This is a genomic window from Streptomyces sp. NPDC003697 (genome assembly GCF_053587115.1).
In genome coordinates this window covers 1-106074 of the sequence record NZ_JBSFNN010000017.1, presented here as the reverse complement: position 1 = coordinate 106074, position 106074 = coordinate 1, and the positions used below count along the sequence as shown (strand labels likewise).

The window sequence follows — 106074 nt, the reverse complement described above, 5'->3', positions numbered from 1 at the left end:
CCAGGAACGCCCCGCGGTCGATGACCATGTCGATCTCGTCGGCGCCCGCCGCGACGGCCTCCCGCACGTCGGCCCGTCGGGAGCTCGGCTGCCCCGTGTCAGCCGCCTCCGCCGCATCCGCCGCCACCCCCGCACGACGAACCGCCGCCGCCGCAGGAGGAGGATCCGCCACCGCACGAGGAGTGGCCTCCGCCCCCGCAGGAGTGGTGGCCGCCGGAATGCCCCCCGCCCGAGTGGTGGCCACCGGAGTGGTGACCACCGGAACGGTCGTCGCCGGACGACCCGCCCACGTCCCCGGCCGCGACCCACCACGCGGCACCGGTGTCACTGCTGCTGCCGCCGCCGCGCAGACCGGTGCCGCGGCCGCGGGCGCTGCTGCCGCGGTACGGCCCCCGCGGCCGGCCGACACGGCGGTTCCTGCGGACGTTCCTCCGTACGGCGGACACCAGTACCGCCACGAAGACGACCCCTGCGACTGCCAGGATGATGCCGAAGGCCATGGCGCCACCCTCCTTCCCGTACTCCGGAGTTCCTCCGGAATTCCCCCGAAGCAGCCCCCCGTGGGCGCCTCGCTCGTTGCGTGACCGGGGGATGCCCGGCCGCCGCGACGGCCAAAGCACACTTGAGCAACTCCAGAGCTTCGGCGCAGGATGACCGGCATGACCTCCAGTGCACGCCCTCCGCTCAACCGCCGGCTCGCCGAGTTCGGGACGACGATCTTCGCCGAGATGTCCGCCCTGGCCGCGCGCACGGGTGCGATCAACCTGGGACAGGGCTTCCCCGACACGGACGGCCCCGAGGAGATCCGGGAGGCGGCCGTACGGGCGCTGCGCGACGGGCGCGGCAACCAGTACCCGCCGGGCCCGGGCGTCCCCGAGCTGCGCGCCGCGATCGCCGCGCACCAGAGCCGGCGGTACGGGCTGGCGTACGACCCGGACACGGAGGTGCTCGTCACGGCGGGCGCCACCGAGGCCATCGCCGCCTCCCTGCTGGCGCTGCTGGAGCCCGGCGACGAGGTCGTGGCCCTGGAGCCGTACTACGACTCCTACGCGGCCTGCATCGCGATGGCGGGCGGCAGGCGGGTGCCGGTGACGCTGCGCCCGCACCACGGCCCGGACGGACCGGCGTTCCGCCTCGACCTCGACGAGCTGCGGGCCGCCGTGACCGACCGGACGCGGCTGCTGCTGATCAACACCCCGCACAACCCGACCGGCACGGTGCTCGCGCGCGAGGAACTGACGGCGATCGCGGAGCTGGCCGTCGAACGCGACCTGCTGGTCGTCACCGACGAGGTCTACGAGCACCTCGTGTTCGACGACGCCGAGCATCTGCCCCTCGCCGGCTTCCCCGGGATGCGCGAGCGGACGGTGACGATCGGCAGCGCCGGCAAGACGTTCTCGTTCACCGGCTGGAAGGTCGGCTGGATCACGGCGGCACCCGCCCTGGTCACGGCGGTGCGCTCGGCGAAGCAGTTCCTGACCTACGTCTCCTCGGGCCCCTTCCAGTACGCGGTCGCCGAGGCCCTCGCCCTTCCCGAGTCGTACTTCACCGCGTTCCGCGACGACATGCGCGCCAAGCGGGAGGTGCTGTCGGAGGGGCTGTCGGCGGCGGGGCTGACGGTGTTCCGGCCCCGGGGCACCTACTTCGTCACCACCGACATCCGCCCGCTCGGCGAGAGCGACGGCGTCGCCTTCTGCCGGTCGCTGCCGGAGCGGGCGGGGGTCGTCGCCGTCCCGAACGCCGTCTTCTACGACCACCGGAAGCAGGGCGCGCCGTTCGTCCGCTTCGCCTTCTGCAAGCAGATCACGGTGCTGCAGGAGGCGGCCGAGCGCCTGAAGGCGCTGGCGGCGGGCTGACCCCGGTCGCCCCGTACGGCGGCCCGCCCCACCGCCACCGCCCGCGGGAGGTCGCGGTGGTACGGCGAGAGCCCGGTTCGGGGCTGCACGCCGTCAGGGCGGGGGCCCGGGCCGGGCTCTCGTCGATCCGTGGCGCGTGCCGGTGGTCACGCACGCGCCGCTGCGGGGTCCGGCGGCGGGACTACTCGCCGTCGTCTCCGGTGTCCTCGGTGTCGTTGATCTCCTCTTCGAGGCCGAGCTGCTCGACGAGCCACTTGTCGAACTCGATCGCGGCCCGGACCCAGCTGACCGTCGAGGAGACGAAGTGCTCCAGGCTGACGCCCATGCCGATCAGCATCTGGGCCTCGCCGATGAGGCGGACGGTGCCGTCGTCGTGGGTGTGGGTGTAGACCTTGGGCCACAGGGTGCGCCGGTTCCAGTCGTCGATGGTCTCCAGCAGCTGCGGCTTGTCGTCGATCTGGTGGGGCCGGTCGTAGAACGTCCGCACCGAGAAGACCTGCTGGTCGCCCTCGCCCCGGAACATGAAGTACGTACGGAACTGCTCCCACGGCGCCGCGAGGTCACCCTCGTCGTCGACGACGTACTTCAGCTCCATCTGGTCCAGGAGCTGCTTCACGAGGTCCTGATCCGGGACGACGGGGCCCGCCGGTCCTTGGGGCTGCGGCTCGGGCTGGCCCCCGAAGTTCGGAATCGAGGACGGGTCGATGGTCACCGTGTTTTTCCCTTCGTACGGATCTCGCCATCCTCCCCCATGCGGGGAGGGTGGTGGCAAGCCCCGACGTCCCCTGTCAGCCGAGGGCTGACACGATCCGGTCACCGGGACGGCCGCCCCCCGGGTACCCGGTCAGCCCCCGCTGTGACACCTCCCGCGGGCCGAATGCAGCAGCCGTCCCGGCCCCCGCTCGGGAGGAGAGGGGGCCGGGACGGCCGTGGGGACGGGGAGTCCTGCGCTACAGCGTCTTGCCGGTGGCCGGGCCGACGAGGAGGCCCTCGCCGGCACGGTCGACGCGGACCGTGTCGCCGTCCGTGACCTCGCCGGAGAGGATCTCCTTGGCGAGGCGGTCACCGATCGCGGTCTGCACCAGGCGACGCAGCGGGCGGGCGCCGTACGCCGGGTCCAGGCCCTCCTCGGCGAGCCAGGCCAGGGCCGTGGGAGTGACCTCCAGAGTCAGGCGACGCTCCGCCAGCCGGCGGGCCAGCCGGTCGATCTGCAGCTGCGCGATCCGCTCCAGCTCCGGCTTGGTCAGCGCGGAGAAGACGACCAGGTCGTCGAGGCGGTTGAGGAACTCGGGCTTGAAGGAGGACCGGACCACCTCCAGCACCTGCTCCTTCTTCTCCTCCTCGCTGGTCAGCGGGTCGACCAGGAACTGGCTGCCCAGGTTGGAGGTGAGGATCAGGATGGTGTTGCGGAAGTCCACCGTCCGCCCTTGGCCGTCCGTCAGACGGCCGTCGTCGAGCACCTGCAACAGGATGTCGAAGACCTCCGGGTGGGCCTTCTCCACCTCGTCGAGCAGGACGACGCTGTACGGGCGGCGGCGCACCGCCTCCGTGAGCTGGCCGCCCTCCTCGTAGCCGACGTACCCGGGCGGGGCGCCGACCAGCCGGGCCACGCTGTGCTTCTCGCTGTACTCGGACATGTCGATGCGGACCATCGCCCGCTCGTCGTCGAAGAGGAAGTCCGCGAGTGCCTTGGCCAGCTCCGTCTTGCCCACGCCCGTCGGGCCCAGGAAGAGGAACGAGCCGGTCGGGCGGTCGGGGTCGGCGATGCCGGCCCGGCTGCGGCGGACGGCGTCGGAGACGGCGCGCACGGCCTCGGACTGCCCGATGAGACGCCGGCCGATCTCGTCCTCCATGCGCAGCAGCTTCTGCGTCTCGCCCTCCAGCAGCCGGCCGGCCGGGATGCCGGTCCAGGAGGCGACGACGTCCGCGATGTCGTCGGGACCGACCTCCTCCTTGACCATGGTGTCCCTGGCGGCCTCCTCCTCGGCCTGCGAGGCGGCCTCCAGTTCCTTCTCCAGCGTCGGGATCTCCCCGTAGAGCAGCATGGAGGCGGTGTCGAAGTCGCCGTCGCGCTGCGCGCGCTCGGCCTGGCCGCGCAGGTCGTCGAGCCGCTCCTTCAGTTCACCGACGCGGTTGAGGGACTGCTTCTCCTTCTCCCAGCGGGCGGTCAGGCCGCGCAGCTCCTCCTCCTTGTCGGCGAGGTCGCGGCGCAGCTTCTCCAGCCGCTCCTTGGAGGCCTTGTCGGTCTCCTTGCTGAGGGCCAGCTCCTCCATGCGCAGCCGGTCCACGGCGCGCTGCAGCTCGTCGATCTCCACCGGGGAGGAGTCGATCTCCATGCGCAGCCGGGAGGCCGACTCGTCGACGAGATCGATGGCCTTGTCGGGCAGGAAGCGGGAGGTGATGTAGCGGTCGGACAGGGTGGCGGCGGCCACCAGCGCGGAGTCGTTGATCTGCACCTTGTGGTGGGCCTCGTAGCGGCCCTTGAGCCCGCGCAGGATCGCGATGGTGTCCTCCACGCTCGGCTCGCCGACGAACACCTGCTGGAAGCGGCGCTCCAGCGCGGGGTCCTTCTCGATGCGCTCGCGGTACTCGTCGAGCGTGGTCGCGCCGATCATGCGCAGTTCGCCGCGGGCCAGCATCGGCTTGAGCATGTTGCCGGCGTCCATGGCGGAGTCGCCGCCCGCGCCGGCGCCGACGACGGTGTGCAGCTCGTCGATGAAGGTGATGATCTGCCCGTCGCTCTCCTTGATCTCGGAGAGCACGGCCTTCAGCCGCTCCTCGAACTCGCCGCGGTACTTCGCGCCCGCCACCATCGCGCCCAGGTCGAGGGCGACCAGCCGCTTGTTCTTGAGGGACTCGGGCACGTCGCCCTTGAGGATCCGCTGGGCCAGTCCCTCGACGACGGCGGTCTTGCCGACGCCGGGCTCGCCGATGAGGACCGGGTTGTTCTTGGTGCGGCGGGACAGCACCTGCACGACGCGGCGGATCTCCTGGTCCCGGCCGATGACCGGGTCGAGCTTGCCCTCACGGGCCGCGGCCGTGAAGTCGGTGCCGAACTTCTCCAGGGCCTTGTACTGGCCCTCCGGGTCCGGTGTGGTCACCCGGCGTCCTCCCCTCGCCTTCGCAAAGGCGTCCTGCAGCTTGCCGGCACTGGCTCCGTGCCGGGAGAGCACCTCGCCGGCCGCGCCGCCCTTCGCGGCGATGCCGATGAGCAGGTGCTCGGTGGACAGGTAGTCGTCCCCGAGCTCCTTCGCCCGGGTCTGCGCGTCCGCGATCACCGTGAGCAGCTCGCGGCTGGGCTGCGGGGGCGCGACGGTGGACCCGGTCACGCTGGGCAGCGAGGCCAGCAGGCGCTCGGCACCGGAGCGGACGGAGGCCTGGTCGGCGTCCACGGCCGCCAGCAGGTCGATGATGTTCTCGTTCTCCCGCCCCTCGAGCAGCGCGAGGAGCAGGTGCGCGGGGGTGAGGTCCGGGTGCCCCTCGGTCACGGCCCGGTTGCTGGCCGCGTTGATCGCGTCCCGGCTCCTGTTGGTCAGCTCGGCGTCCACAGTCCCCTTCTCCTCCTATGGCGTCGGCGCTTCCGCCTCCGTCTCCCAGACTGACTCAGTCAACGTGCACAAAGTTGAGTCTACTCCACTCAAGGGCGGACGCGGGAGATCCGGGCGGGCTAAGTTCCGGGCCATGGTCTCCACGTATGCCCACGACCCGGGCGGTCCCGACGCCTCGTACCTCAGCTTCTGGCGGGAACGACACCTGTGCACACTGACGACCCTCCGTGCGGACGGCACCCCGCACGTGGTGCCCGTCGGCGTGACGTACGACCCCGGGGCGCGCCTGGCCCGGGTGATCACCAGCGGGACGAGCGCGAAGGCCCGGCACGTGCGGGCGGCCGGGCCCGAGGGGGCGCCGGTCGCGGTGTGCCAGGTGGACGGGCGGCGGTGGGCGACGCTGGAGGGGCGCGCGTTCGTCCGGACCGAGCCGGAGCGTGTCGCGGAGGCGGAGCGGCGGTACGCCGAGCGCTACCGGGCGCCGCGGCCGAATCCGTCCCGGGTGGTGATCGAGATCGAACTGACGGCGGCACTGGGGAGCGCCTGACGTCCGGCACGGGGAGCGGGAGGGGGCGGCGGCAGCGAATTCCGGCCGGCGTACTCGCGGCGGGATGCGGACATGTCCCGCCAAACTGCAGCGGCGTCACCGTGTTCAGGTCACGGTGACGCCGCTGCGGGGGGGAAGCGCCTGAGCGATCTGTTACGACGGGGGAATCGCGTCAGGCACTGCGGGGGGTGGCCGAGATGGTTCTGGGGGTGGTGGACGTCTCCGGGGCCACCTGCCGGTGGTCGCGCTGGTCGAGGTTGACGAAGATCATTCCGTACCGGACGGCACATCGCACGGGCTGCGGCGCCCCCCGAGGCCGCCGCAGGCACCGGTACGCCCGTACGTCTCCGTCCTCGTCCCGCGTGACGACGACCGGCTCACCGAAGACGGTCACCATCAGCGAGTCACCGCTGTGGGGGATGGCGGTGACCAGGTCGATGAAGTGCCATCCGGAACGGTAGGCGGTGGCCATCTCCCGTCGGAAGGAGCGGTCGTCGGGTGGAGTGCTCACGTCAGCTCCAGACGCTGTCGTCTGTTCCGACCGGAGTGTCGCCAGCGACGACCGTCGTGACGGGCGCCAGGGACCAGACACTGTCGTCCGTGCCCGTGGTGTCGTCTCCGCCGGCGTCCGCCCGGGCCGGTACCACGGACCACACACTGTCCGCTCGTACGTCGCTCTTCGCGCCGGAGAGGCCACTCAGCGATCCGAAGGCCACAACGGCAGAGAAGATGGCGACAAGCACCGAGCGAAGCATTCTCTTACGCATAGTCGGCTTCGTCCTCACTTGAAGGTCCCCTCTTCCCCCGTCGAGTAAGACGATGGCTCATTCAGGCACGTCATGGCCACACAATCGGTGCATCATGTTCCTGCACGTTCAGGACCCTGGGGGGTGGAGATTTGACAGCCAATCGGACTAAAGCCACACATCCCCATGCCGTGACCGAGCTGTGCGAGGAAGGCAGCCGACTTTACGCGAACGCCCTGCGTATGGGGCGTGTCGCGCGCACGGACGCGGAGTCCGCGCCGTGCCTCACGGAGTTCGCCCTGCTCCACCCCGATCCCGATGACGCGAACTGGCTGCGCCCGGTTCCGCCGGGTGTCGCCCTGGCCCAGCGGCTGAACCCCCTCGAACGGGAGATCAGCGATCGCCGCCGGCGGTCCATCGAACTGGCGGATGCTTTCGAGCCGTTCATGGCCCTCAGCGCGCAGGCCGCCGCGCCCACCCACGCGATCACGGTGCTGGAGGGGCTGGACCGCATCAACGCGGCCCTGGACCTGGCGACCACCCAGTGCCAGACGGAGATGCTCACGGTCCAGCCGAGCGGCCGCCGGCCCGAACGCAGGACCCTGGAGGGCCTGGAGCGCGACAAGCCGCTGCTCGAACGCGGTGTCAAACTGCGCACGCTGTACCAGCACACGGCCCGGCACAGTCCCGAACGGCTCGCCTACGTCGACCAGATCGCCGACGGCAAGGTCGAGATACGCACGATCGACGAGCTGGTCGAGCGGCTCGTCGTCTGCGACGACACCGTCGCCTTCATCCCCATCCGCGAGGACCGGCAGGTCGCGCTGGAACTGCGCCACCCCGGCCTGGTCCGCTACCTCATCCAGGTCTTCGAGTTCATGTGGAACCGGGCGGTCCCGCTCAGCGCCGGCGCGCCCTACGAGACCGCCCCCGACGGCATCACCGAGATCCAGCACTCCATCGCCAAACTCCTCGTCGAAGGCCACGTCGACGAGGCCATCGCCCGCCGGCTGGGCATGAACGTGCGCACCTGCCGGGCCCACATCGCCAAGCTGGCCACCGCCCTCGGCAGCGGCAGCCGGGCCCAACTCGGCTTCCTCATCGCCCAGTCGGGGATCCTCGACCAGCGGCCCTGAGCCCGCCTCCACGGGCGGCGGCCCGGCCGGATCAGCGGCCGGCCGGGGCAGTGCCCGGTCGAGGCAGTGCCCGGTCGGGGCAGTGTCCGGCTCCGTCAGCGGCCGGTCGGGAAGTTCCGGCCGGGCCCGGGGACCGCCGGGAGGGCCGTGGCGCGCGGCGGCCCGTCCAGCCCGGCCTGGGCGATGCGCACGCCCAGCTGGGTACGGCTGGCGGCGCCCAGCGTCTCCGACAGCCGCGCGATGTGCGCCCGGCAGGTGCGCACGCTGATGCCGAGCCGTTCGGCGATGACGGCGTCCTGGTGGCCCTCCGCCAGCAACGCGGCGATGGACCGCTCCCGGTGCGAGATGCCCTCGATGCCGGTGTCCGGCAACGGCGCGGTCAGCGGGATCGCCAGCCGCCAGAGCCGCTCGAAGACCGTCACCAGGTACTCGACGAGGGCCGGGTGGCGCAGTTCCAGGGCCATCGTGCGGTCGGTGTTGGCCGGGATGAACGCGACCGTGCGGTCGAAGAGGATCAGCCGGTCGATGACCTCGTCCAGCGTGCGCGCCTCGACGGCGTCGCCCATCAGCTCCAGATAGGTGAGCAGGCCCTGGCCGTGCCGCGCCACATGGGTGTACAGGTCCCGCATCCGCACGCCGCGGCCGCGCAGCGCCAGGGCCCGGTGCAGGCCCTCGGACAGCTCGTGCTCGCGCCGGATGCCGCCGGGCTGGACGGTCAGCACCTCCGTCCGGCACGCCTCCGTCGCCTCGTCCATGGCCGCCTGGATGCGGGGCAGACCGTCCAGGACGCGGATGGCCGTGCCCTCCACCGCGGCCGGGGGCACCCGGACCTCACGGCCCAGGCCCGCGTACCGCTCGAACGCCGCCACCACCGAGCCGACCCGCCGATGGCTCTCGCTGACCTCGTCGTACATCCCGCGCAGCAGGCGGGTGATGACCTCCTGGGGCGCGGTGGGCACCAGCCAGTCCATGTCGTCGGGGTCGGGGTGCAGCAGCGCCAGTTCCAGCAGGCACGGCACCGGCTCGGCGTCGCAACGGGCCACCCGGCCGCGCCGTACGGCCCGGGAATACACACGATCCCCGGCCTCGCACAGTCGGTCGGCACCATGAGGATGCTCCTCCGTCCCGTGCCCGGCCATGGCCCATCACACCCCCGGTTCCGCCTCTTCCGCAGCGCAACTATGCGCGGACCGGACCGCCTCCGCAACACGGGTACCCCCGCGACGGCAGCCGGAAAGCAGGGATTTCGACCACTGTGTCCACGCCTCCGGCGGACGCGGCGCGGGGCATGTGGCGGGTGGGCCGCCGAACCGTGGAGGGGCCGGGGAAACGCCGACGGGAGCAGCCCGGGAAACGCGGAGGGACGGCCCCCGGAAAGGGCCGTCCCTCCGCTGCTTCAGGGCGGTTTCCGGCCTACTTCAGGCCGATGGCCTCGCAGGCCGACCGGTACTTGCCGGCACAGATGTCGGACTTCTCGTAGATGCCGTCGGCGATGACGGTGTCCTCGATGTTGCTCCTGGTCAGCGCGACGACGGAGACGAGTTGCGCCGGGATGTCCCGGTCGGTGGGGCTGCTGACCCTGTCGCGGGTCAGGGAGTCGAACTGGATGTCCTTGCCCTGCACCTTGGCGACGGCCATCTCGGCGGCCGTCTCGGCCTCCGTCGGGTAGGACTTGTACACGCTCATGTACTGCTCACCGCTGACGATCCGCTGCACCGCGTCGAGTTCGGCGTCCTGGCCGGTGACCGGCGGCAGCTTGGAGACACCCGCGGCGTCGAGGGCCCGGATGACACCGCCCGCCATGCCGTCGTTGGCGGCATAGACACCGGCGATGTCGCCCTTGCCGATGTCGTTGATCGCCTCGGTCATGTTCGCCTCGGCGTTCTCCGGCTTCCAGCCCTTGGTGTCGAACTCCTTGGCGATCGTCACCTTGCCGCTGAGCTGGGAGAGCGCACCCTTCTTGAACTGTGCGGCGTTCGGGTCGGTGGGCGAGCCGTTGATCATGACGATCTTCTTGGAGGCGTCGACGCCCGGACCCATCGCCTCGAGCAGCGTCCGGCCTTGCACCTCGCCGACCAGTTCGTTGTCGAAGGAGACGTAGGCGTCGATCGGGCCCTCGGCCAGCCGGTCGTAGGCGATGACCGGGATGCCGGCGTCCTTGGCCTTCTTGACCTCGCCGGCGATGGCGTGCGAGTCGACCGCGTCGATCAGGATGACGTCGACCTTGTCGTCGATCATCTTCTGCATCTGGCTGTTCTGCCGGTCCGCGTCCGCCTCCGCGTTGGCGTACCGCACCCGGCCCTCGTCCCGGGTGAGCGAGGCGACCTTCCTCTTGATGATCGGGTAGTCGAACTTCTCGTACCGCGTGTTCGCGGTCTCCGGCAGCAGCAGACCGACCGTGACCTCGCCGCCCTTGGTCGGCCTCGCGTCGCCGCCGCCGCCTGACACGCCGAACCCGCCACAGGCGGACAGCGAGAAGGTCAGCGTGGGCGCGGCCACGGCTATGGCGATACGACGCATCGAGGTGCTCACTTCTGGTGCCTTCCGGACGTGGGTGCAGCAGTGCGACCCAGGTGACTGAAAAGCCAACGCGGCACCGGGTACCGGCGTCAAGAGATGCCACTTAACGAGATGACAACAGCACGCTCAGCAAGCTCGTGAAGGGTCTGCGCAACTCCCTGCAACCACCCTTTACGGGCCCTTCACTCAAAAGCAGTTCACGGGCAGGCAAAGATCAGCACAACCGCCACCATTCCTGACGAGTCGCCACCAGGCCGGGGTCGCCGACCCGTTCGCCCCTCGATCGGGCAACCGAACGAACCCGGCCACCCTCGTCGCGAGCACGCCACCGCCCGGCGCCCACCGTCCGGGCACCGCCGCCGGCACCGTGGCGCCGGACCGGTCACGGCACCGCGTCGCGGCATGCGGAAGGGCCGGGAGGTCGACGCCTCCCGGCCCTGGTGTGCCACTCGTGTGCGGGTCAGTCCGACTGCTGCTGCCGCCTCTTGGGCCGCCACACCACCAGCGCGCTGGTCTGCTGGACGTCCTGGTACGGGACCAGGTCGCGGCGGTAGGAGGCGTGGACGGCCGCCTCACGCTGACGCATCGTGGCCGCCGCGCCCTCCAGGGCCGTCTGCAGCTCCGCGACGCGGGACTGCAGCGCGGCGACCTGGTTCTCCAGTTCGATGATCCGCTTGATGCCGGCCAGGTTGATGCCCTCGTCCTGCGACAACTGCTGGACCTGTCGCAGCAGTTCGATGTCACGAGCCGAGTAGCGGCGGCCCCGCCCCGCCGTGCGGTCCGGAGAGACCAGGCCCAGCCTGTCGTACTGACGGAGGGTCTGCGGGTGCAGTCCGGACAGCTGGGCGGCCACCGAGATGACGTACACCGGGGTCTCTTCCGTCAGTTCGTACGGGTTGCGACGGCGGCCGTCCATCTCACTCATGCTCCCTTCGCGGCCTCGAACAGCTCCGCCCGCGGGTCCTCGCCCGCGGTCGCCTCGCGATACGCCTCCAGCGCGTCACGAGCCTTCCCCGACAGGTCCTTCGGCACACTCACCTCCACGGTGACCAACAGGTCCCCACGGGTGCCGTCCTTGCGGACCGCGCCCTTGCCCCGGGCGCGCATCGTACGGCCGTTCGGCGTGCCCGGAGGCAGCTTCAGCGTCACCGACGGCCCGCCGAGCGTCGGCACCCGGACCTCGCCGCCGAGGGCGGCCTCCGGGTACGTCACCGGCACGGTGACGGTGAGGTTGTCGCCCTTGCGGCCGAAGACCGGGTGGGAGCCGACGTGCACGACGACGTAGAGGTCGCCCGCCGGTCCGCCCCGCTCGCCCGGCGCGCCCTTCCCGCGCAACCGGATCCGCTGGCCGTCGGAGACGCCCGCGGGAATGCGCACCTGCATGGTCCGGGACGACTTGGCGCGGCCCGAGCCCTTGCAGACGTCGCACGGGTGCTCCGCCATCAGGCCGCGGCCCTTGCAGTCCGGGCACGGGTCGGTCAGCGAGAACCCGCCACCCGAGCCGCGCGCCACCTGCCCGGTGCCGACGCAGGTCGGGCACACCCGCGGCGTGCCGTTCTTGTCGCCGGTGCCCGAGCAGGCCTTGCACGGCGCCTGCGAGGACATGCGCAGCGGCACCGTCGCGCCCTCGATGGCCTCCGTGAAGCTCAGCGTGACCTCGGACTCGATGTCCTGGCCGCGCCGGGGCTGGGTCCGCGTGGTGCCCGCGCCGCCCCGGTTGAACAGGCCCCCGAAGACGTCACCTATGCCACCGCCGAAGCCGCCGGCTCCCCCGCCCTGGGCGCCGCCTCCGAAGAGGTCGCCCAGGTCGAAGTTGAAGGAGCCGCCGCCCGCACCCGGCCCGGGGCGGAATCCGCCGTTGCCGAACAGGGAGCGGGCCTCGTCGTACTCCTTGCGCTTCTTGGGGTCGCCGAGGACGTCGTTCGCCTCGGAGATCTCCTTGAACCGCTCCTCGGCCCTGGCGTTGCCCTTGTTGGCGTCCGGGTGGAACTCGCGGGCGAGCTTCCGGTACGCCTTCTTGATCTCGGCCTCGGTGGCGTCCTTGGGGACGCCGAGGACCTTGTAGTAGTCCTTCTCGATGAAGTCCTTGGTGCTCATCCCCGACGCCCCTCCTTCCCTGCGTTCGTCTCGACGTCAGCCCTCCTCCGGGCCACCGTTCTCCTTGTCCTCGGCCTGCTCCGCGGGCTCGGCGGCGGAGTCCTCCGCCGGCCTGACCGTCTGCGCGCCCGGCTGAGGCTCGGCCACGGCCACCCGCGCGGGGCGGATGGTGCGCTCGCCGATCCGGTACCCGGGCTGCAGAATCGCCACGCACGTCGTCTCGGTGACGTCCGGCGCGTAGCTGTGCATCAGGGCCTCGTGGATCGTCGGGTCGAAGGGCTCGCCCTCCTTGCCGAACTGCTGCAGCCCCATCTTCGCCGCCACGGTCTCCAGCGACTCGCCGACGGACTTGAAACCGCCCACCAGTTCGCCGTGCTCGCGTGCGCGCCCGATGTCGTCGAGCACGGGCAGGAGCTCGGTGAGGAGGTTCGCGATCGCGACCTCCTTCACCGCGACCCGGTCGCGCTCGACCCGGCGCCGGTAGTTCTGGAACTCCGCCTGCAGCCGCTGCAGGTCCGCCGTGCGCTCGGCCAGCGCCGTGCGGGCCTGGTCCAGCTGTGCCGTCAGGCCGGCCGTCTGGGCCGCGTCCCCGGCCGGGGCCGCCCCCTCCTCCTTGGCGGAGGAGGCGGCCTGCGGCTCGGCGTCGTCAGAGGTGGCGCCGGAGGGGACGTCGGGCTGCTGCGCCGGCTGCTGGCCCTGCTGAGCCTGCTGCTGTTCGTCGAAGCCCGGGGTCTCCTCCGTCACGCGGCACCGTCCTTGCGCTCGTCGTCGACGATCTCGGCGTCCACCACGTCGTCGTCGGCCTTGGCCTCACCGGCGCCGGCGGACGCGCCGTCGGCGGCCTGGGCGCCCTGGGCGTCGGCGTACATGGCCTGGCCCAGCTTCTGCGAGACGGCCGCGACCTTCTCCGTGGCGGTGCGGATCTCGGTCGTGTCCTCGCCCTTGAGCTTCTCCTTCAGCTCGGCGACGGCGGCCTCGACCTCGGTCTTGATCTCGCCCGGGACCTTGTCCTCGTTGTCCTTGAGGAACTTCTCGGTCTGGTAGACGAGCTGCTCGCCCTGGTTGCGGGTCTCGGCGGCCTCGCGGCGCTTGTGGTCCTCCTCCGCGTAGCGCTCGGCCTCCTCACGCATGCGGTCGACCTCGTCCTTCGGGAGCGAGGAGCCGCCGGTGACGGTCATCTTCTGCTCCTTGCCGGTGCCGAGGTCCTTCGCCGCGACGTGCATGATGCCGTTGGCGTCGATGTCGAAGGAGACCTCGATCTGCGGGACGCCGCGCGGCGCCGGCGGCAGACCGGTCAGCTCGAACATGCCGAGCTTCTTGTTGTAGGCCGCGATCTCGCGCTCGCCCTGGTAGACCTGGATCTGCACGGACGGCTGGTTGTCCTCGGCCGTGGTGAAGATCTCGGACCGCTTGGTCGGGATCGTGGTGTTGCGCTCGATCAGCTTGGTCATGATGCCGCCCTTGGTCTCGATGCCGAGGGACAGCGGGGTGACGTCGAGGAGCAGGACGTCCTTGACCTCGCCCTTGAGGACACCGGCCTGGAGCGAGGCGCCGATGGCGACGACCTCGTCCGGGTTCACGCCCTTGTTGGCCTCCTTGCCGCCGGTCAGCTCCTTGACGAGCTCGGCGACAGCGGGCATACGGGTGGAGCCACCGACGAGCACGACGTGGTCGATGCCGCTGATGGAGATGCCCGCGTCCTTGATGACGTTGTGGAACGGCGTCTTGCAGCGCTCCAGCAGGTCCGCGGTCAGCTGCTGGAACTGCGCGCGGGTGAGCTTCTCGTCCAGGTGCAGCGGGCCCTCGGCCGAGGCGGTGATGTAGGGCAGGTTGATCGAGGTCTCGGTGGACGAGGACAGCTCGATCTTGGCCTTCTCCGCCGCCTCACGCAGGCGCTGGAGGGCCATCTTGTCCTTGCTCAGGTCCACGCCGTGACCGGACTGGAACTGCTTGACCAGGTAGTCGACGACGCGCTGGTCCCAGTCGTCGCCACCGAGGTGGTTGTCACCGTTGGTGGCCTTCACCTCGACGACGCCGTCGCCGATCTCCAGCAGCGAGACGTCGAAGGTGCCGCCACCGAGGTCGAAGACCAGGATGGTCTGGTCGTCCTTGTCGAGGCCGTAGGCCAGGGCGGCCGCGGTGGGCTCGTTGACGATGCGCAGCACGTTCAGACCGGCGATCTCACCGGCCTCCTTCGTGGCCTGGCGCTCGGCGTCGTTGAAGTACGCCGGGACGGTGATGACCGCGTCGGTCACCTTCTCGCCCAGGTAGGCCTCGGCGTCCCGCTTCAGCTTCTGCAGCACGAACGCGCTGATCTGCTGCGGGTTGAAGTCCTTGCCGTCGAGGTTGATCTTCCAGTCGGTGCCCATGTGGCGCTTGACCGACCGGATGGTCCTGTCGACGTTGGTGACCGCCTGGCGCTTGGCGACCTCGCCGACCAGCACCTCGCCGTTCTTGGCGAAGGCGACGACGGACGGCGTGGTCCTGGCACCCTCGGCGTTGGTGATGACGGTGGGCTCGCCGCCCTCCAGAACGCTGACGACGGAGTTAGTCGTGCCCAGGTCGATGCCGACCGCACGTGCCATGGTGAATTCCTCCAGCTGACTTGAGTGGAACGGACTCAAGTGTGCCTGAGGGCCCGCGCCGGGTCAACAGACCTGAGCCGGCTCGGCTCAAGTCTTATCCGTTCCTTACACGCAACGGCGTCTCGACCTGCGGCGATCTCGTCTGCTGCGGCGGTCGCGGCGTCATATCGGCGGGACGCCGGGCGCCGTAGGGGTCGCCCTCACGCCGCTCCGCTGCGCCGTCGGCGAAGGCGCCCGGGGCCCCGGTGGTGTCGGCCGCCCGCCGGGCGGTCCCGTACGGATCGGCGGCGCGCCGGCCGGTCGCGTACGGGTCGGACGGACGCCGGATGCTCCCATGACCGTCGGCCGCACGGCGGGCCATCACGTACGGATCACCCTGACGGCGGATCGCCGGCCCTGGCCCGTCCGTCGCACGGCGGCCGGTCGCGTACGGGTCGCCCTGCCGGCGGCCCCCCGCACCCGGGCCGTCGCCCGGCCGCCGCACCGCCCCCGTGCCGTCACCCTGCCGCCGCGGCCCGTAGGCGGGCACGCGCAGCAGCCCCAGCACGACCGCCAGGCTCACCCCGGCCACCCACAGCGCGCTCCGGTCCGACACCCAGCCGACGTGCACGAGCACCCCGACGAGCACTGCGGCGAAGGTGCCGACGCCGGTCAGGACGGTGGCGCCCGGCGGGGTCAGCCCCAGCCGGCGCAGCCGGTGCGCGAGGTGGTCGGGGCCCCGGCGCAGCACCGGGCGCCCGGCCAGCCTCCGGGACACCACGACGAGCAGGGCGTCGGCCGCGGCGACGGCGGTGAGCGGGAAGAGCACGGAGGCGCTGGAGGGGAGGCCGTACCCGGTGCGGGCGAGCACGGCCGCCGAGGCGACCACGAAACCGGTGAAGAGCGTGCCGCAGGCGCCGAACGTGGTCCGCGCCGGATGCCAGTTGTGCATCAGGAAGCCGGTGAGGGCGGCGGCCAGCACGCTCAGCAGCACCGCCACGTCGTCCATCACCTCGGCCGCCGCGCAGGCACCCGCGCCGAAGGCGGTGAGCACGCCCACCGTGCCCGCGAGACCGTCCGCGTGGTCGAGCCCCCGGAAGGCGGCGGCCACACAGGCGATCCACAGGACGGCGAGGATCCCGGCGGGCACCCCCGTCTCGTCGTACGGGACCACGAAGGCCGCCGCGACGGCCGAGCCGACCAGCAGCAACGATGTCTTGAGCCGCCACACGTCGGCGACCAGCCCGAGGACGGCGACCCCGGCTGCGGCGGTGAGCAGTCTGGCGACCCCGTGGCCGAGCGGCGCGACGCCCGTCCAGTCGCCCGCCGCGGCGACGGCGCAGGTGCTCACCACCACGGCCACCCCGCCGAGCAGCGGCACGGGCCGGGCCCGGCGCCGGTCGAGGAGACCGAGCCGCAGGGCGGGCACCCGCAGCAGCGCCGCGAGCGAGGCGGCGAGGAGAAGGGAGACGATGGCGGTGGCGATCCCGTAGAGCACGAAATCAAGCTAAGGCGAATGTCATGATTTGCGATGAATGACACGTCGCGACGGGCGTGGCGTCGCCCCCGGGCGGTCCCCGCGGGGTCCACGAGCACGCACCCGCGGCAGGTCAGGCACCCCTCAGCGACACAGATCACCGACCGGGCGGCTACATTGCGGCGGAGGATGGGGGTAGTCTCGAACGGACTGCATAAGTTACCGCTTAGTAATCTCCGTTTCACCCCGCTCCACCCTCAACAGATTCCGCTCGAAAACCCTCGCAGGCCCGAGGAGCCCCCATGCAACTCGCCGCGATCATCGTGTCGCTGGTCCTGACCGTGGTCGGCGTTGCTCTGCTCGCACGCGCCATCGGCCAGTTCGTCCGGTACTTCCGGCTGGGCCAGCCCGTGCCCGCCGGCAGCCGGACCGACAACCCCTACCAGCGCAGCGTGACCCTGGTGCGGGAGTTCCTCGGCCACACGCGCATGAACCGGTGGGGAATCGTGGGCGTCGCCCACTGGTTCGTGGCCATCGGCTTCCTGACGCTGCCGCCGACCATCATCAACGCCTACGGGCAGCTCTTCCAGGCCGACTGGACGCTGCCGGTCCTCGGCGACTTCCTGCCGTACGAGCTCTACATCGAGTTCATCGGCACCATGACCACGCTCGGCATCATCACCCTGATGGTGATCCGCCTGCTGAGCCTGCCGTCCCGGCCCGGCCGCAAGTCCCGCTTCGCCGGCTCCAAGATGGGCCAGGCGTACTTCGTCGAGTACGTCATCCTCGTCATCGGCCTGGCGATCATGGTCCTGCGCGGCCTCGAAGGCGCGCTGCACCACGTCGACCACTACGAGGCCGCGTACTTCGCCTCGTACCCGCTGGTCCTGGCCTTCAAGGGGCTCAGCCTCGGCACGCTGCAGAACCTCACCTACCTGTTCGCCATGATCAAGCTGGGCACCACCATGGTCTGGATGATCACGGTGAGCCTGAACACGAACATGGGCGTGGCCTGGCACCGCTTCCTGGCCTTCCCCAACATCTGGTTCAAGCGCGACGCCACCGGCGGGACCGCACTCGGCGCCCTGCCGGCGATGACCAGCGGCGGCAAGCCCATCGACTTCACCGACCCCGGCGAGGACGACGTCTTCGGCGTCTCCCAGGTCGAGCAGTTCTCCTGGAAGGGCCTGCTGGACTTCTCCACCTGCACCGAGTGCGGCCGCTGCCAGTCGCAGTGCCCCGCCTGGAACACCGGCAAGCCGCTCTCCCCGAAGCTGCTGATCATGTCGCTGCGCGACCACGCGCACGCCAAGGCCCCCTACCTGCTGGCCGGCGGCGGCAAGACGATGGAGGGCGAGGAGAAGGCGTCCGAGGAGCAGCTGAAGGACGTCCCGGCGTCCGCGCTGGCCGAGGCCGAGCGCCCGCTCGTCGGCACCGCCGAGGAGAACGGCGTCATCGACCCGGACGTCCTGTGGTCCTGCACCACCTGCGGCGCCTGCGTCGAGCAGTGCCCGGTGGACATCGAGCACGTCGACCACATCGTCGACATGCGCCGCTACCAGGTGATGATCGAGTCCAGCTTCCCCTCGGAGGCCGGCACGATGCTCAAGAACCTGGAGAAGAAGGGCAACCCCTGGGGCCTGGCGAAGAAGCAGCGCCTGGAGTGGACCAAGGAGGTCGACTTCGAGGTCCCGGTCGTGGGCAGGGACATCGAGGACCTCACCGAGGTCGAGTACCTGTACTGGGTCGGCTGCGCCGGCGCCCTCGAGGACCGCGCCAAGAAGACCACGAAGGCCTTCGCCGAGCTGCTCCACATCGCCGGCGTGAAGTTCGCGATCATGGGCGGCGACGAGAAGTGCACCGGTGACTCCGCCCGCCGCCTCGGCAACGAGCCCCTGTTCCAGGAACTCGGCATGGAGAACGTCGCCGCCCTGAACATGGCCTTCGGCGAGGACGACGACGACCCGGCCACGAAGAAGCCGAAGTCGGCGAAGAAGATCGTCGCGACCTGCCCCCACTGCCTCAACACGATCGGCAACGAGTACCCGCAGCTCGGCGGCGACTACGAGGTCATCCACCACACGCAGCTGCTCCAGCACCTGGTGGACGAGGGCAAGCTGGTCCCGGTGACCCCGGTCGAGGGCCTCATCACCTACCACGACCCGTGCTACCTGGGCCGCCACAACAAGATCTACACGCCGCCGCGCGAGATCATCGGCAAGGTCCCCGGCCTGCGCAACGAGGAGATGCACCGCCACAAGGAGCGGGGCTTCTGCTGCGGCGCCGGCGGCGCGCGGATGTGGATGGAGGAGCGGATCGGCAAGCGCATCAACAACGAGCGCGTCGACGAGGCCCTCTCCCTCAACCCGGACATCATCTCGACCGCCTGCCCGTTCTGCCTGGTCATGCTGACCGACTCGGTCAACGGCAAGAAGAACGACGGCGTGGCCAAGGAGTCGGTCCAGGTCGTGGACGTCGCCCAGTTGCTGCTCGACTCCGTCAGGACGCCGGCCGACCCGGCGGGCGAGGCGGAGACCGAGAGCGCGCCCGAGCCGGAGCCGGTGAAGTAACCGGCCCCCCGGGCCCCGTCCGACCAGGCCGACGCCCCCTGCCCAGCCCGGGCAGGGGGCGTCGGCCGTTCCCACGGCGCACCGCGCGGGACGGCCTCGTCCTCGCCGGCTACGCGCTCCTGGGAGCCGCCTGCTGCACCACCTCGAAGGTCCACAGGGTCGACCCGGTGGCCGCGGGCCTGGGCCGCTCACCGCCCTGGGCACCGCCCTCGCCGCCCTCGCCGCCCTCGCCGCCTTGGGCGCCGCCACCCCCGCCGCCCTGGTGCGCGGCCTTCATGGGCCCCTCCATCCAGGCCTGGAACGACTCCTCGTCCCGCCAGCGGGTGTAGACGAGATAGGTGTCGGTCCCCTCCACCGGGCGGAGCAGCTCGAACCACTCGAAGCCGTCTGAGTTCTCCACGGTGTGGGCCCGGGAGGCGAAGCGCTGCTCCAGGACCTGTCGCTGCTCGGCGGGCACGGTCAGCACGTTGATCTTCACTACGCTCATGCCCCCATCCTGCCCCCCGCACGACGGCAGGGCCGCACGACGAGGCCCCGAAACCGCCCGTCCCCCGTTCGGCGGACACCGCCCCGCACCCGCCGCACCACCCGAACCCGCCCCGGCCCCCTACCCCTGACGTCCCCTAGGGGATGTCACAGCTCAGCCGCAAACCCGGGCCGGAACACCGGACCCCGGCACGTGACTCTTGGGGACCAGGTACGTTCGATTACGTGGCTGGATTCAGGATCGGACGCGGCGGCCGGGACGACCGCGCCCCGCAAGCGCGACCGCAACAACGTCCGTACGGGCAGCAGGCCCCCCAGGGCCCGTCGTACGGCTATCCCCCGGCGCCGCAGCCGTACCCGCAGCAGCAACCGCAGTACGGGCGCGGCGGGTCCGGCGGCGGCCCGTGGCCGCCGGTGAACGGCGGCGGCCACGGCGGCCACGGCGGCCACGGCGAGCCGGAGTACTTCGGCGACGGCCCGCACGCCCACGCCGGCCCCGACCCGTACGCGGCCGACAACCCCGGGCACACCCAGGCATTCGCGGTCGGCGAGGACCCCTACAACCAGGGCGGGACCTACCGCGCGGGTTCGGCCCCGGCCGCCCCGGTCGGCCCCCGGCTGCACTGGAAGGAGCTGCTGCGCGGGACAGTGCTGTCCCCCCGGCAGACCTTCCTGCAGATGCGCGACTACACGATGTGGGGCCCCGCCCTGATCGTGACGTTCCTCTACGGCCTGCTCGCGGTGTTCGGCTTCGACGGCGCCCGCGAGGACGCGATCAACGCCACCCTCTCCAACGCGGTCCCGATCGTGCTGATCACCGCCGTGGCGATGGTGCTCAGCGCGTTCGTCCTGGGCGTGGTCACCCACACCCTGGCCCGCCAACTCGGCGGCGACGGCGCCTGGCAGCCCACGGTCGGCCTCTCCATGCTGATCATGTCCATCACGGACGCGCCGCGTCTGCTGGTGGCCATGTTCATGGGCGGCGACGCCGGCTTCGTCCAGCTGCTCGGCTGGGCCACCTGGGTCGCCGCCGGCGCCCTGCTGACCCTGATGGTCAGCCGCTCCCACGACCTGCCCTGGCCGAAGGCACTGGGCGCGAGCGCGATCCAGCTGGTCGCGCTGCTGTCGATCGTGAAGCTGGGTACGTTCTAGCGCCACGGCGCGCCGCGCGGACGGCGCCCGCACACGAGGCCCCCGGCCGCGACGCCGGGGGCCTCGCGCATGCCCGCGACGGCGGCCGCGGGTGGGCTCAGAGCGCTTCCTTGTTCTCCCTGGGCGCCTCGCCCGATTTGTGTACGGGAGGCAGGACACTCCAGGGGAAGTTGATCCAGTCGTCCGTGCGCTTCCAGACGTACTCGCACTTCACCAGCGACTGGGACTTCTCGTAGATCACGGCGCTGCGCACCTCGGCGACGGTGTCGAGGCAGAAGTCACGGACCAGCTTCAGGGTCTTGCCGGTGTCGGCGACGTCGTCGGTGATCAGGACCTTCTTGTCGGAGAAGTCGATCGCGTTCGGGACGGGGGCGAGCATGACGGGCATCTCCAGGGTCGTCCCCACGCCCGTGTAGAACTCGACGTTCACCAGGTGGATGTTCTTGCAGTCCAGCGCGTAGGCGAGCCCCCCGGCGACGAAGACGCCGCCGCGTGCGATGGACAGGACTATGTCCGGCTCGTACCCGTCGTCGACGATGGTCTGCGCGAGCTCGCGGACGGCCGAGCCGAACTGCTCGTAGGTGAGGTTCTCGCGTATGTCGCCCATGTCTGCCGCCCTCACACCTGGGTCCGATGGAAATTGAGGTAGGACCGGGAGGCGGTGGGTCCTCGCTGCCCCTGGTAGCGCGAACCGTAGCGCTCGCTGCCGTAGGGCGCCTCCGCGGGCGAGCTGAGCCGGAACATGCAGAGCTGGCCGATCTTCATACCGGGCCACAGCTTGATCGGCAGGGTCGCGAGGTTCGACAGCTCGAGCGTGACGTGCCCGGAGAACCCGGGGTCGATGAACCCGGCGGTGGAGTGGGTGACGAGGCCGAGCCGCCCGAGGGAGCTCTTCCCCTCCAGGCGGGAGGCGAGATCGTCCGGCAGCGTGATGACCTCGTAGGTCGAGGCGAGCACGAATTCACCGGGGTGCAGGATGAAAGGTTCGTCGCCCTCCGGCTCGACCAGCCGGGTGAGGTCGGGCTGCTCGACCGACGGGTCGATGTGGGGATAGCGGTGATTCTCGAACACCCGGAAGTAGCGGTCGAGACGTACGTCGATGCTCGACGGCTGCACCATGGATTCGTCGTAGGGATCGATCCGTACCCGCCCGGCGTCGATCTCGGCCCGGATGTCCTTGTCTGAGAGAAGCACGCACCGAGGATACGCAAGGCGCGCGGAGCGCCCACAACCGGACGACTCCACGCGCTGCGCCACCTCTGCCGCCGATGCCGGCCCTTCCCGCGGCCAGCCGGCCGCTCACCGGCCCGGCACGAACCCGCCACCGGCCGGTCACCGCCGCACGGCGCACGCCGTGCGGCTTCCGCTCAGCGCCTCTCCATCTCCAGGACGACCGGCACCACACTGCGGAGCCGGGCACACCTCGGACACCTCATGAGCCGACCCGGGCCGAGCCGCTCGGCCTTCTGCATCGGGAACGAAGCGGTGCTGAACACGTGCCCATCGGCACAACGGACGACGGTGCGCTCCATCAAGTCCAAGAGTCCCTTCCCCAGAGCCGCGTCGCGCCTTGCCGGCTGACGACAAAAGCCACATTACGGGATCAACGAGACGGCTCTCCAGGGGGCACCCTCACCCCGGCGGACCCCGCTCCCACGGCCCCCTACCGTATGCCCCAACTCCGGGGCCCTGCACCTCATTCACTCCCCCGAGACACAGCAAGGCCCCCGGCACGAACAGCGGGGGACGGCGATGAGGTAGAGTGAGCGAGCATCGGGACACCGGCTCCGGCCGGCGTCTTACGCGGGTGTAGTTTAATGGTAGAACATCAGCTTCCCAAGCTGAGAGCGCGAGTTCGATTCTCGTCACCCGCTCCATGCGAAATCCCCAGGTCACGGACCTGGGGATTTTCATTGTCTAGACCATTCCGGGGGTTCCGTGCCCTCTGCGTGCCCCAAGTGCAGGTCAGCCGCTCCCTCCAGGGACTCTCGGGCGCAGATTGGGTCGACAGAGCACCCGACCGTCTCGAATAACAAGACGCCTTTTCGGTGACCTGGGTCACAAGGTCGGCAAATGGGGGACCAGTCGCCGAAGCAAAGGGTCTCGCCATCGCCAGACCGTGTCAGGGTGGTCGCTGCTCGGCTCACGCTTGGATGCCAAGCCCGGCGCTGCACCTCCGTGACCATGTCGGAGATAGGGACCCTCGTCAGGGTGCCGCCGTAGCCTCGCGCGCCGCCAGGCCACGTCGAAGCTGATGCCCTCTCGGTCATTCCGCATGATCTGCAACGCGCGCCAGCTAGAAAATGGGGACAACAGGCAGCGGAGCACGGTGAGCCCGGATTCGTTTCCGCGCTTCACGCGGGCCTCCCCTGTGGGGCTTCGTGAAGCGTGACGGGAAGCTGCTCTGCCAGCTCCTTCTCCCCGTACTCCTCGAACATCCCGCGGACCGTGCGCAGAAGGTCGCCTCGGTCTTCCGCACTGAGGTTGGTGAGGAACGTGTGCAGGAGCTGGGCAATCACCACCCATTGCGCCTGGGGATGCCATTGCTGGGCGTCCCGGACGATCTCGTTGATGTCGGTGCCCGGTGGCAGAGCACCGTGCTGCGCGTTCTGTTCCAGCGCCAGGTAAAGCCGGGCGGTTGCCGGCGTGCGCAGGATTTCGTCCTGCATGTATCTGATCCGGGCTGCGGTCTGCTGTCGCGCGATGTCCTCGAGAGCTGTCTCGCGGCGCAGCTGAGCCATGCGCTCAGCGCTGGAGCGTGTGTGGTCGTCTACGTGTAGCGAGACCTGAGCCCGCAGAATCTCGATGCCCTCTGTCAGCCACGGCGTTCGCCGCCGCAGCTCGTAGTTGATGTCCTGCTCCGTGGCCTCCGCACGCAGAACGCTGCGCTGTTTGGCCATGCCCTGTGCCACCAGCCGCACTTGGCGTCCTGCATCGTCGTAGGCAGTCGTGGTACTCGGCCCATCAGCAGGACGGCACCATTCGACTCGCATCGTGGCGGAGATCAGCCTGCACTGCCGCCCGTGACAGGCCCCGCGTTCGCGCGGCGGCGGGCCGCGGCTGCCACGTGGCAAGCCCTGCTGGTGATCGAACACGGCGACGACGGCACTGCAGCAGCCCAGATCGCCGCGACCGGAGAGGTCCTGGACGCGCTGGCCAAGACCTCCGCCGCCCACACCCGGGCTGAACTGCGCGATGCGGCGTGCGCGTTCGAGCGCGCGAACCGCTCCCACGTGAAGGCGGTACGCGGGCACGACCGGGCCCTGCGACAAGCCGCCCGTGATCTCGTCCACAGCGGGCCGGTCCTGGGCCGGGGCGAAGACGGCGCCTCCACGGCCATGCTCATCGACATGGCCTTCTTCGTCGTGACCGCCGCGGCGAAGTGGCACGCCAGGAAGCATCACAGCCAGCAGGCCGCCGCCCGGCAAGCCGCCGAGCACCTCCGCGCCGCCTATCAGGCCGCCGCAGTCCAGCCCATGACCGCACTGAGCCAGCGAGGCCGGCGACTGACTCCACGTGTTCGACAACAGCAGGCGAACCTGCTCCACCAAGTGCTGCCGGAGCTGGCCGACCAGATCCAAGCCGAGTCCGGCTGGCCCGCCCTGGCCGCCACACTGGACGACCCCCGGAGAGCCGGCCATGACCCGGCCGCCCTGCTGACCGAAGCCACGGCACGGCGCGAACTACGCTCCGCCGGATCCATGAGCGACGTCCTCATCTGGCGCCTGCGCCGCAGCGCTCACCTGCCCGCACTACCCGACGGCCACAACGCCACGGCCCTCCGAGCCACCCGGCACACCTCGCACTCGGCGCCCACCACGCAGTCGGCGCCCGGCCCGACAGGGAACGATCCCCGCCGTGGGCGCTGACGACCGCGTCCTGATCACCTGAACCGGGCCACGGTGTACGCGGTAGGCCCGTGCGAGGTGCCTGCTCCGATCCCGTCGCTGATCTGGAGGACGTCGAAGCCGGCGAGGGCCGCGTACAGCTCCAGCTCACGCGGTCCGAGGACACGTCGACGGATCACGTCCCTTGTTTCCTCACCAGAGTTGAACACCCAGTGCCGGCGCATGGTGTTCATCTGGGCCCGCAGGTCCCATTCATAGGTGATGGTCACTTGGGCCGTGCCCGATCCGGTCTCGACCTCTGTTTCCTGCGGCTCATCACGCTCGATCGGGGCTACGGAGCAGCAGAGTATGAGGAGCGTCCCAGGGCGGGCGTGCGCTGCGAAGGTCCGGAAGACCGCCTGAATGTCCTGGTTGTCGTGCACGTAGGAGAGGGAGTTTCCCAGGCAGGTCAGCACGTCAGCAGTGTGGTCGAGGCGGATGGTACGCATGTCGCCGAGGCGGATGTCGAGGCCGGGCCGCGTGCGGCGGGCGTAGTCGACCAGGCCGGGCTGGAGCTCGACGCCGATGCAGTCGAAGTAGTGGGCCAGCAGCTCCAGGTCTCTGCCGGTTCCGCAGCCCAGGTCCAGCAGAGTGCGGGCGTCCGGGCGGTGCCGGTCGACGAGCGCCCGGCAGGTGCTCGCGCTGGTGCTGTCGGACTGCACTCTGTCGTACAGGGCGGGGTCTCGGTAGAAGAGGTTGGAGGCTGCCAGGTGTCTGGGTTCGGCGATGTCCAGGCCGCTCATGCGAGGCTCCGCAGTCCGACTTCCAGGGCAAGTGTGTCGCACAGCAGGTCGGGTACCGCGGGAGTCCGCTCGGCGTGGTCGCGGGCCCGGCTGAGGGCGTCGGCAGCAACGTAGCCGAGATCGATCAGCAGGGAATCGGTCAGCATCTCGTCCAGGAGAGGGAGCCCGTAGGTGCGCAGTCCCGACTCCATGACCGCGAGGAAGTTCTCCGGCTCGGTCGGAGCCGCGACGGACTCGGGCAGACCCGCCCGCCGAAGCCGGTCGCGGAACATCCTCTTGTCGCGTTTGTACTCGTACGGCAGCTGCTCCATGAAGCGGATCACCCGGGGGTGGACGAGCGGGGCCACCGGCCAGATACCGAGTCTCACGTACGCCGGGTTGTGCAGACCGAAGGCCATGAGCGTGGGCACAGGCAAGACCGGGATGGGAGCGAGGTTCTCGTTCACCTGGGCCAGCGCCGCGGTGGCCTTGTCGCCGAGCCACGGCACCGGCTCCATCGGCGGGAGTCCGGCTTCCGTACGCGAGTGGTGGGCGTTGACCTCGTCCCCGCCGCCGCCTGTGAAGATCAGCTCGCAGTCATGTGCGGCCACGTGCCCGCGCACGACGTCGAACGCTTCCTGGTAGAAGGCGCCTGCCGGATCGTGCGGCCGTCTGCGTTCCCTCACGCCTCCAGGCACGAAGGGCGGGTGCTGCATCGCTGGCACGGCGGTGTCGCGCAATCCCAGGTGATCCACCAGGGAGCGGCGCCGGTCTCGCTGGAGCTGGCCGATCCGACCGCCCATGAGCAGCCCGAAGGTGTGCACGGAGCCGAAACCGGCCGCGCCGGCGGACAGTGCCACGTTGGCCGAGTCCGCTCCGCCGGACACCTCGACGCCGATGCGGCCGGCCGTCGATCGCCACTCGGCCACGGCCTCGGTGAGCAGTGCGTCGAACGCGGTCACGGGATCCACTCCGCTACGGAGGCTGCGGGGTTCCAGGACGTGCTGGGCGGGCTCGGGGTAGAGGATGGAGAGCCCTGCTGGCGTGAAGACCGCCGTAGCGCGTTCGGTGAGTCGGTACACGCCGTCGAAGAGGGTGTCGGTGCTGTAGCGGTGTTGGCGGCTCAAGGTGCGGGCGACCGCTCGTGGATTGAGCCGGTCAGGTCGCAGGTGCGGCCGGAGGTCGACGATGTCCCACGACCCGAAGACCTCGTCGCCGACAGCTGTGAGGTACAGCGGAACGGTACCCAGCACTCCCGCCGAGACCTGGATCTCGTCGGGCCGGACGAGCAGCGACGTGTAGTCGGCTTCACCGTCTCTATCTTCCCGCACCAGCGCACAGGCGCTCGATCCGTCGCCCAGTATGAGGTCCGCGACCAGGACAGTTGCGTGAGCGGGTCGGATCCAGCTCTCCCCCTTGACCCAGCGGTCTGTGTCCCACCGCCAGCCGGCGTCCCGGGTGTCTGCCAATCGCACACGAAACGAGAGCATTCCACTCCCCTCCTCTACGGAGCGGCGGAGCAGGACGCCATGCCTTGCTCCGCCGCGTTCACTGGCCGATCAGCTGCAGTGGTCGCCGTTGTTGTCGCCACCGCCGGGCATCTTGTCGAGCAGCGCCGCGTCCATGCTGGGGACGCCGGTGACCAGGTCTCCCGTGAAGAGCTCGTCGATGATCATGGCTGTTCCTTCCTCCTGCGGAGTGGGTGGTCGGGCCCCGCGAGCTGCGGAGCCCGGACCCGTCCCTGCCGCCAGCGTTCACGGCGAACTGGACGGGAGCTCGTTGGGTGTGGGGCCCGCTCTGGCCGAGGGGAGAGCGGCTGAGCCCCTCCCCGGTGGGGACCGGGTCTTCCTGACGGCTCGCTCGGCCAGAGCGGGAGTCGGTAGGTCGGCAGCGGACCGGTGGTCTCTCAGCTGGGGGCGAAGTGCCACAGAGCCCAGGCGGCCGGGGTAGTGAAGACGATGATCAGGGCCGACAGCATCCACTGCCGCCAGCCATAGGGGCGACCTCGCCTGCTGCGCCGCCGACTCACCATCCCCGGGACACCGCCACCACGATCGATCCCCCGAGCGCCAGGACGCACGCGATGTACATGACCTGGGCAGTGACCTGGCCTTTCACTGCGCGCCCTGGCCCTTGCCCTGCTGTTGCCCCACGGTCGGCGCGAGGCCGGGGCGGCCGATGAAGACGCGTCGTGCTCGTTCCTGGTCGGGCAGGGTGGCGCCAGGCGAGCGCACTGGCAGCTCGGTCGGGGCTTGGTCAGCCATCGTCCTGGTCCTTCTTCCGGGTCGCAAGGTAGACGTCGGCGAAGCGTCTGGTCAGCGCGCCGACGTCGCGCGTGTACTGGTAGGCGATGAAGTGGGTGGACTGCTCCGTCGGCCGGCGCGTCAGGTCGAGGACCCGGTAGCCCTCCCGGAACAGCGCCTGGACGGCCGGGTCCTCGTCAAAGCCGAGTTCCTCGGCCATCAGCACTCTCAGGTGACCGACCAGGTCTCGGGTCGTGGCGTCGATCACCGAGCGCTCGGGCATCGACAGCCGGATGGCCAGCGCTGTCTCCACAGTCTCGTCGACCGCCTTCAGGACGATCGACACTCCAGCCACCTCGGACGACGTGACGCTTCCTGCTGCCATGTCCGCACCCCTTCTCCGGCCTCCACCGTTGTCTTGTCTGACAACGTCCAGAAAAGCGGCTCGCGTTGGCGCAGACCACGGCATCCACGGGGCAGTCCTGGGACACCTCTGGGACAGCCCGGTGCCGTCGGGTTAGACGCGGGTTGATGCGTGGAAAGGGGGCGGCATGGGGCTTGCGGAGCGGCGCAGGACGCTGGGCTACAGTCAGGAAGAGCTCGCGCATGCCCTCGGCGTGGACCGACGAACCGTCAGCCGCTGGGAAGGCCGCATCACCACGCCGCAGCCGCCGCTGAGACCACGGCTGGCCGAGCTGCTCCACCTCGGCCTTGACGAACTCGACGCCTTGGTGGGACAGCCACGAGCAGCCCGACCGGAGTCGGTAGGGCCGCCGCCTCGCGACCACCACGGCTCAGGGGACCTCGACGACATGATCCGACGCCAGTTCCTGCGCGCCATCACCGTCACCAGTGCCCTGGTGGCCCTACCCCCCGACGAGGGTGCAGCCCTCGCGGAGGGTGCGCTGCGCGGGACGTCCGACGACTTCCTGCGCATGAACGGACACCTGTGGCAGGTCTACCAACTCGCCCGCGCCAAGCGCTCCGTCTACCCGGTTGTCCGCGACCAGCTCACCGCCCTGAACGAGACCCTCGACGGGCGGCCCGAGGTCGAAGCGCAGGCCCTGTGCGGCGCGGCCGGCGACCTCTTCCAGCTCGCCGGAGAACTGGCCTTCGACGGCAACCGCTACACCGACGCCGCCGCCTCCTACACGCTCGCCGCCTCTGCCAGCCAGGAGGCGAAGTCCTACGACCTGTGGGCGTGTGCCCTCGTCCGCCACGCCTACGTCGATCTGTACGAACGCCGCTACACCGACGCGGTCGGCACGCTGTCGGCCGCCGAGAAGGTGGCACGGCGCGGCGACGGCTCCCTGTCCACCCGCCACTGGGTTGCCGCCGTCCAGGCCGAGGCATACGCCGGCCTCGGCGATCTCTCCGCCTGCGAGCGCGCCCTGGACGAGGCGGAGAAGGTGACCGGCCTGAGCGGGCCGGCCCACAACGGTGGCTGGCTGCGTTTCGACGGCTCCCGCCTCGCAGAGGAACGCGGAGCGCGTTACCTCCAGCTCGGTCGCCTCGACCTCGCCGAGAAGGCACTCAGTACCGCACTCAGTCAGGACGTCCTCGCTTCCGGCCAATCCTTCCGGCGACGCGGTGCGGTCCTGACCGACCTCGCGGCCATCGGCGCCCGGCGCCAGGACCCCGACCAAGTACTCGCCTACGGCGGGGAGGCGCTGCGACTCGCCCGCACGACCTCCTCCGGTTACGTCGCCCATAAACTTCAAGGGCTACGAACCGACCTCGGCCCACTCACCCGCGACGCCCGCGTGGCGGAACTGGGCGCCGAGATCGACGCACTGTGCACGACGTGACGAGAGGGGAAGGCATGTCGCAGTCCGAGGGCGCCCGACTGTTCCGCGAGGCTTGGATCACCGGAGTGCGCAAGCACTTCCCCGGCGAGCCCAAGCCCGGCTACGTCACCCCCTGGGAAGAGACCCCCGAGTGGGAGCGCCAGGCCGCCGGCGCCGTCCACGACCAGGTGCGCCAGTTCCTCGACCTCAGCGACCGCCACGCCTCCCGCCTCACCCGCGAGCAGAAGAGCCGCTTCGTCGCCACCTGCTGGACCGCGCAGATGTACAAGCACTTCGAGAACCCGAAGCCGGGTTATGTCGCCGACTGGCCCGACCTGCCCGACTGGCAGAAGGAAACTGACGCCGACATCTTCGAGGCCATCGAGGACGCCTCGAAGTAGCCGCCACGGCAGGTTCCGTTCAAGTCGGTCCGCGCAAGCCAGCTGCGGCGTCGATCGGCGCCAAACCGAGGGCCGCGCTGGAGTGTGCGCCGCATGACGGTTCTGACTCGCCCGGTACGGCGGCTACACCCGGTCGACACCGAGGGCAGCACGGCCAGGAGCCCGGGCCCCGTGCGGTCAGAGAATCGGGCAGCCTTCCACGCCGTCCCCACGCCCTGCCCGTCGAAACGTCCCACTCACCCTTCAGAGCGGCTACGCCGCAGGCAATTCCTCTGAAGCCTCCGATTCAGCTGACAGGTCACCGATGGTGAGACCCAACATAAGAGCCCCTTCGAGTGCCGCAAGGATGCTCAAGAGCTGACTCTTCTCCTCGGGCGTCCCGTGATCAGTATGCTTCATCTTCTGCAACTGATTCCGAATGGAAACCAAAGCAATAGCGATCACATCGTGGATAAAGTCGGGACCTTGACCGTCATCGTTCTCGCTAGCTTCGCGGGGCGTAATGGGGTCACCGCCATAAACAAGACACAGAGCTTCCGCCCGCTTGGTCGGGCGCATCTGCCCCTGCACTTCATGCGTCAGATCTTCTGCATCCGGAAGATTGGAATCCACCCAGGCCAGCACTTCTCCAGGCTTGAAGCTTTCTCGCATGATGCGATCAAGCAATTCGATAAGAGAGCTTGCAGCCTGGGAAACACCATCCTCCGAGAACTGAAGCGCATCTCGCGCACCTCGAATTTTCCTCACCAGCGGGGAATTTCTGCGCTCCACGCGCTTGACCGACGCTTCCGCCACCATGGAGCGAAAGCTGGTTACGAGGTCATCTACACCTCCTGGGGCCAGCGTTGCAAGATCAGAACCCTTCGCGCTCGTCACCTCCATAGGTAGAGCGGCAAGGACTTTCTCCCCGAGGAAATCGTCGAGCGAAACCAGCATTTCGACGGCATTCACCGCAAGTACGTTGGCCGGCTGGACACCTTTGAGCTGACTCTGAGAAGAAATCTTGACTGCGTCATTCCATGCCACAACGAAAGGAGTGAGTGCGCGCACGCCACGCCGAACCGCCAAGGCGACCACAGCACCATCCTGCTTCAGAGAATCCATGAAGCGCTTATAGCTTGCCGCCCCCAGAAGGCGCTCAGCGAAGCTGCTGTAGTTGCGATTCTTAAATCGCTCCACCCAACGTTGCAGCTGCTGCTCGCCCTCGAATTCATCGACGAAGGCTTGGAATATCTCCTTGAGTCGCTCTTCCGTAACCTCTGAAAAGCAGTCTTCAACCCGCTCCTGCCACGGGCGCTGGTCCCTGTCGTTGGTGAGCGCCTTGCACAGCGAGACGACAGCCTCCATCACGAGCACAGCAGACTCGCTGATACGCAGCGTCTCGAGTAGCCCAGGATCCAACGTCCGCACGCAGGCGGCAAAGCTGGACTGGTAGACGGTGACAGGTACGGGTTCTTGCACTATGCCTCGCCTCACTCCGACAAGTACGCGCGCTCTTCAAAGAAAGTACCGATGTACGCAACGATGCGGTACCGAATTTCGTTGACGGAGCTACCGGCGAGAGCCGGCAGGGTCTCCAGTATCGGTGGACTGTACGACACACCACTGACGTCACTGAGGGACCGTCAGTAGCCATGCTGTGACTCGGCACCGACCGGCTCGACGACTGCAGACGCACACGCCGATGCTCCGAGCCGCTGGGACCGGCCCAAAGACACGCCCAAGATCGCGAGGCTAGCGGAGGGGAATGCAAGCATCCCGGCCCCGGCAGAGCAGGTCGGGCTCGACGCTGCGAAGTTCCTCCAGCAGTCATGCAGTCTGTAGCAGCACGCGCCTGAACACACACCACGCCATACGGGAAATCGGCAGCGGCACCCGCCACCTAGCTCGGCACCACCCCCACATGGTGGGCCCCGCCAGCCCATGACTATGCGTTATCACCTCGGCGCCAGCCGGTGTCTGCGGCTGACCAGCCAGCTCACGTGGGGCGGTTTCTTGGGTGGTCATTGACAGCATCAGGTCGACGTCGCCGTTTTTCGATCGTCGAGCTTCACATCAGCCATGTGCAGGGTGTCGGGACCAAGGTGCTCAAGGTGGCGCTTCAACACTTCCTTGATGCTTCGGTCGTCTCCAGAGGCTGTTGGTTCGTCAGTCCCGGGGGAAGGCGGCGAGCCAGCGGCCGTCCTGGAACTCGGCGGGGACTTCGTCCTCCCACGGATCGATCCCGCGGCGTTCCAGTTCATCGAACCATCGGTCCCGCTGCGACTCGGGGAGCCGTCGTCCGCACCAGGGGCAGAAGTCGATGGTAATGCTCGACGTGCCGCCGTCGTGGATGATCAACCCGTATTCCTGGAACTTGGCGCTGAATCCGATCAGTGCGTCCGGGCAGGCGAAGGGGTCGTCGTGCTGGTCACAGCGCACGTTCACACAGCGGCTCATCGCTTCGCAGCAGTGGCTGGTCATGACCTCGGCTTTCCGGTGATCGGCACTACGACCAGAAGTAGATCACGGTCTGTGGTGATCACCGGGTGGCACGTGGCGATCTGAGCAGTGGGCCCGGCTGGAGTCATCGGGTCCTGATCGAGTGAGCCGGGGCCAGTGCGGACAGCCATGTCTCCCCAGCGGGCCGAAGGCACCGAGGCGAACCCTGAGCTGAGGCGAGCGTCGTGCCGGAACCTGCTGCGGCGCTCGCGAACGGGCGGCACCTTCTGGATGGGACGCGGCACCCGCGAGTTCAGCGGAACCACCAGGTCAGCACCGTTGTCATCAGGAACACGACGACCGCCGCAAGCCAGACCATCAGGCGCGTCGGCCCCGAAGGCCTGACCGACGCCCGCTCCCCTTCCTCCCCTGACAGCAGCGCATCCGCGAACGCCTGCGCGGTCTGCGGTCGTTCGTCAGGTTCAACGGACAGCGCAGCGCGAAGCAGTGTTTCGGTGCCGTCCGGAACCCCCAGCTCTCTGGGAAGGGACGGCAACGACGTCGTCGACGCCTGCTGCGTCACAAGGACTGTGCGACCGCCCGACCCGAACGGCTTGCGTCCGGTCAACAACTCGAACGCGACGACACCGAGGGCGTACACATCGGCTCGACCGTCGAACCCGCCCGTCTGGAAGGCCTGTTCGGGCGCCATGTACGCGGGAGTGCCGGTGGTGACTGTCAGCCCCGACGCGTCGGCCAGTTGCTTCGCGCTGCCGAGGTCCGCGACCAGTACGGCGGCAGGCGTGCGGCTGGTGTCGAGCAGGAGGTTCGACGGCTTGATGTCGCGGTGGACGACGCCCGCGTCATGGAGCACCTGCACTGCGTACCCGGCCTCGGCCGCGAGCCGGAGCGCCTCCGCGGGCCGGCAGTGCCCTGTCTTCTCGGCCAGCGTGCCGCCTCGCACGTAGTCCATGACGAAGTACGGCCGGTCGTCCTGGACGCCGACGTCGTGAACGCGCACGACACGTGGGCTGGAGATCCTGCGGAGCAGCCTCGCCTCCGCCAGGAAGCGCTGTCGTACATCGGCGTTCGACGCCCAGTTGTCCGCCAGCACCTTGACCGCGACATCAGTGTCGAGCTCGGGGTCGTATGCCTTCCAGACGGTGGCGAACGAACCGGCTCCCAGCCTGTCCTCGAGGAGATAACGACCTAGCTTCTGCATGTGGCAACATTTTTCCCGGGGCGATGTGGCGGATGTGGCCGGCTGTGGTGTCGGGAACTTCCGTGCGACCCAGTGGGTCCAGGGCGGACGATAGCGGGGGGACAGCAGGGTGCTCGACGAGGATGAGCTGACGCACCTCGTGGCGTCTGCCCAGGCAGGTGACCGGTCGTCCCTGGACCGCCTCCTCGTCCGGCTTCGGCCCACCGTGATGCGCCGCTGCTCCCGGTTTCTTCCGCACTACGCCGACGCCGAAGAGGCCGCGCAGGACGCCCTGTTGTCCATCAGCACACATCTGCACGAGTACACCGGGCGAGGCTCCTTCCTCGGCTGGGTGACAGTGATCGCCTCGAACGCCGCCAGGTCCACGTATCGCTCGATGCGCCGACGCGCGGAGGACAGTCATGCCGTCCTTCCCGACGGTGTCGACCCACGGACGACCAGCGTCATCGCTGGGACCCGCCTGGACCTGATGGAGGCCCTGGCCGCTCTGGAGGAGCGGCACCCGGCCCTGGTGGAGTCCTTCGTGCTGCGCGATCTCGGAGATCTGACCTATCTTCAGGTCGCGGAGATCACCGACGCTCCTCTGGGCACGGTCAAGGACCGCATCCATCAGGCCCGTCGCTTCATGCGCGACCGCCTCGGCGGTGGCCTGTGAGACGCCCCGGCCTCCCGCTCTCACCTGGCATCAGCTCCACTGCGGGCCGGGAGGTGCTGCCGTGCGTCCTCGGGCGATCGCCGTCATCCTGGCGGTAGCCGCCGTACTCGGCCTGTTGACCGGACGGTTCGTCCTGCCCGCGCCCTCTGCTCGGGCCACCCCGACGACGACGCCGGGCGCTGTGGCGTCCTCGCCGGGCAACGGCTCTCCGACGCCGAGGCCCGCGAGCGGGCCCATGACGAACCGGCACTTGTTGACGGCGGCCGACTTCAGGACGGTTGGTGTCTCCCAGCGCATCTACGTGCGGGACCGCGTCGGGGACGGCAACTACGCCAACGCGACCTGCACCGGCGAGAAGACCCTCGGCGAGACGCTGGGATCGCTCGACGCTCACTTCCGCGGGTTGGTGACGAGCAAGGACACGGGCCCCGGCGACCCTACCGAGGCGGCGAACATCGAGGACCAGGTCGCCCGCGAAGTCGCCGACGACGCCGGAAGCCTCGCACTGGCTCGGAACTACGCGGAACGCCTGCTGTTGGAGGAAGTGCCGTGCCAGAGCGAGCCCGCCACCCACTGGGTCTACGGGCCGACGCACACGATCGACGTCGCTGCGGACATCACCGCGAGTTGGATGGGTGTGTACGGCGGCGACCTGAACACCACCGGGACCGCACCACGAGGCAAGGAGCCGTGCGGAGGCGTGGCCGTACTCCGCAACGGCTCGCACTACGGGGTCCTGGAGATTCATGCCTGCCTGGGCACGGCTGCGATGACGCGGATCGTCCGTACGGCCGTGACGCGGCTCTGAGACCACCCCCGCCCCACCAGCGGACGTGACATGGATCACGTCGATCGGGGCGGATCGCCATCCAACATCTCCCGTACCTCCGGCATCTCCCAGATGTACGACGACGCCCACCGCGTCGCGACCAGACAGGAGATGAGATGTTCGACAACCAGGCAGCCCGCGAGAAGTTCCCGCGTTTCGGTCGTACCGCAGGTATAGCCGCCTCCGTCGGTGCCGCCCTGATGGCGGTCGGCATCGGCGCGCTTCCCGCCGCCGGCGCGGACACCAGTTCCGCGAGTCGGCCGGCGACCGCCCCTGCCGCTGCTTCTGCCCGGCCCGGCCTCGGATCGGCCGGCCTGATGCAGAGTGACGACTTCTTCCAGCAGGGCCTGGCCCCGGTCCGCGCGGCGGTGGACCTGACCGGGAAGCAGGCTCTCTCGGCATGCTCCGGCGAGGAGACGATGCGAGAGCTGACCAAGGGGAAGGCCGCCGCCTATGCCGACGTGACCTGGAGCTTCGACACCGAAGGCACCTCGCTGACCGAATCCGTCGCGGACGGTTCCACCGACACATCGGCGGCCTCGTACGAGAAGCAGCTCGACAAGCTGGTGCGCGGCTGCCAGGACGAGCCGCGTGGTCACTGGTACTACGGCGAGGGGCACACGATCACCGTCAAGGCGGGTGTCGGCAGTTGGTACCCGGCCTTCAGCGGCGACGGCAAGGTTGCCGGCGGCGTCGCGGTGATCCGCAGCGGCCACAGGTTCGGCATCGTCGAACTCACCGGTCAGCCCAGCGACGACCCCGGCTACATGGAGGGCATCACCGCCGCTGCCGTCACCCGGCTGGCCGACTGACCTGGTCCGGGCGGTTCCGGGAGCTGTTCACGTGGGTGCCGCACCCGGTCCCGGGACCGTCCGGGCCGGCCGACGAACGTCTGGTCGGGGTTCGGGAAACGGTGGCGTCGGACGACGGAGGACAGCGGACGGGTGAGCGGGCACGGTAGGTCCGGCCCGCGCCGGGGCCCGCTCGGTCCGCACCGGCGGCCAGGTTGCCGGGGAGAGCAGGCGAGGAGTGACGGACCGGGCCAATCTTCCTCCCCATGAGGCGCGCCACCGCCCGGGGCCGGCTGCGGATGAGTGGGTTCCGGCCCCAACAGCGCCTGTCCGGGCTTATGTTCACGGCGGTATCGGCTCTCGTACCTACAGGAGGCCCCGCGCATGCGCCACGCTCTCCGTACCGCCATGACAGGGGTGGTGACCGCCGGCACCTTGCTGGTCTGCGGCACCGCCCAGGCCACGCCCCCGGGACCGGGGGTCACCGCCCGCGTGATCCGTCAGACCACCGTGAACGGCACCGAGTACACCCTGCGGGAGATCACCGTCCCGCCCGGGCAGAGCACAGGCTGGCACTACCACGACGGCCCGCTGTACGGCGTCGTCAAGCACGGCACCCTCAGCCACTTCGATTCCACCTGCGCCTCCGACGGCGTGTACCCCACAGGCAGTGTCATTCAGGAACCGGCCGGAGCCGGCTACGTCCACATCGGCCGCAACCTGGGTGACACGCCCCTCGTCCTGGACGTGCTCTACGTCCTGCCGCACGGAGCCCCGTTCTCGGAGGATGCGCCGAACCCGGGCTGCCCCTTCCAGTGATCACTGCGGCAGCGGCTGCTGGGGCACCCGCGGCGGGTTTGCGGGACGGAACTACAGTCTCCGTTTTGACTCTTTTCGGAGGCTTGCTTCTTAGATGTGCAGGTCTTCTCGATTGCCCGTGTTCTGCGCAACCGCCCTGCGGCTCAGGATGTCTCGTGGGATGTGGTGCACTTCGCACCTCTCACGGGGAACACGGGGGATTCACATGAGCGATCGCCGTTCAGCCGCGCGCGAGGCACGGGTCCGGGCCGCCGAGGCCGAGTTCCAGCGCCAGGTGCCGGTCCACGGTGCCAACGGGGAGGAAACGGACCACCCGTTCGTGGCCACCTACTCCAAGGCCCTGCCGCACAACAAGTTCGGCGAGGTCGACCCGACCGCCTACCACCTGCTGCGCCGTGCGCTGGCCACCGGGAGCCACGAGGACTTCGAGCGGATCCCGCTCGGGGACACCCGAAAGCTGGTCAACCCGCAGGCCGGAGCCTCCTTCGACCTCCAGGGCCCGGACGGCCAGGCACTCGCCATCCGGCCGGCACCCCGCATCGACAGTGCGGAGAACTCCGCCGAGGCGGTGGAGCTGTACTGGATGGCGCTGTGCCGCGATGTGCTGTTCACGCGGTTCGGCGACAGTGAACTGGTCGCAGAGGCGGCCACCGAACTCAGCGGGCTGTCGGACTTCAGGGCTCCCAAGCAGAACGGCCAGGTCACCCCGCAGACCATCTTCCGTGGCGACACCCGGGGCGATCTGGTGGGGCCGTACCTCTCGCAGTTCCTGCTCAAGGACATCCCGTACGGCACGCTGCTGATCCCGCAGCGGCAGGACACCCTGGCCCGCCCGGTCGACCACCTGACCACCTGGGGCGACTGGCTGGAAGTGCAGAACGGATCCGAACCCGAGGAGGACGAGCGGGACCATGCGACGCGGCGCTACATCCAGACCCCGCGCGACCTGGCGCACTACGTGCACTTCGACGCTCTGTACGAGGCGTATCTGAACGCCGCACTGATCCTGCTGGGCATGAACGCGCCGGCGGATCCGGGCAATCCGTACAACTTCTCGCGCAACCAGATCGGTTTCGGGACGTACGGCAGGCCGCACATCCTCTCGCTCGTCACCGAGGTGGCCACCCGGGCACTGAAGGCGGTGTGGTTCCAGAAGTGGTACGTGCACCGGCGGTTGCGTCCGGAGGAGTTCGGCGGGCGGGTCCACCAGCAGCTGCGCGGGCAGCGCGAGTACCCGATCGACGGTGAGGTGCTGGACTCCGTCGCGGTCAAGCGGGTGTTCGAGAAGTACGGCAGCTACCTGTTGCCGCAGGCGTTCCCGGAGGGCAGCCCGACCCATCCCTCGTACGGGTCCGGGCACGCCACCGTTGCGGGGGCGTGCGTGACGATCCTGAAGGCGTGGTTCGACGAGTCGCATGTCCTGGCCGACCCGGTCGTGCCCAGCACCGACGGCACCGCCCTGGAGCCGTACACCGGTCCGGACGCCGGGCGGCTCACGGTCGGGGGTGAGCTGAACAAGGTCGCCGCCAACATCGCTACGGGCCGCAACATGGCCGGTGTGCACTGGCGCACCGACTTCACGGAGGCCGTGCGGCTGGGCGAGGAGATCGCCATCAGCGTGCTGCGCGAGGCGAAGGAAGTCACCCTGGAGGACGCGGTGTTCACCCTGAGCCGGTTCGACGGCAGCACCCTCGCCGTCTGACGTTTCGGCCCTCTCGCCCGGGTCGCCCACCGCCCGGGAACAGCGCTGGGCCCGGGCTCGCACAGCGGGTCCGGGCCCAGGCGTGAGAAGTCTGGCCCTCCGGCGACTTCCAGACGCCCGGGCCGCGTCAAGAAGTGCGGCCGGGCGCCGGCCGACCGCCGGTCTTCGTGCCGCGTGACCGGCGGGTCCTCCGGCGGCGGGCGAGCGCTGTCGCCGTGACCAGCAGCCCCGCGTGCGCTGTCGCGGACGGTGACGTGGTTACGGGCAGTCGGAGCACACCCTGGCCGGGGGCTCGACGAGCTCGTGAGGACGAAGAAAGTTCGGAGACCAGATCTACGGACTGGGGCCGACGGGACCTGTTGCCTCTCGTCACCAGCCGGTCATCGGCAGGCCCACGCCTTCCAGCCGTCCTGCCCGGCCGCCGCACCAAGGTCGTGGTGGCGCGGTCCACCGCGACAGGGAGCCGGCCGCCCGGTGGGCGGCACGACCGGGCGGCTCCGTCCCGGCCCCCTCTCGGATTCGTCACAGCACCCCGGCCTCATGCGGCCTGCGCATAGGGTGAAGCCGGTAAGTCCGCCACCGTGAGAGGTCTGTGATGCCCGAGCTCCCCTCGGATCCCGCCGTCGCACAGTTCGGCCCCCAGGGGCTGCGCCGCATCAGCGTGCCCGCCTCGTACGGAACCGTGCCGGCCTCGGCCCGCACCCACCTCGCGCAGGTCGGTGTGCCGCTGCACGTCGGTCCGTACTTCATCGCGGCGGACGACACCGACGGGCCCACCCTCGGGATGTACACCGGCCACCGCGGCGTCGCCCTGCAGGGCGACTGGGCGGAGTGGGTCCGCATCGGCACCGACCGGCTGGCGCACCTGTGTGTCCGCACCGACGGCTCCGTACAGGCCGTATTCCTCGGTCGCGGCGAGTCCGCCCTGTTCGTCGACTCGGACGTCGCCGCCTTCACGCACTGCGCCGCCGCCCTGGACCGCGCCCTCCCGGTGATCGCCGCCTCCGACGGACTCCAGGCCGCCGCCCAGGCGTTCGCCGCGCTCGTCCAGGAGATCCGGCAGATCGACCCCGAGGCCGTCGCCGACCGGGAGAACTGGTGGTCGCGGGTGCTCGACGACGTCCGCCACACCCTCAACTTCCCCTTCTCGTCGGCCTTCGAGTACGTCGGCGAGGACGGCGCGAAGCAGATCGTCACCGCCCAGACCGGCCCTGGCCTCCTGCACCCGGAGGAGCTGCTGTGGCAGCGGCTCTCCTCCGCCGGGGTGGAGCCCGAGCAGGTCCGCCGCGTCTACTGCGAACTCCAGCCGTGCATGATGCCGGGCCACTACTGCGCCGCCTGGCTCCAGGCCGTCCTCCCGCACGCCGAGTTCACGCACAGCTTCGACTACGGCGACACCGCGGAGTCCCGCGAGGAAGGCCTCAAGGCGCTCATCACGCACGCCGCTCAGCAGGCTCAGCAGTGACGCGCGGCCCGGGTGCCGCAGGAACGGAGGTGGGTGCGTGACCGCCGGCCCCGCCCCGCGGTGGTCCCGGCCCGCTTCCGGGCGGGAGCCCGCCGCGGCCGCCCTGCTCTCCTGGCTCGGTGACCCCCGCGCCCCCGGCCTCGCCGTGGTCACCGGCTCCGCGGGCAGCGGCAAGTCGCGGCTCCTCGCCTGGTTGATCGGCCACGGCACCCGGCCCGGCACCGTCGGGGAACGGCGCATCCACGGTTTCGTGCCGCTGCCCGGCCAGACCGCGACCACGGCCGCCTGGATGCTCGGCGAGCAGTTGTCGATCGCCGCCCGCTCCCCGGGCGACCTGCTGGCCGCGCTCGCCGCCGACCGGCGCCGCACCGTCGTCGCGCTGCCCGAACTGCACTCCGCCGAGCAGCCCGGCCCCCTCGTCGACCTGGTCCTGGACCTCGCCTCGCTGGAGCACGTCCGAATTCTGGTCGAGGTCCGCTCCGGTACCGAATGGGCGCAGGCGCTCACCGCCGCACCGTGCGCGCGCATGGACCTGGACGAGCCCCGGTGGACCGACGAGGCCCGCCGTGAGGCCTGGGACGCGGCCCACCCCGGCGGCCCGGCCGGACCCGTGGGGCAGGAGCCGGAGCCGGAGCAACCGTTCGACCTGGACGATCCCGCCTCGGTGTGCGCCGGCGACCCCTGGAGCGTGACCACGGCGTACGAACGCTCCGAGGAGAGCCACGGCGGACTGCGCGCCGCCTGGCTGCGGGCCGGCGCCTCCCTGACCCGCGAGCAGCCGGCCGCCGAGCGCGCCCTGGTCCTCCTCGCCGCCCTCGGTGACGCCGCTGACCCGCGACTGCCCGCCGTCCTCGACTCCGTCGCCCGGGACGCCTCCTGGAGCGTCGTCTGGCACCGGGTGCGTGGCGACGTCACCCCGCCGTGGCCCGGCCCGGTGCGCTCCCTGGTCACCGGTACCGGTCCCCTGGCCGGGCAGCTCGTCGTCGCCGACCACCAGGGCACCGTGCGCGTCCTCGACGCGGAGAGTGCCCGCTCCACCGGACGCCTCCCGCACTCCGTGCCGGGCGTCCGCGCCGTGACCGAGCACGGCGACGGCACCGTCGGCGTCCTCGACGAGCACGGCCTCCTGCACTCCCAGCGCGCCGCCGAGTCCGCCCAGCGCAAGGGGCTCGCCGCCCTCCTCGACGACGGCCCCTCCGCTCGGGAGCAACTCCTCGACGCGGTACGGGAGTACACCCGGCGCCGGCTGGAGACGGTCACCACGCTGACCGGCGCCGGGGACCGTGTCGTCCTCGGCGACGCCGCCGGAACGGTGCACGTGGTGGCCGTCGGCGCCGAGCCGCGCACCGCCACGCTGCACCGGGGGCGCGTCACCGCGGTCGCCGGGACCGCCCTGCCCGTCTCCGCGGAGGGCGACACCGTCACCCTGCTGTACACGGGCGGCGCCGACGGGACCGTACGCGCATGGGCCCCCCACACCGACCCCATGCCCGAGCCGGTGGCCGCCCGCGACTGCGCCGTCGACGCGGTGGCGGTGGCGGCGGCCGACGCCGGGCTCGTCCTCGCGATCGCCTGGGCCGACGGCCTCGTCGAGCACCGGGCCCTGGACGACGACCGGCTGCGCACCTTCCACCCCGGCAGCCGGGCCCACGCCCTCGCCTTCACGGCAGAAGGGGACCTGGTGGTGGGGACGGACGAGGCACTGGTGCGGCTCCGGGCGCGGTGACGGCCGCCACGCGGTGACCCGGCGGACGCCCCCGTGGCTGTCCGGCCACGGTGCGGGCGCCGGCGGCGGCCCGGAGGACCGGGCCTGGGACTCGGGGTACGTGCCGGACAGCCACCGGCGCGTCCGGCCGTCGCATTTCATGGCAGTCCGCGTCCGGGCACCGGCCTATCAACTCGGTTGCCATTACTGTCAGATGGGACTCTTGTCACAGAACCGCGACGCGTCCGGGTTTCTGCTTGTGCACCTGACAAGCTGCCCCGTTAGCTGGGAGCAGGAGACGCAGCAGGTTGACGGGGGACGGAGCACGCGACCATGGGTCTGGTACTGCCGAGCATCATCGACGAGGCACTCGACCTCATCGGAGTCAGCTGGCCCAACGTCGACGAGGACGACTACTTCGAGATGGCGACGTCCATGCGGGACTTCGCCGAGCAGTTCGAGGGTCACGGTGGCGACGCGGACAAGGCCGTGACGCGCATCCTCGACTCCTCCGAGGGCTGGGCCGTGGAGTCCATGCAGAAGCACTGGTCGCACGTGAAGACAGGGCACCTGGAGAAGATCCCCTCGGTGGCACGGCTGTTCGCGGACGCCTGCGACGTCGTCGGCCAGATCATCCGCGGCATGAAGGTCAAGGCCGGCGTCGAACTCGCCGTACTCGCCGGCACCATCGTCGCCGAACTCGCCGCGGCACCCGTGACTCTGGGCATCTCCGCCGCGGCCGCCGCCGGTGAGATCGCGCTGATGCGCACCATCGTGAAGCGGCTCATCGACGAGGCGGTCGACCAGATCGTCGACGCACTCGTCGCGAAGGTCACCGAGCCCGTCACCGGCAAACTCCAGGAACTCGTCTCGGACATGGTCCTCGACCTCGCCGAGGGAGCCTTCAACCCCGGTAAGAAGCCGGGCGGCATGCAACTGGCCACCGCGGGCGACAGCGGCGCCTCCGGCAGCGGGGGCGGCAGGACGGTCATCGACCACGTCGAGTTCGAGGACGGCGCCGGCAAGGTCTCCCGCCACGGCAGCGACATGGGCAGCCAGTCCGGCATCCACCTCGGCAAGTCGAAGCACGCCTTCCACAGGACCAAGGGCAGGGACGCCTTCACCCAGCCCATCGACAGCATCCTCGAGGGCGCCATCGACGGCATGGAGAAGGCCGTCAAGAAGGTGAGCGACCACGTCACCGACACCATCCCGGACCGGGTGAAGGCCGCCTCCCGGCACCAGAAGCGCAAGGACCACGACGTCGGCGACGAGGCCGACAAGGTCGACGTCAAGAAGGTGAAGCGGGACGGCGACACGCCCATGTACCTGCTCAGTGACGACGGTTCGATACGCCAGTTGCACCACGACGGGACCACCAGCCCCGTCCATCACAACGACTCCTCCGGGGTGAAGGACGTCCTCGGCGACCAGGCCTGGTACCCGTGGAACAACAAGGGGGAGAAGCAGCGCAAGAACAAGCCCAGCAAGGGCGATACGGTCAACTCCACGAAGGTCGCGCCCGGTTCCACCGATCTGGCTCGCGCCGCCCAGCTCGGCCGCTACGCCAACCGCACCGAACGCCCCGATTCCTACGTCCCCGGCGGCAACTACGCCTCGGCGCTGCACGACGACGGCAAGGGCAACCGGTTCATCCTGGTCGGCGCCAGCGGTGAGGCGCACTCCGAACGCTCCATCGGGCACCCGCTGATCAAGAACGGACACGAGGGCAACGTCAGCGAGCTCTACACGGAACGCGAGCCCTGCCAGAAGAATCCCAAGTGCGACAAGTATCTGGCCCGGGAATTCCCCGACCATCTCGACGTCACCCACAGCGCGAAATACGACCAGTCCGAAAAGGGGCCGGACGGCGAAGAGCTCAGCAAGTACAAGAAGGACCGGGAGCACCGCGCCTACGTCAAGTGGTTGCACGACCAGTGGGACCAGCACGGTGTCGCCGGCGGACGCACTGCTACAGTGATGGACCTCTCTCCCTTGGAGAACAAGTTCGTTCCGTAGTGGGACGGGCGTGCGGGCTGGGCGAATTCGGATTCGGATTCGGATTCGCCGGAAACGCCTCGATCCACAACGCCGTTGTCGTGACCGCTTTCGTCCACTGAGAATCCCACGGCATCCGTGCCGCCGTTGAATTCGGAGTTCCGGCAGTGCTTTTCGACATCACCCGCAGCGAACTCGTCGACATCTTCGGCGAGGATCGGCTCGCGACCATCCCCGCCACCGCCTTCCCGCCCGCCGCGGCGGACACCGAGGGCGCCCGCCTCCTGCAGAGCGTCGGCGTCCCCACCGGGACGCTGAGTCTGCGCGAGCCCGACGGGGACTCCGGTCGGCTGCCGCTCGTGCGGGACGTCGTCGACGCCGAGGACTTCGAGGACGCCCCGGAAGACGCGGGCGAATGGCCCGTCATCGGCTGGCTGCTCAACGCACACCTCGCCCTCGACCCCGGTTCCGGCAGGGTGCACGCCTTCGACGCCGACGAGGAGACCGTGCAGGAACTCCACACCGACGTCTCCTCCCTCGTCCAGGTCACCCTCCGGTTCCAGCGCCTGCTCGAGGAGTTCACCTTCAGCGGCGATGACGAGGAAGCCGAGTTCGAGCGCCTGGACGGCGAGGTCGACCGCATCCGCGAGGAGACGAGCAGCGTCGACCCGCTCCCCTTCCAGGACGACGAGACCGTCTGGTCGGTGGTGGGCGACGAGATCGCAGCCGGCCAGCGCTTCAAGGGCGACAGCCCGGGGGCCCGCTCGCTCTACGGGTGATGTGGTCGCCGGCGGCGTGTTCCCAGGAACCGACATTCGCGGGTCCACAGCCGTCCGAGCACTCCGCGAGGAGCGGCCTGACACCGAACGCCCCCCGGCTCGTGGACGATCGTGGACGAGCCGGGGGGCGTTGGGGTTGGTGGGGGGCGGGGTCAAGTGAGCGTCCACTTCTGGGTGGCGGCGCCGGTGCATGTCCGGATCTGGAGGCGGGTGCCGTCGGCGGCGGAGTTGCCCTGGGTGTCCAGGCACTTGTCCGCGCCGATGTTGGTCAGGTCGTGGGCGGAGGTGTAGGTCCACTGCTGGGCCTTGGTGCCGTTGCAGGTGTAGAGCTGCACCGGCGCCCCGTCCGCGGTGGAGGCGCCGCGTACGTCGAGGCACTTGCCGAGGGCGCGTACGGTGCCGTCGCCGCCCAGGGTCCACTTCTGCGCGTCGGCGCCGGTGCAGTCGTGGAGCTGGACCGGGGTCTCGTCCGCGGCCGAGGCGCCGGCGACGTCCACGCACATGCCGCCGACGCCCTTGACGGCGCCGGTCCGGGTGGTGCCGCCGTTCCCGGAGGGGCTGCCTGAGGCGGAGACGCGTACGTAGTCGATGGTCATCGTCTGCGGGAACGCGGTGCCCGCGTTGGGGCCGCCGGGCCAGTCGCCGCCGACGGCGAGGTTGAGGATGAGGAAGAACGGGTGGTCGTAGACCCACTTGTTGCCGTGGACGTCGGCCGGGGTGCGGGTCTGGTACGCGGTGCCGTCGACGGACCAGGTGATCGACTGGGGGCTCCAGTCGACCGCGAAGACGTGGAAGGCGTCGGCGAAGGAGGCGCCGCCCGGCAGCGAGTACGGGGCGCCGATGCCGCTGCTGCCGGAGTAGCCGGGGCCGTGGATGGTGCCGTGGACGGTGCCGGGTTCGTTACCGACGTTCTCCATGACGTCGATCTCGCCGCTGTTGGGCCACTGCGCCGTGCCCAGGTCGTTGCCGAGCATCCAGAACGCGGGCCACATGCCCTGGCCGCGGGGCACCTTGATCCGTGCCTCGAAGTGGCCGTAGGCCTGGGTGAAGGTGCGGGCGGTGTTGAGGCGGGCGGAGGTGTACTGGCAGGTGCCGTACCAGCACTGGAGCCCGGTGTCGGTGTTCTTGCGCGCGGTGATGACGAGGTTGCCGTTGCCGTCGAGGGCGGCGTTGTCCCTGCTGTCGCGGTAGTACTGCAGTTCGTGGTTGCCGTTGCCGGAGCCGCCGGTCTCCAGCGTCCACCGGCCTGCGTCCGGGGCGCTGCCGGCCGCGCCGTCGAACTCGTCGGACCAGGTCAGCGCGGTGGTGGCGGCGTCGGCCCGGTGGGCGGACGGTCCCGTCGTGATGAGGGCGAAGGCGGCGGCGACCGCGGCGGAGACCAGCAGGACGAGCCCGCCGAGCGACCACCGGCGTGCGCGGTGAGCGGCCATGACTGAACACACCTTGTCTGTGGGGAAGTTCCGTGGGGGGTGAAGTGGGGGGTGGGCTGTGGGGAAGCCCCGATGCTACGGACCGTTGACAGTTCGACCAATTGCCCGGTTCGCGTTGCAACTGCCCCTGAACTGCGGTTACTTGATGCCATAAGAGTCTGGTCCGGTCGCTTAATGAGCGGTTAAGGCCGGCTTAAGCAACTTCCCGACCGGTGGAGCAGGCGTCAGCGGGTGGAGCCGCAGCCGGGCCGGGGTCGGGGCGGTGCAACCGGCGGGGCCGCCGGAGAGTCCTACCCGGCGTGATCAACACGCGCGCACGGCGCACGCTCGGCGCCTCCACGCTCGTCGTCGTCCTGGCGGCCCTGGTGCTTTCCTGCTCCGGCGGCTCGGGGAGTTCCGGCACGACGGCGGGCGGCCGGGAGTCACCCGCCCGCGAAGTTCCGGCCGCCTCGGCCCCCGCGACCGAGGAGCCGCCGGCTCCGGGCACGGTGCCTCCGGTGCCCTCGGTGCCGGCGACCGAGAAGGTCCGCGATGCGTTCGCCCGGCTCCAGGCCACCTACAACGACGGGTGCACGACTCCGGGGAACTGCGAGTACTTCCTGGGACGGGTGCTCGATGAACTCGGCAGCCTCGACAAGGCCATGAAAGCCGACCCCCAGGGCCCCGCACACTTCGAGCAGCCCCTCGCCTGGATCGCCGAGCTGCGGGCCGAACTCGGTGGCGACCGCTCCTTCGAGAACCTGAAGAAGCACCGGAAGCTGCTCACCGGGACGCGCGACAGGATCAACACATGGATGCAGGGGCATCCGGAGGACTACCGCTGAGAGCGCGCTCCCGGACAGGAGGGCCGCGCGCGTTCGGGCCCCCGCATCACACGGTCCTTCCCACGTCGGCGGGCGCGCCGGCCGGGGACGGGAGCAGGGCCTGGACGCGGTCCCGCAGGACGTCGCGGAGGTCGTCCATTCCCTGGCCCGTGCGGGCGGAGACGGCGACCGCGTCCGGGTGCAGGCGTCGCAGCATCGCCAGGTGCGCGGGTTCGGCGAGGTCCGCCTTGTTCAGCACCAGCAGTTCGGGCACGTCGTGCGCGCCGATGTCCCGCAGGACCCCGCGGACGGTGGCGATGTGCTCCGTCGCCTCCGGCGAGGAGGCGTCGACGACGTGCAGGGCCAGGTCCGCCTGCGTGACCTCCTCCAGCGTCGAGCGGAAGGCGTCGACGAGCTGGTGCGGAAGGCGGCGGACAAAACCGACGGTGTCGGTGAGGGTGTACGTCAGCCCGTCAGGGGTGCGGACCTGGCGGACGAGGGGATCGAGGGTGGCGAACAGGACGTCGGCGACCTCGGCGTGCGCGCCCGCGAGCCGGTTCAGCAGAGCCGATTTCCCCGCGTTGGTGTACCCGGTGATCGCCACGGACGGGACACGGTCCCGGGTCCGGCGCCGCCGCGTCACCTCCCGCCGGCGGGCGGTGCGCCGCACCTGCTCGCGCAGGGTCCGCATGCGCCGGCGCAGATGACGGCGCTGGATCTCCAGCCGCATCTCACCGCGGCCGCGTACGCCCGCCCCCGCGCCGCCGGCCGTCCGGCCGCCGCCGATGCGCGACATCTCGCGGCCGTGGCCGCGCAGCCGCGGCAGTTCGTACGCGAGCTGGGCCAGCTCCACCTGCACCTTGCCCTCGGAGCTGCGGGCGTGCTCACCGAAGATGTCCAGGATCAGCCCGGTGCGGTCCACCACGCGCACCCCGGTGCGGTCCTCCAGGCCGCGCACCTGCGCCGCGGTGAGCTCCCCGTCGGCGATCACGACGTCCGCGTCCCGGGTCTCGACCAGCTCGGCGAGCTCCTGCGCCTTGCCCGAGCCGAGATAGGTCGCCGGGTCCGGCCGATCGCGCACCTGCACGATCCGGTCCGCCACGTCGATCCCGTCGGTCGCGGCCAGGCGCTCCAGCTCGTCCAGTGCCCCCTCCCCCGCGGAGCCGGGGCCGTCACGCTCGGCGAGTGCGAGCAGGACCGCCCGCCACTGCCGCGCTCCCGCGTCCTGCGCGTGGGCCGTCGCTCCGGGATGCGCACCTGTCAGCCATGTGCTCGGCATGATCCTCTCCGCCCTGCCTGAGGTCGTGGACTCCGGGCCGGCGTTCGGCGTCTCGACGAGGGGCGGCCCCTGTGCTCCCGCAGGGTGAGCGCGCAGCCAGGAGGACGGCACCCGGGTACCCGTCGCCGGCGCCGCGTACCTCGGTGCGGCGGTGGCCCCGACCGGGGTCCTGCTTCACCACGCCCCACGCCTCGGCCGGGTGCGCCCTCCTCGTCGGCGAGGTCGGCGCCACCACCCGTTGCACGCTCACGGCGGACGACGGCAGCACCTTGGGCGTCTCGGTCACGGTTTTCTCTGTCCACGGAGACCGGATCGACTTCGACATCGAGGCCGACGACGAGGCTTCTCCTGCTGCCGGCTGACAGCGACCTCTCCGGGCTTCTCTCCGACAAGTGGGGATCGCCCGTGCCCGGTCGTCGGCAGAGCGAGGAGCATGAGGCGGTGCGGCCGCCGAGGGCGAGGTTCGCGCGGGTCGGCGACCGCGTTGATCACAGCCGGTCGCCGTCCGGTGCCGTCCGGGGCAGGGCTTAGTGTGGGTCGTGGAGGAAGCGGCCCGGTGCGGGCTCTCGCCGGGTCCGGTGCCGCCTGCCGGAGGTGCTCGTCTCGAGCTGGAGGTTGCGCAACTTGTACGGCGAGGCGGTATGAGTGGTGAGCCCTTGCGCCGCTTGGCCACCGCGGTGACGGAGCAGTCCGCGGTGGCGCAGGCCCGTGCGCGCTGGGAGGCCCGGCGCAGGGACCTGCGGGTGCTGGCGGTCGTCGCCGTGGGCGGCGCCCTCGGGGCCTGCGCCCGCTACGCGGCGGCGCTGCTCTGGCCGACGGGCGACGCCGGGTTCCCCTGGACGACGCTGGGCGTCAACGCGGTCGGGTGCCTCGCCATCGGGGTGTTCCTGTCGGCGATCACCGAACACCTCACCGTGCACCCGTTGCTCCGCCCGTTCTTCGGGACCGGAGTCCTGGGCGGCTTCACGACCTTCTCCACGTACTGCGTCGACATCGAACGTCTGGTGCGAGCGGACAGAGCCGGCATCGCCCTGGCTTATATGGCGGCGACCGTGGTGGTGGCCCTGCCGGCGGCGAGGATCGGCATGGGCGCCACCCGGCGCGTCCTGGTGAAGAGAGGACCGTGACCATGGAGCATCAGGGGCGCGCGCTGCGTCTGACCGTCATCGTCGACGACACGGACACCTGGCACCACAAGCCCTTGTTCACGGAGATCGTGCACCGCGCCCACGCCTTCGGCCTGGCCGGGGCGACGGTCCTGCGCGGCGTGGAGGGCTTCGGCGCGACGTCGGTCGTGCACACCACGCGGTTCCTGTCCATGGCCGACAACCTGCCGGTGATGATCATCATCGTCGACGAGGAGGACCTCATCCGGGCGTTCCTGTCCCAGCTCGAGGAACTGCCCATCGGCGGCCTCGTGACCCTGCAGGAGGTCGAGGTGGTGCGTCACCAGGGCCGGGAGGCCGGGACCGGATGAGGTTTCTGCTCGTCGCCCTCGGCGGAGCCGTCGGCGCCCCCTTGCGCTATCTGATCGACCGGACCGTGCAGGCACGCCACGACACCACGTTCCCCTGGGGGACGTTCGCCGCCAACGTGACCGGATCGCTGATCCTGGGGGCGCTGACCGGGGCGGTGCTCGCCGGGGCCGCCCCGCAGAACGTCCAGCTCCTCCTCGGCACCGGCCTGTGCGGGGCGCTGACCACGTACTCGACGTTCTCCTACGAGACGCTCAGGCTGGCCGAGTCCGGAGCGCGCTTCCTCGCCGCGGCCAACGTGGTGGCCTCGATCGTCGCCGGGCTGGGCGCGGTGTTCGTCGGGCTGGCCTTCGCCCGGGCGGCCTTCGGCTAGGGCCTGTCCGACGATTCGCGTCGTCGCCCCCAGGGCGGCCGCGCGGCGTCAGGTGGGCCGGCCCCGACCGCCCGGGGGGATCCGCCGACCCGCGCTGCCGGGACGGGGGTGTCGGCGGGTGTCTCAGTCGGGCGGGCAGCCGAACCAGTTCACGCTGTCCTCGCCGAGGGTGTAACCCAGGCACCTGATGACTCTGTTGTGCAGGGTCTCGGTCCGGTCGACCCCGCCGTCGGCGTACTCCGTCCTGTAGTGGGTCAGTACCAGGTCGTCGATCCTGACGGTGTGCCAGCGGCGCTTGTCGGACGGCAGGCTGCAACGGTGGCCGGTCAGGTTGCGGCTGGGCCCTCCGCTCCCCCACACGCCCCGCTCGGCGCGGTCGCAGTGTGCGCCGGCGGCGACGCCGGTGGTGCCGACGGCCTCGGCCGTGCCGACGGAGCCGGTGGCCTCGGCGGTGCCGACGGAGCCGGAGCCTTTCGCGGTGGCCGTGCCGACGGCGCCGGTCCTGCCGGCCTCGGCCGTGCTGACGGTGCCGATGCCGAGCAGGGCCGTCGCGCCCGTGACCGCCGCCGCGGTGGCGCCGAGAAGACGTTTCAGAGTGAGGTTCATCGATCGGTCCTCCTGCCGGCCGCGGTGACGGCCGGGAGTCGCCATGTCACCTTAGAGTGATGATCACACTTACCTGGGGTACCTCGCCCGGCAGCCGGCGCGCAGTCACCCGACCCGGTGACGTCGGTGACGCCAATGCAGCAGGCCGCGGCAGGGCCCAGCCCGTCCCCTGAGCGAGCCGGAGGTTCCTCGCGCCGCGCACAGCGGCCGCGGGAGTCCGCTCGTCGTCCCAGGTCGAAGGCGCGGCCCGGGAGGCATACTGGGACAACCGGAGGGTGTCCAGAGCTGTCCAGAGCAGAGGAGCCCGATGTGACCGGTGGTCACGAAGGACTGGTCGGGGCGCTCGCGGCCGCGGAAGCGGCGTCGCCGGTGGAGTCGGTGGACGTGGTCGCCGACGATCTCCGCAAGCGCCTGCGCGCCGCCGTGGTCTCCTTCCTGATCACCGACTTCTCCGGCAACGCCGTGGTGCGCCTGGGCACCTCCGAGGGCGGGGAGGGCTGTGCGGGGAGCTGTCCGGACGGGGAGCGCTTCGAACTCGCCGGCAGCGTGTTCGAGGAGGTGATCCGGACCCAGCGACTGTTCCTGGAACGCGGCGGGCAGGGGACGACGCGGGTCGTCGCGCCGGTGACCAACCGGGGAGACTCGATCGGGCTCCTGGACGTCGTGGTGTCCGGCTACCCGAGTTCCGCCGCGTTGCGGGAGATCGGGGAGGCCGCCCACGCACTCGCCTACATCATCATCGCCAACCGGCGTTTCACCGACCTGTACCAGTGGGGCCAGCGCAGCACGCCCCTGAGCCTGGCCGCGGAGATCCAGCATCAGCTGCTCCCCGCGGCCCTGGCCTGCGAGGCGGGGCAGTTCGCGGTGGCCGGAGCGCTGGAGCCGTCCGACAACGTCGGCGGCGACACCTTCGACTACACCCTGGACCGCGACACGCTCCATCTGTCGCTCACCGACGCGATGGGGCACGACGTGGCCTCCGCACTGCTCGCCACCCTGCTGGTGGGCGCGCTGCGCGGCGCGCGGCGGGGCGGCGCCGCCCTGGCGGAGCAGGCACGGCTGGCCGACGAGGCCGTCACGGAGCACAGCACGCATGCCCTGGCCACCGGGCAGTTGCTGCGCATCGACCTGCACGGCGACCGGGCCCGCATCGTCAACGCCGGCCACCCCCTGCCCCTGCGACTGCGCGACGGCCGCTGCCGGGAGGTCTCCCTCAGCGCGGACCTGCCCTTCGGTGCCCCCTTCCCCCACACCTACAAGGAGCAGACGCTGGACCTGCGGCCGGGCGACCGCCTGATCATGTTCACGGACGGCATGCTCGAGCAATGCGTGGAGGACGTCGATCTGTCCGCCGCGGTCGAGCGCACCCCGGACCTGCATCCGCGCGAGGTGGCCCGCACGCTGACGGCGGAGGTCCATCGCGCTCACGGAGGGCATATGCGGGACGACGCGACCGTCCTGTGCCTGGACTGGTACGGCGGCGATCACCCGCTGCGCGACGCGGCCAGGGGCGCCGACCTCGCCCTCGCGTCCCCACCGCTGTCCGCGGGGTGATCCGGGCCTTCGGAGACCGGCATGGTCGAGCAGCCGCGGCCGGCCGCCGCGCAGTCAGCGGCGGCCGACCGGGGCGTGACGGCCGACCGCGCCGCAGCCGGCAGCCGGTACCAGACCCTGGTAGCCGTGGCGTGCCGGGGCGGCGCGGCCGAGGCGCGCCAGGAGCCGGCCCCCGGTCATCGCTGCCGGCGACCCGTGTCAGGGAACAGCCGGTGCGGCGGGCGGACCCGCCGCGCCGGCGACCTCCATGAGGATCTGTTCCGCGCCGGCCGCGTTCCCGGCGCTGACCGCCCGGTCCATCGCGGCCCGGGCCGCCTCGGGGCTCGCCGACGGCGGCACCACCAGCAGGGAGAAGTAGTCCCGGGCGCCTCGCGTGACGAGGATCGTGCCGTCACCGACCGCGAAGGCGTCGATGTGCACGGTCCGGCCGTCGACCACCAGGCGTGTGGGCACTGCCCCCCAGGCTTCGGCGTCGACACCCACACGGGTGACCGGGCCCAGATGCTCGGTCAACGCGCAGATCAGCGCGGGCAGTTCGACCGTGATGTCGCGGGACCGGGGCCACCAGGCTCCGTCCAGGACCCCCTCGCGGACGTGTGTCGTCGCCAGCCTCACCAGGGCCGTACCCGATTCGGCGCAACGGTGGACCTCGTCCGGCAGCAGCCCATGGACGCCGGGAACGCCGGGAGTGCGGGGATCCGGCATGCTGTGCCCGCCCCTCTGCGGAGTGCGGGCTCCGCGGTCCGAAGTGCCCTCCTGCTCTCACCGTACTCCGCACGCACCGGACCCGCGCCCGCGCCGTCACAGCCGCCGCGCCCGGCCGTCACAGCCCCCGGGCCGGCGCGCCCCGGCGCCGTCACGACGCCCCGCCCGTGCCCGGGAACCACCCGCGCCGGAACACTCCGGCCGCCGAGGGACCGCCGCGCCGCGGGGTCTCGGACGGCGTCACCCGTCACCTGACCGGCGACCGCCCCGGCGCGACGCGCGGCACCCCCGACGGACCGGGTCTCCTGCGGCCGCGTCTGTGACGTGCGCCTCTCGCGGGTGCCCCGTCCTCGCGCCGGCGCCAGGACGGGGCCGGCCCGGCGGGCCGCGGATTCCTCCCGGCGCGAACGGGGGGAATCTGCGGCCGCCGGAGCACCTTTGCGCGTGCCGGGGCGTTAGGGTTGTTCGACCGGGGACGCCGGACGGGTGGAGTGGGCCCGGACCGCCGAGCCGCCGTCGCGACGGCGGGAACCCGTACGGCCGACCGCCGGCAGGCGGACGGTGCCCGACCGTGCGACGGCGGAGGCCGGGCGCACCCGGGTCCCTCGCCGTGCCCCCCCGAAACGAAGGTGCTATGCCCGCTGAGAGTTCCCCCGCCGTCGGCAACCTGGACGACGACGACTACCCCGCCTACACCATGGGGCGGGCCGCCGACATCCTCGGCACCACCCCGGCGTTCCTGCGGGCCCTGGGTGAGGCGAAGCTGATCGCCCCGCTGCGTTCGGAGGGCGGCCACCGGCGCTACTCCCGCTACCAGCTGCGGATCGCCGCGCGCGCCCGCGAGCTGGTCGACCAGGGCACCCCCATAGAGGCCGCGTGCCGCATCATCATCCTCGAGGACCAGCTCGAGGAGGCCCTCCGCCTGAACGAGTCGATGCGCCGACAGATCGACGACGACGACGGCGGCGACGACGGCACGGACGACGACTCCTGAGGCGGAACGGCGGGCCGGATATCTCTCGCGGCCGCTGCAGAAATTCCTGCAGGACGCCCCGAGATTGTCGCTGCCCGAAGGAATAAGCCTCCCGGGTCGCATGCACCGTCCGGCCGGCCTGTGTTACCGTGATAACAGTTGCAGTTTTGGTTACCAGAGACATCCAGAGACTTTGAGTGCTCTTCCCGAATTCATCGACGGGCACTCTTTTTCTTTGCACAGCTTTCTTTCCGGGTCTTCCGGACGGGTGATCATCGCGGCGACTCGGGATCGGCACAGTGCGGGTCCCGCGCACTGCCCCAAGGGAGATTCAATATGGCATCTGGCACCGTGAAGTGGTTCAACGCGGAAAAGGGCTTCGGCTTCATCGAGCAGGACGGTGGCGGCGCTGACGTGTTCGCCCACTACTCGAACATCGCCACCTCCGGCTTCCGCGAGCTTCAGGAGGGCCAGAAGGTGACCTTCGACGTCACGCAGGGCCAGAAGGGCCCGCAGGCCGAGAACATCGTTCCCGCCTGACGCTGACGCGTACTACGAGGTCGGGGCCCGCACTCTTGGGGTGCGGGCCCCGGCCCGTTTCTTTCTTCCCCGGCCTGCGCCGCTCGTGCCGCGCAGACAGCCGCGTCCCGCGTGACGCGTGCCCGGCGCGCCGACCCGCCGCCGGATTCCCGGGATTCCCGTATTTTCTTCGGCTCATTCTTGTGAATTCGCCCGCGGCTCCGCGCCGCCGGCCGGAATTCCTCGATACGTGCCGCATCGAGGAAGGTTCACCATGAGCCGCATCCGTCGCACCGGCGACGCCCCGTCCCGCTCCCGCGCGGACAAGACCCCCGACAGGACCTCCGCGGGCTCCGCCCGGGGCGGCCGGTCCCGCGCGCAGCAGCAGGGGACGAGCCGCCGGGGTGCCCGTCCCTACGGCCCCGCCAAGGGCGGCCAAGGGCCCCGGCGCACCGCGCAGGGCGGGGAGTTCGCCCTGCCCGTCACCCTCACCGAGGCGCTGCCGCCGGTCGAGGCGTTCGCCGATCTCGATCTGCCCGAGCGGCTGCTGGCCGCGCTGGGCGCGGAAGGTGTGACCGCTCCCTTCCCCATCCAGGCGGCGACGCTGCCGAACGCCCTGGCCGGCCGGGACGTCCTGGGCCGCGGGCGCACCGGCTCGGGCAAGACGCTCGCCTTCGGCCTGCCCCTGCTGGCCCGCCTCGACGGGCAGCGTGCCGAATCCCGGCAGCCGCTCGCCCTCGTCCTCGTCCCGACCAGGGAGCTGGCGCAGCAGGTCACGGACGCGCTCACCCCCTACGCCCGCGCGCTGCGGCTGCGGCTCGCCACGGTGGTCGGCGGTATGTCCATCGGCCGCCAGGCCGGTGCCCTGCGGGACGGCGCCGAGGTCGTCGTCGCGACGCCCGGCCGCCTGAAGGACCTGATCGACCGGGGCGACTGCCGTCTGGACCAGGTCGGCGTGACCGTCCTGGACGAGGCCGACCAGATGACCGACATGGGCTTCATGCCGCAGGTCACCGCCCTGCTCGACCAGGTACGTCAGGGCGGTCAGCGGCTGCTGTTCTCGGCCACGCTGGACCGCAACGTCGACCTGCTGGTGCGGCGTTACCTGCACGACCCGGTGGTGCACTCGGTCGACCCGTCCGCGGGTGCCGTCACCACCATGGAGCACCATCTGCTGCACGTGCACGACGCCGACAAGCACGCCACCGCCACCGAGATCGCCGCCCGCGACGGGCGCGTGATCATGTTCCTGGACACCAAGCACGCCGCGGACCGGCTGGCCAAGCACCTGCTGTCCGTCGGCGTCCGCGCCTCGGCCCTGCACGGCGGCAAGTCCCAGCCGCAGCGCACGCGCACCCTCGCCCAGTTCAAGGACGGCCACGTCACGGTCCTGGTGGCCACCAACGTCGCCGCCCGGGGCATCCACGTCGACAACCTCGACCTCGTCGTCAACGTCGACCCGCCCGCCGACCACAAGGACTACCTGCACCGCGGCGGCCGCACCGCCCGCGCCGGCGAGTCCGGCACCGTCGTCACCCTGGTCCTGCCGCATCAGCGGCGCGCGGTGGACCGTCTCATGTCCGACGCCGGCATCAGCCCGCGGACGGCCCGCGTCCGTCCGGGCGAGGCCGAGCTGATCCGCATCACCGGCGCCCAGGCGCCCTCGGGGGTGCCCGTCACCGTCACCGTCCCGGTCGCCGAACGTCCCCAGCGCGCCGGATCCTCCCGGCGCGGACGGGGCGGGCGGAACAGGCAGGGCGGAGGAGGCGCGGGGGCCGCCCGCGCCCGCCGCTCGTCCCCGAAGACGAGCAGCAGGACGACCGGCTAGAGCTGTGGCCGGGAACCGTTCACCGGCCCGGAGAGAGGACCGCGCCCCGGGCGTGCCCGCTCTCATCCTCTGACCGCTCCGGCGGGGCCGCTCCCCGCCGGAGTTCCCCTACAACCCTGACGAGGCATTCATGCGCTGTGTCATCGCCCGGTTCCCCTTCGACCTGACCAAGAGCGAGGTGGAACAGTCGATGGAGGGTGTCAAGCCCGAACCCGTCACCGGGGTGTCGGTGACCATCGGCCGCCGCACCTACCCCGTCAAGCAGGTCGGGGAAGTGATCACCAGGCAGGACCGCCGCGACTTCACCGCGGCCGAGGTCCGCCGGGCGCTGACCCGGCTCGGCTTCACCTGCCACGAGGCCCCCACCGTCCCGCCGGCGGGGACCGCCGGCCCTCTGGGCTGACGCCCCGGCCGTCCCGGTGTGGCGGCCACCACAGGGGCCGGGGGCCGTTGAGCCCTCGTCAGGTCCCTGCGGTGCCGCCCGCTGGACTAGGCTCCACAGGCATGTCGCACCCTGATGATGTGCTCGTCGGCATCGCCGCGATGGTGGAGGCGGAGCAAAGCAGTCGGATGTCCCTGACCGTGGTGGTTCCCGGAGCGGTCATCACGGGCCGGCTGGCGCCCGAGGCCATGTGGAAGCAGCGCGTGGCCGAGGTCCTGCGGGACTCCGCGGACCTGGGGCTCTTCGCCACCGCGTTCACCTCCCGGGACGGCACCGCCACCCCACCCCGGGCCGACGCCCGGCCCACGCACCTGCACTTCCACGTCGCCCGGATCCTCCAGGGCAGCTTCGGCATCCCGGACACCGGCGGCATGTACCGCGTCGCGCTGGAGGACGTCAGCGCCTGGACCATCGGGGACATCGGCTACTCGGACCAGTGAGCCACGGCGGGCCGCCCGTCCCCCCGGACCGGGCGCGCCCCGGCGGCGGGTGCGGAACCGTACGGCGGACCGGCCCCTCCGGAACGGCGGCGGCCGGCGGAGATCGTCCGGGGCGTTGACGCGCCGAGCCGGCTCGGGGACGCTCACCTCGGCGTGACCGTCCGGTCGCCCACCGGGGCGCCGACGGCTCGCGCCGCAGCCGCACCGCACGCTCACGATCTCCGCTGACGATCTCAGGACCACGCATGGGCATGTACCAGTCCCCGCAGCAGCCCTACGGTTACGGGCCGCCGGCCTACCGTCCGCCTGCCCCACCCGCGGTGACGGGGCCGCCCCCCGAGGCCCTCGGCAACCAGGGCGCGCGGCTCACCGCCCGTTTCCTGGACGCCGTCTTCATGCTGCTGGCCTACGCGCTGGTGGCCGGTGCGGTCGTCCTCGTCCAGAACCTCACGGCGGACGACGAGATGATCGGCCTGGTCGCCGGACTCGTCGGCTACCCCGCGATCGGCCTGGTGCTCATCTGCTACGAACCCGTCATGCACGCCAGGTCCGGTGCCACCTACGGCAAGCAGATCTGCGGGCTGCGCGTGGCCGGACTCGACGACGGGGGGAACCTCTCCCTCGGACGCGCCTGGTGGCGCTGGCTGAACAGCTTCCTGATGCAGCTGGTGCCGTTGCTCGGCCTGGTCGACGCGCTGTGGTGCACGTGGGACACGCCCTACCGGCAGTGCCTGCACGACAAGGCGGCCCGCAGCGTCGTCCTGCGGACCAGGGCCTGAGAGCGACCTGGCCGGCCCCCGGAAAGCGGCGTCCGGGGCACCCGGGACCGGCGCATCCGCTCGGCCCGGTGCACCCGCTGGGGCATGCACACCCCGCGCGCCCGGCGCGGCAGGCGCCGCCAGCGGCGCGCCCGGCCGCCTCGCCCCCGACCCCACCCCGCGCGGCGGCTGCCGCGGGAGTGCGCCGAGCGGCGCGGGTCCCGGCGGCCCGGCCCCGGCGCCACCGCTCCGGTGGGCCGGCGGACGCGGGCGCATGATCAGCTGACAGGTTCTTCAAAGGTTCTTCATCACCTCCGGCCTACGGTCGGCCTGCCCGCCGCGTCCGCGCCGGGCCGGACGCGAGGAGCGGGAGAACCGATGAGGACGAACCGGGTACTGCTGGCCGCTGCGGCTTCGGTCATGGCGTTCGCGCTGACCGGCTGCGGCGGCGACGACGGCGGCTCGAAGGTCCCGACGGCCGGCGGTGGCGGCTCGTCCGCGTCGGCCGGGAGGAAGGGCGGCGGCGGGGACGACGTGGCCGCCTACGTCGACAGCCAGCGCAAGTGGGTCGCCTGCATGCGGGAGAACGGGATGGACCTCCCCGACCCGGACTCCGAAGGCCAGGTCGACCTGTCCGGCCAGGGCCTGGCCATGAAGAAGGACCCGAAGTTCATCAAGGCGACCCAGAAGTGCGCCAAGCTCAAGGGCACGGTGCCGCAGGGCCTGGAGGAGGCCAACGAGCCCAAGCTCACTCCCGCGCAGATCAAGGTCAAGCGCGACTACGCCGCCTGCATGCAGAAGAACGGCGCCCCGGACTTCCCGGACCCCGGCCCCGACGGGTACGGCGGAAACGACAACTCGGGCCGACCCGAGTGGAACCAGAGCTCGGCGGGCGCCCAGCGGGCCGCGCGCCTGTGCGCACCGATCATCGGCGCGCCGACCAATCCGCCGGCCGGCAAGGGCTGACCGTGACCGAGACCGTGACGCACCTCGACGACGCGCCGGAGACGGTCCCCGCGCCGCCGCCGCGGGGCCGGCGCGGCCGGCGGACGGCGCTGGTCGCCTCGGCCGTGGTCCTCGTGACGGCCGTCGCCGTGATCGGCGCCCTCGGGCTCGGCGGTGGCGGGGAGGAGGGACCGAGCGCACCGCCCCGCTCCGGATCCGTCGTCGCGGTGAAGCGGGGCACTCTGGCCGAACGCACCGCGGTGGACGGCCAGTTGGGCTACGGCACGGAGATCCCGCTGCCGGTCAAGGCGACGGGCACCGTGACCTGGCTGCCAGAGCAGGGCGCGACGGTCGGGCGCGGCGGCACGCTGCTGCGCGTCGACGACCGGCCCGTCGTGCTGCTGTACGGGACGCTGCCGATGTACCGGGACATCGGCCTGACGCCCCCGGCGCCGGACCAGGACGCGGCCGGCGAGCGGCAAGGGCAGGGCCGGAAGGGGCAGAAGGACGGGGGCGGTTCGGCCGCGGACGCCGCCGCGTCGCCGGCACCGGGGGGCGCCGGGTCCGCGGAGGGGACCGGTACCGGGTCCGGCGCCGGCGCGACGGCTCGGGCGCCGCGTGAGCTCACCGGCATGGACGTCATGCAGTTCGAGACCAACCTGGCGGCCCTGGGCTACACCGGCTTCACCGTGGACGAACGGTTCACCGCCGCCACCGCCCGGGCGGTCATGCGTTGGCAGAAGGCGCTGGGGCTGCCCCGGACCGGGACCGTCGGCGTGGGAGACGTCATCTACTCCTCCGGCAGGGTCCGCATCGGTCACGCGGGGGTGCGCCCGGGCGCGGAGGCCGGCGAGAACGCCCTGACCTACACCGGCACGTCGCGCAAGGTGGTCGTCGACGCGTCCGCCGCGGACGCCGCCTGGGCGGTGCGCGGCACGGACGTGCGGGTCAAGCTGCCCGACGGCCGGACGGCGCGGGGCAGGGTGGCGTCGGTGGGCAGGCAGGCGGCCGCGGCCGAGGGAGGCGGCGAGGAGGGTGGCTCCCGCGCGGCCGACGCCACGGTCCCGGTCACCGTGACCGTCGCGGACCAGGCGTCCCTGGGCCGGCTGGAGAACGGCCCGGTGACCGTCGAGTACGTGGGGCGGCAGGTCAAGGACGTGCTGACCGTCCCGGTCTCCGCGCTGGTGGCCCTGGCCGAGGGCGGGTACGGCCTGGAGACCGAGGACGGCCGGTTCGTCGCCGTGCGGACGGGGCTGTTCGCGGACGGCGACGTGGAAGTGAGCGGCAGCGCGGTCCGCGAGGGCATGAAGGTGAGGATCCCCGAGTGAACGGCGCGTCCCCGGCGGTCGTGGAGTTCGACGCGGTCTGCAAGACGTACCCGGGCGGTGTGGCCGCGGTCCGGGACGTGAGCCTGCGCATCGGGCGCGGTGAACTCGTCGCGGTCGTCGGCCCGTCGGGCTCCGGGAAGTCCAGCATGCTGAACCTGATGGGCAGTCTCGACCGCCCCACCTCCGGTCGGGTGCTGGTAGACGGCCACGACGTGGCGAAGCTGTCCGACCGGGAGGTGTCCGCGCTGCGGGCCACCCGGATCGGCTTCGTCTTCCAGCAGTTCCACCTGGCGGTGGGCGTGCCCGTGCTGGACGCGGTGGCGGACGGCCTGCTCTACGCGGGTGTCCCGCTGCGTGCCCGCCGCGCCAGGGCGGCCGCCGCGCTGGCCCGGGTCGGACTCAGTCACCGGGTCCACCACCTGCCGCAGCAGTTGTCCGGCGGCGAGCGGCAGCGGGTCGCGGTCGCCCGCGCGGTGGTCGGCGAACCGTCCGTCCTGCTGGCGGACGAGCCGACCGGCAACCTCGACTCCGCGTCGGGGGCCGCCGTGCTGACCCTGCTGCGCGAGCTGAACGCGGCGGGCACCACGGTCGTGGTGATCACGCACGACCGCGAGATCGCGGCCGAGCTGCCCCGCCGCATCGAGATGCGCGACGGCCGCCTGGTCGCCGACACGATCCGGAGCACGACGATCGGAGCGCCCCGGTGACGGACCGTACGACGAACCCGCCCGGGCCGGACCCGGACCCGCGCCGCCCGGAGGGCCGCCTCGCGGGCGAGGGCGGCCCGGACGCGGAGACGCCGCGCTTGGGGACCATGGGCCCCGAGTCCCCGGACACCGCACCCGCGCACACCGCACCGCCGGACACCGCACCCGCGCACACCGCACTCACCGACACCGCACCCCCGGACGCCGGCTCCGCCCACCCCGAGTTCCGGGACCCGGCGCCCTCGGGCCCCGGTTCCGGGCCCGCCGTGCCCGGACGGTCGCGGTCGCGGCTGCGCGCCGCCCGCCTCGGGCCCGCCGACGTCGTACGCCTCGGCGGCACCGGCCTGCGGACGCGGCCCCTGCGGGTCTTCCTCTCCGCCCTCGGCATCGCCATCGGCGTCGCCGCCATGATCGCGGTGGTCGGCATCTCCGGCTCCGGGCAGGCCGAGGTGGACCGCCGCCTCGACGCGCTCGGCACCAACCTCCTGCGGGTCGCGCCCGGCCAGGGCCTGAGCGGCGAGAAGGTCCAGCTCCCCGACGAGGCCGTGCCGATGGTGCGCAGGATCCCGCCCGTGCGGCAGGTCGCCGCCACCGGCGCGACGGGCGCCCGGATCTACCGCAACGAGCACATCGCCATCGGCCGCACCGGCTCCCTCGACGTCCTCGCGGCCGACCACGATCTGCTGCCGGCCGTCGGCGGCCGGATCCGCAGGGGCCGCTGGCTGGACGCGGCGACGGAGAGGTACCCGGCCGTCGTCCTCGGCGCCACGGCAGCCCAGCGGCTCGACGTGTACACACCCGGGACGCGTCTCTGGATCGGCGGCCGCTGGTTCGCGCTGACCGGCGTCCTCGACCCGGTACCGCTCGCGCCGGAGCTCGACAGCGCCGCGCTGGTCGGCCGGCCGGCGGCCCGGACCTACCTCCGCTTCGACGGCCACCCCTCGATGGTCTACGTCCGCGCCGAGGACAGCGAGGTCGCGGCGGTCCGGGCGGTCCTGCCGGCCACGGCGAACCCCGAGAAGCCGAGCGAGGTGCGGGTCTCCCGGCCCTCCGACGCGCTCGCGGCCCGGGAGGCCACCGAGTCGGCCCTCACCGGGCTGCTGCTGGGCCTGGGCGGCGTCTCGCTGCTGGTCGGCGGCGTCGGGGTGGGCAACACGATGGTGATCTCGGTGCTGGAGCGGCGCCCGGAGATCGGACTGCGCCGGGCCCTCGGGGCCACCCGGGGCCAGATCCGCACGCAGTTCGTCACGGAGTCACTGCTGCTGTCCCTCATCGGCGGACTCGGCGGCAGCCTCATCGGCACGCTGATCACGGCCGGTTACGCCGTCGGCCGCGGCTGGCCGACCGTGGTCCCGCCCTGGGCGAGCGCGGCCGGCATCGGCTCCACCCTGCTCATCGGCATGGTCGCCGGCCTCTACCCGGCGGTGCGGGCGAGCAGGCTGTCACCGACGGAGGCGCTGTCCGGCACCTGAACCGCGGCGGACGGGAGCGTGCCGGACCGCCGCGCACGGCGGGCACTTGCGGAGGACCGACCGCGACGCGACGGTACCGGCGTGAGGAGTGAGGCGATGGACCAGGGAACCCCCGCGGCGACCGGGACCGCGACGACCACCGGCGCGGCCGACGTGCCGGACGCGGAAGGGGCGGCCTCCCGCGAGGCCGCCCCTGACGTGCTGTCACACCGTTGTGCCGTGCGGTCCCCCGGGACTGCTAGAAGCCGCAGTACTCGAAGCTGCCGCCGTTGCTCAGCAGGTCGTCCCGGACCCAGCCGTACAGCTTGTCGGTGTCGTTGCGCAGGTACGTCCAGGTGTAGCCGTCGTTGCCCACGGTGTAGCAGTGGTAGTCCAGCTTGTCGTTGCGGTACGCGATCCCCCTGCTCGTACAGCCGGTGCTGGAGCCGGTCCGCTCGTTGGCCCCGTTGGCGAAGTACCCCCAGGACGAGCTGTCCTTGTCGCCGACCGTGGTCCCGCAGGACGCGTGGGCGGCGGCAGAGGTGGCGGTGGCCATCGGAACGGCCAGGGCCGCAATGGCGACCGCGGGAAGTAGTGCGGCGAGTCGACGCTTCACTGTGAAACCCCCATAAGTGTCGTTCGTCGGTGGTGCGGCCCCGGTACCGAAGGCACCGGAGCGGGTGGAGCCGCCGCCGCGCCTTCCGAAGGCGGGCGGCGTAAGCACCTTCGCCATCCGACGGACCTGAAGAAAGCGTTCCGCGGTCGTTTGGCCACTTTCGGTGCCCAGGAGGCCTGAACCAATCCGGGTGAAAAACAGCCATTCGGGGGATGAGCCGACGGAAGGTGTACACGTGCAGCATTCACTCCAGCCACCACCGGTACATGCCGTACTCGGGGAGAACCGATCGGAGGGGCACCGTTGAGCGCACGCGCCGGGACGGCCGGAACTGGGGAAACGCGATGAGTTTCCGGTTGCGGGTGCTGGGTCTGGTCATGCTGGTCGCCCTGACCGCCACCGCCGCGACCGCGTGGCTCACTTTGCGTCAGGCCAATCGTCAGGTCCAGGAGACCGTCAGCGCCGGGCAGCAGGAGGTCTCCCGGATCACCGGCGAACTCCGGGTGTACGGATTCGCGCACGGCACCTGGCAGGGGCTCTCGCCCACGGTGCGGGAACTGTCCCGGGACACCGGGCAGCGCGTCCGGGTCGCCACCGAGGCAGGGGTCCTGCTCGCCGACTCCGACGCCCTCGCGGGCCGCGAACCCCGCCCCCCGAGCAGCCGGCCCGCGGTCGTGGTCGACGCCCGGCCCGTCCTGCGGTTCCCCGCGGGCCAGTCGCCCCAGCTGTCGGTGAAGACGGCGGCCACCGCGGTCGCCGGCTACCGCTCCTCGGCGGCGTACGCGGCCTGCCTGACCCGGGCGGGCGCCCAGGTGTCGGCGCGCCCGGACCGCTTGGGGGTCCCGCTCGTGGTCACCGACCGCCGGTCCGCGCAGTGCCAGGAACGGCCCCGCGGGGCCGACCCGCGCACCCCGGAGGACCTGCGGGCGCTGCGCGCCTGCGAGCCCGTGCGGCCCCTCGCCCCGTGCCTGCAGCGGGTGTTCAACGAGCGGGCCGCCTCCGTCGCCCCGCCCCGGCTGGAGGTGCGCCTCGGCTACCGGGACGAGTCCCCGCCCACCCTCGCCGCCGCGCCCACCGTCGCCGTCGCGGCCGGGGTCGCCCTGGCCGCCCTTCTCGGCGCCCTGCTCCTGAGCCGGGCCGTCCTGCGGCCGGTCCGGGCCATGACCCTCGCCGCCAAGGGGCTCGGCGAGGGCGACCTGGGCCGGCGCGTACCCGTCTCGGGGCGGGACGAGATCGCGCAGCTGGGCGGCGCCTTCAACCGCATGGCCGCCTCCATCCAGGCCGGCGAGGAGCGCCAGCGCCGCCTCACCGGGGACATCGCGCACGAGCTGCGCACCCCGCTGGCCAATCTGCGCGGCTATCTGGAGGCCCTGCGGGACGGAGTGGTCGACCCGACGCCCGAGCTGCTCGCCTCCCTGCACGAGGAGGCGCTGCTCCAGCAGCGGATCGTCGACGACCTCCAGGACCTGGCCCTGGCGGAGGCCGGGGCGCTCACGTACCACCGTGGCGAGGTCGACCTGCGGGAGCTGCTCGACACCAGCCGCACCGCCCACCGCGCGCAGGCCGAGACGGCGGGCGTCGCCCTGGAGCTGGACGCGCCGCGTCCGGTGTGCGTGAGCGCGGACCCGGACCGGCTGCGCCAGGTCGTCGGCAACCTCCTGGGCAACGCCCTGCGCGCGACGGGCGCCGGCGGCACCGTGACCCTGGCCCTGCGTCCGCGCGGCGAGCGGGCGGTCATGGAGGTACGGGACACCGGCAAGGGCATACCGCAGGAGGACCTGCCGCACCTCTTCGACCGCTTCTGGCGGGCGGACCCGTCCCGGGGCAGGGCGACCGGGGGCAGCGGGCTGGGGCTGTCCATCGCCCGTCAGATCGTCACGGACCACGGCGGGACGATCGGCGTGCGCAGCGCGGTCGGCGTGGGGACGACCTTCACGATCACCCTGCCGGCGGTTTCCCCGGCCGCGGGGACCTCAAGCGGGCGGGCTCAGTCAGGGGTGGGGCCGCCGCCGTCCGCGAGGCGGTAGCCCCGCCCGTACACCGTCTCCAGGTGGCGGGGCCGCCGGGGGTCCGGTTCCAGCTTCCGCCGGAGGTTCATCACATGGGCGTCGACGGTCCGCTCCAGCACGTCGCGGTCGAACCCGAAGACCCGCTCGATGATCTGCGCCCGGGTGAAGACCCGTCCCGGTTCACGCGCCAGCGTCTCCAGCACGGCGAACTCCTTGGCGGTCAGCGTCACCGGCCGCCCGGCCACCCGGACCTCGAAACGCGCGGTGTCCAGCTCCACCTCGCCCACCCGCAGCACCGCCGCCTCGGCACCGCCGGCCCTCCTCGACCGGCGCACCAACGCCCGCACCCGCGCGGTCAGTTCACGGGGGCTGTAGGGCTTGGTGAGGTAGTCGTCGGCGCCGAGGTCGAGACCGAGGAGCATGTCCTCCTCGGTCGTGCGCGCGGTGAGCAGCAGAATGGGAACGTCCGATTCGGCCCGCAGAATGCGGCACACGTCCAGTCCGTCGACCAGCGGCAGCATCACGTCCAGGACGATGAGGTCCGGATGCGACGAACGGGCCCGTTCCAGCGCCGCACGGCCGTCGGCCACGACCTGCACCGCATTGCCTTCGCGTTCCAGATAGATGCGGATCAGCCGAGACTGTTTCTCGTCGTCCTCGGCCACCAGAATCCGTGCGTTCAACGACTCTCCCCCAGCGAAGCTGCGCGGTCCCGTAACCGTCATACAACAGTGCCCGCGGATTTCCGACCGGCGCGGCACGCACGGATCCGTCCGCCGTGGTCGCGAAGCCCCCGGAGGATCCACGCAGGAGGGTCACACGGGCTGCACACAGTCCGGCGAAAGCACCGTTAGCGTTGCTGGCCGCTCGACTCCCCACGCGCTCGCGGCCGGGACGCGACCCGCGCTCCCCGGCACGGCCCTTCAGGAAGACCGCAGATGGACTACTGCTCCACGTGCCGCCGGCACCTCAACGGCGCCCTGGTGTGCCCCGGCTGCGGCGCCTACGCCCCGGACATCGCACCGGTGAACGCCGGGTCCCCGGGCGTGACGACGGCCACCGCACCCGCCGTCACCCCGCCGGACGCCTGGCACGACACCCCCCGACCCGGCGAAGAGATCCCGGCGTCCGCGGCGAAGGCGGACGGCCCGCCCGTCCGCACGGGCCGGGCCGCACGGCGGCGCCGGCGCGCGCAGTGGAAGAAGACGCAGCGGCGTGCGCTGGTCGCGACCGCGGTCGCGATGGTCGGGGGTGGCCTGACCGTCGCCTCGATGGACCGGGACACCGGCGACCGGGCGCAGGCGGCCACCGGTCCGGAGATGGCGGGCGCCGTGGGGGAGCAGCCGGCGAACGGGGCACCCGCCTTGCCGGGGCGGGTCACCGGGCAGCGGCCGTCGGCCGGCACGCAGTCGTCACCCACAGCGCGCCACCGGAGCCACCCGTCCGCCCCCGCGTCCCGGCTCGCGGCGGCCGACGCCCGGCCGGACGCCCCCGTCGAACCCGCCGCGGCACCGCCGGTGGCGCCGCAGGCCATCGCGCCCTCCCCCGTCGGCGCGCAGGCCGATGACGTCCAGCCGGCGAGCGGCCTGCCGTCCGCCCCGGCACAGCCGACGCCCCCGCCCGCACCGCAGCCCACCGGCGGGACGACGGCCCCGCAGACGCCCCCCTCGGCCGACCCCACCACCTCCCCGACGTCACCGTCGCAGCTCTGCCTGCTCGTGCTCTGCATCAGCTGACCCCGGGGGGCCGCCGCCCGGAATCAGTCGCCCGGCTCCTCGTCGAAGCTCGCGAAGTAGGCCGCGGCCATGTCCTCGTCGGCGTGGCCCTGGGCGGCGGCGCGGGCGAGGCGCTCGGCCACCGCGGCGGCCACGTCGAGGCGGACGCCGTGCCGTTCGCCCGCTTCCACGATGAGGCGGGCGTCCTTCTCCGCGGTCGCCACCGCGAAACTCGGCGGGGTCAGCCGGCCGTTGAGGAGGACATCGGCCTTGGCCCGCAGGTAGCCCATGTCGAGGGGGCCGCCGGCGATGAGGTCGAAGAACCGCTGCGGGTCCACGTCCAGTCCCCGGGCCAGCGCCAGTACCTCCCCGGTCGCCGCGGTGACCGCGAGGACCCAGCTGTTGGCGACGAGCTTCAGGCGCGTGGCGCTGCCCGCGGCGCCGTCCTCGCCCGTCCAGACGGTGCGGGCGCCCACCGCGTCGAAGACCGGCGTCACCACGTGCCGGCCCTCCTCGGGCCCCGCGGCCAGCACGGTGAGCTGCCCGGCCTCCGCGGGCTGGCGGGTGCCGAGCACCGGGGCGTCGTAGAACACCAGGCCGTGCTCACGGGCGAGGTCCGCCAGTTCCCCGACGGACTCCAGGCCGACGGTGGTCGACTGCACCCAGGCGGCGCCGGACGGCAGCGCGGGCGCGGCCTCGCGCATGACGTCCCGTACCGTGCCGCCGTCGTACAGCATGGTCAGAACGACATCGGCGTCCCGCACCGCCTCGGAAGGGGTGGCGGCGACCTGGGCGCCGTCCTCGGCGAGCGGCTCGGCCCTGGCGCGGGTGCGGTTCCAGACACGGACGCTGTGCCCGGCCTTGACGAGGTTGCGGGCCATGGCGGCACCCATGATCCCGGTGCCCAGGACGCTCACGGTGCGGGTCTCGGTCATGTCGGCAACATCCCTCTCCGTGCGGTGGTTACGCCGGCGTGATCACGCCGGCGTCCATCATGCGCGCTCAGCCGCACGCCGTCCCCGCGTACCCGTGCCGAGCCGCCCGACCCCTCGCCGGCGTGACCGCGTCAGGCGAGCTTGTTCAGCAGCTCGTCGGCGACCGGCGCCGAGGACGCCGGGTTCTGCCCGGTGACGAGCGTGCGGTCGACCTGGACGTGCGGCGCCCACGGCTCGCCCACCTCGACCTTCAGCCCCGCCTCGGTCAGCCGGTCCTGCAGCAGCCACTCGGCCTTCTCCGCGTTGCCCGCGAGCTGCTCCTCGGCGTTGGTGAAGGCGGTGACGTGGTAGCCGGCGAACGCGTTGCGGCCGTCCTCCTTCACCGCCGCCAGCAGCGCGGCAGGACCGTGGCAGACCACGCCGACCGGCAGACCGCCCTCCAGGGCGCGGGTGAGGACGCGGCCGGAGTCGGCGTCGACCGCCAGGTCCTCCATGGGGCCGTGGCCGCCGGGCACGTAGACGGCGTCGTAGTCGTCCGTGGTCACGTCGGCGAGCGCCACCGGGCGGGCGAACTCGGGGGCGGTCTCGATGACCTGACGCAGCCGGGCCGCCTCCTCCTCGCCGCCGACCGCCTCCGGGGCGAGGCTGGCCGGGTCGACCGGGGAGACGGCGCCGCCCGGCGTGGCCACGGTGACCTCGTGGCCGGCGGCCTTGAACGCCTCGTAGGGCACGACCGCCTCCTCGGCCCAGAAGCCGGTGCGGTGCTTGCTGCCGTCGGCCAGGGTCCACTGGTCGGCCGCGGTCATCACGAACAGGATCCTCGCCATGGTCGTGTCTCTCCTCGAAGTGGTGCGTGGTGCGGACGGTCCCGACGGTAGGAGGGCACGCCTCCGCCGGGCCGACGGGGCCGCCGATGACTCCCATCGGAACCCCGATGACCCCTCTCCTCGGCGATACTCTCGCTCACCGAGATCTTTCCCAGGAGTGTGCATGGACGATCAGAACCCGATGCTGGGACTGGTCCACTTGCTGCGCGCGGTCACCGTGGAGTTCGACCTGCTCGGTGCCGAGTTCGCCGCGCGCCACGGCCTGCACCCCACCGACGTGCGCGCGCTGATCCACCTGCTGGACGCGGCACGGGACGGCACCCCCGCGACGCCAGGACGGCTCGGCCGGCAGCTGCGCCTCAACTCGGCCGGAACCACCGCGCTGGTCGATCGGCTGGAACGGCTCGGCCTGGTCCGGCGCGGCAGGGACACCGCTGATCGGCGACGCGTGCTGCTGGAGGTGGAGGGGAAGGCCACCGAACTGGGGTGGGCCTTCTTCGGGCCGGTGATCGGGAAGGTGGTGGCGACGGCGGAGGAATTCCCATCGGGCGACCTGGAGACGGTGCGTCGCTTCCTGACCCAGGTGCTGCGGTCCACCCGGCAGCTGCGATCGATCTGACACCCTCGGTCGCCCACCCACGCCAGGGGCCGTGTCGGGGGTGTCCACCCGCAGCGGCCGGCGCGTCTGTGCCGGGTCCCCCGCCAGGAGACCGGGTTCACGCCGGTCCGAGGGCGGACAGCCCCCGGGCGCGGCTCCGACCCGCCACGCAAGGCGTCGCGACCGCACGCCCCAGGCGGGGAACAGGACACCGTACGGGTGGCGCCCACGTGCGCACTCCCTCCGGCGGTCCTTCACTGGAGGGGGACCACCGCGGGAGGAACGCGGCGAAAGAGCAGCGGGAGGATCCATGTGCGGTCACCGCGCACGCTGGACGACGGCTGCCGCGCCGGCGGTGGCCGCGGCCATGGCCCTGAGCGGCTGCTCCGACGACGGCGGCAGCCCGTCGGACACGGTCAGCAAGGCGTCGTCCGCCGCCGCCTCCCTGGCCTCGAAGGCCAGCGAGGGACTGGCGTCGGCGACCGCCGAGGCGGGCCGCAAGCTGGACGAGGTCAAGAACGGCGTCGACGCGCGCAGTTCCGTGCGGCTCGGCCGGCCGGTCACGGCGTCCGACGGCCGCACCACGGTCGACGTCGACGTCACGAACCCGGCCAGGTCGACCAAGTCCTTCACGGTCCAGGTCAACTTCAAGAACTCCAACGGCACCCTGGTCGACACGGCCGTCATGTCCATCGACGACGTCCCCGCCGGAAAGAGCGGCAAGGGCACGGCCCGCAGCACTCACCAGCTCTCCGGCCAGGTCAAGGCCGAGGTGGGCACCGCACTACGGCACTGAGCACACCGCGGACGACGCACCGCGACACCACCCCCCGCCCCACACCAGCCCCCGCCCCGCCCCGCCCGGAACGAACCTTCCCAAGGGCAGACCTTTACAAGAACCAAAGGTTCCGCCCCGCCCCGCACCCCGTACAGGTGTACGTCCGGACCGCGCACGCGCGGGATCACCACAACGGGTCAGGAGGCACAGTGCGCCTTACACGGAACGCGACGGGAACGCTCTTCGTGGGCGGAGCGCTCGCCCTGACACTGGCCGCGCTCTCCTACCCGGCCATGCTCGGCGTCCAGACCGTCTCCGGATCGTCCTCCCGCGTCATCGCGCAGACCCAGTGGGGTCCGCTGACGGAGGGGGACCGCGACTTCGTGGTCAAGGTGCGCGCCGCCGGGCTGTGGGAGTACCCCGTCGGGCAGATGGCCGTCAAGAAGGGCACCACCGGCGCGGTCGTCACCGCGGGCCGGCACCTCATCGCCGGGCACGCGGCCCTGGACGCCAGCTGCCGCAGGATCGCGCCCATGCTCGGCATCACGCTCCCCGACGTGGCGAGCCCGCAGCAGCAGGGCTTCGTCGACACGCTCACCGCGGACAGCGGCAAGCAGTTCGACACCGACATGGCAAACATCCTGCGCGTGACCCACGGCTCGATCTTCAACACGATCGCCAAGATCCGCTCCACCACGCGGAACAGCCTGGTCCGCCAGCTGGCCGACCAGGCGAACACCACGGTGCTCGATCACATCACCGTGATGGAGAAGACCGGCCTGGTCGACTTCGACCAGGTCCTCTTCCAGGAGACGGCCCCGCCGAAACTGCCCGCCTCGGACCTGACCCCGCCGCCGCCGGTCCCGGGCCGACCGCAGGTCGTCCTCCCCCCGCCGGCGGACGGCACCGCGCCCTCCGCCCCCCAGCCGCCGGCCGGCACCGCACCCTCCGACACACCGCCGCCCCCGGCACCCGCTCCCACGGTGGGCTGAGGGGGCGCGCGGCCCCACCCACTCGCTCGGTGCGCCCGGTGGCCGCCTCGGCCGCCTACAGCCCCAGCCAGACCGTGGTGTCCGGCCCGAGCCGGCCGTCGTCGAGCGGGGCGCTGCTGAGCAGCACCTCGCCGGCCGGCAGCCGCACCGCCTCGCCGGACAGGTTGGTCACGCACCGCCAGCCGTTGTCGCGGGTGAACTGCAGCACCCCGGGCGGGGTGTCGTCCGCCCAGGTCAGCGACTCACCCTCCAGCAGCTTGCGGCGCAGTCGCAGCGCCGACCGGTACAGCTCCAGCGTCGAATGCTCGACGCCGTCCTGCGCCTCCACCGCGTACGACGCGAAGCGGGCCGGCTGCGGCAGCCAGGCCCCGCCCGCCCCGAAGCCGTACGACGGGCCCGTGGCCGTCCACGGCAGCGGCACCCGACAGCCGTCGCGGCCCTTGCGCACGTGCCCCGTCTGCGCCCAGATCGGGTCCTGCAGCACCTCCGTGGGCAGGTCGGCGACCTCGGGCAGGCCGAGTTCCTCGCCCTGGTAGACGTAGGCCGAACCGGGCAGCGCCAGCATCAGCAGCGTCGCCGCCCTGGCCCGCCGCAGCCCGGCCGCCTCGTCGACCGCCGGGGCCCGGCCGCCGGACAGCAGCCAGGCGTTGCCGTCCGTGCCGGGCGGCAGCATCAGCCGGGAGGCGTGGCGGACCACGTCGTGGTTGGACAGCACCCAGGTGGCCGGCGCGCCGGCGGCCCGGGCGCCGGCCAGCGACTCGGTGATCACCTCGCGCAGCTCGCCGGCGTCCCAGCCGGTGTTCAGGTACTCGAAGTTGAAGGCCTGGCCGAGTTCGTCCGGACGGGCGTACAGGGCGCGCCGGTCACCCGGCACCCAGGCCTCGGCGACGGCCGCTCGGGGCGGGCTGTAGGCGTCGAAGATCTTGCGCCAGTCGCGGTAGATCTCGTGCACCTCGTCCCGGTCGTAGTAGGGGTGGCTCCCGGCCTCCACGCCGAGCAGGGCGTCCTCGCCGGCGGCGCCGACGTTCCCGACGTCGCGCAGCGGCTCGTCGAGGTCCTTGGCGAGGGCGTGCGCCACGTCGACGCGGAAGCCGTCGACTCCGCGGTCGGCCCAGAACCTGAGCGTGGTGCGGAAGTCCGCGCGCACCTCCTCGTTCCCCCAGTTGAAGTCGGGTTGCTGCGGGGCGAACAGGTGCAGGTACCACTGGCCGTCCGGCACCCGCTGCCAGGCGCTGCCGCCGAAGACGGACTGCCAGTCGGTGGGCGGGAGCTCGCCGTGCGCCCCGCGCCCGTCGCGGAAGACGTACCGCTCGCGGGCGGGCGAGCCGGGGCCGGCGCTCAGCGCCTCCTGGAACCAGGGGTGCCGGTCGGAGGAGTGGTTGGGGACCACGTCGACGATCATCTTCAGGCCCAGCCGGTGCGCCTCGGCGACCATGGCGTCGAAGTCGTCGAGCGTGCCCAGCCGGGGGTCCACGTCGCGGTGGTCGGCGACGTCGTAGCCGCCGTCGGCCAGCTCGGAGGGGTAGAAGGGGCTGAGCCACACGGCGTCGACGCCGAGGGCGGCCAGGTGGGTCAGGCGCTGGGTGACGCCGCGGATGTCGCCGAGCCCGTCGCCGTCCGCGTCGGCGAAGCTGCGGGGGTAGACCTGGTAGACGACGGCCTGCCGCCACCAGTCCGGGCTCCTGGACGACAGGTCGGGCGTCGACTCCTGCGGGGCGGTGCGGCTCGAGCGGACGGTCACGCGGCCTCCTCTTCGGCGGTGACGGCTTCGGGTCGAAAGCAGCGACTATGACACCTCTGTCCACTTCGCCGGAAAGTGAACACCTTCTGCTCCGCCCGGGCCGCCGAGCGCCGGGGCGCACGCCCGCCGGCCGCTGTCCGCCGTCCTCAGCCGGCGCCCGCCATCAGCCGCTGCCCGGCACCCGCCGCCGTCAGCCGGCGCCCGCCGCGCAGTGGGACAGCAGCGCGGCCACGTCCGGGGCGACCACCCGGTAACGCACCACCCGGCCCTCCTTCTCGCCCGACACGACCCCGGCCGCCCGCAGCAGCCGCAGGGCCTGGGAGACGGCGGGGTCGTTCATGCCCGTGGCGATCGCGAGATCGGACACGGCCAGCGGCCCCGTGCGGTGCAGGGCCAGCAGGAGCGCGAGCCGCTTGGGGTCGCTGAGCAGGGAGAAGCGGTCGGCCCAGGCGCGGACGTGCCCGGCGTCGCCGATGGCGGCGACGGCGTCGCACACCCGGTGGCCGTCGATCGTGCGGCGGTCCGCGCGGTCCGCGGGGACGAGATGCATGCCGTCATCCTCGCAGGTGCCCGGATGTGATCTTCCATACCTGCGCAGATGCGCAGCTATGCAGGGCACCGCTTACGGCCCTACGGTGGGCGCGCCGTGGTGTTCGGGAAGCCGGTGACGGCCCGTCAGGGCCCATGCCGGAGCGGCCCTCGCCACTGTGATCAGGGAGTTGCCGGTCCACGTCCCCCAGGGGGACAGCCACTGGCCGTCGCGGGACGGCCGGGAAGGCGGACCGGCGACGCACGACCTGTAAGCCAGGAGACCGGCCACGGCAGCTCACGAAGTGATCCACGAGGTGCTGGAGCGTGATGACCGGATGACCCTGCCCGACCCTGCCCGCAACCCGGCGGCCTTCGCCTGGCGGCGTCAGGACACCCTGAGGACCGCCGGCCTGATGGCGGCGATAGCAGCACTGCACGTCGTCGCCTTCGGGATCCTCCTCCTTCTCGTCGTACCCGGCCACTACGAGGTCGGGTCCAAGGCCTTCGGCCTCGGCCTCGGCGTCACCGCCTACACCCTCGGGGTGCGGCACGCCTTCGACGCCGACCACATCGCCGCGATCGACAACACCACCCGCAAGCTGATGGCCGACGGCAGACGGCCGGTGTCGGTCGGCTTCTGGTTCGCCCTCGGCCACTCCAGCGTCGTCGTGGTGCTCGCCGTGATGATCGCCGGCGGCACCCGGCTCGCCGGGCGGGTGATGAGCGAGGAGTCGCACACGCACCAGGCGCTCGGCCTCATGGGGACGACGATCGCGGGCACGTTCCTCTACCTCATCGCCGCCCTGAACCTGGTCGCCCTGGCCGGCATCCTCAGGGTCTTCCGGTCGATGCGCGCCGGCACGTACGACGAGAGCGAACTGGAACGGCACCTGGACTCCCGCGGTTTCGTCAACCGCTTCCTCGGGCGTCTCACCCGGTCGATCTCCCGTCCGGGCCAGATGTACCCGCTGGGCTTCCTCTTCGGCCTCGGGTTCGAGACGGCCACCGAGGTCACGCTGATGGTGATGGCGGGCTCGGGCGCGGCCGCCGGGCTGCCCTGGTACGCGATCCTGTGCCTGCCGCTGCTGTTCACCGCGGGGATGTGCCTGTTCGACACCCTCGACGGCACCTTCATGAACGTCGCCTACCAGTGGGCCTTCTCGCACCCCGTCCGCAAGGTCTACTACAACCTCACCATCACCGGCCTGTCCATCGCCGTCGCCTTCTTCGTCGGCACGATCGAGCTCGTCGGCGTCGTGCACGACCGGTTCGACCTGCGGGACGACGTGACCGGCTGGATCGCCGGGGTCGACCTGGACAGCGTCGGCTACGTCATCGTCGGCCTGTTCGTCGCGGTGTGGGCGGCGGCACTGGCGTACTGGAAGGTGGCGCGCGTCGAGCAGCGGTGGACGGTGCCGGCGGCCGACACGCGGTAGGCGCTGCCGTCATCGTGACGCCGGGGCGGGGCCGGCCGGGGGCCGGGACTGTCGTCCGGTCGGGCGCCCGTGGGCCGCCGTTCCCGGGTCGAACGGCGCGGCGCGCTGGTGAGCGGGGCGCCTCGGTGGTGCCGTGAGAGACGACCAGTTCCCCGGGCACCTCTGGAGGCATCCGTGATCCGTCCCCCGGCCCGCTCCCTGAGCGTCCCCGCCCTGACCGCGGCCGTCCTGCTGACCGCGGCCGCCTGTTCCGCAGGAGTCCCCGGACCCCGCGTCGCCGCCTCGTCGTCGGCCGACGTGTCCGCGGCGGGGCGACTGCCGGCCGCCTCGCCCCCGCTCACGCAGACCCAGGCGCAGGCCGCGCTGATCACCGACGCCGATCTCGGGAAGCCGTGGGCGCCGACGCAGGGCGCCGCGACCTGGCGGGACGGCCTGCTCAAGGCCCGGACCGCCACCCGCGACTGCCAGCAGCTCCTCGACGCCCTCTACGCCGACGAGCTGCTCGGCACGCCGAAAGGCACCCACTCGGTGGTCGCCTTCGACCAGACGGACACCGAGGCGCAGCTGCGCTACCAGGTCCTCGCGCTGCGCCCGGCCGACGTCGACCGGACCCTGGCCTGGCTCGGGACGCTGCCCCGCACGTGCGCGAACTTCACCGCGAGGACCACACGGAACGGCGTGCAGGACGTACAGGTCTTCGAGCAGACGCTGCCCTACTTCGGGGACGCGTGCAAGGGCCTGGTGGTGAGGGTGACCGACGACGACCCGGGCGCCGACGAGACGACCACGCTCGTCCTGGACGTGGCCGCCGTACGCGTCGGCGATGACGCGATCACCGTCACCAACGGCGGCACCGGCGCCGTGTCGGCCGAGTCCACCCAGCAGGCGCTCCAGCGGGGCGTGGACCGGCTGGCGAAGGTCCACCGCCAAGGCCGCGCGAGCGCGTGAGCGGTACGTGGGGCGCGGCGGGCCGCACCCGGGTTACCACGGCTCGGGGGAGGCGGACCTGCACCGGCGCCGCGCCCAGCGCCGACGCACGACACCGGACACGCCCGCCTCCCGCGCACCCGCGCCCGGCGTCCCCGTGCCCAGCGCGTGAGCGTGCCGTGCCGTGCCGGCGAGGTCGACGAAGGCCCGCGTGAGCCGTGCTTCCCGGTGCGTCACAGCCTCCTCAGGACGTGGTCCGTCGCGGCCCGCAGGCGCGCGTGGTGGGAATGCCTGAGGGCTGTCCCGTAATCCGCGGTGGATCAGCGCTCGGCGTAGGACGCGGTGCAGCGCTGGGCGGAGGGTCGTCCTCATACCGGGTATTCGGGCGATCCGACAACGCGGCGAGGTGCCGTAGCTGTCGTCGTGCGCCCGTCGGGGATCGCTGGGCAGCCCTCAGTCACGGTCGAACCTCTTCCTGTGCCTGATCACCTCGCGTGCCACGTCGAGGGCGGTGCGGCCCTCGACGAACGCGCGGGCGCGCAGCCGTGCCAGGGCCTCGTCCGCCGCGGCCCCGAGCTGGGCCATGATCATGCCGATGGCCTGGTAGACCTCGTCCTGGTCGGTGGCGAGGCCGTTCAGCCAGGACCGCTGTCCCTGGGCGTCGTCGGTGTCGCCGCGCAGCAGGGACATCAGGGCGAGCGTCATCACCCCGGCCACGTGCTGCGCGGTGTCGAGTTCCTGCCGTCCCAGTTCGCGCGGGACGTCGCTGTACAGGTCGAGCGTGCCCACGCACACGGCGTCGTTGCCGAGGGGCAGGGAGTACACCGCCGCCACCCCCAGCTCGGCGGCCTGCTGCGCGAACACCGGCCAGCGCCGGGCGTCGCCGCCGTTGCTCAGGTCGCTGGCCAGCACGGGCGCCCCCAGCTCCGCGGCGTACAGGCAGGGCCCGTCGCCGAGGGTGGCCTGGACCGCGCCCATCCTGGCGGCCGCGTCGTCGCTGGCGCTGAGCTGCACGGGCATGCCGTCCGCGCGCAGCGAGACGCTCGCGCCCACCACCGGGAGCAGCTTGACCGCCAGGGCGCACAGCCGACGGGGGACCTCCTCGGGCGGCACGCCCCGCACTCCTCCGGCGATCACGTCCACCAGGTCTCCGCGCACGGCCGCCGGGCCGGCCGCGGGCTCCGTGGGCTCGTCCCCGGGGTGCGCGGCGGGATCGTCCACGGGGCCGGCGGAGTCGTCCACGACGTCGGTGACCGGATCGTCCACCGGGGCCCCCTCCCGCGTGGCGTCGCGGTCCTGGAGGCCGTCGTCGCCGCGGTCCCGCCGTGACGGGTCCTCGCCCTGGGCGCCGAAACCGTCGTCCCTGGGCCGCACGGCCACCGCCTCCTCACACCATCAGCGCCGCCTTTGCCGTCCGCGGGCCGTCACGGGCGGCCTGCCCGCGCGGGCCGACGGGCGCGGCGTGCCGCCCGCCCGCGGCGCGTTCATGACGACCCCGTACGGGGCACCGCCGACTACCCCGGGGCGGCACGGCGAAACCGCGTTCCGTCGGCCGCGCCCGCCACCGCACCCGCCCGGGCGCGGTCCTCACAGCGGCGGCTGCGCCGGCGCCGGACCCAGCGTCGTCGTGCCCGGGGCCGTACGGTGTCCCAGCCCGGTGCGGTACGCGTCCAGCGCCGCCTCCACCCGGCCGGTACGGCGGAAGAGGTCGCCGAGGAGGCGGCACAGGTCCGCCAGGTCGCCGGCCGCGCCCGCCCGCTCCAGCAGGCTGAGCGCGCGGACGTAGTGCTCCTCGGCCGTGTCCGTGTCGCGGGCGTCCTCCGCGATGATCCCCAGCAGCCGGTGCGCGGCGGCGGCGTGCACGGCCCCGCGCTCGGGGGAGAGGTCGCCGAGCACGTCCCGCAGCAGGGCGGCGGCCTCGGCCGACTTGCCGCGCCGGTGCAGCACGTCGGCGAGCTCCACGGCCACCTGGCTGGTGTAGAGGGCGGCGCGCCGCTCGGACAGCATGGCCCGCGCGGCGCGCAGTTCGTCCTCCGCGCGGTCCAGCTCGCCGTTCTGGGCGCAGACGTAGCCGCGCATCCAGTGGCAGTTGGCGAGCTCGGTGCGCAGGCTCAGCCCGCGGTACAGCTCGGCGGCCTTGGCGAGCGAGGCGTCGGCCTCGGCGAGGCGGCCCTCGGCGAGCAGGGTGCGGGCGACGGAGCGGTGCATCCGCGCCACCAGCGCCGGGTCGCCCGCCTTCGGGGCGAGGGCCAGCGCGAACTCGGCCGCCTGGGCCGCCCGCGCGTGCGCGCCCATGTCCATGTACGGCCCGATGACGCTGGCGTACAGCAGGAGCAGGGCGTCCGGGTCGTGCAGACCGCCGCGGTTGAGCTCGTCGAGGGTTGATTCCAGCAGGTAGACGGCGTAGCGCAGTTCACCGGCCAGGTAGTGGGAGACCGCCCGGCCGCGCAGCGCGGGGACGCGGGCCGGCAGAGGTGCGTCGGCGAGGGCCCGCTCGGACCGCTCGAAGTACTCCCGGCCGGCGGCCAGTTCGCCGGTCTCCAGGGCGCACTCGCCGAGCCCGAGCAGCGCGGCGGCCCGGACGTCGGCGAGGTCGTGCGCCTCGGCCTCCTCCAGCAGCCGCGCGTACTGCCCGGCCGCCTTCTCGGCCTCTCCGTCGGCGAGGGTGCGCTGCGCCTCGGTCAGCCGCAGCCGCAGGTCGGTGGCCAGGTGGGCCGGGCGCCCGGTGGCGAGCTCGTCGAAGGCGACCCCGAGCCGTCCCGCGAGATGGGTGAGCGCCTCGTCGGAGGGACGCACCCGGCCGGCCTCGAGCGTGGAGATGTACGCGGGTGTGTACGCCGGTTCCGCCAACTGCCGCTGTGTCAGCCCCTGTTCGAGACGCAGCCGCTGCACCCTGCGCCCGATGGTCTCCGGGTCGTCCCGCTTCGCCATGCGGTTCATCATGCCAGTAAGCGCAGTTACGGAAATCCCGTTCACCGACTCACCGCCGGACCGCTCCAAGTCGGCCAACCACGCCTGGCGGCCTTCCCGTTCGGGAGCGCCACCCCCTAGGTTGGAAGGCGCCTTAAGCGTGCTTAATCCATCACTGTCGTTGCGAGGTCGGTTGCCGTGCCCGGACGCCCTGTCCCGCGCCACGAACGCGTTCCCGCCCGGTACGTCAGAGGGTTCGGCGCGGCCCTCCTGGCCGTGGCGGCCCTGGTCGCCGCCGGCCACGCGACGCCGGCCCACGCGGCGGACGCGGCGGCACCGGCCCACCACGTCTCCCGGGCCCCTTAGGGACTGTCCGGCGGGCCCCTCTCGGCCCGCGGCAAGCCCCCGGGGGACGCCGATGCCGGGACGCCGCTGTCAGTCGGGAAGCGCCCGGCGCAGGGCCTTGTCCAGACGCCGGGCCAGCGTCGCGTCGTCCGGCGGATCGTCGTCGAACAGGGCGCCCAGCTCCGCGGTGAACGTCTGGGTGAAGGCGCCGTACAGCGGGGTGCGCGGGCGGGAGACCGCGTTGCGCAGCGCGGGCAGCAGGACGGCATGGGCGTAGCGCGGGCGGCCGGCGGCGTCACGGGGCATGCGGTCGGTGCTCTCGCCCGTGGGGGACGCCGAGGGGACCGCGGAGGCCGAGGTGCCCGCCACCGTGCACCGGACGTCGTTCCGTTCGTACGCCGACACCCGGGTCGCGGCGAAGCCCGCGTCGAGCAGGCAGCGCTCGCTCTGCGCACTGGTGAGGAACGTGACCAGCTCGGCCGCCTTACCGGCCCGCTGCGAGGCCCGCGTCACCGCCAGGTTCTGCCCGCCGAGCACCGCGCGTCCGGGCAGCGGGGCGACGCCGAGCTGCTGCTCGGTGAAGGACCGGTGGAGCGTGCGATAGGCGTACGGCCAGTGCCGCAGGAAGGCGGTGCGGCCGTCCGCGAAGTCGCCGAGCGAGGTCGCCTCGTCGGAGCGGACGGCGTCGTCGAGGGTGTACGGCCGCTCCGTGCGCCGGCGCAACTCGGCGATGCCGTCGGTCAGTTTCGCGGCGTCCCCGGTGTAGTGGCCCCGGTCGTCGGTGAGCGCGAAGTCGCCGGTGACCGACGCGAACGCCTCGACGGCGTTGACCGTACGGCCCTCGTACCCGGCGAGCTGCGTCGTCCAGGTCTTCTCGAACCCCGCCGGCCGGTGCTCGTCCAGCAGGTCCCCGAGGTCACGCACGTCCTGCCAGCGGGCGCCTGCGGGCAGGTCGGGGCGCTGGACCCCCACGGCGCGCAGATGGTCACGCCGGTAGTAGAGCAACCCGACGTCACTGTTGAACGGCACCGCGTACACCTTGCCCGCCCAGCGGGCCGTGCCGGCGACCGACGGGATGACGTCGCTGTCGACGGCCGTGTCCAGCAGCGGCCGGACGAGCCCGGCCTCGGCGAACTCGGGTACCCAGGTGACGTCCAGGTTGACCACGTCGTACCTGGCGCTGCCCGACTGCAGCGCCCCCAGCAGCTGGCTGCGCTGTTCGTCGGCGGAGCCGGGCAACTCGACCAGGCGGGCACGGTAGCGGGTGCCGTCCTTCTCCTGCTGCCGGTTCCAGGCGTCGATGAGCTGCTGGCGGATGCCGTTCTTGCCGGTCACGTCCCGGCCGCTGGCCACCACGATGTCGCCGGGCAGGTCGGCGGCGGGCGTCGCGGCCGGCTGCCGGCCGCTTCCCGTGCAGCCCGCGGCCGCGAGCAGCGGCGCGAGCAGCAGAAGGACGAGCCGCCGCACCACGGCCCGTCGCCGCCCCCCACCGCCCCCGCGCGCCCAGCCCCGCGCGCCGCCTCGTGCGGCGTCGGCCCCGCGCGCCCCGATGCGGGTGTCCTCCCCGTTCCGCGCGCTGTCGCCGCGCGGCGCGCCGTCCCCGCATGCCCCGCCCTGCGTGCCGGGCCCGCCTCGGGGGCCCGCCCCGGCGCGGATGGTAGTGCTTCCGCCTCCGTGCCGTGCCCGCGTCTCGCGCATGCCGTGCCGCTCCCGTCCGCCCTTCGCGCCCTTCGCGCCCAGCGCGTCCTCGCCGCCCGTTCCGCCCCGCGTGTCCGGGCGCATCAGCCCTCCCCCCTCCACCGGCGCGGCAGCCCGTCAGGGCGCCGGCTCATCAGTCCTCCCCCGTCCCGACACGTGCGACCTCGTCGTGCAGGAGCGTGCCGAGGTCGTCGCCCGCGTCCAGGCACCGTCCGCCGCTCGCCCCGGCGATCAGGGCGTCGGGGCGGCCCCGGTCGCACGCGCCACCGGCCAGGGACACCATGTCCACCGGCACCCCGGCCAGCGCCGCCTTCCCCAGCACGTCCTTGAGGTTGTCGCCGGTCAGCCGGTCGTGGTCCTCGTCGTCGGTGACGTAGACGATGAGCTGCGGCCGTTCGTCGTCCCGGCCCCGGCCCGCCATGTCGGCAAGCGCGGCCAGCAGCGCCCCGTGCGGGTCGGCCTCGGCGTCGCGGACCCTCGCCCCGCCGTCGACCAGGCGCTCGGCGTCCGCGCGGCGGTGCCGGTCGAAGCGGAGCAGCACGTCGTACCGCCGGTCGCCCGAGGTGCCGTACACCGACCACACGCCGTACTCGTCCTGGTCGCCGAGTCCGCCGAGGGAGTGCTTCAGCAGGCCGGGGCCGCCACTGGGGCCCTGCCACTGATCGGTCATCGAACCGGAGCTGTCGAGGAGGAAGAGCACCCGGCCGGGGCCGTCGGCGCTGCGGTAGCGCTCCAGGGCCGTGTCCAGCGCCGGCCCCTCGGCCGCGCCCGGCAGCGGACCGGGGTTGCGCAGGACGCCCTTGCCGGGGTGGTCCGCGTCGAGCAGGGGGTGCCCGGCGTCCGAGGCGGAGCGGAAGCCGGCCCGGCGGAACGCGGCGAGTCCCTCCTCGCCGGTCAGCCACGCGTGGAAGCGGCCGACCGCGTCGTCCCGCGCGGCCGCGTCCAGGTCGCCGCGGTCCCAGCGCACCCGCACGAAGGCGGGCGTCAGGGCCGGTACGTCGGTCGGGTACTCGGCGGTCCGCTTCTCCCGGGTGGCCTCGGCGCAGTCGACACCGCTCCGCAGCAGGAACTCCGGCACGAGCGCGGCGGTGCGGGTGTCGGCTGCGGTGTCCTCGGGCAGCGCGCAGAGCAGGGCGGCGGACGTGGGAGCGGGCGGCCCGGCGGGACGGATCCGCTGCTCGGCGACGCGCGCGCCGGCCGTGCCGGGGCCGTAGAGGCCGACCGTCGCCAGCAGGGCGGAGCCGGTCAGCTCCGGGTCGGGGCGGCGCACCTCGGCGTTGCGGTTCCGCTTGCGCAGATCGTCGACCAGCCGGGACAACGGGCGCCCGACCCGCTCGTTGAGCCGATCTCCGGCCATGTCCTGCGGCACGGCGAGCACGACCGGCGAGTACACGAACGCGGGGTAGGGCTGGAGTTCGGCGAACACGCGGTCGGTCCGGTCCGCGACGACCCGGTCCACGTCGGCCGTCGACGCGGGGATCCAGACGTCCGGCTGGGGGCCGACGTCCCGCTGCGGATTGGTGTCCTCGTCCTGCGGTTCCTGCCAGGCCCCGGTCTGCCGGCGCAGCGCTCCGACGGCGCCGGCGGCGCCCGCGCTGTAGACGGTGATGCCGGTCCGGCGGCAGCCGTGCCCGGTGGTGTTCGCACCGGAGGTGAGATAGGCGTCCGCGGCCGCGCGGACCGTCTCCTCCAGGTCCGGGTCGGTCAGCACGCGCAGTTCCAGCGGCGGGGCGCAGGTGTGGTCGTCGCCGAGGCGGAGGTACGCGTACGAGCCCAGGCTGAGGGCGGCGAGCGTGAGCACCGTCGTGATCACCACGGCGACCCGGCGGAGCGGACACCCTCCACCGGGCGGCCGGATCATGGAGCCGGCCCACCTCACGACCGCGCCGGCCAGGGCGCGCAGCCGGCCGACGAGGACGGACGCCCCACCCGGTGAGCCGGTGTCCTCCGTCGGCGTCACCGGCAGCCCCGGCGAGCCGGGCGGCGTCTGCGGCGGAACGTCCTCCGGCGGCACCACGACCGGCGTCTGCGGCGGAACGTTCCCCGGCGGCACCGCGACCGGCGTCTGCGGCCCAACGTCCTCCGGCGGCACCACGACCGGCGTCTCCGGCGCAACGTTCCCCCGCCCGGCCCCGGTCCGCGCGGACAGCAGCACGTCCGTGCCCGCCTCGCCCGCGTGCTGCGGTTCCCACGCGTCCCCGAGCGTCGTGGTGAGGCCCGACGCGGCCATCCGGGCCCGCAGCCCGTCGAACAGCCGCAGCAGGGACACCTCCCCGTCCACGTCGAGCAGGTCGGCGAGTCCGGCGGTGAACGGCGTCGGCCCCTTGTCGCCGCCGGCGTCGATGAGCCGGTTGGCCTGCACGCTCATCAGCAGCAGGATCCGCTGCCGGTGCTCGGAGTCGTGCCAGATCTTGGCGGCGTTACCCGCGTAGCAGCAGTCCAGGATCACCACGACCCGCTCCGCGCGGCTCCCGGCGAGCTCGGTGAGCACCCCGGTGAACTGGGCCGCGCCGGGGAACACCGCCCGGCCGCCCGCGACCACGCGCGCGTTGCGCATCTGCAGGAACAGCTCGTCGCCCGCGCTCGTCACGGCGCCGTGCCCGGCGAAGTAGCACAGCAGCAGGCCCTCGGCCTCGTGGGCGGCGGTGCGCAGCTCGTCGCTGAACCGGTCCAGGGACGGCGAACGGCACACGGTGATCTCACGCTTGTCGAAGACCCCGCCCCGGCACAGCACGGAGCTGAGCCGGTCGACGTTGTCCTGGACAGCGGGCAGCTCGCCGGGCACGCCGTCCGTCTCGGTCGGTTTCGTGTGGTCGTACCGCGAGACGCCGACCAGCAGCGCCCGATTGACCCGTCCGCGCGGGTCGAAACGGCGCACCGGGCTAACTCTCGTCGAGGGTCACCGGGTCGACGCGTTCCTCGGGCGGGTCCCCGCTCTCCACCTCCCGGCGGTTGGCCAGCCAGGCCGCCACCGCACGCCTGGTCTGGCCGAGCAGCTGCTCGAACCCGACTGTCGCGGCGGAGGTGACCACGGCCAGCACGATCTCCATGCCGGCCCCCATGTGGCCGGGCGGCCCGTCGGTGCGGGGCCGCTCCAGGATCCGCAGCTGCCCGGCGCGGACCAGTTCCTCCAGCGGTTTCTCCCGCTCCAGCCACGCCTTGAGCGCGCCGACGTCGCCTCTGCTCGCGCTTCCGTCCAGCCGCACCCGAATGCCTCGGCCGGCCACGCCCTCCCCCTCAGCCATAACTCACCATTCTGGCACCGGAGTCGGCGTTCAGGGAGGGGTCGTACGGGACGGAACGAAACGGGCTCGCGCCCCGGCGCGCGTCGTCCCCGAGGCGCCGGGGCGCCGTGCCGCCGTCGCGGTGCTGTTGCCGTTGCCTGCTGTCGCTGCGGGCCGCCCGTGGCGCTCAGTGCCGGGTCCGCAGCCGGTCCAGCTGCCGCCGGACGTCCTCCACCGCGCCACGGCGCCGTCCGGGCACGCGGCCGCGCAGGTCCGCGAGCAGCGGGCCGAGGTCGCCGGCCTCGGCCGGATCGTCGATCCGCCCCCACTGGTGGTGGGCCCGGTCGACGGCGGCCTCCACCTCGGCCGTTCCGGGGGACTGGCCCATGGCCAGGCGGGTGGCGGCGACGGCGAGCCAGGCCCGGCAGCTGCGGGCTGCGTCCCCGGCGAGCATGGCCAGGTCCGCGCGGACCTCGGTCCAGTGCAGGGCGTTCTCGGAGGCCGCTCCGTGGGCACGCACGGCGGCCTGCTCCCAGCGGGAGGCGAGCGCGTCGGCGTCGTCGTGCCGGCCGGCCTGCACGCAGGCGCTGATCGCGGCGTGCGGATCGGCCTGCGCACCGGGCACCCCGCCGGCGTCTCCCGCACCGTCCGGGGCGCCCGCTCCCGCGACGGCGCCACCACCGGCCGCGGTCCCGGTCGGCGTGCCGGGCGGCGCACCGGCCGCGGTCCCGGGTGCAACACCCGCGGACCCGTCCTGCGCGGTCCCGGCCGTCACCGCCTGCCCACCGGCCACAGCCCCGGCGTACACCCCGCCGGGCCCACCGACCGCAGCCCCCGTACGCACACCACCCTGCCCACCCGCCGCGGTCCCGGCGTACCCGCCGCCGCCCGGGAACGCGTCGGCGCCCGGGTACGCGCCGCCCGCCACGGTCCGGGCGTACGGGCCGGCCGGTGGCTGCGGCTGCGCCGTGAGCACGAGGTCCGTGCCGGCGCTCTCCTCGGCCAGCCGTCCCAGCACCTGCTGGTGCAACTGGTCCAGCGGCGGCCGCCGCCCGCTGCGCAGGATCGTCGCCACCGCCTTCATGTACGCCGGCGCCGCCACCGTGCGCCGGGGCGGCGGCGGTGCGATCCGGCCGTACACGGCCGCCGTGCGGCCCGAGTCCAGCGGACGGGTCCGCAGCAGCCGCCAGCACTCCTCGTCGGCGTGCAGGTCGGCCACGAGCGTCGTCGTCCCGGCCGGGCGCAGCCGGAGCTCCTCGCGCAGCCAGTGCCAGGGCAGGGCGGTGTAGCGGACCGTCGCCGGGGTGGTGCGGGCCAGCGCCAGGTGGGGCAGGTGCTGGCGCCGGTCGAGCTGGAGCTGGCCGGTGACGAAGACGGTCAGCGGCCCGGGGGCCGCCGCGGCGGCGCGCAGCCGGGTCAGGACGGCCTGCGGCTCCAGCGGGTCGGCGAGCTCGACGACGGTCGCGGTGTCCGTGCCGGAGAGCACGGCGGGCGGGACGGCGGCCAGCACGGGAAGCACGGATGCGGCGTCCACCAGACGCCCACGGCCCACGGGCGAGGCCGCCAGCAGCAGCACGGTTCCAGGCATCGTCCCCCCGTCGGTGATCCTGTCGGACGCCTACAGCAGCACCGTAGCCGCTGGATGCGCCCCGGTGGGTGCCGGACCTGTGGCCGGTCCCCGGCGGTCCGCCCACCGCGCCGTCCGGGCCGCCGAGTTGCCCGCGCTCCCGTGCCGGTGTGCGCTGGTAGGCGGGGGCCGACAGGAAGGAGTGCTCCGATGGCTCAGCCGGCACTCGCGCGCGGCGGCACCACGCGCACCCGCACGCCCGACATCCTCAGTGCGCGGACTCACGCGATCGGGCGGTGGGCGGTCCCCGCGGTGGTGGGCGTCGTCTACGGCTACTGGGCGGCGGCCAACCGGCGCCACGGCGGACCGATCACCGTCGGCAACTTCCTGTTCGGCCTGGTGACCGGCATCGTGCTGATGCTGCTGATGACCGGTGTCCTGTACCTCGCCCCGCACCTGAGCCGGGTGCCGCACGCCATGGTGTGGGGCGCGCTCGCCGGCGCGGCGGTCGGGTTCCTGTACGCCCAGACCGGCGGCGCCGTCGGGGCGGGCATCGGCCTCGGCCTGGCGACCGGCGCGGGTCTGGGCCTGTGCGTCTTCTACTGGGTCTACACGCACCAGACCCCGCACGGGTAGCCCGCCCACCACACCGGGGCTCCCCCGCAGAACCGCACCGGTTCGCCCGGCAGGCCGCGTCCCACCGGGCCGCCCGGCCGCTCGCTCACCCGCCAGGCCGCCTCCCACCCGGCCGCCGGCTCACCCGCCCCGCCAGACCGCCCGCCGGGCCGCCGTCTCACCCACCGGACACCACCGGCTCGCCCGCCGAGCCGCCGGACCGCAGACCGTCCGCCAGACCGCACCGGCTGTCCCGTCGGGCGTTCCCCACCCGCCCCGCCGGACCACCCGCAGCGCCCGCCGGGCGTTCACCTGCCCACCCCGCCGGACCGCCCGCCCAGCAGCCCCGCCGGGCCACCCGCCAGAACGTGCGCAACCGCCCGTTGACAGCCGGTCACCGGCGCTCACCCGAAAGCGGTTCTCCGCTGGCGAAGGCCGTCCCGGGGCCGTTGCCTGGAGAGGTGCCCCCTCGTCTGCGTGACGGCCTCGCGGCCGTGCTGATCGCCCTGTCCTGCCTGCTCGTGCCGCCGGGCGCGCTGTCGGCGTGGGCGGCGTACGGCCTCGCCGACACCGGCCGCTACGTCACCATGATGGCGCCGCTCGCCGGTGACCCGGCCGTGCGGGACGCGGTCGCGGACACCGTCGGGACCGGCATCATGGACAGGATCGACACCCGCAGGCTCGACGTCGCCCCGGTGCGGGCGTCGGTGGCCCCCTTCGTGCACGACGCGGTGCGCTCGTTCACGCAGACCGACGCCTTCCGCACGGCGTGGAACGCGGCCAACCGGGCCGCCCACGGCGCGCTCCTGCGCGCGCTGCGCGACGGGACCGACGGGCGCGACCGCCCGGTCACCGTCGATCTCGCCCCCGTCACCGCGCAGGTCAAACAGCAGCTCACCCGGGACCACGTGCCGCTCGCGGACCGCATCCCCGTCGAGCACACCGAGGTCGCCCTGCTCCCCGCCCAGGATCTGGGCCGCCTGCGGAAGGGATTCGACGTGCTCGAAGTCGCCGGCTTCTGGCTCCCCGTCGCCGCCGTCTCCTTCGCCCTCTCCGGAATCGCCCTCGCCACCCGCCGCCGCCGCGCGGTCACCGCGACCGCGCTCGGCACCGCGACCGGCGGCGCGCTGCTCGCGCTCGCCCTCGTCGTGGGCCGCAGCCTGACCCTCGCGGACCTGCCCGCCGAGGTCTCCCACCCGGCCGTGGGCGCGGTCTACGACGCTCTCACGAGCACCCTGCGCACGGTCGCCTGGCTGCTGATGGCACTCGGGCTGACGGTCGCCCTCGTCACCTGGCTCACCCGCCGCTCGGGCCGTCCGCGCCGGCCGCGTCTCATGCGACGCCGGCAGGGGCCCGCGGGGCACTCCCCGGCCCCGGCCGAGGGACCGACGCGAGCCCGGGCCTGACGGGGCCGGGGGTCCGGCGAGCTCCACGACGGACGGGCAAGGGCCGGGACCGGGCGGCGCTCACCGTCAGGCGGGCGCGACCCGGGCCCGGCGGCGGGATGCGCCCCCGCCGCCGGCTCACGGACCCGCGTACCGGCCGGTCTCCACAGCCGTCAGGCGCCGATGCGGCCTCCGTCAGGCGCCGACACCGCGGCCGTCGGCGCGCCACACGGCGACCACCGCCGGGCGGGTGATCCTGCCCGGCCCGTCGGGCCAGGTGCTCGCCGGCTTCTCCACCGACGCCCCGTCGACCTCGCCCGGGTGCTGCACGGCGACGAGCACCCGTCGCTCCTGGACGATCGGCCCGCAGGTCTCCGCGCCCGTCGGCACCGTCAGGAACTGCTTCAGCTCACCCCGCCGGTCGCCCTTCACCGCGACGCCGAACAGGCCGTCGTGCGAGCCGAGCTGGTTGCCGTCCGTGGAGATCCACAGGTTGCCGTACGGGTCGAAGGCCACGTTGTCCGGGCAGGAGATCGGGCTGACGTGCTCCTTCGGGAACCCGGCGAAGTACGTGGCCGGGTCGGCCGGGTCGCCGGCGACGAGGAACAGCGACCAGGCGAAGGACGTGGCGTCGGCCCGGCCGCGGTGCTCGGTCAGCTCCAGGATGTGCCCGTGCTTGTTGGCCACGCGCGGGTTGGCCTCGTCGGCGGCCGGGTAGCCGGCCTTGCCCCGGTTGGTGTTGTTGGTGAGGACGACGTACACCTTGCCGGTGTGCGGGGAGGGCTGGATGTCCTCCGGCCGGTCCATCTTGGTGGCGCCCGCCCTGTCGCCGGCGAGCCGGGTGAAGACGAAGACCTCCTCCGCCGTCATGCCCTCGACGTGCGACACGGCGCCCTCCGCGGTCGCGGTGGCCAGCGGGATCCACTCGCCGCCGCCGTCGAACTCCCCGTCGGCCGGCAGCTTCCCGCTGCCGTCGATCTGGGCGGCGGGGGAGTCCCCGGTGAGCCGGGCGACGTAGAGGGTGCCCTCGTCGAGCAGGGACAGGTTGTGCTCGCGCACGGCCCGCGAGGAGCCGTGGCGCATCCTCTTGCTGGAGACGAACTTGTAGAAGTAGTCGAACCGCTCGTCGTCGCCGGAGTACACGACGGGCCGGCCGTCCTCGGTGAGGCGGACGGTCGCCGCCTCGTGCTTGAAGCGGCCGAGCGCGGTGTGCTTGCGCGGCGTGGAGGCCGGGTCGTACGGGTCGAACTCGACGACGTAGCCGAACCGGTGCACCTCGTTGGGCTCCCGCGCGATGTCGAACCGCTTGTCGAACCGCTCCCACTTGCGCTCCGTGGCCCCGGTGCCGATGCCGTAGCGCTTGTCGGTGGCGCGCGAGCCGTTCGCGAAGTACTGGTTGAAGTTCTCCTCGCCGTGCAGGGTGGTGCCCCACGGCGTGGTCCCGCCCGAGCAGTTGTTCAGCGTGCCGAGGACCCTGCGGCCGCTCGGGTCGGCGGAGGTCCTCAGCAGGCCGGACCCGGCGGCGGGACCGGTGAGCCGGAACTCGGTGGTGGCGGTGACGCGCCGGTTGAGCGGGTGGCGGTGGACGGCGGTCAGCGCGCCGGTCGCGCGGTCCTCCTCCACCACGACGGCGGACAGCCCGTGCGCCGCCCAGGCGATCTCGGCCTGCTGCCGGGTCGGGTTCTCCGGGTCGTAGCCGCGGAACATGAGCACTTCGTCGGTGTACTCGTGGTTCGCCACAAGGAGCCGGCGGTGCCGCTCACCCGGGAGGGGCAGCAGGGCGAGGAAGTCGTTGTTGTACCCGAACTGCCCTGCCTGCGCGGCCGCGGTCTGGTGCTCCGGGTCGAACGCGGGCGCACCGCGCAGAATGGGCTCGCCCCAGCGGATGACGACGTTCTGCCCGTAGCCGTCCGGGACGGTGACGGCGTCGGCGGTGTTCGGGGCGACGGGCGCGAACCGCAGCCCGCGCGCGCCCTTGCCGAAGGTGCCGTGCGCCTGCGCGGGCCCGGTCCGGGTCCCGGCCTGGGCCGGGCGGGCCCCGGCGACGGCGGCCGTGCCGGTGGCGGCGGCCACGGTGACGACGGCGGCGGCCCGCATCACCGAACGGCGGGCGATCGCGCCGGCGATGACGTCCCCGGCGTACTCGTTGGAGCTGGTGTTCGGAGCCTCGTGGAAGCAGGCGTCGCCGCAGCGGAAACGGCAGGTCAGGGCGGACCGGCCGCCAGGGTGTGAGCCGGACGGCGTTCCGATCAGCGGCAGCAGTGAGCGCACTTCGATTCTCCCCATGCGGGCCCTAGGTGTCAGCGTGACGCTAGGTGCGCCCCCGTGCGCGTGCGCTGCCGCGGCGTGAACGGGTGGTGAACGGGCGCCGTCCGGACGGGCGTTGCCGTGACGGGGCGGTGACCCTGCGTGGAGGGCGTCGGCACCCCGGGACACGGCCCGTCCCGCGCCCCTCTCCCCTGCCCGGGATCACCTTCCGGGGCCGCTAACCTTACGTGTCCGTCCTGGCCAGGGATCAACGGGCACCAACTCACGCGAAGGGTTGCGGACATGGGCATTCTGACTCGCCTGCGGAACGCGTTCGGCCGATCACGCAAGGAGGGTCCGGCCGAAGCAGAGGGTCCGGAGCAGGTTCCGGCCCAGGAGGCGGTCCCCACACGGGACGCGGCGCCTCCCCAGGACGCGACTCCGCCTCAGGAGGCGGCCCCTTCGCAGCCGACGGCTCCCGCGCAACGCACGGAACCGAACGTCCCGGCCGCCACGCCCCGCGTCCCGGACCCGCGCGCGTCCAGCCCGGACGAACACGATCTGGTGGCCGCGGCCTTCGCCAACGTCGCGGTCCCCGGGCCGGCCACCGAGGCCGCACAGCCCCAGCCGGACACCACGAAGGCCGCAGCCCCGGCCCCGAAGCCCACCGAGGCCCAGGAACCGGAGCCGACCGAGACCCCGGAGCCGGCGCAGGAAACGTCCGAGGCCCCGGCACCGGACGCGGAGACCCCGGACGCGGACCCGGAGCCCACCGACGCCCGCGAGCCGGAGCCGGAGCCTGCCAAGGCCTCCGAGGCGCCGAAGCCGGAGGCCGGGCCCGAGACGGAGCCCGAGCCCGACGCGGAGACCGAGCCCGAGGCCACCGAGGAGCCCCCGACCGCGACGGACTCCGAGCCGGAGCCCGCCACCGAAGACCCGAAGCCCGCCCCCGAGGCTTCCGAAGAGCCCCCGACCGCGACGGCCCCGGAGCCGGAACCGGCCACCGCCGCACACCCGCAGTCCGAGCCCGAGCCCTCCGCGGAGACCGAGGCCGAACCGACCCCCGAGCCCGAGCCGGAAGCCACGCCCGAGCCCGCAGCGGAAACCGCACCGGAATCCGAGCCCGAGCCCGCAGCGGAAACCGCGCCCGAGCCGACCCCCGAACCGGAAGCCGCACCCGAGCCCGACCCGGAGCCCGCCTCCGCCTCCGAGCCGGCCGCTGACGCGACCCCCGAGCCGCAAGCCGCCGACGGCGAGCCGGCCCCACAGGGGCCACCCGCACCCGACAACGAGACCCGCACGGGTGGTGCGGGTGGGAACACCCCCGCCGAAGGCGAAGCCGAGGCGGCACCCCCCACCCCGCACCCGCAGGCCGACCAGCCCGCCGCAGGCAACACGGAACCCCCCGCCAAGCCCGCCGCAGGCGAGGACGCCGCCGCCGCCCTGGCGAAGCACGGCCTCACCGGCGCCCGCGCCAAGGTCTACCTCGTTCTCGACCGCTCCGCGTCCATGCGCCCGTACTACAAGGACGGCTCCGCCCAGGCCCTCGGCGAGCAGACCCTCGCCCTCGCCGCGCACGTCGACCCGGACGCCACGGTGCACGTCGTCTTCTTCTCCACGGAGGTGGACGGCGCCGGCGACCTCACCCTCACCGACTACGAGAACAAGATCGACGAGCTCCACGCCTCCTTCGGCCGCATGGGCCGGACGAGCTACCACGCGGCCGTCGAGGCGGTGCTCGCCCACCACGACCAGGAGGCCGGCCCGGACACCCCCGCCCTGGTCGTCTTCCAGACGGACGGCGCCCCCGACGCCAAGACCCCTGCCACCCAGTCCCTCACCGACGCGGCGAAGAGCCACCCCGCCGTGTTCTTCTCCTTCGTCGCCTTCGGTGAGCACGACAACAAGGCGTTCGACTATCTCCGCAAGCTGAAGACGGGCAACACGTCCTTCTTCCACGCCGGCCCCACCCCGCGTGAGCTCACGGACCAGGAGCTGTACGAGGGCATCCTGGCGGCCTGGCGCCCCTGACCGCCCGGACCAGCGGACCCCCCGCGGCACCCGCCGCCGGGCCCGCCCCGCACCCGCCACCGCGCCGCCCGCGTCCCACCCCGTAAAACGGGAAGCGGGCGGCGCACCCGTGTCGGCTACGATTTCAAGGTTCGTAGACGAATCGGACGGCCCGGAAAAGCCGCCCCGCGTCACCCCACGTAGCGACTTGGGAGCAGCCCGCGATGGCTCGACACCTCATCACCAGCGCCCTTCCGTACATCAACGGGATCAAGCACCTGGGCAACATGGTGGGGTCCATGCTCCCGGCGGACGTGTACGCGCGCTACCTGCGCCAGCGGGGCCACGAGGTCCTGTACATCTGCGCCACCGACGAGCACGGCACCCCCGCCGAGCTGGCCGCGAAGGAGCAGGGCCTGCCGGTGGACGCGTTCTGCGCGCAGGCGCACGACGCCCAGAAGGCCGTCTACGACGGCTTCGAGCTGGCGTTCGACTACTTCGGCCGCAGCTCCAGCGCGGAGAACGTCGAGATCACCCAGCACTTCGCCCGCAAGCTGAACGAGAACGGCTTCATCGAAGAGCGCGCCATCCGCCAGGTGTACAGCCCCGCCGACGGCCGGTTCCTCCCGGACCGCTACGTCGAGGGCACCTGCCCGCACTGCGGCTACGACAAGGCCCGCGGCGACCAGTGCGAGAACTGCACGCGCGTGCTGGACCCGACGGACCTGATCGACCCGCGCTCGGCGATCTCCGGCTCCACGGAACTGGAGGTCCGCGAGACGAAGCACCTCTTCCTCCTCCAGTCCAAGCTTCAGCACGAGGTCGAGGAGTGGGTCTCCCGCCACGAGGACGACTGGCCGCAGCTCGCCGCGTCCATCGCCCGCAAGTGGCTGAACGAGGGCCTGCACGACCGCGCGATCACCCGTGACCTGGACTGGGGCGTCCCGGTCCCGGCGGACACCTGGCCGGAGCTGGCGGCCGAGGGCAAGGTCTTCTACGTCTGGTTCGACGCCCCGATCGAGTACATCGGCGCGACGAAGGAGTGGGCCGACCAGGACCCGCAGAACCGGGACTGGAGGTCCTGGTGGTACGACGTCGACACCGACGTCCGCTACACGGAGTTCATGGCCAAGGACAACGTCCCCTTCCACACGGTGATGTTCCCGGCCACCGAGCTCGGCGTGCGCGAGCCGTGGAAGAAGGTCGACTACGTCAAGGCCTTCAACTGGCTGACGTACTACGGCGGCAAGTTCTCCACCTCCCAGAAGCGCGGTGTCTTCACCGACCAGGCCCTGCAGATCCTGCCCGCGGACTACTGGCGCTACTTCCTGATCGCCAACGCGCCCGAGTCGGACGACGCGTCCTTCACCTGGGAGCACTTCACGGCCACGGTGAACAAGGACCTGGCCGACACCCTCGGCAACTTCGTCAACCGCGTGCTGTCCTTCTCGAAGAAGCGCTTCGGCGAGGAGGTCCCGGCGGGCGGCGAGCCCGGTGAGGCGGAGGCGAAGCTGGGCGAGGAGATCGCGGCGCTGCTCGCCGAGTACGAGTCCCACATGGAGACGACGCAGTTCCGCAAGGCGGCGGCCGCCCTGCGCGCCCTGTGGTCGGCGGGCAACTCCTACCTGGAGGAGAAGGCCCCCTGGCTGGAGATCAAGACGGACAAGGACGGCGCGGCCCTGACGCTCCGCACCGCGATGAACCTGATCCACCTGTACGCGGTGGTCTCGGAGCCGTTCATCCCGGCCACGGCCCGCAGGATGCGCGACGCCTTCGCCCTGACGGAGGACACCGCGACGTGGGTGACGGCCGAGGAGGCGAAGTCCCTGCGCACCGTCGCCGCCGGCACGCCCTTCACCGTCCCGCCGGTGCTCTTCGCCAAGCTCACCGACGACGACCTGCAGGACTACAAGAACCGCTTCGGCGGCGAACCGGCCGCGTGACCCAGCGCCTGCGCTGTTCCGCCCCGTACACCGACGTGCCCCGCTCCTGCTGACCACCAGGAGCGGGGCACGGTCGTTGCTGCTAGGTCAGCGCCCCGAAGCGTGAACCACGAATTCCACCCATGCCTCCGGCCCGAGGACGAGACGAGGGCTGACGTCGCGGTATTTGGAGTCACGGACGTGGATGGTGCCGGGGGTGACGGCAATCTCGACGCAGGAGTTGCCGTCGTTGCCGCCGCTGTAGCTGCTCTTGAACCACGCCAGCTCGGCGGTTTCCCCGGCAGTGCTCTCGCGGTTCATGTCTCTCCCAGCAGTTGCTCGATGAAGGCCAGCGACTCCCGTGGCGAGAGCGCCTGAGCCCGGATGGTGCCATACCGCAGCTCAAGGATGCGCAGGTGCTTGAGTTCGTGGATCGGCCGACCATTGAAGGCGCCGTCGGAGCGGCCCACCGCCGTACCGTCCGGGAACTTCAGCAGCTCGATCCGACCGTCCAGTCCGGAGTGGGTGTCACAGTCCATCGGCATCACCTGAAGCACGACGTTGTGCGACCGTCCCACCTCCAGCAGACGCTCAAGCTGCTGACGCCACACCATTCTGCCCCCGATGGGACGCCGCAGGACCCCCTCTTCCAGGACGAAGCTGAGCGCTGGAGCGGGCGACCGGTCCAAGACCGACTGTCGGGCAAGACGAGCGGCCACCATGCGGTCCACATCGTCGGGCGAGTACGGCGGCTGTGCTGCCCCGATCACTGATCGTGCGTGGTCCGACGTCTGCAACAGGCCAGGGACGATGTGGCACTCGTAGAGAGCGATCTCAACCGCCTTGCCCTCCAGTTTTCCCAGCTCCCGCACCCTCTTCGGATACCGGACCTTCTTCACGTCCTCCCAGGCCGCCGCGACGAGCCCGTCGGCGCCCAGCACCTCGTCGGCCTTCTCCAGGTATTCCTGCCGGGGAATCCGCTTTCCGCTCTCGATCTTGTAGACGAGATCCTCGCCGTACCCCACCGCCTTGCCGAACTCGCCGGCGCGCATCCCCACCGCCTCGCGCCGCAGCTTCAACTGCCGCCCCACGGTGGCGACCACGGCCACGCCCCACTCGTCGTCCGGGTCCACCTCCCACCCCGGCTCGTCAGCCTCGGTCCTCAGCTGCCGAACCTCGCCGTCCACCGACATGCGCGCCCCTCCGTCGTACCGCCTTGCACCAGCCACGCCGTACCCGTACGCCCCGCCCCGCTCCCACAAGCCCGGACGTCACCGGCCATCGAGGACAGTCACCGTACGTAGCAGCGTGATGACTCCTCACGGTACGCACATCCGGCCACCCTGAGTGACGCGAACGGGGAATCCCCACCCGCCGCCCCGCAGTCACCGGGACCTGACCTCCCCGTCTCCGGCCCGACCTGCGCTCCCCATGCACTGCCCACTGGGGAGAAAGCACCCGTCCAAGCCCCACCCCTCCCTCCCGCCGGGCAATCTCACCCGGGCGAGTGAATATGCCCAGGTGGGCTGGATTGGGGACCGGTTGCCTGCCCTACGCTCAGCGCCAGCGGTACTCGACTACCCCAGACATGCGACGGCCCTCGCCGGGACGAACCCCGACAGCCCCTCCAGACCTGCGACGGCTGCGACCGCGCCTTCCGCGCCCCCCGTGGCCGGCCGCCGCCGCGACTGCCGGTCCGATCGATTGCCCGGAGGCCGCCTAGCATGAAAGCGACGATCCTTGCCCCTGGGCACAGACGACGAGGAGCGAGCGCCATGACCATCGCCCCGGACAACGCGCGGCACGGCACCTCCCACCTGTACCGGGCCATGCGCGACTTCGTGGAGTCCACGGACGGCACCCTCCCCGGCAAGTTGGAGATCACCAAGGAAGGGATCGTTCACGACATGATGTCGCCGGGAGGACCTCACGAGGTCACGGCCGCGCAGGTCAGCCGCCGGTTGGAAAAGGTCATGCCGGACGATCTGCTGGCTCACAACGGCACGCCTGACGTGGAAGACGAGCCTGAGGGGATCATGCGGCACCCCGATGTGATGGTGATCCCATGGGCGGACCTGAATGTCGAAGGCTCCATCGACCCCCACACCGTCATCGCCGCCATCGAGATCGTATCCAGGTCCAACCCGGACAACGACTGGGTCACCAAGATGCGCGACTACGCCCTCATGGGCATCCCCGTCTACGCGATCTTCGACCCCCGCACGGGCACCGGCGCCATCCTCACCGACATCCACCCCACCCCCGACGGCCCCCGCTACGCCACCCGCAAGGACTTCGTCTACGGCGAGGACGTCACGGTCGGCGACTGGACGATTTCCACCGAGGGCCTGCCCCGCTACGGAAGCGACAAGCAGCGGTAAGACCCGCTCACGGCATGCAGCCCCCCTCCTGATGAAGGGCTCGGCCGGACGCCGGCCGGAACGCCATGCGGCCGGCCCGAGGCGGGATCCGCGCCACGTGACAGCGGCCCGGAGTCCCCGTCGGGGCTCCGGGCCGCTGTTCTGCCGGTCGGGACTACTTCGGCTGGGGCTTGCGCACCGACAGGTGCAGCTCCCGCAGCCGCGCCTCGTCCAGCTCCGACGGTGCGCCCATCATCAGGTCCTGGGCGTTGCCGTTGAGCGGGAAGGCGATGGTCTCGCGGATGTTGGGCTCGTCGGCCAGCAGCATCACGATGCGGTCGACGCCCGGGGCGATGCCGCCGTGCGGCGGGGCGCCGAAGCGGAAGGCGCGGAGCATGCCCGCGAACTGCTCCTCGACGGTCTCGCGGTCGTAGCCCGCGATCTCGAACGCCTTGAGCATGATCTCCGGCTCGTGGTTCCGGATGGCGCCGGAGGACAGCTCGACACCGTTGCAGACGATGTCGTACTGCCAGCCCAGGATGTCCAGCGGGTCCTGCGTCTCCAGGGCCTCCAGGCCGCCCTGCGGCATCGAGAAGGGGTTGTGGGAGAAGTCGATCCTGCCGGTCTCCTCGTCCTTCTCGTACATCGGGAAGTCGATGACCCAGCAGAAGCGGAAGACGCCGTCCTCGAACTGACCGGCGCGCCGGGCGGCCTCCACCCGCACCGGGCCCATGATCTTCGAGACCTCGTCGAACTCGCCGGCGCCGAAGAAGACCGCGTGACCGGGCGACAGCGCCAGACGCTTGGTCAGTTCGGCGACGTTCTCCTCGGTGAGGAACTTCGCGATCGGGCCGGTCAGCGAACCGTCCTCGGCCACCCGCACCCAGGCCAGGCCCTTCGCGCCCAGCGAGACGGCGAAGTCACCGAGCTGGTCGAAGAACTTCCTCGGCTGCGAGGCGACGTCCGGCACCGGCAGCGCCCGCACGTGCTTGCCCGCGAACGCCTTGAACTGCGAGCCCTCGAAGACGTCGGTGACGTCGACGAGCTCCAGCTTGGCGCGCAGGTCCGGCTTGTCCGAGCCGTACTTCAGCATCGCCTCGCGGAACGGGATCCGCGGGAACGGCGAGGTGACGTGACGGCCGCCGCCGAACTCCTCGAAGAGCTCGGTCATGAGCTTCTCGATGGGCTGGAAGACGTCCTCCTGCTCGACGAAGCTCATCTCGACGTCGAGCTGGTAGAACTCGCCCGGGGAGCGGTCCGCGCGGGCGTCCTCGTCGCGGAAGCAGGGCGCGATCTGGAAGTAGCGGTCGAAGCCGGAGATCATCAGCAGCTGCTTGAACTGCTGCGGGGCCTGCGGCAGGGCGTAGAACTTGCCCGGGTGCAGACGGGAGGGGACGACGTAGTCGCGGGCGCCCTCGGGGGAGGGGGCGGACAGGATCGGCGTCGCCATCTCGTTGAAGCCCATCGCCGACATCTTCTGGCGCATGGCGGAGATGACCGCCGTGCGCAGCATGATGTTGCGGTGCATGCGCTCGCGGCGCAGGTCGAGGAAGCGGTACTCCAGGCGCCGCTCCTCGTTGACGCCGTCCTCGGTGTTGATCGTGAACGGCAGCGGGGCGGCCGCGCCGAGCACCTCGACCTCGCCGACCTCGATCTCGATCTCGCCGGTGGGCAGGTCGGGGTTGATGTTCTCCGGGCCGCGGGAGACGACCTTGCCGTCCACCCGGACCACGGTCTCCTTGGAGAGCTTGTCCAGCGCCTCGTAGGCCGGCGTGCCGGGGCGGGCGACGAGCTGGGTGATGCCGTAGTGGTCGCGCAGATCGATGAAGAGGATGCCGCCCAGGTCGCGCCGATTGTGCAGCCAGCCACTCAGCCGGACGTCGGTGCCGACGTCAGAGGCGCGGAGCTCGCCGCAGGTGTGGGACCTGTACCGATGCATCGTCGTTCATCCAGCCTTCGCGGATCGGGGTCTGTGTCTCACGTTTCACGTGAAACTGCCTCCCCAGCCTACCGGGCACGCGGGGATCGCCCTCGCGCAGGACGCACGGCACGAGATCGCGTCCGGTCACCGGCGAGCACGCGGGTTCGCACGGGCGTGCGCCCTCGGTGGCCACGCCCGAGTGCATCTTCTTACAGTGGGGCAATGCGCACCGGTGAGCCCCTGCCCGCCGTGGGGGACGTTCTCGCCTCCCTCGCGACCGGCACGTGGTACTGGGACACCGCCACCGCGCTGGTCACGGTCGACGCCGAGGCGGCACGGCTGCTCGGGCTGCCCGCCCGCCAGGCCCTGCTCACCGAGGCCCAGGTCCGTGCCCGCTTCCACCCGGTGGACTGGAACGAGATCACCGGAGTCGTCCAGCTCGCCGCCGCGGAGGGCACCCTCGCCGAGGTACGCATCCGGATCATGGACGAACGCGGTCGCGTCGTCCGTGTCGTGCGCAGCCGTTCCAAGCCGACCTTCGACCCCCACAAGCGGGCCTACCAGCTGATCGGCACCCTCCAGGAGGTGACCGAGCCGACACCGGGTTCACCGGTCTCGGGGGCCACCGTCACGGGCGACTGGCGCCGCTCCCGCGAGGCGTTCCTGCTGGACGCGGGCCGCGCGCTCGCGGAGGCGCGCTCCACGGCGGAGGTGCTGCGCGTCGCGGCCGGCCTGTCGATGCCCGGCTTCTCACCGGACGGGCTGGCTGTCTTCGGCGTGGAGGGCGACCGGCTGACGATCATCGGCCACCACGGGCAGCAGCCCGGTGACGAGAGCCCGTTCGTGCACATGCCCCTGGACACGGACTACCCGGCCGCCGAGGTCGTCCGCACCGGCCGCGCCGTCTACCTCTCCACCCCGCAGGAGTACCAGACCCGCTACCCGCTCACCTGGCCGCTCGCCCAGCGCTTCAGCCGCCAGTCCTGGGCCTTCCTGCCGCTGACCGTCCAGGGCCGCACCATGGGCGCCTGGATGGCCGCCTTCGCCCACCCGGTCGCCTTCACGCCCGACGAGCGCTCGGTGCTGACGACGGTGGCCCGGATGCTCGCCCAGGCGCTCTCCCGGGCCGAGACGGCCGAGACCGAGCGGGAGCTGAGCGAGGGGCTCCAGCGCTCGATGATGCCCTCCCTCGGCCCCGGGATCCCCGGCATGGACGTCGCCGCGCGCTACATCCCCACCGGCGGCGGGCTCCAGGTCGGCGGCGACTGGTACGACATGATCCCGCTGCCCGGCGGCACCGGCCGCCGGAAGAGGTCCAGGGCGGGCCGGATCGCACTGGTCATGGGCGATGTGCAGGGCCACGACGTGCGTGCGGCCGGCCTCATGGGCCAGCTGCGCATCGCCCTGCGCGCCTACGCCGCCGAGGGCCACCGCCCGGACGCGGTCCTCGCCCGCGCCTCCCGCTTCCTGAACGGCATCACCGACGACGGCTCGGGCGACCCCGACCTGCGCTTCGCGACCTGCCTGTACGCGGAGGTCGACCCGCGGACCGGCGTCCTGGAGATCGCCCGCGCCGGACATCCCGAACCGGTGATCCGCACGCCGGACGGGACGGTGCTGCAGCGGCCGACGGCGGGCGGCCTGCCCCTCGGCATCGACCCGGACGCCGACTACCCGACCACCCGCTTCACCCTGGGCCCCGGCGAGACCATGCTGATCTGCACGGACGGCCTGATCGAGACCGGCGGTCACGACCTGCAGTCCGGCTGGCAGCGCATCCGCGAGATCCTGGAGCGGCATGGCGGCGGCGCGGAGGAGCTGGCCGACGCGCTCGTGCAGGCCGTGCACGGGCCGTCCTCGCACCACACCACCGGCCCGCTCGCCGACCGGCGCGAGGACGACATCGCCGTACTCCTGCTGAACCGGCGGCGAGAGGTCCCGGCCGGCGCGCCCGGCGGACGGCTCGGCACCCGCCGCAGCCTGATGACGATCGCGCAGACCGAACCCGAGCAGGTCGCCGTGGCCCGCGAGCAGCTGCGTCAGCTCCTGCACGACTGGAGTTCTGGCGAGCAGGTCGACTCCGCCGTGCTGCTGCTGTCGGAGATGCTGGCCAACGTCCTGGTGCACACCGACACCGACGCCTTCCTCGTCGCCGAGGTCGGCGGCACGAACGGCGGCGGGGGCGGCGAGCGGCGGCTGCGGGTGGAGGTCACCGACGCCGGCGACGACCTGCCGCACAGGCGCCGGCCCGGGGAGCTGGCCTCGTCCGGGCGCGGGCTGCTGCTGATCGAGCTGCTCGCCGACGCGTGGGGGGTCGATCCGCAGGGCGTGGGCAAGAGCATCTGGTTCGAGCTGTACGAGCCGCCCGGCAAGCAGTGACCCCGGCCGCGGCCGCCCGTCACTGATCGTCGCGTCCCTCCCGCTCCTTCTCCGCCAGGTGGATCACGCACACCGCCACCGCGATGACCAGGGCCGGGTCCGCGTCCTCCCGCACGATGTCCACGCCGTAGGTCTCCACGACGCTCAGCCATCGCCGGGAGATCACCGCGAGCAGCTCCCCGTCGTACTCGACGGCGAACTCGCGGTCGAGGATCTTGCCGCTGACGTCCAGTTCGGTGCCGTCCACCAGGGACACCCGGTAGTGGTTGCGCAGCAGCGACAGCCGTTTGCGCCGGATCTTCGCCAGGGGCTCACCGCCCCGCTCGATCACCATGGTGTCCCGCAGGGCGAACATCTTGCGGTGGATGTCGATCAGGACCCGGCCCCGGACGTCCTTCAGCTCGAAGGTGTCCCGCAGCCGCATGGCCTTGCCGTCGACGAGGAAGACCTTGTTTCCCTGCTCGTCCTCGATCCAGTAGTCGTCACCGATGCCGAGGATGCGGTCGCGTACGAGGAGTCTCATGCCCTCACCGCTTCCCCGGCCGCCGCGCCCCGACGCGGCCGGTAGCCCGACGGGCTGAGACGGCCGGTGGCCCCGCGGGCCGAGGCCGGCACGGACCGGCTGTGCCTTGCCCCGGCCGGCAGGGACGCCCGCCCCGGCCCGAACTCACACGCCGTAGCCGTCGCTGTAGCCGTCGCGGGTGTGGTGCCGTTCCTCTTCGACGACCGTCGTGGTGGGCGGCACCATGACGCGGCGGCGCCGGGCGATGCTGCTGAAGGTCGTCACGCCGATCAGTCCGACGATCATCAGGATGATGCCGACCAGATCGAGGTTGACCCCCTGCATGTCCCAGTCGGTCGCGAACGTGAGGATGGCTCCCGCGGCGATGAGGATGATGCATCCGCCGAGGCCCATGTGTGTCGCCTCCCTGTCCGGTGTCAGGTCCGGCGGTTCCGGCCTGTTCCGGTCCCTTCCGGTCAACTCCGGATACCCCCGCAACGGATGAGCATGCGTCAGGGGGCGCCCACGGGCCCTCGGTGCGTGGCCGCGCTCAGCCCTCCAGGAACGCCACCAGCGCGTTCGCCAGGAGGAACGGGTCGTCGGCGGCGCACAGTTCGCGGGCGCTGTGCATCGACAGGATGGCCACGCCGATGTCGACGGTCCGGATCCCGTGCCGGGCGGCCGTGATCGGGCCGATGGTGGTCCCGCACGGCATGGAGTTGTTGGAGACGAAGGTCTGGAAGGGCACGCCGGCCTTCTCGCAGGCCGCCGCGAACACCGCACGGCCCGCGCCGTCCGTGGCGTAGCGGTTGTTGACGTTGACCTTGAGGAGGGGGCCGCCGCCGGCGCGCGGGTGGTGCGTGGGGTCGTGCCGCTCGGCGTAGTTGGGGTGGACGGCGTGGCCGGTGTCGGAGGACAGGCAGACGGTGCCGGCGAAGGCGCGGGCCCGGTCCTCGTAGGAACCGCCGCGGGCGAACACCGAGCGCTCGATGACGCCGCCGAGCAGCGGACCGTCCGCGCCGGTGTCCGACTGGGAGCCGTTCTCCTCGTGGTCGAAGGCGGCGAGCACGGGGATGTGGGGCAGGGCGGCGCCGGAGGTCGCGACCGCGGCCAGCGCGGCGGTGCCGGCGTGCACGGAAAGCAGGTTGTCCATGCGCGGGGCGGCGACCAGTTCGCGGTCCCGGCCGAGGTAGGCCGGCGGCTCCACGGAGTGCACCATGAGGTCCCAGCCGGCGACGGAGCCCGCCGGGAGGCCGTTCTCCTCCTCCAGGAAGGCGATCAGGTCCCCGTCGCGCACGTCGTCGCCGAGCCCCCAGACGGGCTGGAGGTGGCGCTGCTTGTCCAGCTTGAGGCCCTCCGCCGACACCGAGCGGTCCAGGTGGATGGCGAGCTGCGGGACCCGCAGCAGCGGCCGGTCAACGTTGACCAGGCACGTCGAGCCGTCACGCAGGGTGAGCCGGCCGGCCAGGCCCAGGTCGCGGTCGAGCCAGGAGTTGAGCAGCGGCCCGCCGTAGATCTCCACGGCGACCTGCCGCCAGCCGTGCGCGCCGGTGTCGGGAAGCGGCTTCACCCGCAGGTTGGGCGAGTCGGTGTGGGCGCCGACGACGCGGAAGGGGGTGTGCGGAGCGGCGCCCTCGGGCACGTACCAGGCCACGATCGCGCCGCCGCGCAGCACGTACTTTCCGCCGCTCGACCCGTCCCAGACCTCCGTCTCGGCGACCTGCCGGAACCCGGCCTTCTCCAGCCGCTCTGCGGCGTTCGCCACGGCGTGGTACGGCGACGGGCTCGCCGCCAGGAAGGACATCAGGTCGTCGGTGTGGCCGCGGTCGAACGTCCGGGTCGCGGGGGCGGTGCTCCCTGGGGAGGTGGCGGGAGACGGGCGGGAGGGTTCGCTCATGGAGTTCACCTTAACGACGGACGAGGGCCCGCTCCCTGTGGTGGGAGCGGGCCCTCGGTGAGGATGGTGTGGAAGCCGGGCTCAGAAGGCGGCTTCGTCCAGCTCCATCAGGTCCAGGTCGACGCCCTCCGACACCTTGCGGGCCAGGGTGACGCCCGGCAGGACGTTCGCCGCGAAGAACTTCGCCGCCGCGATCTTGCCGGTGTAGAACGCCTTGTCCTTGGCCGAGGCGGTCTCGAGCTTCTCGGCGGCGATCGCGGCACCCTTCAGCAGCAGGTAGCCGACGACCACGTCACCGGAGGCGAGCAGCAGGCGGGTGGTGTTCAGACCCACCTTGTAGATGTTCTTGACGTCCTGCTCGGTGGCCGCGAGGTCGGTGAGCATGAGGCCGACGATGGCCTCCAGCTCGACGGCGGCCTTGGCCAGGTGCTCGCGGGCGCCCGCCAGCTCCTCGCCGCCGGTGCCGAGCGCCAGGAACTTCTTGATGTCCTCGGCGAGGGAGTTCAGCGCGGCGCCCTGGTTGCGGACGATCTTCCGGAAGAAGAAGTCCTGGCCCTGGATGGCCGTGGTGCCCTCGTAGAGGGTGTCGATCTTGGAGTCGCGGATGTACTGCTCGATCGGGTACTCCTGCAGGAAGCCGGAGCCGCCGAAGGTCTGCAGCGACTGGGCGAGCTGCTCGTAGGCCCTTTCGGAGCCGTAACCCTTCACGATCGGCAGGAGCAGGTCGTTCAGGGCGTGCTCGGCGGAGGCGTCCTCGCCGTTCGCCTCCTTGACCTGGATCTCGTCCTGGACCGAGGCGGTGTACATGACCAGGGCGCGCATGCCCTCCGCGTAGGCCTTCTGCGTCATGAGCGAGCGGCGCACGTCGGGGTGGTGGGTGATGGTGACCTTGGGCGCGGTCTTGTCCATGAAGTTGGCCAGGTCCGGGCCCTGGACGCGCTCCTTGGCGTACTCCAGCGCGTTGAGGTAGCCGGTGGAGAGCGTGGAGATCGCCTTCGTGCCGACCATCATGCGGGCGAACTCGATGATGCGGAACATCTGGCGGATGCCGTCGTGCTTGTCGCCGATCAGCCAGCCCTTGGCGGGGTGCTTGTCGCCGAAGGTCATCTCGCAGGTGTTGGAGGCCTTCAGGCCCATCTTGTGCTCGACGTTCGTGGCGTAGACGCCGTTGCGCTCGCCCAGCTCACCGGTCTCGAAGTCGAAGAGGTACTTCGGGACGAGGAAGAGGGACAGGCCCTTGGTGCCGGGGCCGGCGCCCTCGGGACGCGCGAGCACGTAGTGGAGGATGTTCTCCGACATGTCGTGCTCACCCGAGGTGATGAAGCGCTTGACGCCCTCGATGTGCCAGGAGCCGTCCTCCTGCTGCACGGCCCTGGTGCGGCCGGCGCCGACGTCCGAACCGGCGTCCGGCTCGGTGAGCACCATGGTGGAGCCCCACTGCCGGTCCACGGCGATCTTGGCGATGTGCTTCTGGACCTCGTTGCCCTCCTCGAAGAGGATGCCGGCGAACGCCGGGCCGGAGGAGTACATCCACACGGCCGGGTTGGCACCGAGGATCAGCTCCGCGTAGGCCCAGATGAGGGAGCGGGGCGAGGTGGTGCCGCCGATCTCCTCGGGCAGACCGAGCCGCCAGTACTCGGAGTCCATGAAGGCCTGGTAGCTCTTCTTGAAGGACGCGGGGACCGGCGCGGTGTTGGTCTCCGGGTCGAAGACCGGCGGATTGCGGTCGGCGTCGGCGAAGGACGCGGCCAGTTCGTTCTCCGAGAGGCGGGCCAGCTCCTCCAGGACGCTCCTGGCGGTCTCGGTGTCCATCTCCTCGAACGGGCCGGTGCCGTACAGCTTGTCGCGCCCGAGCACTTCGAAGAGGTTGAACTCGATGTCGCGGAGATTCGGCTTGTAGTGCCCCATGGCGACGGCTCCGTTTAGGACTCGGCGAGGCACTGGCTCCTCGCATCTGGTTCGCGTACCAACAAGTAGCTCCGATGATGCTACCCGTCGGTAATAAGACGCAACCCCGAACCGTTCTTCTGTGACTCAGTACGCTTACGCGCATGTACGGCTACGACCAGAGCGCGGGCGCGCAGCAGGGATACGTCCCGCCGCAGCAGCAGATGCCGGGGGGCGTCGGCGGATACGGCCAGCAGCCGCCCCTCTATCCGGAGCCGTCGCCGCCGTCGCTCGCCGACGCCGTGCGCGCCTTCACCACCGGGCAGTTGACCGCGGAGGACTTCCAGCAGGTCTTCGCCACGTCGAAGGTGTACTGCCCGCGCGGCGACACTCCCGGCTTCCTGGCCCTGCACAACACGCAGCAGCCGGTGATCCCCATGTTCACGTCCCTGAAGGAGCTGCGCCGCTACGCCGGCAAGGAGTCCAAGTACTTCGTCATCACCGGCGCCGAGGTGATCGACCTGCTGCCCACCGGGTACGGCTTCGTGCTCGACATGGAGGGCGAGCACCGGATCGTCTTCGACGCGAAGGCGGTCGAGCAGATGGTCGACTTCGCCATGCGCCGGATGTACGGCTAGGGGCTGTCCGGCTGACCGGGTCGGACGGAGACCGACGGCGCGACGAAGCCCGGAGGGAATGCCCTCCGGGCTTCCTCTGTTCGCGCTGGCGGAAAGTTCAACGCTCAACTAAAGTGAGCGCACAAGGAGGTACCGACATGCCTGCAGTGACCGTCGAGAACCCGCTGACGCTGCCCCGGGTGACCGCGCCCGCCGACGCCGTGGCACGTCCCGTGCTCGCCGTCACCACCGCCCCGAGCGGTTTCGAGGGCGAGGGTTTCCCGGTGCGCCGGGCGTTCGCCGGGATCAACTACCGCCACCTCGACCCGTTCATCATGATGGACCAGATGGGTGAGGTGGAATACCAGCCCGGGGAGCCCAAGGGGACCCCGTGGCATCCGCACCGGGGCTTCGAGACCGTCACGTACATCATCGACGGCGTCTTCGACCACCAGGACTCCCAAGGGGGCGGCGGCACCATCACCAACGGGGACACCCAGTGGATGACCGCCGGTGCGGGCCTGCTCCACATCGAGGCCCCGCCGGAGTCCCTCGTCATGTCCGGCGGCCTCTTCCACGGCCTGCAGCTGTGGGTGAACCTCCCGGCCAAGGACAAGATGATGGCCCCCCGCTACCAGGACATCCGCGGCGGCAGCGTCCAGCTGCTCACCTCCCCCGACGGCGGCGCGCTGCTCCGCGTCATCGCCGGCGAGCTGGACGGCCACCAGGGCCCCGGCGTCACGCACACGCCGATCACGATGATCCACGCCACGCTCGCCCCCGGCGCCGAGGTCACCCTGCCCTGGCGGGAGGACTTCAACGGCCTCGCCTACGTGATGGCCGGCCGGGGCACCGTGGGGGCCGAGCGGCGCCCGGTCCACCTGGGCCAGACAGCCGTGTTCGGCGCCGGCTCCTCGCTGACCGTCCGCGCGGACGAGAAGCAGGACTCCCACACCCCGGACCTGGAGGTCGTGCTGCTCGGCGGGCAGCCGATCCGCGAGCCGATGGCCCACTACGGGCCCTTCGTGATGAACACCCGCGAGGAGCTCCAGCAGGCCTTCGAGGACTTCCAGAAGGGCCGCCTGGGTTCCGTCCCGGCGGTGCACGGCATGACCGAGGGCGGGCTGTGACGCCGGGGTTCGGCGTCGAGCCGGCCTCCTGGAGGTCGTAGCAGCGGACCGGGCCGGTGACCCGCGGGAATGTCCCCGCAGGTCACCGGTTCGGTCTTCTCGTGCGGCCGCGCCCGTGGCCTGCCGCAGACGGGTCCGCCGCACGCCGGTCCGGTCGCCGTGGGTCCGATCGCTCGGGGGCCGCGTCGTGCGGGCCTGGTCGCCGCGGGTCCGATCGCCGGCGGTCTGCGTCGTGCCGGCCTGTTGCCGCGTGCCTGGTTGCCGTGGGTCCGCGTCATGCGGATCAGTCTGGTCGGCCGCCCTTCGCGGCCCGCTCCGGGCCGCCCCCGTTCGCCCGGGGGGATACCCACGCGACCCGTCCCGGGTTCACCGGGGACGGGCCGGTCGACGCCCCGCAGCGTCACCGCCGCGGCGGCTCCAGGCCCAGCACCCTGTCCTTCAGGGCCGGGAACTGCTCCCGCGTGGTGGCCGTCCTCGCCGGGTCGAAGTCGACCGTGAGGACCTGCTCGTCGTGCCCCGCCTCGGCCAGCACCTCGCCCCACGGGTCCACCACGATCGAGTGACCCGCCTGCCGAACCCCCGCGTGCGTGCCCGCCGTTCCGCACGCGAGCA

At 72.0% G+C, this 106074-nt stretch carries 92 protein-coding genes, 1 tRNA gene, 3 pseudogenes and 1 riboswitch; of the genes and pseudogenes, 49 read left to right on the top strand and 47 right to left on the bottom strand.

The features are described from left to right. Positions 1-650 precede the first annotated feature (650 nt). Positions 651-1856, top strand: coding sequence for a pyridoxal phosphate-dependent aminotransferase (locus tag ACWDNY_RS10145; RefSeq protein ID WP_451645265.1), 1206 nt, complete (start codon positions 651-653; stop codon positions 1854-1856). Between the two features lie 181 nt (positions 1857-2037). Here the strand turns inward: ACWDNY_RS10145 and ACWDNY_RS10140 are convergent, their stop codons facing one another. Beyond that, a complete protein-coding gene (locus ACWDNY_RS10140; protein WP_451645264.1) occupies positions 2038-2568 on the bottom strand; it encodes a YbjN domain-containing protein in 531 nt (176 codons plus the stop codon). Positions 2569-2806: 238 nt separating this feature from the next. Beyond that, positions 2807-5404 (bottom strand): ATP-dependent chaperone ClpB, encoded by a 2598-nt coding sequence (gene clpB / locus ACWDNY_RS10135; protein ID WP_451645263.1) that lies wholly within the window; start codon positions 5402-5404, stop codon positions 2807-2809. A gap of 133 nt (positions 5405-5537) precedes the next feature. Between clpB and ACWDNY_RS10130 the strand changes: the two genes are divergently transcribed. Then, positions 5538-5951 carry a pyridoxamine 5'-phosphate oxidase family protein gene (locus ACWDNY_RS10130; protein ID WP_451645262.1) on the top strand — a complete coding sequence of 138 codons (414 nt, stop codon included), beginning with the start codon at positions 5538-5540 and terminating at the stop codon, positions 5949-5951. A 172-nt stretch (positions 5952-6123) separates the two neighbouring features. Here ACWDNY_RS10130 and ACWDNY_RS10125 read toward each other — a convergent pair whose 3' ends face one another. Then, positions 6124-6462: a hypothetical protein gene (locus ACWDNY_RS10125; RefSeq protein ID WP_451645261.1), complete on the bottom strand. Its 339-nt coding sequence runs from the start codon at positions 6460-6462 to the stop codon at positions 6124-6126. Between the two features lies 1 nt (position 6463). After that, positions 6464-6694 (bottom strand): hypothetical protein, encoded by a 231-nt coding sequence (locus tag ACWDNY_RS10120; RefSeq protein ID WP_451645260.1) that lies wholly within the window; start codon positions 6692-6694, stop codon positions 6464-6466. Between the two features lie 155 nt (positions 6695-6849). On the opposite strand from ACWDNY_RS10120, the gene ACWDNY_RS10115 reads away from it, so the two are divergent. Further along, positions 6850-7833 carry a helix-turn-helix transcriptional regulator gene (locus ACWDNY_RS10115; RefSeq protein WP_451645259.1) on the top strand — a complete coding sequence of 328 codons (984 nt, stop codon included), beginning with the start codon at positions 6850-6852 and terminating at the stop codon, positions 7831-7833. A gap of 95 nt (positions 7834-7928) precedes the next feature. Here the strand turns inward: ACWDNY_RS10115 and ACWDNY_RS10110 are convergent, their stop codons facing one another. From ACWDNY_RS10110 to ACWDNY_RS10080, 7 genes are all read right to left on the bottom strand, one after another. Beyond that, positions 7929-8972, bottom strand: coding sequence for a LuxR C-terminal-related transcriptional regulator (locus tag ACWDNY_RS10110; protein WP_451645258.1), 1044 nt, complete (start codon positions 8970-8972; stop codon positions 7929-7931). 274 nt (positions 8973-9246) lie between these two features. Next, a complete protein-coding gene (locus ACWDNY_RS10105) occupies positions 9247-10353 on the bottom strand; it encodes a sugar ABC transporter substrate-binding protein (protein WP_451645270.1) in 1107 nt (368 codons plus the stop codon). A 460-nt stretch (positions 10354-10813) separates the two neighbouring features. Continuing rightward, on the bottom strand, positions 10814-11269 hold the full coding sequence (locus tag ACWDNY_RS10100) for a heat shock protein transcriptional repressor HspR (RefSeq protein WP_451645269.1): 456 nt from the start codon (positions 11267-11269) through the stop codon (positions 10814-10816). A 5-nt stretch (positions 11270-11274) separates the two neighbouring features. After that, complete coding sequence (dnaJ, locus tag ACWDNY_RS10095; RefSeq protein WP_451645257.1) at positions 11275-12450, bottom strand: molecular chaperone DnaJ; 1176 nt, start codon at positions 12448-12450, stop codon at positions 11275-11277. Between the two features lie 36 nt (positions 12451-12486). After that, positions 12487-13194 (bottom strand): nucleotide exchange factor GrpE, encoded by a 708-nt coding sequence (grpE, locus tag ACWDNY_RS10090; RefSeq protein ID WP_451645256.1) that lies wholly within the window; start codon positions 13192-13194, stop codon positions 12487-12489. Next, complete coding sequence (dnaK, locus tag ACWDNY_RS10085; protein ID WP_451645255.1) at positions 13191-15035, bottom strand: molecular chaperone DnaK; 1845 nt, start codon at positions 15033-15035, stop codon at positions 13191-13193. Before dnaK ends, grpE begins: the two co-directional genes overlap by 4 nt. 94 nt (positions 15036-15129) lie before the next feature. Continuing rightward, on the bottom strand, positions 15130-16512 hold the full coding sequence (locus ACWDNY_RS10080; RefSeq protein ID WP_451645254.1) for an undecaprenyl/decaprenyl-phosphate alpha-N-acetylglucosaminyl 1-phosphate transferase: 1383 nt from the start codon (positions 16510-16512) through the stop codon (positions 15130-15132). A gap of 281 nt (positions 16513-16793) precedes the next feature. On the opposite strand from ACWDNY_RS10080, the gene ACWDNY_RS10075 reads away from it, so the two are divergent. Further along, a complete protein-coding gene (locus ACWDNY_RS10075; RefSeq protein WP_451645253.1) occupies positions 16794-19061 on the top strand; it encodes a (Fe-S)-binding protein in 2268 nt (755 codons plus the stop codon). Between the two features lie 109 nt (positions 19062-19170). Here the strand turns inward: ACWDNY_RS10075 and ACWDNY_RS10070 are convergent, their stop codons facing one another. Beyond that, entirely contained in the window at positions 19171-19548 is a 378-nt protein-coding gene (locus ACWDNY_RS10070) for an antibiotic biosynthesis monooxygenase family protein (protein WP_451645252.1), read from the bottom strand. A gap of 143 nt (positions 19549-19691) precedes the next feature. Here ACWDNY_RS10070 and ACWDNY_RS10065 point away from each other — a divergent pair, with 143 nt between their 5' ends. Continuing rightward, the gene (locus ACWDNY_RS10065) at positions 19692-20699 is read left to right on the top strand and encodes a Yip1 family protein (protein ID WP_451645251.1); all 1008 of its coding nucleotides are present in this window, start codon (positions 19692-19694) and stop codon (positions 20697-20699) included. A 97-nt stretch (positions 20700-20796) separates the two neighbouring features. Here ACWDNY_RS10065 and ACWDNY_RS10060 read toward each other — a convergent pair whose 3' ends face one another. Further along, positions 20797-21306, bottom strand: coding sequence for a phosphoribosyltransferase (locus ACWDNY_RS10060; protein WP_451645250.1), 510 nt, complete (start codon positions 21304-21306; stop codon positions 20797-20799). An 11-nt stretch (positions 21307-21317) separates the two neighbouring features. Further along, a complete protein-coding gene (gene dcd / locus ACWDNY_RS10055) occupies positions 21318-21893 on the bottom strand; it encodes a dCTP deaminase (protein ID WP_451645249.1) in 576 nt (191 codons plus the stop codon). A 609-nt stretch (positions 21894-22502) separates the two neighbouring features. Here dcd and ACWDNY_RS10050 point away from each other — a divergent pair. Continuing rightward, positions 22503-22576, top strand: a tRNA-Gly gene (locus ACWDNY_RS10050). A 477-nt stretch (positions 22577-23053) separates the two neighbouring features. Here the strand turns inward: ACWDNY_RS10050 and ACWDNY_RS10045 are convergent. Then, positions 23054-23599: a hypothetical protein gene (locus ACWDNY_RS10045; RefSeq protein WP_451645248.1), complete on the bottom strand. Its 546-nt coding sequence runs from the start codon at positions 23597-23599 to the stop codon at positions 23054-23056. Between the two features lie 99 nt (positions 23600-23698). On the opposite strand from ACWDNY_RS10045, the pseudogene ACWDNY_RS10040 reads away from it, so the two are divergent. After that, a pseudogene (locus tag ACWDNY_RS10040) lies at positions 23699-24568 on the top strand (mobilization protein); the annotation flags it as partial. 14 nt (positions 24569-24582) lie between these two features. Here ACWDNY_RS10040 and ACWDNY_RS10035 read toward each other — a convergent pair. The 4 genes from ACWDNY_RS10035 to ACWDNY_RS10020 form a co-directional block, all read right to left on the bottom strand. Further along, entirely contained in the window at positions 24583-25329 is a 747-nt protein-coding gene (locus ACWDNY_RS10035; protein WP_451645247.1) for a class I SAM-dependent methyltransferase, read from the bottom strand. Then, on the bottom strand, positions 25326-26783 hold the full coding sequence (locus ACWDNY_RS10030) for an asparagine synthase (RefSeq protein WP_451645246.1): 1458 nt from the start codon (positions 26781-26783) through the stop codon (positions 25326-25328). The genes ACWDNY_RS10035 and ACWDNY_RS10030 overlap by 4 nt, the downstream gene beginning before the upstream one ends. A 639-nt stretch (positions 26784-27422) precedes the next feature. After that, positions 27423-27572, bottom strand: coding sequence for a hypothetical protein (locus ACWDNY_RS10025; protein ID WP_451645245.1), 150 nt, complete (start codon positions 27570-27572; stop codon positions 27423-27425). Further along, positions 27565-27936, bottom strand: coding sequence for a hypothetical protein (locus ACWDNY_RS10020; protein WP_451645244.1), 372 nt, complete (start codon positions 27934-27936; stop codon positions 27565-27567). The genes ACWDNY_RS10025 and ACWDNY_RS10020 overlap by 8 nt, the downstream gene beginning before the upstream one ends. Before the next feature lie 166 nt (positions 27937-28102). On the opposite strand from ACWDNY_RS10020, the gene ACWDNY_RS10015 reads away from it, so the two are divergent. Both ACWDNY_RS10015 and ACWDNY_RS10010 read left to right on the top strand, forming a co-directional pair. After that, the gene (locus tag ACWDNY_RS10015) at positions 28103-29359 is read left to right on the top strand and encodes a helix-turn-helix domain-containing protein (RefSeq protein WP_451645243.1); all 1257 of its coding nucleotides are present in this window, start codon (positions 28103-28105) and stop codon (positions 29357-29359) included. 14 nt (positions 29360-29373) lie between these two features. After that, positions 29374-29739: a hypothetical protein gene (locus ACWDNY_RS10010; RefSeq protein WP_355099314.1), complete on the top strand. Its 366-nt coding sequence runs from the start codon at positions 29374-29376 to the stop codon at positions 29737-29739. 252 nt (positions 29740-29991) lie between these two features. Here the strand turns inward: ACWDNY_RS10010 and ACWDNY_RS10005 are convergent, their stop codons facing one another. From ACWDNY_RS10005 to ACWDNY_RS09995, 3 genes are all read right to left on the bottom strand, one after another. After that, on the bottom strand, positions 29992-31200 hold the full coding sequence (locus tag ACWDNY_RS10005; RefSeq protein ID WP_451645242.1) for a hypothetical protein: 1209 nt from the start codon (positions 31198-31200) through the stop codon (positions 29992-29994). 687 nt (positions 31201-31887) lie between these two features. Beyond that, positions 31888-32202, bottom strand: coding sequence for a DUF6980 family protein (locus tag ACWDNY_RS10000; RefSeq protein ID WP_451645241.1), 315 nt, complete (start codon positions 32200-32202; stop codon positions 31888-31890). Between the two features lie 271 nt (positions 32203-32473). Further along, positions 32474-33382 carry a serine/threonine-protein kinase gene (locus ACWDNY_RS09995; RefSeq protein ID WP_451645240.1) on the bottom strand — a complete coding sequence of 303 codons (909 nt, stop codon included), beginning with the start codon at positions 33380-33382 and terminating at the stop codon, positions 32474-32476. A 109-nt stretch (positions 33383-33491) separates the two neighbouring features. On the opposite strand from ACWDNY_RS09995, the gene ACWDNY_RS09990 reads away from it, so the two are divergent. From ACWDNY_RS09990 to ACWDNY_RS09950, 9 genes are all read left to right on the top strand, one after another. Continuing rightward, positions 33492-34037 carry an RNA polymerase sigma factor gene (locus tag ACWDNY_RS09990; protein WP_451645239.1) on the top strand — a complete coding sequence of 182 codons (546 nt, stop codon included), beginning with the start codon at positions 33492-33494 and terminating at the stop codon, positions 34035-34037. A gap of 235 nt (positions 34038-34272) precedes the next feature. Further along, the gene (locus ACWDNY_RS09985; protein WP_451645238.1) at positions 34273-34845 is read left to right on the top strand and encodes a hypothetical protein; all 573 of its coding nucleotides are present in this window, start codon (positions 34273-34275) and stop codon (positions 34843-34845) included. A gap of 137 nt (positions 34846-34982) precedes the next feature. Then, positions 34983-35678 carry a hypothetical protein gene (locus ACWDNY_RS09980; RefSeq protein ID WP_451645237.1) on the top strand — a complete coding sequence of 232 codons (696 nt, stop codon included), beginning with the start codon at positions 34983-34985 and terminating at the stop codon, positions 35676-35678. A 363-nt stretch (positions 35679-36041) separates the two neighbouring features. Next, a complete protein-coding gene (locus ACWDNY_RS09975; protein ID WP_451645236.1) occupies positions 36042-36476 on the top strand; it encodes a cupin domain-containing protein in 435 nt (144 codons plus the stop codon). A gap of 205 nt (positions 36477-36681) precedes the next feature. Beyond that, positions 36682-38178 (top strand): vanadium-dependent haloperoxidase, encoded by a 1497-nt coding sequence (locus ACWDNY_RS09970; protein ID WP_451645235.1) that lies wholly within the window; start codon positions 36682-36684, stop codon positions 38176-38178. Positions 38179-38773: 595 nt separating this feature from the next. Next, the gene (locus ACWDNY_RS09965) at positions 38774-39643 is read left to right on the top strand and encodes a nucleic acid/nucleotide deaminase domain-containing protein (protein ID WP_451645234.1); all 870 of its coding nucleotides are present in this window, start codon (positions 38774-38776) and stop codon (positions 39641-39643) included. Between the two features lie 37 nt (positions 39644-39680). After that, positions 39681-41369 carry a hypothetical protein gene (locus ACWDNY_RS09960; RefSeq protein ID WP_451645233.1) on the top strand — a complete coding sequence of 563 codons (1689 nt, stop codon included), beginning with the start codon at positions 39681-39683 and terminating at the stop codon, positions 41367-41369. A gap of 312 nt (positions 41370-41681) precedes the next feature. Then, positions 41682-43367, top strand: a complete 1686-nt coding sequence (locus ACWDNY_RS09955; protein ID WP_451645232.1) for a WXG100-like domain-containing protein — start codon at positions 41682-41684, stop codon at positions 43365-43367. A 146-nt stretch (positions 43368-43513) separates the two neighbouring features. Then, complete coding sequence (locus tag ACWDNY_RS09950) at positions 43514-44125, top strand: SUKH-4 family immunity protein (protein ID WP_451645231.1); 612 nt, start codon at positions 43514-43516, stop codon at positions 44123-44125. A gap of 152 nt (positions 44126-44277) precedes the next feature. On the opposite strand, the gene ACWDNY_RS09945 is transcribed toward ACWDNY_RS09950, so the two are convergent. Next, positions 44278-45555 carry a family 16 glycosylhydrolase gene (locus ACWDNY_RS09945; protein WP_451645230.1) on the bottom strand — a complete coding sequence of 426 codons (1278 nt, stop codon included), beginning with the start codon at positions 45553-45555 and terminating at the stop codon, positions 44278-44280. A gap of 299 nt (positions 45556-45854) precedes the next feature. On the opposite strand from ACWDNY_RS09945, the gene ACWDNY_RS09940 reads away from it, so the two are divergent. Then, positions 45855-46379, top strand: coding sequence for a hypothetical protein (locus ACWDNY_RS09940; protein WP_451645229.1), 525 nt, complete (start codon positions 45855-45857; stop codon positions 46377-46379). A 46-nt stretch (positions 46380-46425) separates the two neighbouring features. Here ACWDNY_RS09940 and hflX read toward each other — a convergent pair whose 3' ends face one another. After that, positions 46426-47637, bottom strand: a complete 1212-nt coding sequence (gene hflX, locus ACWDNY_RS09935) for a GTPase HflX (protein ID WP_451645228.1) — start codon at positions 47635-47637, stop codon at positions 46426-46428. A gap of 209 nt (positions 47638-47846) precedes the next feature. On the opposite strand from hflX, the pseudogene ACWDNY_RS09930 reads away from it, so the two are divergent. From ACWDNY_RS09930 to crcB (ACWDNY_RS09915), 4 genes and pseudogenes are all read left to right on the top strand, one after another. Beyond that, a pseudogene (locus tag ACWDNY_RS09930) lies at positions 47847-47999 on the top strand (DUF4333 domain-containing protein); the annotation flags it as partial. A 279-nt stretch (positions 48000-48278) separates the two neighbouring features. Then, on the top strand, positions 48279-48764 hold the full coding sequence (gene crcB, locus ACWDNY_RS09925) for a fluoride efflux transporter CrcB (RefSeq protein ID WP_451645227.1): 486 nt from the start codon (positions 48279-48281) through the stop codon (positions 48762-48764). Positions 48765-48766: 2 nt separating this feature from the next. Beyond that, positions 48767-49114, top strand: coding sequence for a DUF190 domain-containing protein (locus tag ACWDNY_RS09920; RefSeq protein ID WP_451645268.1), 348 nt, complete (start codon positions 48767-48769; stop codon positions 49112-49114). Continuing rightward, positions 49111-49485, top strand: a complete 375-nt coding sequence (gene crcB, locus ACWDNY_RS09915) for a fluoride efflux transporter CrcB (RefSeq protein ID WP_451645226.1) — start codon at positions 49111-49113, stop codon at positions 49483-49485. Before ACWDNY_RS09920 ends, crcB (ACWDNY_RS09915) begins: the two co-directional genes overlap by 4 nt. A gap of 123 nt (positions 49486-49608) precedes the next feature. Here the strand turns inward: crcB (ACWDNY_RS09915) and ACWDNY_RS09910 are convergent, their stop codons facing one another. Then, positions 49609-50091, bottom strand: a complete 483-nt coding sequence (locus ACWDNY_RS09910; RefSeq protein WP_451645225.1) for a hypothetical protein — start codon at positions 50089-50091, stop codon at positions 49609-49611. Positions 50092-50400: 309 nt separating this feature from the next. Here ACWDNY_RS09910 and ACWDNY_RS09905 point away from each other — a divergent pair, with 309 nt between their 5' ends. Continuing rightward, a complete protein-coding gene (locus ACWDNY_RS09905; RefSeq protein WP_451645224.1) occupies positions 50401-51645 on the top strand; it encodes a PP2C family protein-serine/threonine phosphatase in 1245 nt (414 codons plus the stop codon). Between the two features lie 198 nt (positions 51646-51843). On the opposite strand, the gene ACWDNY_RS09900 is transcribed toward ACWDNY_RS09905, so the two are convergent. Beyond that, on the bottom strand, positions 51844-52350 hold the full coding sequence (locus ACWDNY_RS09900; protein WP_451645223.1) for a DUF5994 family protein: 507 nt from the start codon (positions 52348-52350) through the stop codon (positions 51844-51846). Between the two features lie 634 nt (positions 52351-52984). Here ACWDNY_RS09900 and ACWDNY_RS09895 point away from each other — a divergent pair. The 10 genes from ACWDNY_RS09895 to ACWDNY_RS09850 all read left to right on the top strand — a co-directional run bounded on the left by ACWDNY_RS09895 (position 52985) and on the right by ACWDNY_RS09850 (position 61762). Then, positions 52985-53344, top strand: coding sequence for a helix-turn-helix domain-containing protein (locus ACWDNY_RS09895; RefSeq protein WP_451645222.1), 360 nt, complete (start codon positions 52985-52987; stop codon positions 53342-53344). A 315-nt stretch (positions 53345-53659) separates the two neighbouring features. Then, entirely contained in the window at positions 53660-53863 is a 204-nt protein-coding gene (locus ACWDNY_RS09890) for a cold-shock protein (protein WP_007383480.1), read from the top strand. 253 nt (positions 53864-54116) lie between these two features. Then, positions 54117-55670, top strand: coding sequence for a DEAD/DEAH box helicase (locus ACWDNY_RS09885; RefSeq protein ID WP_451645221.1), 1554 nt, complete (start codon positions 54117-54119; stop codon positions 55668-55670). Positions 55671-55800: 130 nt separating this feature from the next. Further along, positions 55801-56073 (top strand): SCO5918 family protein, encoded by a 273-nt coding sequence (locus tag ACWDNY_RS09880; RefSeq protein ID WP_451645220.1) that lies wholly within the window; start codon positions 55801-55803, stop codon positions 56071-56073. Between the two features lie 101 nt (positions 56074-56174). After that, positions 56175-56552: a hypothetical protein gene (locus tag ACWDNY_RS09875; protein WP_451645219.1), complete on the top strand. Its 378-nt coding sequence runs from the start codon at positions 56175-56177 to the stop codon at positions 56550-56552. A gap of 245 nt (positions 56553-56797) precedes the next feature. After that, positions 56798-57331, top strand: a complete 534-nt coding sequence (locus ACWDNY_RS09870; protein WP_451645218.1) for an RDD family protein — start codon at positions 56798-56800, stop codon at positions 57329-57331. Positions 57332-57688: 357 nt separating this feature from the next. Next, positions 57689-58276 carry a hypothetical protein gene (locus tag ACWDNY_RS09865; protein ID WP_451645217.1) on the top strand — a complete coding sequence of 196 codons (588 nt, stop codon included), beginning with the start codon at positions 57689-57691 and terminating at the stop codon, positions 58274-58276. Positions 58277-58278: 2 nt separating this feature from the next. After that, a complete protein-coding gene (locus ACWDNY_RS09860; RefSeq protein ID WP_451645216.1) occupies positions 58279-59583 on the top strand; it encodes a peptidoglycan-binding protein in 1305 nt (434 codons plus the stop codon). Beyond that, entirely contained in the window at positions 59580-60290 is a 711-nt protein-coding gene (locus tag ACWDNY_RS09855) for an ABC transporter ATP-binding protein (protein WP_451645215.1), read from the top strand. The genes ACWDNY_RS09860 and ACWDNY_RS09855 overlap by 4 nt, the downstream gene beginning before the upstream one ends. Then, positions 60287-61762, top strand: coding sequence for an ABC transporter permease (locus ACWDNY_RS09850; protein WP_451645214.1), 1476 nt, complete (start codon positions 60287-60289; stop codon positions 61760-61762). The genes ACWDNY_RS09855 and ACWDNY_RS09850 overlap by 4 nt, the downstream gene beginning before the upstream one ends. Before the next feature lie 238 nt (positions 61763-62000). On the opposite strand, the gene ACWDNY_RS09845 is transcribed toward ACWDNY_RS09850, so the two are convergent. Then, complete coding sequence (locus tag ACWDNY_RS09845; RefSeq protein ID WP_451645213.1) at positions 62001-62357, bottom strand: SH3 domain-containing protein; 357 nt, start codon at positions 62355-62357, stop codon at positions 62001-62003. A 344-nt stretch (positions 62358-62701) separates the two neighbouring features. Here ACWDNY_RS09845 and ACWDNY_RS09840 point away from each other — a divergent pair, with 344 nt between their 5' ends. Then, complete coding sequence (locus ACWDNY_RS09840) at positions 62702-64384, top strand: sensor histidine kinase (protein ID WP_451645212.1); 1683 nt, start codon at positions 62702-62704, stop codon at positions 64382-64384. Here the strand turns inward: ACWDNY_RS09840 and ACWDNY_RS09835 are convergent. Continuing rightward, positions 64345-65049: a response regulator transcription factor gene (locus ACWDNY_RS09835; RefSeq protein ID WP_451645211.1), complete on the bottom strand. Its 705-nt coding sequence runs from the start codon at positions 65047-65049 to the stop codon at positions 64345-64347. The genes ACWDNY_RS09840 and ACWDNY_RS09835 overlap by 40 nt on opposite strands. A 255-nt stretch (positions 65050-65304) precedes the next feature. Here ACWDNY_RS09835 and ACWDNY_RS09830 point away from each other — a divergent pair, with 255 nt between their 5' ends. Beyond that, positions 65305-66102 (top strand): SCO2400 family protein, encoded by a 798-nt coding sequence (locus tag ACWDNY_RS09830; protein ID WP_451645210.1) that lies wholly within the window; start codon positions 65305-65307, stop codon positions 66100-66102. Between the two features lie 23 nt (positions 66103-66125). Here the strand turns inward: ACWDNY_RS09830 and ACWDNY_RS09825 are convergent. Together ACWDNY_RS09825 and ACWDNY_RS09820 are read right to left on the bottom strand one after the other, a co-directional pair. Continuing rightward, a pseudogene (locus ACWDNY_RS09825) lies at positions 66126-67034 on the bottom strand (NAD(P)-dependent oxidoreductase); the annotation flags it as partial. A 113-nt stretch (positions 67035-67147) separates the two neighbouring features. Continuing rightward, positions 67148-67843, bottom strand: coding sequence for a type 1 glutamine amidotransferase domain-containing protein (locus ACWDNY_RS09820; RefSeq protein ID WP_451645209.1), 696 nt, complete (start codon positions 67841-67843; stop codon positions 67148-67150). Positions 67844-68006: 163 nt separating this feature from the next. On the opposite strand from ACWDNY_RS09820, the gene ACWDNY_RS09815 reads away from it, so the two are divergent. The 3 genes from ACWDNY_RS09815 (at position 68007) to ACWDNY_RS09805 (ending at position 70211) form a co-directional block, all read left to right on the top strand. Then, positions 68007-68462 carry a MarR family winged helix-turn-helix transcriptional regulator gene (locus ACWDNY_RS09815; RefSeq protein ID WP_451645208.1) on the top strand — a complete coding sequence of 152 codons (456 nt, stop codon included), beginning with the start codon at positions 68007-68009 and terminating at the stop codon, positions 68460-68462. Between the two features lie 289 nt (positions 68463-68751). After that, entirely contained in the window at positions 68752-69237 is a 486-nt protein-coding gene (locus ACWDNY_RS09810; protein ID WP_451645207.1) for a hypothetical protein, read from the top strand. A gap of 227 nt (positions 69238-69464) precedes the next feature. Continuing rightward, positions 69465-70211: a DUF4142 domain-containing protein gene (locus ACWDNY_RS09805; RefSeq protein ID WP_451645267.1), complete on the top strand. Its 747-nt coding sequence runs from the start codon at positions 69465-69467 to the stop codon at positions 70209-70211. Between the two features lie 55 nt (positions 70212-70266). Here the strand turns inward: ACWDNY_RS09805 and ACWDNY_RS09800 are convergent, their stop codons facing one another. Both ACWDNY_RS09800 and ACWDNY_RS09795 read right to left on the bottom strand, forming a co-directional pair. Then, positions 70267-71952 (bottom strand): glycoside hydrolase family 13 protein, encoded by a 1686-nt coding sequence (locus tag ACWDNY_RS09800; protein ID WP_451645206.1) that lies wholly within the window; start codon positions 71950-71952, stop codon positions 70267-70269. Positions 71953-72142: 190 nt separating this feature from the next. Further along, positions 72143-72502 carry an ArsR/SmtB family transcription factor gene (locus ACWDNY_RS09795; RefSeq protein WP_451645205.1) on the bottom strand — a complete coding sequence of 120 codons (360 nt, stop codon included), beginning with the start codon at positions 72500-72502 and terminating at the stop codon, positions 72143-72145. 80 nt (positions 72503-72582) lie between these two features. Further along, positions 72583-72787: riboswitch (cobalamin riboswitch) on the top strand. Here ACWDNY_RS09795 and ACWDNY_RS09790 point away from each other — a divergent pair. After that, positions 72786-73919 carry a HoxN/HupN/NixA family nickel/cobalt transporter gene (locus ACWDNY_RS09790; protein WP_451645204.1) on the top strand — a complete coding sequence of 378 codons (1134 nt, stop codon included), beginning with the start codon at positions 72786-72788 and terminating at the stop codon, positions 73917-73919. (Overlaps the previous riboswitch by 2 nt.) A 174-nt stretch (positions 73920-74093) precedes the next feature. Then, on the top strand, positions 74094-74867 hold the full coding sequence (locus ACWDNY_RS09785; protein ID WP_451645203.1) for a hypothetical protein: 774 nt from the start codon (positions 74094-74096) through the stop codon (positions 74865-74867). 432 nt (positions 74868-75299) lie between these two features. Here the strand turns inward: ACWDNY_RS09785 and ACWDNY_RS09780 are convergent, their stop codons facing one another. The 6 genes from ACWDNY_RS09780 to ACWDNY_RS09755 all read right to left on the bottom strand — a co-directional run bounded on the left by ACWDNY_RS09780 (position 75300) and on the right by ACWDNY_RS09755 (position 84611). Next, positions 75300-76220, bottom strand: coding sequence for a GAF and ANTAR domain-containing protein (locus ACWDNY_RS09780; RefSeq protein WP_451645202.1), 921 nt, complete (start codon positions 76218-76220; stop codon positions 75300-75302). Positions 76221-76433: 213 nt separating this feature from the next. Beyond that, complete coding sequence (locus tag ACWDNY_RS09775; RefSeq protein ID WP_451645201.1) at positions 76434-77777, bottom strand: tetratricopeptide repeat protein; 1344 nt, start codon at positions 77775-77777, stop codon at positions 76434-76436. A 414-nt stretch (positions 77778-78191) separates the two neighbouring features. Beyond that, on the bottom strand, positions 78192-79883 hold the full coding sequence (locus ACWDNY_RS09770; protein WP_451645200.1) for an extracellular solute-binding protein: 1692 nt from the start codon (positions 79881-79883) through the stop codon (positions 78192-78194). A 49-nt stretch (positions 79884-79932) separates the two neighbouring features. Continuing rightward, entirely contained in the window at positions 79933-82677 is a 2745-nt protein-coding gene (locus ACWDNY_RS09765; protein ID WP_451645199.1) for a substrate-binding domain-containing protein, read from the bottom strand. Between the two features lie 4 nt (positions 82678-82681). Then, positions 82682-83044, bottom strand: coding sequence for an effector-associated constant component EACC1 (locus ACWDNY_RS09760; protein WP_451645198.1), 363 nt, complete (start codon positions 83042-83044; stop codon positions 82682-82684). 166 nt (positions 83045-83210) lie between these two features. After that, positions 83211-84611, bottom strand: a complete 1401-nt coding sequence (locus ACWDNY_RS09755; RefSeq protein ID WP_451645197.1) for a hypothetical protein — start codon at positions 84609-84611, stop codon at positions 83211-83213. 189 nt (positions 84612-84800) lie between these two features. On the opposite strand from ACWDNY_RS09755, the gene ACWDNY_RS09750 reads away from it, so the two are divergent. Then, on the top strand, positions 84801-85226 hold the full coding sequence (locus tag ACWDNY_RS09750) for a hypothetical protein (RefSeq protein WP_451645196.1): 426 nt from the start codon (positions 84801-84803) through the stop codon (positions 85224-85226). Between the two features lie 440 nt (positions 85227-85666). After that, a complete protein-coding gene (locus ACWDNY_RS09745) occupies positions 85667-86611 on the top strand; it encodes a hypothetical protein (protein WP_451645195.1) in 945 nt (314 codons plus the stop codon). Positions 86612-86785: 174 nt separating this feature from the next. On the opposite strand, the gene ACWDNY_RS09740 is transcribed toward ACWDNY_RS09745, so the two are convergent. Beyond that, a complete protein-coding gene (locus ACWDNY_RS09740) occupies positions 86786-88861 on the bottom strand; it encodes a PhoX family protein (protein WP_451645266.1) in 2076 nt (691 codons plus the stop codon). 279 nt (positions 88862-89140) lie between these two features. Between ACWDNY_RS09740 and ACWDNY_RS09735 the strand changes: the two genes are divergently transcribed. Together ACWDNY_RS09735 and metG are read left to right on the top strand one after the other, a co-directional pair. Continuing rightward, on the top strand, positions 89141-90868 hold the full coding sequence (locus tag ACWDNY_RS09735) for a VWA domain-containing protein (protein ID WP_451645194.1): 1728 nt from the start codon (positions 89141-89143) through the stop codon (positions 90866-90868). A 203-nt stretch (positions 90869-91071) separates the two neighbouring features. Further along, positions 91072-92790 carry a methionine--tRNA ligase gene (gene metG, locus ACWDNY_RS09730; RefSeq protein WP_451645193.1) on the top strand — a complete coding sequence of 573 codons (1719 nt, stop codon included), beginning with the start codon at positions 91072-91074 and terminating at the stop codon, positions 92788-92790. Between the two features lie 87 nt (positions 92791-92877). Here metG and ACWDNY_RS09725 read toward each other — a convergent pair whose 3' ends face one another. Next, a complete protein-coding gene (locus ACWDNY_RS09725) occupies positions 92878-93090 on the bottom strand; it encodes a DUF397 domain-containing protein (RefSeq protein WP_451645192.1) in 213 nt (70 codons plus the stop codon). After that, positions 93087-93962, bottom strand: a complete 876-nt coding sequence (locus ACWDNY_RS09720) for a helix-turn-helix domain-containing protein (protein WP_451645191.1) — start codon at positions 93960-93962, stop codon at positions 93087-93089. Before ACWDNY_RS09720 ends, ACWDNY_RS09725 begins: the two co-directional genes overlap by 4 nt. Before the next feature lie 582 nt (positions 93963-94544). Between ACWDNY_RS09720 and ACWDNY_RS09715 the strand changes: the two genes are divergently transcribed. Then, positions 94545-95150, top strand: a complete 606-nt coding sequence (locus ACWDNY_RS09715; RefSeq protein ID WP_451645190.1) for a Uma2 family endonuclease — start codon at positions 94545-94547, stop codon at positions 95148-95150. A gap of 154 nt (positions 95151-95304) precedes the next feature. On the opposite strand, the gene aspS is transcribed toward ACWDNY_RS09715, so the two are convergent. Continuing rightward, positions 95305-97068 (bottom strand): aspartate--tRNA ligase, encoded by a 1764-nt coding sequence (gene aspS / locus ACWDNY_RS09710; RefSeq protein WP_451645189.1) that lies wholly within the window; start codon positions 97066-97068, stop codon positions 95305-95307. A 204-nt stretch (positions 97069-97272) separates the two neighbouring features. Between aspS and ACWDNY_RS09705 the strand changes: the two genes are divergently transcribed. Further along, on the top strand, positions 97273-99429 hold the full coding sequence (locus ACWDNY_RS09705; RefSeq protein WP_451645188.1) for an ATP-binding SpoIIE family protein phosphatase: 2157 nt from the start codon (positions 97273-97275) through the stop codon (positions 99427-99429). A gap of 19 nt (positions 99430-99448) precedes the next feature. Here ACWDNY_RS09705 and ACWDNY_RS09700 read toward each other — a convergent pair whose 3' ends face one another. From ACWDNY_RS09700 to ACWDNY_RS09685, 4 genes are all read right to left on the bottom strand, one after another. Beyond that, positions 99449-99952: an LURP-one-related/scramblase family protein gene (locus tag ACWDNY_RS09700; RefSeq protein WP_451645187.1), complete on the bottom strand. Its 504-nt coding sequence runs from the start codon at positions 99950-99952 to the stop codon at positions 99449-99451. A 144-nt stretch (positions 99953-100096) separates the two neighbouring features. Continuing rightward, positions 100097-100345: a DUF6458 family protein gene (locus tag ACWDNY_RS09695; protein WP_451645186.1), complete on the bottom strand. Its 249-nt coding sequence runs from the start codon at positions 100343-100345 to the stop codon at positions 100097-100099. A 136-nt stretch (positions 100346-100481) separates the two neighbouring features. Next, entirely contained in the window at positions 100482-101828 is a 1347-nt protein-coding gene (locus ACWDNY_RS09690) for a M18 family aminopeptidase (RefSeq protein ID WP_451645185.1), read from the bottom strand. A gap of 81 nt (positions 101829-101909) precedes the next feature. Beyond that, positions 101910-103736, bottom strand: a complete 1827-nt coding sequence (locus ACWDNY_RS09685) for an acyl-CoA dehydrogenase (protein WP_451645184.1) — start codon at positions 103734-103736, stop codon at positions 101910-101912. A gap of 143 nt (positions 103737-103879) precedes the next feature. Between ACWDNY_RS09685 and ACWDNY_RS09680 the strand changes: the two genes are divergently transcribed. Together ACWDNY_RS09680 and ACWDNY_RS09675 are read left to right on the top strand one after the other, a co-directional pair. Beyond that, positions 103880-104353: an SseB family protein gene (locus tag ACWDNY_RS09680; protein WP_361510986.1), complete on the top strand. Its 474-nt coding sequence runs from the start codon at positions 103880-103882 to the stop codon at positions 104351-104353. Positions 104354-104490: 137 nt separating this feature from the next. Continuing rightward, positions 104491-105462, top strand: a complete 972-nt coding sequence (locus ACWDNY_RS09675) for a pirin family protein (RefSeq protein WP_451645183.1) — start codon at positions 104491-104493, stop codon at positions 105460-105462. A 400-nt stretch (positions 105463-105862) separates the two neighbouring features. Here ACWDNY_RS09675 and ACWDNY_RS09670 read toward each other — a convergent pair. Further along, positions 105863-106074, bottom strand: a 212-nt coding sequence (locus ACWDNY_RS09670) for a nitrilase-related carbon-nitrogen hydrolase (RefSeq protein ID WP_451645182.1), incomplete at its 5' end; no start/stop codon positions are given.

Coding starts and splice junctions, on each gene's coding strand:
- ACWDNY_RS10145 (WP_451645265.1), top strand. CDS start 651: ATGACCGGCATGACCTCCAGTGCACGCCCTCCGCTCAACCGCCGGCTC.
- ACWDNY_RS10130 (WP_451645262.1), top strand. CDS start 5,538: ATGGTCTCCACGTATGCCCACGACCCGGGCGGTCCCGACGCCTCGTAC.
- ACWDNY_RS10110 (WP_451645258.1), bottom strand. CDS start 8,972: ATGGCCGGGCACGGGACGGAGGAGCATCCTCATGGTGCCGACCGACTG.
- ACWDNY_RS10105 (WP_451645270.1), bottom strand. CDS start 10,353: ATGCGTCGTATCGCCATAGCCGTGGCCGCGCCCACGCTGACCTTCTCG.
- ACWDNY_RS10100 (WP_451645269.1), bottom strand. CDS start 11,269: ATGGACGGCCGCCGTCGCAACCCGTACGAACTGACGGAAGAGACCCCG.
- dnaJ (WP_451645257.1), bottom strand. CDS start 12,450: ATGAGCACCAAGGACTTCATCGAGAAGGACTACTACAAGGTCCTCGGC.
- dnaK (WP_451645255.1), bottom strand. CDS start 15,035: ATGGCACGTGCGGTCGGCATCGACCTGGGCACGACTAACTCCGTCGTC.
- ACWDNY_RS10075 (WP_451645253.1), top strand. CDS start 16,794: ATGCAACTCGCCGCGATCATCGTGTCGCTGGTCCTGACCGTGGTCGGC.
- ACWDNY_RS10070 (WP_451645252.1), bottom strand. CDS start 19,548: ATGAGCGTAGTGAAGATCAACGTGCTGACCGTGCCCGCCGAGCAGCGA.
- ACWDNY_RS10065 (WP_451645251.1), top strand. CDS start 19,692: ATGTCACAGCTCAGCCGCAAACCCGGGCCGGAACACCGGACCCCGGCA.
- ACWDNY_RS10060 (WP_451645250.1), bottom strand. CDS start 21,306: ATGGGCGACATACGCGAGAACCTCACCTACGAGCAGTTCGGCTCGGCC.
- ACWDNY_RS10045 (WP_451645248.1), bottom strand. CDS start 23,599: ATGGCCAAACAGCGCAGCGTTCTGCGTGCGGAGGCCACGGAGCAGGAC.
- ACWDNY_RS10035 (WP_451645247.1), bottom strand. CDS start 25,329: ATGAGCGGCCTGGACATCGCCGAACCCAGACACCTGGCAGCCTCCAAC.
- ACWDNY_RS10025 (WP_451645245.1), bottom strand. CDS start 27,572: ATGGCTGACCAAGCCCCGACCGAGCTGCCAGTGCGCTCGCCTGGCGCC.
- ACWDNY_RS10020 (WP_451645244.1), bottom strand. CDS start 27,936: ATGGCAGCAGGAAGCGTCACGTCGTCCGAGGTGGCTGGAGTGTCGATC.
- ACWDNY_RS10015 (WP_451645243.1), top strand. CDS start 28,103: ATGGGGCTTGCGGAGCGGCGCAGGACGCTGGGCTACAGTCAGGAAGAG.
- ACWDNY_RS10010 (WP_355099314.1), top strand. CDS start 29,374: ATGTCGCAGTCCGAGGGCGCCCGACTGTTCCGCGAGGCTTGGATCACC.
- ACWDNY_RS10000 (WP_451645241.1), bottom strand. CDS start 32,202: ATGACCAGCCACTGCTGCGAAGCGATGAGCCGCTGTGTGAACGTGCGC.
- ACWDNY_RS09995 (WP_451645240.1), bottom strand. CDS start 33,382: ATGCAGAAGCTAGGTCGTTATCTCCTCGAGGACAGGCTGGGAGCCGGT.
- ACWDNY_RS09985 (WP_451645238.1), top strand. CDS start 34,273: ATGACGAACCGGCACTTGTTGACGGCGGCCGACTTCAGGACGGTTGGT.
- ACWDNY_RS09980 (WP_451645237.1), top strand. CDS start 34,983: ATGTTCGACAACCAGGCAGCCCGCGAGAAGTTCCCGCGTTTCGGTCGT.
- ACWDNY_RS09975 (WP_451645236.1), top strand. CDS start 36,042: ATGCGCCACGCTCTCCGTACCGCCATGACAGGGGTGGTGACCGCCGGC.
- ACWDNY_RS09970 (WP_451645235.1), top strand. CDS start 36,682: ATGAGCGATCGCCGTTCAGCCGCGCGCGAGGCACGGGTCCGGGCCGCC.
- ACWDNY_RS09965 (WP_451645234.1), top strand. CDS start 38,774: ATGCCCGAGCTCCCCTCGGATCCCGCCGTCGCACAGTTCGGCCCCCAG.
- ACWDNY_RS09955 (WP_451645232.1), top strand. CDS start 41,682: ATGGGTCTGGTACTGCCGAGCATCATCGACGAGGCACTCGACCTCATC.
- ACWDNY_RS09945 (WP_451645230.1), bottom strand. CDS start 45,555: ATGGCCGCTCACCGCGCACGCCGGTGGTCGCTCGGCGGGCTCGTCCTG.
- hflX (WP_451645228.1), bottom strand. CDS start 47,637: ATGCCGAGCACATGGCTGACAGGTGCGCATCCCGGAGCGACGGCCCAC.
- crcB (WP_451645227.1), top strand. CDS start 48,279: ATGAGTGGTGAGCCCTTGCGCCGCTTGGCCACCGCGGTGACGGAGCAG.
- ACWDNY_RS09920 (WP_451645268.1), top strand. CDS start 48,767: ATGGAGCATCAGGGGCGCGCGCTGCGTCTGACCGTCATCGTCGACGAC.
- crcB (WP_451645226.1), top strand. CDS start 49,111: ATGAGGTTTCTGCTCGTCGCCCTCGGCGGAGCCGTCGGCGCCCCCTTG.
- ACWDNY_RS09910 (WP_451645225.1), bottom strand. CDS start 50,091: ATGAACCTCACTCTGAAACGTCTTCTCGGCGCCACCGCGGCGGCGGTC.
- ACWDNY_RS09900 (WP_451645223.1), bottom strand. CDS start 52,350: ATGCCGGATCCCCGCACTCCCGGCGTTCCCGGCGTCCATGGGCTGCTG.
- ACWDNY_RS09895 (WP_451645222.1), top strand. CDS start 52,985: ATGCCCGCTGAGAGTTCCCCCGCCGTCGGCAACCTGGACGACGACGAC.
- ACWDNY_RS09890 (WP_007383480.1), top strand. CDS start 53,660: ATGGCATCTGGCACCGTGAAGTGGTTCAACGCGGAAAAGGGCTTCGGC.
- ACWDNY_RS09885 (WP_451645221.1), top strand. CDS start 54,117: ATGAGCCGCATCCGTCGCACCGGCGACGCCCCGTCCCGCTCCCGCGCG.
- ACWDNY_RS09880 (WP_451645220.1), top strand. CDS start 55,801: ATGCGCTGTGTCATCGCCCGGTTCCCCTTCGACCTGACCAAGAGCGAG.
- ACWDNY_RS09875 (WP_451645219.1), top strand. CDS start 56,175: ATGTCGCACCCTGATGATGTGCTCGTCGGCATCGCCGCGATGGTGGAG.
- ACWDNY_RS09870 (WP_451645218.1), top strand. CDS start 56,798: ATGGGCATGTACCAGTCCCCGCAGCAGCCCTACGGTTACGGGCCGCCG.
- ACWDNY_RS09865 (WP_451645217.1), top strand. CDS start 57,689: ATGAGGACGAACCGGGTACTGCTGGCCGCTGCGGCTTCGGTCATGGCG.
- ACWDNY_RS09840 (WP_451645212.1), top strand. CDS start 62,702: ATGAGTTTCCGGTTGCGGGTGCTGGGTCTGGTCATGCTGGTCGCCCTG.
- ACWDNY_RS09830 (WP_451645210.1), top strand. CDS start 65,305: ATGGACTACTGCTCCACGTGCCGCCGGCACCTCAACGGCGCCCTGGTG.
- ACWDNY_RS09820 (WP_451645209.1), bottom strand. CDS start 67,843: ATGGCGAGGATCCTGTTCGTGATGACCGCGGCCGACCAGTGGACCCTG.
- ACWDNY_RS09815 (WP_451645208.1), top strand. CDS start 68,007: ATGGACGATCAGAACCCGATGCTGGGACTGGTCCACTTGCTGCGCGCG.
- ACWDNY_RS09810 (WP_451645207.1), top strand. CDS start 68,752: ATGTGCGGTCACCGCGCACGCTGGACGACGGCTGCCGCGCCGGCGGTG.
- ACWDNY_RS09795 (WP_451645205.1), bottom strand. CDS start 72,502: ATGCATCTCGTCCCCGCGGACCGCGCGGACCGCCGCACGATCGACGGC.
- ACWDNY_RS09775 (WP_451645201.1), bottom strand. CDS start 77,777: ATGGCGAAGCGGGACGACCCGGAGACCATCGGGCGCAGGGTGCAGCGG.
- ACWDNY_RS09770 (WP_451645200.1), bottom strand. CDS start 79,883: ATGCGCCCGGACACGCGGGGCGGAACGGGCGGCGAGGACGCGCTGGGC.
- ACWDNY_RS09760 (WP_451645198.1), bottom strand. CDS start 83,044: ATGGCTGAGGGGGAGGGCGTGGCCGGCCGAGGCATTCGGGTGCGGCTG.
- ACWDNY_RS09755 (WP_451645197.1), bottom strand. CDS start 84,611: ATGCCTGGAACCGTGCTGCTGCTGGCGGCCTCGCCCGTGGGCCGTGGG.
- ACWDNY_RS09750 (WP_451645196.1), top strand. CDS start 84,801: ATGGCTCAGCCGGCACTCGCGCGCGGCGGCACCACGCGCACCCGCACG.
- ACWDNY_RS09735 (WP_451645194.1), top strand. CDS start 89,141: ATGGGCATTCTGACTCGCCTGCGGAACGCGTTCGGCCGATCACGCAAG.
- metG (WP_451645193.1), top strand. CDS start 91,072: ATGGCTCGACACCTCATCACCAGCGCCCTTCCGTACATCAACGGGATC.
- ACWDNY_RS09725 (WP_451645192.1), bottom strand. CDS start 93,090: ATGAACCGCGAGAGCACTGCCGGGGAAACCGCCGAGCTGGCGTGGTTC.
- ACWDNY_RS09720 (WP_451645191.1), bottom strand. CDS start 93,962: ATGTCGGTGGACGGCGAGGTTCGGCAGCTGAGGACCGAGGCTGACGAG.
- ACWDNY_RS09715 (WP_451645190.1), top strand. CDS start 94,545: ATGACCATCGCCCCGGACAACGCGCGGCACGGCACCTCCCACCTGTAC.
- aspS (WP_451645189.1), bottom strand. CDS start 97,068: ATGCATCGGTACAGGTCCCACACCTGCGGCGAGCTCCGCGCCTCTGAC.
- ACWDNY_RS09705 (WP_451645188.1), top strand. CDS start 97,273: ATGCGCACCGGTGAGCCCCTGCCCGCCGTGGGGGACGTTCTCGCCTCC.
- ACWDNY_RS09700 (WP_451645187.1), bottom strand. CDS start 99,952: ATGAGACTCCTCGTACGCGACCGCATCCTCGGCATCGGTGACGACTAC.
- ACWDNY_RS09695 (WP_451645186.1), bottom strand. CDS start 100,345: ATGGGCCTCGGCGGATGCATCATCCTCATCGCCGCGGGAGCCATCCTC.
- ACWDNY_RS09690 (WP_451645185.1), bottom strand. CDS start 101,828: ATGAGCGAACCCTCCCGCCCGTCTCCCGCCACCTCCCCAGGGAGCACC.
- ACWDNY_RS09685 (WP_451645184.1), bottom strand. CDS start 103,736: ATGGGGCACTACAAGCCGAATCTCCGCGACATCGAGTTCAACCTCTTC.
- ACWDNY_RS09680 (WP_361510986.1), top strand. CDS start 103,880: ATGTACGGCTACGACCAGAGCGCGGGCGCGCAGCAGGGATACGTCCCG.
- ACWDNY_RS09675 (WP_451645183.1), top strand. CDS start 104,491: ATGCCTGCAGTGACCGTCGAGAACCCGCTGACGCTGCCCCGGGTGACC.